Genomic DNA, 112,509 nt, shown 5'->3' with positions numbered 1-112,509 from the left:
TCGACGTGTTCGTCGAGCACGGTGCGCAGCGTGCCGTCGGCCAGTGCGTCGTGGACGAAGAACTCGGGCAGGCACGCGATGCCGAGCCCGCGTCGCGCGAAGCACAGCCGTGTTTCCGCGTTGTTGCTGACCATCGACACGGGCACCTCCGGCGGCGTGCCGGCGCGCGGCGCGCGCAACGGCCAGGTCTCGAGCCTGCCGCTGCTCGGGAAGCGGTAGTGCAGGCAGCGGTGCTGCGCGAGATCGGCCGGCGTGCGCGGCGCGCCGTGCCGCTCGAGGTAGCCGGGCGACGCGACGAGATGCTGGCGGAAATGGCCGAGCAGCCGCGACGACAGCCGCGAGTCCGTCGGCCGGCCGGTGCGCAGCACCGCGTCGAACCCTTCGTCGACGACATCGACGAGCCGGTCGCTGAAATCGATGTCGAGTTCGATTTCCGGATACGCGGCCATGAAATCGGCGAGCACCGGCAGCAGCAGCGTACCGATCGTCGGCAGGCTCACGCGCAGCCGCCCGCGCGGCGCTTCGACGCTGTGCATCAGTTCCTGCTCGGCCGCGTCGATCTCCGCGATCACGCGCCGGCACCGTTCGAGAAAGCGCGCGCCTTCGGCCGTCAGCGTGATGCTGCGCGTGCTGCGGTGAAACAGCCGCACGTTCAGGCGCGCCTCCAGGCGCGCGATGCGCTTGCCGATCGCCGACGCCGACAGCCCGAGCGCGCGGCCGGCCGCGACGAAACTGCGCGTTTCCGCGACCTGGACGAATACGACGAAACCGCCAAGATTTTCCATGCAGGTTCCCGATTGCGGACACCGATGTCCGGAGTGTCCGGAACTCTACCCCGGTTTTTCTTCCCGCGCCGGCTCCCTACGATGGACGTTCCTTCATCGTTCGAGGTCACGCCATGTCATCCCTGCCTGTCACCGCCCACCGCGTCGAACCGGACGCCGCGCTGCGCGCGCGGCTCGACGCCGTGCTCGATCGCGCGCTGGCCGACGCGCGCGTGGTCGGCGCGGTCGTGCTGGTCGCCCGCGACGGCGAATTGCGCTACGCGCGCGCGGCCGGGCTGGCCGATCGCGAAGCCGGCACGCCGATGCGCGAGGACGCGCTGTTCCGGCTCGCGTCGGTATCGAAGCCGATCGTGACGGCCGCTGCAATGCGGCTGGTCGCGGCAGGTCGCATCGGGCTCGACGAGCCGGTCGCTCGCTGGCTCCCCGCATTCGCGCCGACGCTCGCGGACGGCACGCCGGCGAACATCACGTTGCGGCATCTGCTGTCGCATACGGCCGGCCTCGGCTATCGCTTCTTCGAGGCGGACGGCGACGGCCCGTATGCGCGTGCACGCGTATCCGACGGGATGGACCGCGCGAGCCTGTCGCTCGCCGAGAACGTGCGGCGCATCGCCGGCGTGCCGCTGCAGTTCGCGCCCGGCACGTCGTGGGGCTACTCGCTCGCGACCGACGTGGTGGGCGCGCTGATCGAAGCGGTCGACGGCCGCCCGCTCGCACAGGCCGTGGCCGCGCTCGTCACGACGCCGCTCGGGATGGCCGATACCGGATTCGTCGCGCACGACGCCGCGCGCGTCGCGACACCCTACGTGAGCACGCCGGGCGCGCCGCGCCGGATGGCCGACGACGATCTCGTGCCGGTGTTCGACGGCACGGTCGGCATCCGCTTCGAGCCGGCGCGCGCGTTCGATGCGACCGCGTGGCCGTCGGGCGGCGCGGGCATGGTCGGCACCGCACACGATTGCCTGACGCTGCTCGATACGTTGCGTACGGGCCGCGACGGCTGGCTCGCACCGCGCTGGATCGACGAGATGGCGCGGGTGCAGCCGGGCGCGCGCGACTTGCCGGATGCGCCGGGATTCGGTTTCGGGCTCGGCTTTTCGGTGCTGCACGATCCGGCAGCCGCGCAGTCGCCGGAGTCGGTCGGCACGTGGCGCTGGGGCGGCGCATACGGGCATGCGTGGTTCGTCGACCGTGCGGCCGGGCTGACGGTCGTCGCGCTGACCAATACGTTGTACGAAGGGATGCACGGGCGCATCGTCACCGACGTGCGCGATGCGGTGTATCGCGTCGACGACCGGAGCGCGGCATGAGCGAGTGCGTATCCGCTTCCCCGTCCGTTTCCGCGTCCGCGGCCGACCGGGCCGGACCTGCCGCGGGTTCATCTGCACCGGGCCGTGCGCGCCTGCCCGTCGCGAACCTGCTCGCGCTTGCCACCGCCGGCTTCATCACGGTGCTCACCGAAGCCCTGCCGGCCGGCCTGCTGCCGCTGATGAGCGCGGACCTGCGCGTGACCGAGGCGCTGATCGGCCAACTGGTGACCGTCTATGCGCTCGGCTCGATCGTCGCGGCGATTCCGCTCGTCGCCGCGACCCGCGCGATGCGGCGGCGCCGGCTGCTGCTCGCGGCGCTGGCCGGCTTCGTCGTGTCGAATGCGCTGACGGCCGCGTCGCCGTACTACGCGCTCACGCTGGCCGCGCGCTTCGTCGCCGGGATGTCGGCCGGGCTGCTGTGGGCACTGCTGGCGGGCTACGCAAGCCGGCTGGTCGACCCGTCGCTGCGCGGTCGGGCGATCGCGGTCGCGATGCTCGGTATACCGGCGGCGATGTCGATCGGCATTCCGGCCGGCACCGCGCTCGGCGCGACGTTCGGCTGGCGCGTCGCGTTCGCGGGGATCACGGTCGCGGCGCTGGCGCTGATCGGCTGGATTCGCCTGCGCGTGCCCGACCACCCGGGCCAGCAGGCCGGCGCGCGCGAGCCGGTGCTGGGCGTGATGATGCTGCCCGGCGTGCGGCCGGTGCTGACGGTGATGTTCGCGTACGTGCTCGCGCACAACATGCTGTACACGTACGTCGCGCCGTTCCTTGCGGGCGTGCGGATGGGCGCGCAGGTCGACGTGGTGCTGTTCGTGTTCGGCGTCGCGTCGCTCGTCGGCATCGCGCTGACGGGGGCATGGATCGGCGCCGCGCAGCGACGCCTGACGCTCGCGAGCATCGCGCTGTTCGCGCTGGCGGCGGCGATGCTCGGCGCCGGTTCGGGAATCGCGATCGTCTATGCGGGCGTCGTGCTGTGGGGGCTCGCGTTCGGCGGCGCGCCCACGCTGTTCCAGACGGCCACCGCGAACGCGGCGGGGGAGTCGGCCGACGTCGCGCAGTCGATGCTCGTGACGGTGTGGAATCTCGCGATCGCCGGCGGCGGCATCGCGGGCGGGATGCTGCTCGGCGCGACGGGCGCGGGCGCGATTCCGTGGGTGCTCGTCGCGCTGCTGGCGCTGGCGTGGGTCGGCGCGTGGCGCGCACGCCGGCATGCGTTTCCGGCGCCGCGCGGGACTTGAGCCGGCGTGTGCGACGGCGGCGTCAGGCCGCCTTCGCGGCGAGCGCGGCGCGCGCGCACGCTTCGTCGGTGACGAGCCCCGACAGCCAGCCGCCGCGCAGCGCGGCAATCACCGCGTCGTGTTTCTTCGGGCCGCCGGCGAACGCGATCGTCGGCCGCTTCGGCGGCGTGGCGAGCGCGACGCTGGTCACGCGCGCGCTCGTCGACACGGTGATCTGCGTACCCTGCGCGTCGATCGGCACGCCGAGCAGTTCGGCCACCGCGCCGAGCGCGGTCATCTCGTCGCGCTCCTGTTCGGTGATGAAGCCGTCTTCGTAGAGCGGACAGTGCGGGCCGATGTTGCCGATCCCGACGAACGCGACGTCGGCCTCGCCCGACAGCGCCTCGACGATCCGGTACAGCCGGTGGTTGCACCACTGCGCGCGCTCGGCGTCGCTGTCGGCGAACAGCGGCGCGGGCAGCAGGAAATGCTTGCTGCCGGTTTTCTCGGAGATGTACTGCGCGACGTCGTAGCGGTTCGACGAACCGTCGGCCGCGATCGCGCCGACCATCGACACGAGCCGGTGCTGCGGGCGGTCGATCTGCGCGATCTGCGCGACCGCGGCCTTCAGCGTCCGGCCGCTGCTGACCGCGATCACCATCGGCCGCGTTTCGTTCAGGTAGCGCTCCATCACCTGCGCGCCGGCGACCGCGAGCTTGCGGTCGATCGCGTCGGGCGCATCGGCGTCGACAGGGACGACTTCGCACATCGCGAGGCCGTAGCGTTTCGACAGCTGCGCGCCGAGATCGAGACAGTCGGCGAGCCGGTGGTCGACGCGCACGCGGATCAGGTTCTTCTCGACCGCGAACGCGACGAGGCGCTGCGCGACGGGGCGTGACACCTGCAGCTTTTCGGCGATTTCGTTCTGCGTGTCGCCCGCGACGTAATAGAGCCACGCGGCGCGCGTGGCGAGATCGAGTTTTTCTGAGGACTTGGACACGATAGCGATTCGGTTCGGAGCTGGGGGGCCGCCCGCGGGCCGGCCGGCGGGCCGCATGACGGCATCCACTGTAACGCATGTCGCGCGCGCGGCCGGCGGCCGGCCGCGCGACGGGACGCGCCTATGCGAGCCGTGCGCGCGACGGTTCGTACAGCGGCCGCACGTGACGGTACAGCGTGCGGAACGCATCGAGGCGTTCGCGCAGCCGTGCATGGCGGGCGGCGTCCGGTGTGTATTCGGCGCGTACCGGCGGCTTGGTCAGCACCGTATGCGGATCGCCGCCGACGGCGAGCCAGCCGAGCCGTGCCGCGCCGAGCGCCGCGCCCGTTTCGCCTCCGCCGATCTGGCGCGTGCGCACGTTCAGCGCGTCCGCGATCAGTTGCGCCCAGAACGCGCTGCGCGCGCCGCCGCCGATCAGCGACAACTGGTCGGTTTCGACGCCGGCCGCGTGCAGCGCGTCGAGGCCGTCGGCGAGGCCAAGCGTCACACCTTCGAGCACCGCGTAGCCGAGGTGCGCGCGCTCGGTCGCGTGCGTCATCCCGAAGAACGCGCCTTGCGCGTACGGATCGTTGTGCGGCGTGCGTTCGCCGGACAGATAGGGCAGGAACAGCGGGGCCGCCGCGAGCGCGTCGGGGTCGAGCACTTCGACTTCGGCGAGCAGCGCGGGCTCGTCGGTGCCGGTCAGCTTGCAGACCCAGCGCAGGCAGCTCGCGGCCGACAGCACGACGCTCATCAGTTGCCAGCGATCGGGAATCGCATGGCAGAACGCATGCACGGCCGACGCGGGATTCGGCATGAAGCGGTCGCCGACCACGCTCAGCACGCCCGACGTGCCGAGCGACACGAAGCCGTCGCCCGCGTGGATCGCGCCGATGCCGAGCGCGCTCGTCGCGTTGTCGCCGCCGCCGCCCGCGACCGGCACGGCCTCCGACAGCCCCAGTTCGCGCGCGACGTCCGCGCGCAGCGTGCCGGACGGCGCGTTGCCCTCGACGATGCGCGGCATCTGCTCGCGCGTCATCCCGCACGCGGCGAGCAGCGCATCGGACCAGTCGCGGCGCGCGACGTCGAGCCACAGCGTGCCGGCCGCGTCGGACGGATCGGACACTTTCGCGCCGGTCAACCGGAACCGCAGGTAGTCCTTCGGCATCAGCACGCACGCGGTGGCCGCGAACACGTCGGGTTCGTGCTTCGCGACCCATAGCAGCTTCGGCGCGGTGAAGCCGGGCATCGCGAGGTTGCCGGCCAGCGCGTGGAGATCGGGCGCGCGTTCGGTGAGCAGCGCGCATTCGTCGGCGCTGCGCATGTCGTTCCACAGGATCGCGGGTCGCAGCACGCGATCGTCGCGGCCGAGCAGCACCGCGCCGTGCATCTGGCCCGACAGGCCGATGCCGCGCACCTGCGCGAACGCCCGGGGATGCCGTTCGCGCAGCGCCGCGAGCGCGGCGAGCGTGCCTTGCCACCAGTCGTCCGGATGCTGTTCCGCCCAGCGCGGGTGCGGGCGCGACACGGTGAACGGCGAGCCCGCGGTGCCCACCACCGTGCCGTCCGGGGCCAGCAGCAGCACCTTCACTTCCGAGGTGCCGAGGTCGATGCCGAGATACATGAGCGATCCGTTCGGTCGGTGAGGAGCCGCTACTTTAGCCGTGCCGCGCGGCCTGTGCCAAGCGGGTTCGCCCGGCTGCGCGGCCGGGCGTCGGCGCGCGCGTCGTCAACGCGCGGCGAGCCAGGCATCGACGCGCGCGAGCCCGGCGCGCAACGCATCGAACAGTGCCGCGTTGCCGGCGAGCGAGCCCCACAGCGCGCGGCTGGCGCACAGCGCGACGACCGGGTCGTCGGCTTCGACGATCGCGCGTGCGCTGCTTTCGTCCATCACGCCGTCCTGGTACGCATACGGCAGCGTGCCGCGCGCCCAGCGTTCGAGAAAGCGCAGGAACAGCGCCGGCAGCACGGCGGTGGCGACCGGCGCGGCGCCGCGCGCGAACGATTCGACGAGCGTCGGCGCAATGAAGCCGGGGATCTTCGAGAAGCCGTCGGCCGCGACGCGCTGGTTCGTGTCGAGCACGTACGGGTTGCCGAAGCGCTCCAGCACGACGTCGCGGTAGCGCGCGAGATCGAGCGGGCTCGGGCTCAGGCACGGGATCACGTCCTGCGTCACGTAGTCGTGCGCGAAGCGGCGGATCGCCGCGTCGTGCGTGCCTTCGTGGATGTAGGTGCAGCCCGCGAGCGTGCCGGCCCACGCGATGCAGCTGTGCGTCGCGTTGAGGATGCGGATCTTCGCTTCCTCGTACGGATGCACGTCGTCGACGAGTTCCGCGCCGGCCAATTCCCAGCGCGGCCGTCCGGCCGCGAAGCGGTCCTCGATCACCCACTGGATGAACGATTCGCCCATTACCGGGCACGCGTCGTCGATGCCGGTGGCCGCCCGCACGCGTTCGCGCACGTCGGCGGTCGGGCGCGGCGTGATGCGGTCGACCATCGCGCTCGGCGTCGCGACGTGCGCATCGAACCACGCGAGCAGGCCGCCTTCGCCGCGTCGTTCGAGGAATTCGCGCATTCCCGAGCGAAAGCGTGCGCCGTTGTTGCGCAGGTTGTCGCAGCTTTGCAGCGTGAGCGGGCCGGCGCCGCGTTTCACGCGTTCGGCGAGCAGCGCCGCGAGCGCGCCGTACAGCGTCGTGCGCGCGCCCTGCAGGTCGGCGGCGAGGTCTGCGTTCGCGACGTCGAGCCGGTTGTGTTCGTCGAGGTAGTAGCCGCCTTCGGTGACGGTGAACGACACGATCCGGCAGGCCGGATCGGCGCCCGCGTCGATCAGCGCCGCGAGGTCGATCGACCACGGCAGCACGCGCGTGATCGCACGGATCGACTCGTAGGCGCGTTCACCTTGCGGCGTGACGGTTTCGAGCGTGTACGCGCCATGCTGCGCGGCGAGCGCGTCCATCGTCGCGCGCATGTCGTCGCGGATGTTGCCGACGGTCAGCGACCAGCGTTCGTCGGCCGGCACGGCCGCGTTCACGCGATGCAGATACCACGCCTGGTGCGCGCGGTGAAACGAGCCCGCGCCGATGTGCAGCAGCACGGGCGCGCGGGCGGAGGGCGATTCGCTCATCCGGTGTCTCCTGTTCCTGCCTGTCTATCCTGTCGAATTCGATCTTTTGCTCTTTGTGTGAGCGAATGATCGTATTCGGCCGAACGAAAGTCAAGGCGCGGACACGGCATTTCGATGGTGCGCTGCGGCGGCGTGCGGGGCAGGGCGGGCGCGGCGGCGCTGGCGGCAAAAGGTGTCAGCGTCCTTCGCGCGTGAGGGGCGACGAGTTCGTCGAGCACTGTGCTGGCGGGCGCGGTAGAAGGCCATAGCGGCGCCGGCAGGCGGTATGTGCGCAGCGGATGGTGCGGCGCCGCAAGGATAGGGCGCGGCGATCTCGTCGGTGGCGGATCCGTGTCCGAACGTGTACCGCCGCGAGAAGGGGAGGAACTCGCCCGCCCGTCGTCGTGACGCGCGGGCGCATGACGGGCGTTACAGCGTGGTGCGCACGTGCCAGAGTTCGGGGAACAGCACGACGTCGAGCATCTTGCGCAGGTACGGCGCGCCGCTCGTGCCGCCCGTGCCCTGCTTGAAGCCGATGATGCGTTCGACCGTCGTCACGTGACGGAAGCGCCACTGACGGAACGCATCCTCGAGATCGACGAGTTCCTCGGCCATCTCGTACAGCTCCCAGTGCTGCTGCGGATGACGATAGACCTCGAGCCACGCGGCCTCGACCGTCTCGTCGTGCCGCATCGGCTGGGTCCAGTCGCGCTCGAGCCGCTCGGGCGCGATCGGGAACCCGCGCCGCGCGAGCAGGCGCACGACCTCGTCGTAGAACGACGGCGCCTCGAGCGTCGCGCGCACCTGTTCGAGGATGTCGGCCCGATGCGCATGCGGCTGCAGCATCTGCGCGTTCTTGTTGCCGAGCAGGAATTCGAGCTGCCGATACTGGTACGACTGGAAGCCCGACGACTGGCCGAGATACGGCCGCATCGCCGAATACTCGGACGGCGTCATCGTCGACAGCACGTTCCACGCCTGCACCAGTTGCTCGAGGATGCGCGACACGCGCGCGAGCATCTTGAACGCGGGCGGCAGCGCGTCGGTGCGCACTGCATCGAGCGCACCGCGCAGCTCGAACAGCGCGAGCTTCATCCACAGCTCGCTCGTCTGATGCTGGATGATGAACAGCATCTCGTTGTGATCGGGCGACAGCGGATGCTGTGCATCGAGGATCGAATTCAGCGACAGGTAGTCGCCGTAGCTCATCGACTTCGAGAAATCGAGTTGCGCGTTGTGCCAGCCGGCTTGCGTGTCGGCCTCGCCCGGCACGTGCGGGGCCTCGTGCGCGGCTTGCGCCGGTTGGGCGGCGCGTGCGCCCGAGAACGGGCAGCCTGCCGGCGCGTCGCCGCCGGGCGGCTGCATATGACCAGAATTCACGACTTTCTCCAGATTTGAATGACGAACGCGTGGCGCGCGCCGCGCATGCAGCGGCGGCGCGCCACGCAAAACCGCTCAGGTCACCGCGCCGCGTTCGGCGAACTCGGGCGCCTTCCACGCGTCGGTGGCGAGGATGTCGCGCAGCGTCTCGACCGCATCCCAGACGTCGGCGAAGCGCGTATAGAGCGGCGTGAAGCCGAAGCGCAGCACGTACGGCTCGCGGTAGTCGCCGATCACGCCGCGCGCAATCAGCGCCTGCATCACTTCGTAGCCGTGCGGATGCTCGAAGCTCGCCTGCGAGCCGCGCTGGTGATGCGCGCGCGGCGTGACGAGCTTCAGCGACAGGCCCGCGCAGCGTTCCTCGACGAGCGCGATGAACGCGTCGGTCAGCGCGAGCGACTTGCGGCGGATCGTCTGCATGTCGGTCTGCAGGAACACGTCGAGCCCGCATTCGACCATCGACATCGACACGATCGGCTGCGTGCCGCACAGGAAGCGCGCGATGCCCGGGTCGGGCGCGAAGCCCGGCTGCATCGCGAACGGCGCGCGGTGGCCCCACCAGCCCGACAGCGGCTGCGAGAAGTGCGCGAGATGGCGCTGCGGCACCCACACGAACGCGGGCGAGCCGGGGCCGCCGTTCAGGTACTTGTACGTGCAGCCGACCGCGCCGTCCGCACGCGCGCCGTTCAGGTCGACCGGCACCGCGCCGGCCGAGTGCGCGAGATCCCACAGCATCAGCGCGCCCGCGTCGTGCACGAGCTGCGTGACGGCCGGCATGTCGTGCATGTAGCCGGTGCGGTAGTTCACGTGCGTGATCATCGCGACGGCCGTGTCCGCGCCGAGCGCGCCGGGCAGGTCGGCCGGATCGTCGATCAGGCGGAGTTCGTAGCCGCCGCCGAGTTGCTCGATCAGCCCCTGCGCGATGTACAGGTCGGTCGGGAAGTTCGAGCGTTCCGACACGATCACGCGGCGCTCGGGCGCGCGCTCGGCCTGGTGGCGCAGCATCGCGGACAGCAGCTTGAACAGGTTGATCGAGATGGTGTCGGTCACGACCGTTTCGCCGGGCGCGCCGCCGATCAGCGTCGCGAGCTTGTCGCCGAGGCGGCGCGGCAGCGCGAACCAGCCGGCCGTGTTCCAGCTGCGGATCAGCCCTTCGCCCCATTCCGCGCCGATCACCTGCTGCGCGCGGGCGGCCGACGCGCGCGGCTGCGCGCCGAGCGAGTTGCCGTCGAGGTAGATCACGCCGTCGGGCAGCGAGAACTGGTCGCGCAGCGCGGCCAGCGGGTCGTCGCGGTCGAGCGCGAGCGCATCTTCACGGGTCTTGATCATCATGATGTGAGGTTGTGGGTCGGGGTAATCAGGCGGCGCATGCGGGCAGCGCACGCAGCACCGCGCGCACGGGGCTTGCGTCGAGCGTCGCGAATTTCAGCGGCAGCGCGATCAGTTCGTAATCGCCGGGCGGCACGTCGTCGAGCACGATGCCTTCGAGGATCGCCATCCGGTGCGCGCGCACGCGGTGATGCGCATCCATCGTCTTCGATTCCTGCGGGTCGAGCGACGGCGTATCGATGCCGATCAGCTTCACGCCGTGCGCGGCGAGCAGGTCGACGGTGTCGGGCGCGACCGCGCAGAAATTGCTGTCCCATTGCTCGACCGCGGCGCGCGCATAAGTGCGCAACAGCACGCGCGGCGGCACGCCATCGAGCGCGGCTTCCACATCGGCGGGCCGCACGACGGGCGATGCGCCGATGCAATGGATCACGCGGCACGGGCCGAGATAGGTGTCGAGCGGCACCGCGCCGATCGGCGCGCCGTCGGCGTCGTAGTGCAGCGGCGCGTCGCAGTGCGCGCCCGTGTGCGGCGACAGCGTCACGCGCGCGACGTTGACCGGCGAACCGGCCTCCATCCGCCACACGCGTTCGACGGAAACCGGCGTATCGCCCGGCCACACGGGCGTGGCGGGGCTGACCGGCGGCGAGATGTCCCAGAGTGTGTCCATGGCATGACGAAGCGTGAATCGATGCTTCGAATGATAGGTGGACGCTCGCAGAAAGTGCTTGCGAAATAAACATGGACAATCCGCCGGATTGGCAGATAATTCGACTCAGAGGGAAAACGGGGACCAAAAATGCACGCGATCACGCTCGATGCCACCGACTGCCGGATTCTGGCGGTATTGCAGGAGGAGGGCAGAATCAGCAATCTCGACCTGGCCGAACGCATCTCGCTTTCGCCATCCGCCTGCCTGCGCCGCATGCGCCTGCTCGAGGAGCAGGGCGTGATCGAGCACTATCGCGCGTGCCTGAGCCGCGAGAAGCTCGGCTTCGAGCTCGAGGCGTTCGTGCAGGTGTCGATGCGCAACGAAGAGAATCAATGGCACGAGCGCTTCGCGGAAGCGCTGCGCGAATGGCCGGAGGTGGTCGGCGCGTTCGTCGTGACGGGCGAGAGCCACTATCTGCTGCGCGTGCTCGCGCACAACCTCAAGCACTATTCGGATTTCGTGCTGAACCGCCTGTACAAGGCGCCGGGCGTGATGGACATCCGTTCGAACATCGTGCTGCAGACGCTGAAGGACGAAGCGGGCGCGCCGGTCGGGCTGGCGCGCACGGGGGCGATCAAAGCGGTGTGAGGCCGTGGAAGCCGCCGCCGTGGAACACGAGCGGCGGCGCCGTGTCCGATACCGCGCGCACGCCGCAGCGCTCCACTTCGCCGACGAAGATCACGTGGTCGCCTTCGTCGTAGCGGCTGCGGTTGTGGCATTCGAACCATGCGAGCGCGCCGTCGAGCACGGGCATCCCGGAGTTGCCGGCCGCATGCGCGATCCCTTCGAAGCGATCGCCCTTGTAGGTCGAAAAGCGCTTGCACAGGTCGAGCTGCGATGCCGCGAGCACGTTCACCACGTAATGGCTGTTGCCGCGGAACACGGGCGTCGACGCCGATTTGTGCGCGAGGCTCCACAGCACGAGCGGCGGATCGAGCGAAACCGAATTGAACGAGCTGGCGGTGATGCCGATCAACTGGCCGGACGGCGCGCGCGTCGTGATCACCGTCACGCCCGTCGCGAACTGGCCGAGCGCCTGCCGGAAGGCGGCCGCGTCGAAATCCGGCGGATTGGCGTGGCTCATCGGGCAGCCATCCGGAACGGGACGGGCGGGCGCGACACGACACGGGTGTGACGGGCGCGGCGGACGAAGGACGACAAGGCGGTCGAATGGGAACGGGTGCGCATGGCCCGATTTTAGCGGAATCGCGGCCGCCGGGCCCGGTCGGGCGGCGCATCGCGACGTCAGGGTGACGTAGCGAACACTGCGGCGCGCGGCCGGCATCGCCGTTCCGTCGCGTTTTTAACGGTGCGGCCGTTCAGGCCGACACCGTGCTGCCCGGCCGGCAGCGCTGCCCGCGCTATCGCGCCGCCGCCAGCCCGAGCGACAGCGCCCCGGTGACGATCAGGCTCGACGCCCACACCGCATCGAGATTGAACCAGCTCCGCGACACGAACTTCAGCCCGAGATAGCGGTACACGAGCCACGCGAGCCCGCCGCCGGCGGCGATCATCGCGGCCGCATGCACGGCCGCGACGACGAGCGCCATCCCGAGATGCGCATCGACGAGCATTGCTGCCGCGCGGTGGCCGGCATCCCGGTCGAGTCCGCACAGGCCGAGGTAGATCGGCACGAGCATCAGCCCCGCGCCGTGCGCGAGCGCGACCGCGAACGACCACAGGCCGAGCCGCGCCGGCGGAATCCGCGCGAGCGCCCGCGGATGCCGGCGCCGGATCAGCAGCACCGCGCCGAAGCCGATCACCAGCGCGCTCGCGCCGATCCGGATCGCCGACTGCCACGCGAGCAGCGCCGCGAGCAGCCCGAACGGCAGCATCACCGCGAAGACGGCCAGCGCATGACCGAGCGCGAGATAGCCGAGCGCCGCGACGAGCGCGCGGCCGCGGCGCGTCATCAGCGCGTTCGATACCGCGAGCGGCCAGCCCATCGCCGGGTTGAGCCCGTGATAGACGCCGCTCGCGAGCACGGCCGCCCACAGCGCGAACGGCGCGTGAAGGCCGGCGCTCAACGCTTGACCGACGGATAGCAGAACGAGTCGGTCGAGCAGTCGCCGCCCTCGAGCCGGATCTGGTGCGCGCGATAGCCGTCGGGGAATTCGACCCAGTAGTCGTCGGCGAGCGTCAGCCCGCCGTCCGGCCCCGCATGCGCGAGCACCTGCGCGGCCGGCACGCCGTCCGGATAGAACTGGTCGTCCCACGTCGAATAGAGCGAGTTGGTCCAGTACACGCGCCGGCCGTCGCGGCTGATCTCGACCATCTGCGGGCCGCCCGCGAACGTGCGGCCGTTCGAGTGCGGCGCACGGCGCGCGATGCCGCCGATGCGCACCGACCCGGCGAGCACCGGGTTGTGCGGGTCCGACACGTCGTACTGGCGCATCTCGCCGGTACCCCAGCACGACACGTACAGGAAGCGGTCGTCGAGCGACAGGTCGATGTCGGTCACGAGCGGCGGCACCGCGCCGAATCCTTGCAGCAGCGGCGGCAACTCGTCGGCCGCGGCCGGCTCGGCCGGGATTGTCGCGGTCTTCTTCACATGGAACTTGCCGCCTTCGCGCCACCAGGTCCAGATCGAGCCTTCGAGATTGGTCGTGTCGACGACGACGCCGACGAACCCGTATTCGCGCACCGGGTCGTGCGCGGGCCGCACCTCGAGCGCCATCTGGTGCTGTGCGCCGAGATCGATCGTCTGCACGTTGCGCCGCGCGCGCAGATCCCAGAAATGCAGCCGGTGCCCGTACTTGTTCGCGAGCAGGTCCTCGGGGACGATCCCGTTCTCGAATTGCGGCGGCAGCGCCCATTCGCTCGACACCATGTAGTCGCGCGGCAGGTTCCACCAGAAGTCGTAATGCTTGTCCTGCGGGCCGCGGTCGATCTCCCAGCGGCCGAGCACGTCGAAGGTCTCGCAATCCATGATGAAGATGCCGGGCGCGCCGTCGGTGCCGTCCTTGCCGGCCCCGCCGAGCGTGCTCACGTAGATGCCCTCCGGCCCGCAGTGCACGGTGTGCGGCCGCGAGTAGCCGGTCTTCGCGAAGATCTCGTCGGGCTCGATGATCTTGTGGATGCGCGCCTGCGTCGGATGCGGCTTCGTGTCGATCACGTAGATGCGCGACGAGCGCAGGCCGGGGATGATCAGGAAGCGGCGCTCGAGGAATGCATGGCCGGTGAGCGGCGACAGCGACGACGAACAGGCATTCCAGCCGAAGTGGTGAAACTCGTCGCCGGTGTTCGGCATCGTCACCGTATGCACGATCTTGCCGTACGTCGACGAACCGGGCTTCACGTCGATCACGGCGAGCGCGTCGGGTCTGGAAAAATCGGGACTCAGCAACAACGTATAGGCAAACTCCTCCGCCGGCGCCTGCATCGCAAGCTCGGGCGAAGCGTGAAACGTCGGGTCGGGCCGCATGCTCATGGTGATGCCTCCTCGATGGGTTCGGATTGTGAACGCACGGCCGTTCGTTGCGGGTGTGCGGGTCGGGATGGCCGCGCGGCGTGCATCGTGCCGGCGGGTGCGATCGACGCACGGACGCACGTGTCGGTGCCACGCGCCGCGCCGTGCATCAGATCGTGAAAGCGGGGAAAGCAGGTAACGGCGACAGGCGGGATCGCCGCGCCGGGGGCGGGGCGGACGGTCTGCAACGTGATGAAGCAGTCGAAGCGGCGCCCTGCGGCGCGGCAGCGGCCGGGCGGGTGACGCGGGTGAATTCTGTTAAGGCATGCATAGCGATGTTCCGGCAGATGATGTTTGCATCAGGGTCGGGCATGCATCGAACGCTGCGCGCGTGACGGCGGGTTTGCCGCCGCGCTAGCGCGTGCCTAAGTGTAGACGAGAATCGTGCAGGTGAGTCGGGCGCGGCGCCTGCGCAATCTGCCAGGTTCGCGCGCGAGTGAGATACTTGCCGGAGCGCCACGGTGTCCCGTATCACGGGCGCGCGGCGGCGGGATGGAACGGTGGCAGCCGGCACGGGCGTGCCGCTGCCGTCATCAACGAGGGACTGATTTCATGGGGAACGAGATGCTTGAAACCGCGACGCTCGGAGGCGGATGTTTCTGGTGCACGGAGGCCGTGTTTCTCGACGTCGACGGCGTGACGGCCGTCCAGTCGGGTTACGCGGGCGGCCATACGCGCAACCCTGGCTATCGCGACATCTGCGAAGGCGACACGGGTCACGCGGAAGTCGTCAACGTGACGTTCGATCCGGCGCGCATCGGCTATCGCGAGATCCTCGAGATCTTCTTCGCGACGCACGATCCGACCACGCTGAACCGGCAGGGCAACGACGTCGGCACGCAGTACCGGTCGGTCGTGTTCACGCATTCGGATGCGCAGCGCGACACGGCGCTCGACGTGATCCGCGAGCTCGAGCGCGAACAGGTGTTCGGGCAGCCGATCGTCACGCAGGTCGTGCCGCTCGACGGCAACTACTGGCCGGCCGAGGACTACCATCAGAACTATTACGCGCGGAACCCGGGGCAGGGCTATTGCTCGGTCGTGATCGGGCCGAAGCTCGCGAAATTCCGGCAGAAGTTCTCGCACCGGCTGAAGTCGCTGCGCGGCGCCTGAACGACGCCGGCGGAAGCCGGCGTCACGCCGCCTCGTTGCGCCACTGCGCGCACGCGGCGGCGATTTCGCGTGCGAGCGCGATGCACGACAGCGGCGCGGAGCCTTCCGCCTTGTTGTTGATCGTGATGATCACCGGCTGCCCGGCCAGCGCATAGCGCGCGGCCAGTTCGGCGAGCGCCGAGCGCGTGGCCGGATCCTCGTCGACGAGCTTGTCGAACGGCTCGTATTTCGCCTTCGCCTGCTCGTACTTGAAGCCGCCGTGCAGGCTCCAGCGCACGAACAGCGGGCCCGGCGCGTCGCCGTCGAGCAGTGCGAGCGCGGCGGCCTGGCGCAGCGGATCGGGCATCCGCGCGTGCAGGCCGACGCAGTAGCGCACGCCGAGCGCGGCCAGCGCGCGGATGAAGCGGGGCGTGAGCAGGCTCGCGTCGCGGATCTCGATCGCGTAGCGCGTGCCGTCGGCGTCCGGCGGCAGCGGCGGCAGCGCTGCGAAGAACGCGGCGAGCCGGTCGATCAGCGCGGCCGGCGCCGCGAGCAGCTGGTCGGGCAGCGGCGAGAACTGGAACACGAGCACGCCGGCTTTCCGGCCGAGCCCGTCGAGACACGGCTGGACGAATTCGCGGGTCGCGAGCCGAGCATCGAGGAAGGTCGGGTTCGGCCCGGACGGCTCGCCGCGCCGGCCGCGGATCACCGCGTCGGTCACCGCGGCCGGCGCCTTCACGACGAAACGGAAATCGTCGGGCACCTGCTGCGCGTAGCGCAGGTAATCGGCCACCGACAGCGGCCCGTAGAACGACCGGTCGAGGCTCACGCTCTTCAGCAGCGGATGCGCGCCGTACGCTTCGAGCCCTTCGCGTGACAGCTTGGTCTGCGCGAAATCGCCGTCGTAGACGATGCCGTTCCAGCCGGGGAAATACCACGACGACGTGCCGAGCCGCACGTTCGGCGGGAGGCCTGCCGCGGCGTCGGCCACGTCCGCCGAGATCGGCGCGGGCAGTACGCCGCGCTTGCGGCGGCCTTTCTTCGGCGCGGCAGCGGGCGGGGACGGTTCGTCCCACAGCAGGCCCGATGACGGGGCGGGCTCGTCGTCATCGGCGGCGGGGCGGGAAGTCGTGCGGGCGGGCCGCGTCGGTCGCGCGTCTTCCCGCGCGTGCGGCGTCACGGGCTCATCGGGGCTGGCGGAGCGATCGTCATGGGCCGGCGACGCGCGTGCGGCATCCGTCGGCACGCCGAACAGGTCGAATTGCCCGTCGGCGTGCGACTCGTTGGCGTCGTCGCGCGGCTGTCGTTGCGGCGGCGCCTTGCGCCGCGTCCTGCCGTCACCCATGCATGCCCTGCGTGAGGCGCCGCCTAGCGCGGCAGCGCGTGTTCGTACATGTAGCGCCGCGACCACGGCAGCGTTTTCGCGCTGCGTCCGGCCTTGCGGCACACGATCTGGAAGATCGACACGTCGTCGTGCTCGAACGCATACGCGCAACCGGCGAGATAGACGCGCCAGATGCGGAATTTTTCGTCGTCGACGAGCTTTCTCGCTTCCTCGGCTTTCGCTTCGAAGTTTTCCGTCCAGATATCGAGCGTGCGCGCATAGTGCCGGCGCAGGCTTTCGACGTCAACCGCCTCGAGTCCGCCGCGCTGCGCTGCTTCGAGCGCGAGGCTGATGTGCGGCAGCTCGCCGTCCGGGAACACGTAGCGATCGATGAATTCGCCGCCGCCGAGCGCGGTTTCGCCGCTTTCCGCGTCGGTCGACGTGATCCCGTGATTCATCGCGATGCCGTCGTCGGCGAGCAGCTCACGCACGCGCGAGAAGTAGAGCGGCAGGTTCTTGCGGCCGACGTGCTCGAACATCCCGACGCTCGTGATCCGGTCGAACTGGCCTTCGATCTCGCGGTAATCCTGCAGACGAATCTCGATCTTGTCTTCGAGGCCTGCCGCCTTCACGCGCGCGGTCGCGAGGTCGAACTGGTTCTGCGACAGCGTCACGCCGAGGCACGTCGCGCCGAACTTCTGCGCGGCGCGCAGCACGAGCGCGCCCCAGCCGCAGCCGATGTCGAGCAGGCGCTGGCCGGGCTGCAGCTGGATCTTCGTCAGGATGTGGTCGATCTTCTTGATCTGCGCGGTGGCGAGATCCTCGTCGCCATTCTCGAAGTACGCGCACGAGTACACCATGTTCTCGTCGAGCCACAGCCGGTAGAACTCGTTCGACACGTCGTAGTGGTACTGGATCGCCTTCTTGTCGGTGCTCTTCGTGTGATTGAAGTAGCGCTTCACGCGTGCCAGCTTGCTCGCGCTCGTCACGGTGCTGCGCGCGAGCGAGTAGCCGATGTTGATGATGTCCGACAGCTTGCCTTCGATGTCGATCTTGCCCTTCACGTACGCCTCGCCGAGATTGTCGAGGCTCGGTTCGAGCAGCAGCGGCAACGCCGATGCGCTGTTTACCTTCAGCGTGACCTGCGGTGCGCTGAAGGTGCCGAAATCGAGTTGATCGCCGTTCCACAGCACCAGTCGCGCCGGTATGTTCGCCTTTGCCCGTACTTCATCCGCCCACTGTGCCAGCTTCTTTTCCCAGAACATTTGGATTCTCCGTTTGTTCGTTGAATCGAATACAGCCAAGTATCTTGACCGGCGCCCACCGCTTGCGGCGCAGGCACCCGGATGCAACAACGAGACACGACCGGCGCACGCCGGCGCCGCGCTTACGGCGACAGGCGCGAGATCGTCCAGCCCGGCGCCGCCGTGGCGTCGCGCGTATAGAGCAGGCGGTCGTGCAGCCGCGACGGGCGCCCCTGCCAGAATTCGATCGCGTCGGGCACGAGGCGGTAGCCGCCCCAGTGCGGCGGGCGCGGCGGGTTGTCGCCGTAGCGTTCGCTGACGGCCTGTTCGCGCGCTTCGAGCGTCGCGCGGCTGTCGATCACGGTGCTCTGGTCCGACGCCCATGCGCCGATGCGCGAGCCGAGCGGGCGCGACGCGAAATAGCGGTCGCTTTCTTCCGCGCTGGTTTTCTCGATCCGGCCCTCGATGCGCACCTGGCGCTCGAGCTCGATCCAGTAGAACAGCAGCGCGGCTTGCGGATGCACGGCGAGATCGTGACCCTTGCGGCTTTCGTAATTGGTGAAGAAGACGAACCCGCGTTCGTCGACGCCCTTGATGAGCACGATTCGGGCCGACGGCCGGCCGTCGGCGCCGACGGTCGCGAGCGTCATCGTGTTCGGCTCGGGCAGCTTGGCGGCGAGCGCCTCCTTGAACCAGCGATCGAACTGGGCGAACGGGTCGGGGGCGGCATCGGCTTCGTCGAGCGAGGCACGCGAATAGTTGATGCGGAGATCGGCGAGAGTCGTCATGTTATGCAAACGCTTCAATCTGGGGCCAGTATAGCGAACGCGCGAGAATCGTGCGTGCACAGTGGGGCGGGGGAGCGGGGAGTTCAGGCAAAATAGAGGGCTGCACGACTTACGTTTTCCTTGCTGCCATGTCCTCCGCCGACGCTGCCCCGCCCCGTTCATCCGATCTTACCCCGACCCCGGAAATCCAGCTTGACGTGGATCGCGCCCGGCGTTTCGGCGGCGTCGCGCGCCTGTACGGCGCGCCGGCGGCGGCCGCGTTCGAGCGGGCGCACGTCGCCGTGATCGGGATCGGCGGCGTCGGGTCGTGGGCGGCCGAGGCGCTCGCGCGCAACGCGGTTGGCACGCTGACGCTGATCGATCTCGACAACGTCGCGGAAAGCAACACGAACCGGCAGGTCCATGCGCTCGACGGGAATTACGGCAAGCCGAAGGTCGACGCGATGGCCGAGCGGATCGCGCTGATCGATCCCGCATGCCGCGTGAACCGGATCGAGGATTTCGTCGAGCCCGACAACTTCGACGCGCTGCTCGGCGGCGGCTTCGACTACGTGATCGATGCGATCGACAGCGTGCGCACGAAGGTCGCGCTGATCGCATGGTGCGTCGCGAAACGGCAGCCGTTGATCGTCGTCGGCGGCGCGGGCGGGCAGCTCGACCCGACGCGCATCCGCATCGACGATCTCGCGCTGACGATCCAGGATCCGCTCCTGTCGAAGGTGCGCGCGCAGTTGCGCAAGCAGCACGGTTTTCCGCGCGGGCCGAAGGCGCGCTTCAAGGTCAGCGCCGTGTATTCGGACGAGCCGTTGATCTATCCGGAAGCGGCGGCCTGCGACATCGAGGACGGCGCGGAGCCGTCCGCGGCCGCGCACGTCGCGGGGCTCAACTGTGCGGGCTTCGGTTCGAGCGTGTGCGTGACCGCGAGCTTCGGCTTCGCGGCTGCCGCGCATGCGCTGCGGGCGATCGCGGCACAGGCGGCCGGCTGAGCGCGGGTCGCGAATGAGAATGTTGCGGCGCGGCCGGTGCGCCGCGCGCGAGTCGGCAAGTTAAAGCGAGTTGGCCGGGCGCCGTTGCGGCCCGGCCTGTCGTGGCCCGGCCTCTCGTGCATCAGTTGAGCGCCATGCTCAGCTTGCGTCGCCACGCGGCGACGAGGTCCGGGCGATCGCCGGCCAGTTCGAACACCGAGATCATCGTGCGGCGGCCGAGGTCGTCGCCGTATGCGCGATCGCGCGTCACGATTTCCAGCAGCTGTTCCAGCGCCCCTTCGTACGCGCGCCGCGCGATCAGGCTCTGCGCGAGGTCGAAGCGCGCGTCGAGATCGCCCGGGTTCGCCGCGATGCGTGCTTCGAGCGCGTCGGTCGGCGGCAGGTCGGCCGTGGCGTCGAGCGCGTCGAAACGGGTCTTGATCGCCTGGTAGCGCGGGTCGCCGTTCTGCACGGTTTGCGGCGACAGGCGCTCGGTTTCCGCGCGCGCGGCGTCGACCTCGTTGCGCGCGAGCAGCAGCTCGATCAGGTCGAGGCGCGCGTCATCGTAGCCGGGGTTCAGCGCGAGCGCCGCTTCGAGGTGCGTGCGCGCATCGTCGAAGCGCTGTTCGGCCATCGCGTACTGCGCGGCGCGGCGCTCGGCTTCCTCGGCCGCCGGCAGCAGCCGGTCGAGGAACGCGCGCAACTGCCCTTCGGGCAGCACGCCGACGAACTGGTCGACCGGCCGCCCGTCGGCGAACGCGATCACGTGCGGGATGCTGCGCGTCTGGAAGTGCGCGGCGAGTTCCTGGTTCTCGTCGACGTTGACCTTCACGAGCTTCCAGCGGCCGGCGTAATCGGCTTCGAGCTTTTCCAGCAGCGGGCCGAGCGTCTTGCAGGGGCCGCACCACGGCGCCCAGAAGTCGACCAGCACGGGCGTGTCCAGCGACGCCTCGATGACGTCTCTCTCGAATGTGGCAAGCGTGGTGTCCATGTCGTTCTCTTCCGTTCGAATATCGTCAGGATGGGGGCGGCGCGCCGCTTTTTCAACGCGGCTTCGATTCGGGCAGCGGAATCCACTCGGTCTCGCCGGGCACCTTGCCCATTTCCTGGCGCGTCCATGCCGCTTTCGCGCGCTCGATCGCGTCCCGGCTGCTCGCGACGAAATTCCATTCGATGAAGCGTTCGCCGTCGATCCGGTCGCCGCCGAGCAGCATCGCGCGCGCGCCGCTGCCGCTCGTCAGCGTGACCGGCGCGCCCGGCGCGCCCGGCGCGAGCACGGCCATCCGTTCGGCCGGCACCGGCGTGCCGTCGATCGCGAGCTCGCCGTCGACCACGTAGACCGCGCGCTCCTCGTGCGACGCATCGAGTTCGAGCCGGCCGCCGGCCGTGAATTCGGCCGCGACGTACAGCGTGCGCGAGAACGTCGTCACGGGCGAATGCAGCCCGAATGCGTCGCCGGCGATCACCGTCAGCGCGACGCCGTTTTCATCGCGCTTGGGCAGCGTGTCGGCCGGGTGATGCTCGAACGACGGCTCGGTCGTCTCGTGCGTTTTCGGCAGCGCGACCCAGGTCTGGATGCCGTGTACGGTGTGGCCGCTCGCACGCTGCGCGTCGGGCGTACGTTCGGAGTGGACGATCCCGCGGCCGGCCGTCATCCAGTTCACGTCGCCCGGCACGATTTCCTGCAGCGAGCCGAGGCTGTCGCGGTGCAGGATCGCGCCGTCGAACAGGTAGGTGACCGTCGCGAGCCCGATGTGCGGATGCGGGCGCACGTCGAGCCCCGTGCCGGCCGGCAGCGCGGCGGGCCCCATGTGATCGAAGAAGATGAACGGGCCGACGAGGCGTGCGGCGAGCGCGGGCAGCGTGCGGCGCACCTGCAGGTTGCCGATGTCGCGCACGTGCGGCTTCAGCAGGGCTTTGATCGAGTCGGTCATGGCGGGCCTCGTGGGGAACGGCTGGGTTGCCGGTCATTGTACTGGCGGCGCGACGGCCCGCGTGACGGTGAACGCGGGAAACGCGAAATGCGCGCGGCGCGACACGGCCGCGGCAGGCACGCGCCGTGCGGCATCCGCGGCGTGGCGCCAGCCGCCGCGCGCGTCGCCGATTCCATGCGCGCCGCGCGGATATCGGCCGCGGCGGCGAAAGCCGGTAGACTGACCGGCTTCACAATGACAATTCGACGATCGAGGAGACGCCGATGATGGCCCCGAAGGACTTGCTGCTCGCGCTGGTCGTGATCCTGGCGTGGGGCGTGAACTTCGTCGTGATCAAGGTGGGCCTGCACGGCATGCCGCCGATGCTGCTCGGCGCGCTGCGCTTCACGCTCGCGGCCGTGCCGGCAGTGTTCTTCGTGCGGCGGCCGCAGATTTCGTGGCGGCTGCTGGTGCTGTACGGCGCGACGATCCAGCTCGGCCAGTTCGTGTTCCTGTTCACCGGCATGTACGTCGGGATGCCGGCCGGCCTCGCGTCGCTCGTGCTGCAGTCGCAGGCGTTCTTCACGCTGGTGTTCGCGATGCTGTTCCTCGGCGAGCGGCTGCGCGTGCAGAACCTGGTCGGGCTCGCGATCGCCGCGGGCGGGCTCGTCGTGATCGCCGCGCAGGGCGGCCGCGCGATGACGCTCGCGGGCTTCCTGCTGACGATCTGCTCGGCCGCGATGTGGGCCGTCGGCAATATCGTCACGAAGAAGGTCGGGAAGGCGAACCTCGTGTCGCTCGTCGTGTGGGCGAGCCTCGTGCCGCCGGTGCCGTTCTTCCTGCTGTCGCTGTGGTTCGAAGGGCCGCGGCGGATCGCGACCGCGCTCGCCGGGCTCGACGGCGCGTCGATCTTCGCGGTCGTCTATCTCGCGTTCGTCGCGACGCTGCTCGGCTACGGGCTGTGGAGCCGCCTGCTGTCGCGCTACCCGGCCGCGCAGGTCGCGCAATTCTCGCTGCTGGTGCCGATCGTCGGGCTCGCGTCGTCGGCGCTGCTGCTCGACGAGCATCTGACGCAATCGCAGCTGATCGGCGCCGCGCTCGTGATGGGCGGGCTCGCGGTGAACGTGTTCGGCGGGAAATTGCTGAGCCGCTTCGCGGCGTCGTGACGCGCCGGCACGCGCTGCGTGCCGGCGGCAGGGAAGTGATGGCGCTCAGGCCATCCGGCTCTTCGCGAGCGGCGGATTCGCGGCGAAATAACGCTTGATGCCGCGGAAGATCGCGTCGGCCATCTCGTCGCGATAGCTGTCGTCGTTGAGGCGGCGCTCTTCGTCCGGGTTGCTGATGAACGCGGTCTCGACGAGGATCGACGGAATGTCGGGCGCCTTCAGCACCGCGAACCCGGCCTGCTCGACCGAGCCCTTGTGCAGCTTGTTGATGCCGCCCACTTCCTTCAGCACGTAGTTGCCGTAGCGCAGCGAGTCGCGGATCTGCGCGGTCGTCGACATGTCGAACAGCGCGCGGTTCACCGCCGCGTCCGCCGTCTTGATGTTGATGCCGCCGATCAGGTCCGACGAATTCTCCTTGTTCGCCATCCAGCGCGCCGCGGCGCTCGTCGCGCCGTGGTCGGACAGCGCGAACACCGACGAGCCGCGTGCGGACGGCGTCGTGAACGCATCCGCGTGGATCGACACGAACAGATCCGCGCCGACGCGGCGCGCTTTCTGCACGCGCACGTTCAGCGGCACGAAGAAGTCGGCGTCGCGCGTCATCATCGCGCGCATGTTCGGCGCGGCGTCGATCTTCGCGCGCAGCTTCTTCGCGATGTCGAGCGCGATGTGCTTCTCGTACGTGCCGCCGCCGCCGATCGCGCCCGGATCCTCGCCGCCGTGGCCCGGATCGATCGCGACGGTCAGCAGGCGTACGGTGCCGCCCTTGCCTGATTTCGGCGCGGTGAACTTGTAGGTGTCGCCGTCGTCGTCGTTGTCGTCGCGGCGCGCGATGACGGGCGGCGGCTTGACGGCCGGCTTCGCGGGCGTCGACGGCGTGCCGGCGGCCGGCGGCGTATGCGGCGCGGCCGGCGTGTTCTGCGCGAAACGCTGGAAGAACGCGTCGCTGTTGTCGCCCGCGCCGGGCGGCGGGGTGCCCGGGCCGGCCAGCGTGGACGGCGGCTGCATCTGCTGCGCGCGCGCGGTGTCGTTGAGCGCCTGTTCCTTGCGTTCCGTCTGCGCGATCAGGTCGGACAGCGGATCGGGCGCGACGGCCGGATACAGGTCGAACACGAGCCGGTACTTGTAGGTGCCGACGGGCGGCAGCGTGAACACCTGCGGCTTCACCGAGCCCTTCAGGTCGAACACCATCCGCACGACGTGCGGCTGATACTGGCCGACGCGCACCGACTGGATCTGCGGATCGTTCGGCGCGATCTTCGATACGAGGTCGCGCAGCGCCTGGTCGAGGTCGAGGCCGCTCAGGTCGACGACCAGACGGTCGGGCCCCTGCAGCAGCTGTTGGCTATTCTGCAGCGGCTGGTCGGATTCGATCGTGACGCGCGTGTAATCGCGTGCGGGCCACACGCGCACGCCGAGCACCGACGACGCATGCGCGAGCCGCGGCGCGACGAGACCGAGCACCAGCGTCGACGCTCCCGCGCGCAGGATCTGACGGCGCCGCCAGTTGTGCGTCGCGGTGGCCGCCGATTCGATCGAGCGGAACGGTTTGATCAACATCTTTCGAGACATGCCTTTCCTGAAGCGCTGTACGCCCGGACGGTGAGGGCACGGCCGTCGCCATCCACGTCGAGCGAGAAAACCAGATCGGGCACGCCGAGCAGCGCGCCCGCCTGTTGCGGCCATTCGACGAGGCAGATCGCGCTGGAATTGAAATATTCGCGAAAGCCTGCATCGGACCATTCGGCCGGATCGTTGAATCGATACAGATCGAAGTGATAGACCTCGAGTTCCCCGTCGCTGCGCTCGAGCGCGTACGGCTCGACGAGCGTATAGGTCGGGCTGCGCACGCGGCCCGGGTGGCCGAGGCCGCGCAGGATCGCGCGCACGAGGGTCGTCTTGCCCGCGCCGAGATCGCCGACCAGCTGGATCTGCAGCCCGTCGAACGCATGGGCGCGGGCGAGCTCGATGCGCGCCGCGTCGAGCGCGTGCGCGAAGCGGGTGCCGAAGGCCTCGGTTGCCGCTTCGTCGGCGAGCGCGATCACGCGCTCCGCGAGCGGGGCGGGCAACATGGCTTGAGGCGGTTGGCTGGGCGTGGCTGGCATTCTCGTAAAATAGTGCGATGAACCGACTACCGGAACGCACCGCATCCGACCGGCCTTCGACTCGTGCCGAAGGCGCGGCGCCGTGCGCGCTCGACGATGCGGCGTTGACTGCGCTCGCCGCTCGCATCAGGGCGTGGGGGCGCGAATTGGGTTTCGGGGCGATCGGCATCAGCGACACCGATCTCTCGGATGCCGAAGCGGGCCTCGCCGCCTGGCTGGAAGCCGGATACCACGGCGAAATGGATTATATGGCCAAACATGGGATGAAACGCGCGCGGCCGGCCGAACTTGTGGCCGGTACGCGACGCGTGATTTCCGTGCGGCTCGCCTACCTGCCGGCCCAAACGCTCGCGGCCGACGCGCCCGGCGGCGAGCCCGGCGCGCTCGCGCCGCACGACTGGCGCGCGCGCGAACGGGCGCGGCTCGACGATCCGCGGGCGGCCGTCGTGTCGATCTATGCACGCGGCCGCGACTATCACAAGGTGCTGCGCAACCGGCTGCAGACGCTCGCGGAGCGCATCGAGCACGAGATCGGCGGGTTCGGCTACCGCGTGTTCACCGATTCGGCGCCCGTGCTCGAAGTCGAACTCGCGCAGAAGGCCGGGGTCGGCTGGCGCGGCAAGCACACGCTGCTGCTGCAGCGCGATGCCGGCTCGCTGTTCTTTCTCGGCGAGATTTACGTCGACCTGCCGCTGCCGACCGATGCGCACACGTCGCCCGACAGCGCACCCGAAACGCCCGGCGCGCACTGCGGCAGCTGCACGCGCTGCATCGACGCGTGCCCGACCGGCGCGATCGTCGAGCCGTACCGCGTCGACGCGCGCCGCTGTATCTCGTACCTGACGATCGAACTGAAAGGCAGCATCCCCGAGCCGCTGCGGCCGATGATCGGCAATCGCGTGTACGGCTGCGACGACTGCCAGCTCGTGTGCCCGTGGAACAAGTTCGCGCAGGCCGCGCCCGTCGCCGATTTCGACGTGCGGCACGGCCTCGATCGCGCGACGCTCGTCGAGCTGTTCGCGTGGGACGGCGAGACGTTCGATACGCGGATGCAGGGCAGCGCGATCCGGCGCATCGGCTATGAAAGCTGGCTGCGCAATCTCGCGGTCGGGCTCGGCAATGCGTTGCGCGCCGGCGCGGACCGGCTCGCGCCGGCGGCGCGCGACGCGATCGTGGCCGCGCTGCGCGCCCGCGCCGACGATCCGTCGCCGGTCGTGCGCGAGCATGTCGAATGGGCGCTGCGAGCGGCGTGAAGGCGGCGTAAAGTGTCGTCGGCGCGCGGGCAGGGCCGCGCGCATCCCGGTCAGGAGAAGGCAATGTTCAACGCAGTCATCGACGCGCCGTTCGGCAAGGTCGGCATCCGCACGGATGCCGCGGTGGTGCGCGAGATCGTCTATCTGCCCGAATCGATGAAGTCGGTCGATCCGGATTCGGCGCTCGCGAAGCGCGCGGTCGAGCAGATCGAACGTTATTTCGAGCGCGCATCGGCGCGTTTCGACCTGCCGCTCGCCGACGTCGGCAGCGCATTCCAGCACCGCGTGTGGGACGTGATCAGCGACATCCCGCCCGGGACGGTGCTGACCTACGGCCAGGTCGCGAAGCGGATCGGCAGTGCGCCGCGCGCGGTCGGCCAGGCGTGCGGCGCGAACTACTTCCCGCTCGTGATTCCGTGCCATCGCGTCGTCGCGGCGGGCGGCCTCGGCGGGTTCGCGAACCACGACGACAACGGCTATTACCAGCGAGTGAAGCGCTGGCTGCTGGCGCACGAGGGCGTGCCGTACCAATGAGCGAACCGATGATTTCCCCCGACGCCGACGATACCGATGCCGTCGCGGCATCGCCCGCGCTGCTCGCGAGCCGCACGTCGATCGACGTGTTCTGTGATGCGCTGTGGCTCGAGCACGGGCTCGCGCGCAACACGCTCGATGCGTACCGGCGCGACCTGGCGCTGTTTTCCCACTGGCTGGCCGCGACGCACGACGCGTCGCTCGACTCGGCCGACGAGGCGATGGTGACCGGCTACATCGCCGCGCGCAGCGACGGCAAGGCGACGTCGTCGAACCGGCGGCTGTCGGTGTTTCGCCGCTATTACGGCTGGGCCGTGCGCGAGCATCGCGCGAGCGCGGACCCGACGCTGCGGATCACGTCTGCGAAGCAGGCGGCCCGGTTCCCGTCGACGCTGTCCGAGGCGCAGGTCGAGGCGCTGCTCGGCGCGCCCGACATCGGCACGCCGCTCGGCCTGCGCGATCGCACGATGCTCGAGCTGATGTACGCGAGCGGGCTGCGCGTGAGTGAGCTCGTCACGCTGAAGACCGTCGAGGTCGGCCTCAACGAAGGCGTCGTGCGCGTGATGGGCAAGGGGTCGAAGGAGCGGCTCGTGCCGTTCGGCGAAGTCGCGCACGGCTGGATCGAACGCTACCTGCGCGATGCGCGGCCGGCGCTGCTCGGCGCACGCGCGGCCGATGCGCTGTTCGTGACCGCGCGCGGCGACGGGATGACGCGTCAGCAGTTCTGGAACATCATCAAGCGCCACGCACAGCAGGCCGACGTGCGCGCGCACCTGTCGCCGCACACGCTGCGGCACGCGTTCGCGACGCACCTGCTGAACCACGGCGCCGACCTGCGCGTCGTGCAGCTGCTGCTCGGCCACAGCGACATCTCGACCACGCAGATCTATACGCACGTCGCGCGCGAGCGGCTCCGGACGCTGCACGCGCAGCATCACCCGCGCGGCTGACGCGCGACGCGTCCGTCCGGCGCGGCGCGGGCGCCGATGCGGGCTGCGCCGCTGGCGCCCGCCGCGTCAGACCAGCTCGCGCAGCCGGTGCTTGAGCACCTTGCCGGTCGACGCGGCCGGCAGCGCATCGAGCACGCGGATGTGCGCGGGGCGTTTGTAAGCCGTGAGCCGATCCGCGCACCATGCGTGCAATGCCGCCTCGTCCGCCGCCGCGCCCGGCAGCAGCTCGACGAACGCGAGCACTTCCTCGTTGCCTTCGATCGCGCGGCCGATCACGGCCGCCTGCACGACGTCCGGATGCGCGTTCAGCACCTGTTCGACCTCGACCGGATACACGTTGAAGCCTGAGCGGATGATCAGCTCCTTGCTGCGGCCTGCGATCGTCACCGCGCCGTCCGCGTCCTGCCGCGCGAGATCCCCGGTACTCAGCCAGCCGTCCGGCGACACGGCTGCGCGCGTCGCGTCCGCGTCGCGGTAGTAGCCGAGCATCACGTTCGGCCCGCGCACGCGGATCTCGCCGACTTCGCCCCGCGGCACGTCGGTGCCGTCCGGCGCGACGATCCGCATGTCGACGCCCGGGATCGGCACGCCGACCGAACTGTCCGCGCGCGGCGCGTCGAGCGGCGTCTGCGTGATCGTCGGGCTGCTTTCGGTCATCCCGTAGCCGTTGTGCAGCGGCACGCCGTACAGGCGCTCCACGCGGGCCTTCAGGTTCGCATCGAGCGGCGAGCCGCCCGAATACGCGAAGCGCAGCCGCGGCGCGCGCCAGGCGTGGCCGTGCGTGTGCAGGTGTTCGAGCAGCTTCGCGTGCATCGCGGGCACGCCCTGGAAGATCGTCACGCCTTCGTCGGCGAGCGCGACGCGCACCGCTTCCGGCGAAAAGCGCGGCGCGAGCCGCAGCGTCGCGCCTGCGTACAGGCTGCCGACGCACACCGACGCGAGCCCGTACACGTGCGACACGGGCAGCACCGTGTAGACGACGTCGTCCGGCGACACGCGGCGCAGCGTGCTCGATATCGCCGCGATGAACAGCAGGTTGCGGTGCGACAGCATCACGCCTTTCGGCGTACCGGTCGTGCCCGTCGTATAGATCAGCGCCGCGCATTGCCCCCCGCCGTCGGCGGCCACCGGTTCGGCGGGCGCGCCCGCATCGACGCGATACGACCACGCGCCGATGTCGACCGGCAGCGCGCCGGCGGGCGTCGCGCCGAGCCGCTCGGCGTGGGCGCGTGCGTCGGCCGATGCGTCGGTCGTGAACGCGATCAGCTTCGGACGCGCGTGCGCGGCGATCGCGTCGAGCTCGGCGGCCGACAGCCGCGCGTTCGACACGAGCGCCCAGGCGTCGAGGCGCGCGGCCGCGAACAGCAGCACGATCTGCGCGACGCAGTTTTCCGCGACGATCATCACGCGGTCGCCGCCTTGCACGCCGAGGCGCGCCAGCCGCGCGGCCGCCGCGTCGACGGCCTGCGCCAGCTCGCCGTACGACAGCCGGCGCGCATCCTCGATCAGCGCCGGATGCGCGGGAGACTGCGCGGCCCGGTGCGCGGGCACGTCGGCGATGCGGCGCGGCAGCGCGGCGAGCAGCGCATCGACGTCGAGCGATTCGGATGAACGGATGGGCGAGGACATGGCGTCTCCAGATGAGTGGCCGGCGAGCGCCGACGATATTTGCGAACGATCGTGCCATGACGGCGCGCGCGCCACAATCAGCCAATCGGGCAATAGCGCTTCACGATGTTCGCAACGATGATGGGCATACGTGCGACGGCGAGGCGGCAGGCCGGCGGAAAACGGGCCGCGAGTATACCGTCGGCGCGGGCACGCCATCGCGCGCGCGCCGATCGTTCGCCATTAAAATGCCGCCATGAGCAAATCCAGACACGTGTCCGAAACCCCCGCGACCCAGTGGCTGCGCCGCCATGGCGTCGCCTTCGGCGAGCATCCGTACGAATACGTCGAGCACGGCGGCACCGGCGAATCGGCGCGCCAGCTCGGCGTCGACGAGCACAGCGTCGTGAAGACGCTCGTGATGGAAGACGAGCACGCGAAGCCGCTGATCGTGCTGATGCACGGCGACCGCACCGTGTCGACGAAGAATCTCGCGCGGCAGATCGGCGCGAAGCGCGTCGAGCCGTGCAAGCCCGAGGTCGCGAACCGCCATTCGGGCTATCTCGTCGGCGGCACGTCGCCGTTCGGCACGCGCAAGACGATGCCCGTCTACGTCGAGGCGACGATCCTCGAATTGCCGACGATCTACCTGAACGGCGGCCGGCGCGGCTACCTCGTCAGCCTCGCGCCGGCGGTGCTCACGTCGCTGCTCGGCGCGCGGCCCGTGCAGTGCGCGAGCGTCGACTGAGGGTTTCACCTTCGTGGCACCCCGCGCCCGTTCGGTAGAATGGGCGCCGTTTCGGCCTGCCGGCGCGCCGCGCACGGCCGTCCCTTTCCCGATACGTTGAAAGAAGAGTCCTCCGCATGCAGATCCTGCTCGCCGCCCTCGTTGCCTACCTGATCGGTTCGGTGTCGTTCGCCGTCGTCGTCAGTTCCGTGATGGGCCTGGCCGACCCGCGTTCGTACGGATCGAAGAATCCCGGCGCGACCAACGTGCTGCGCAGCGGCAACAAGAAGGCCGCGATCCTGACGCTCGTCGGCGACGCGTTCAAGGGCTGGATCGCGGTCTGGCTCGCCCGGCGCTTCGGCCTGCCCGACGTCGCGGTGGCATGGGTCGCGATCGCCGTGTTCCTCGGCCACCTGTACCCGGTGTTCTTCCGCTTCCAGGGCGGCAAGGGCGTCGCGACCGCGGCCGGCGTGCTGCTCGCCGTGCACCCGGTGCTCGGGCTCGCGACCGCGCTGACCTGGCTGATCGTCGCGTTCTTCTTCCGCTATTCGTCGCTCGCCGCGCTGGGGGCGGCCGTATTCGCGCCGGTGTTCGACGTGTTCCTGTTCGGCATGCCGGGCCACAACCCGATCGCCTGGGCCGTGCTCGCGATGAGCGTGCTGCTCGTGTGGCGTCATCGCGGCAACATTTCGAAGCTGCTCGCGGGGCAGGAGAGCCGGATCGGCGACAAGAAGAAGGCGGCCGCGGACGGCGGCGCGCAGGACGGCGGGAAGGCCTGAGAACGCGCGGCGCTGGCCGCGCGCCGGGCGCGCCGCGTATGCGGGGCCCGGCCGGATGGCCCGACGCGGCGGTTGCCGGTCAGTCGCGGAAGTTGTTGAAGTCGAGCGGCGTGTCGGTCACGTCCTTGCGCAGCATCGCGATCGTGCTCTGCAGGTCGTCGCGCTTCGTGCCCGAGATGCGCACCGCGTCGCCCTGGATGCTCGCCTGCACCTTGATCTTGCTGTCCTTCACGAGGCGCACGATCTTCTTTGCCAGGTCGCCCGTCACGCCCTTCTTCACGGTGACGATCTGCTTGACCTTGTCGCCGCCGATCTTCTCGACCTTGCCGTAGTCGAGGAAGCGCACGTCGACGTTGCGCTTGGCCAGCTTGCCGATCAGCACGTCCTTGACCTGGCCGAGCTTGAAATCGTCGTCGGCGAACAGCGTCAGCTCGCGTTCCTTCTGCTCGACGCGCGCGTCGGAGCCCTTGAAGTCGAAGCGCGTCGAAATTTCCTTGTTCGACTGCTCGATGGCGTTCTTCACTTCGATCATGTTCGCTTCGGAAACGACGTCGAACGATGGCATGGCATTCTCCCTTGAGATGCGGGCACCCGGCTCGCGCGCGGGCACTCGCTATAATTGCGGACTATTTGCCATTTTACCGATGCCCCTCCGTTTGCCCAAGGCCAGCCATGCGCCGCCCGGGCCGACGTGACCGCGAATGCCGATGCCTCCTGACGATTCCGCCTTGTCGCTGCTTCCCGACCATCCGCTCGCCGCGCACAACACGTTCGGCATCGCCGCCCGTGCGCGCTTCGCCGCGCGCATCACGCAAGCGGCGCAGTTCGAGGCGCTGCATCGCGACCCGCGGGTCGCGAGCCTGCCGCAGCTCGTGCTCGGCGGCGGCAGCAATATCGTGTTCACGCGCGATTTCGACGGCGTCGTGCTGCTCGACGAGATCGCCGGCCGCCGCGTCGTGCGCGAGGACGACGACGCGTGGTACGTCGAGGCCGGCGGCGGCGAGAACTGGCATGCGTTCGTCGCATGGACGCTCGAGCGCGGGATGCCGGGCCTCGAGAATCTCGCGCTGATCCCGGGCACCGTCGGCGCCGCGCCGATCCAGAACATCGGTGCGTACGGCCTCGAGATGAAGGCGTATTTCGATTCGCTGATCGCGGTCGAGCTGGCGACCGGACGTAGCGAGCGCTTCGACGCCGCGCGCTGCGCGTTCGGCTATCGAGACAGCTTCTTCAAGCGGGAAGGGCGCGGCCGGTTCGCGATCGTCGCGGTGACGTTCCGGCTGCCGAAGCAATGGACGCCGCGGCTCGGCTATGCGGACGTCACGCGCGAGCTCGACGCGCGCGGCATCGCGCCCGATGCGGCGACGCCGCGCGACGTGTTCGATGCGGTCGTCGCGATCCGTCGCGCGAAGCTGCCCGATCCGCTGGTGCTCGGCAATGCGGGCAGTTTCTTCAAGAATCCGGTGATCGACGCCGCGCAGTTCGATGCGCTGCGCGCCCGCGCGCCGGAGGTCGTGTCGTATCCGCAACCGGACGGGCAGGTGAAGCTCGCGGCCGGCTGGCTGATCGACCGCTGCGGCTGGAAGGGGCGCGCACTCGGGGCGGCGGCCGTCCATGACCGCCAGGCGCTCGTGCTCGTCAATCGCGGCGGCGCGACCGGCGCCGAGGTGCTGGCGCTGGCGCGGGCGATCCAGGCTGACGTGCGCGCGCGGTTCGGTGTCGAGCTGGAGGCGGAGCCGGTCTGCCTGTAACGGCGCGCGCCGGTTTTTGGCGCGCCCACACGAAAAGCGCCGATCGTCGACCGGCGCTTTTTTACGCGTGTGCGTTGCCGCGCGTCAGTGCTTGAGGCGGCCGAGCAGCAGGAACTCCATCAGCGCCTTCTGCACGTGCAGGCGGTTTTCCGCTTCGTCCCACACGACGCTCTGCGGGCCGTCGATCACGCCGGCCGTCACTTCCTCGCCGCGGTGCGCGGGCAGGCAGTGCATGAACAGGGCGTCCGGATTCGCATGGCCCATCATTTCCTCGTCGACGCACCAGTCGGCGAATGCCTGCTTGCGCGCCTCGTTCTCGGCCTCGAAACCCATGCTCGTCCACACGTCGGTCGTCACGAGATCGGCGCCCTTGCACGCTTCGTTCGGATCGTCGAACACTTCGTAGAAGGGCGCGCTGTCGGGCGACACGAGCTTCATGTCGAGCGCATAGCCGGGCGGGGTGGACAGGCGCAGCTTGAAGCCGAGGATCTGCGCCGCCTCGATCCACGTGTACAGCATGTTGTTCGCGTCGCCGACCCACGCGACGGTCTTGCCGGCGATCGGGCCGCGGTGCTCGTAGTACGTGAAGATGTCGGCGAGCACCTGACATGGATGGTATTCGTTCGTCAGCCCGTTGATCACCGGCACGCGGGAATTCTGCGCGAAGCGCGTGATCACGTCCTGTTCGAACGTGCGGATCATGATGATGTCGACCATTCGCGAGATGACCTGCGCGGAATCCTCGACGGGTTCGCCGCGGCCGAGCTGCGTGTCGCGCGTGCTCATGAAGACGGCGTGGCCGCCGAGCTGGAAGATCCCGGCCTCGAACGACAGGCGCGTGCGCGTCGAGCTCTTCTCGAAGATCATCGCGAGCGTGCGGTCGTGCAGCGGGTGATAGGTCTCGTAGTTCTTGAACTTGCGCTTCAGGATACCCGTGCGTTCGAGCACGTACTCGTAGTCTTCCAGCGAGAAATCCTTGAACTGCAGGTAGTGACGAATGGTTTTGGCGGTCATGAAACGAAATACGGCGGGTCTCACCCGGCAGCGAGGCCGGACGGCGCCGCCGTCGGGTGTGGATAACTCAAAGCAGCATAAAGGATTTTCTGTGCTTTGACGAGCCGTGGAGCGACGCGGGGCAGGATTGCCGCGCGCGACCGGCAGTGCGGGAGGCGGGCGTCGGGACGCCGCGCAATGGCGCGCTGCGGTATAATTCAAAAGTTTTCTCCAGCCCGGCAGGCAAGGCTTTTCGCGCTCTGCCGGACACAAGCCGTGCGCTGCACAAATCCTGTGCAGTCCACCGGCGGCGCGCATCGACGCTCCGTTTTCGGGATATCGATCGGCGCGTGCGGCCGACCCTCCAGCTTTGTGTTCGCGTATCCAGGCGCCGTTGCCTGGACATCGCCGGGCCGTCACTTGGGTAACCACATGGCTGAAACCCCTCCGACCGAATTTTTCATCCAGGGCATCACGAAAGACGGGAAAAAGTTTCGCCCGAGCGACTGGTCGGAACGTCTGGCCGGTGTGATGGCCTGCTTCGGGCCGGGGGCGAGCGGGCCGAATGCGCGTCTCAAGTATTCGCTGTACGTGCGCCCGACGATGCTCGGCGACCTCAAATGCGTGATCCTCGATTCGCGGTTGCGCGACATCGAGCCGATGGCTTTCGATTTCGTGCTGAATTTCGCGAAGGACAACAACCTCGTCGTGACCGAGGCGTGCGAACTGCCGGACTACAACACGAAGAAATGAGTGATGCCGATGGGCGAGGGCACGTGCTGCGCTCGCCGTCAGGCAAGTCAGTGCCGCCGCCGCACACGATGCGCCGGCGGCAGGCAACGAAAAAGCCCGCCTAGGCGGGCTTTTTCGTGATCGCAGGAAACAGGAACGCCCGCCTGAGCGGGCGCACCGGAGTTACGCTGCTGCCTGCAGGCCCTTGACGGCTGCGGCCAGGCGGCTCTTGCTGCGAGCGGCCTTGTTCTTGTGAACGATCTTCTTGTCGGCGATCGTGTCGATCGTCTTCACGGCAGCCTTGAACAGCTCGGCAGCCTTTGCCTGGTCGCCGGCTTCAACAGCCTTGCGAACCGACTTGATCGCGGTACGGAATTTCGAGCGCAGCGCCGAGTTGTGCGAGTTTGCCTTCGCGGCCTGGCGGGCGCGCTTGCGTGCTTGTGCGGAGTTAGCCATGACGGTTCCTTATCCTGTCCTGTTTCCAGAGCTTGGAGCCTGACGGCCAAGCGCTGCTTTTCGATCCGTCCCCTGAGAACGATTGCCCAGGGGCGCATAAAAAAACGGTGATTTTAACCGAGGCCGGGACATGAAAACGGCAGTTGCCGTGCATGTACGAGCCCAGAAACCGGCGATTATAGCAACAAAATCAAGCGAGTGGCAAGTTCGACGTAACGCCCGCCGGGCGGGGCGCCGGCGGTGGCGGCGCTTTTCGGCATCGGCCCATGGCCGGGTCGCGCAACGTCCGTATAATAAGCGCCCCATGAATCTATTCCGAGCCCTGCTGACGGTCAGCGGCTTCACGCTGCTGTCGCGCGTGACCGGACTGGCCCGCGAGACGCTGATCGCCCGTGCGTTCGGCGCCAGTCAATACACCGACGCGTTCTACGTCGCCTTCCGTATCCCGAACCTGCTGCGCCGCCTGTCCGCCGAAGGCGCGTTCTCGCAGGCGTTCGTGCCGATCCTCGCCGAGTTCAAGAACCAGCAGGGGCACGATGCGACGAAGGCGCTCGTCGACGCGATGTCCACCGTGCTCGCGTGGGCGCTGGCCGTGCTGTCGGTCGTCGGCATCGCCGGCGCGTCGTGGGTCGTGTTCGCGGTCGCGTCCGGCCTGCACGCCGACGGCCAGGCGTTCCCGCTCGCGGTCACGATGACGCGGATCATGTTCCCGTACATCGTGTTCATTTCGCTGACCACGCTCGCGTCGGGCGTGCTGAACACATACAAGAGCTTCTCGCTGCCCGCGTTCGCGCCGGTGCTGCTCAACGTCGCGTTCATCGCCGCGGCCGTGTTCGTCGCGCCGCACCTGAGGGTGCCGGTCTACGCGCTTGCATGGGCGGTCATCGTCGGCGGCGTGCTGCAGTTTCTCGTCCAGTTGCCGGGCCTGAAGAAGATCGACATGGTGCCGCTGATCGGCGTCAACCCGCTGCGCGCGCTGCGTCATCCGGGCGTGAAGCGCGTGCTCGCGAAAATGGTGCCGGCGACGTTCGCGGTGTCCGTCGCGCAACTGTCGCTGATCATCAACACCAACATCGCGTCGCGGCTCGGGCAGGGCGCCGTGTCGTGGATCAATTACGCCGACCGCCTGATGGAATTCCCGACCGCGCTGCTCGGCGTCGCGCTCGGCACGATCCTGCTGCCCAGCCTGTCGAAGGCGCACGTCGACGCCGATTCGCACGAGTATTCGGCGCTGCTCGACTGGGGGTTGCGCGTCACGTTCCTGCTCGCGGCGCCGAGCGCGCTCGCGCTGTTCTTCTTCGCGACGCCGCTTACCGCGACGCTGTTCAACTACGGCAAGTTCGACGCGCATACCGTCACGATGGTCGCGCGCGCGCTCGCGACCTACGGGATCGGGCTCGTCGGCATCATCCTGATCAAGATCCTCGCACCGGGCTTCTATGCGAAACAGGACATCAAGACGCCGGTGAAGATCGCGGTCGGCGTGCTGATCGTCACGCAGCTGTCGAACTACGTGTTCGTGCCGCTGATCGGCCACGCGGGCCTCACGCTGAGCATCGGCGTTGGCGCGTGCCTGAATTCGCTACTGCTGTTCCTCGGGCTGCGCAGGCGCGGCATCTACCAGCCGTCGCCGGGCTGGCTGCGCTTCTTCGTGCAGCTCGTCGGCGCGGCGCTCGTGCTCGCGGGCCTGATGCACTGGTGCGCGATCAGTTTCGACTGGACCGGCATGCGCGCGCAGCCGCTCGATCGCATTGCGCTGATGGCGGCGTGCCTCGTGCTGTTTGCTGCACTATATTTCGGTATGTTGTGGGTGATGGGCTTCAAATACGCTTACTTCAGAAGGCGCGCCAAGTGACGACCGCAATGACCCGCGTCCTCGACTACTTCAGCACGCTCGTGGCGGACGACGACAGTCTGCCCGTCACGGAAGCCGCGCTGTCGCTGGCGCAGGACGCGTATCCCGACCTCGACCTGCAGGGCACGCTGGCCGAACTCGACATGCTGGCGGCGCGGCTGCGCCGGCGGCTCGCCGACGATACGGACCTGAAGGGCCGCGTCGCCGCGCTGAACGACTTCTTCTTCCGCGAACTCGGCTTCGCGTGCAATCACAACGATTACTACGACCCCGATAACAGCCACCTGAACGCCGTGCTGAAACGGCGGCGCGGGATCCCGATCTCGCTGTCGGTGCTGTACCTGGAGCTCGCCGAGCAGATCGGCGTGCCGGCGCGCGGCGTGTCGTTTCCCGGCCATTTCCTGCTGCGCGTGACGCTGCCGGACGGCGACCTGATCATCGATCCGACCAACGGCCATTCGCTGTCCGAAGCCGAGATGGTCGAGATGCTCGAGCCGTACGTCGCGCGGGCGGCCGGCGCCGTCGACAGCGCGTTGCGCGCGCTGCTGCAGCCGGCGACGAGCCGCGAGATCATCGCGCGGATGCTGCGCAACCTGAAGACGATCTATCTGCAGACGGAGCGCTGGCAACGGCTGCTCGCGGTGCAGCAGCGGCTCGTGATCCTGTTGCCCGAGCAGCTCGACGAGGTGCGCGACCGCGGCTTCGCGTATGCGCGGCTCGACTATCTGCGTCCCGCGCTCGAGGATCTCGAGCAGTATCTCGGCGAGCGGCCCGAGGCGGAAGACGCGACCGTCGTCGAGTCGCAGGTCAGCGAATTGCGACAGCGGATGCAGCGCGACGGCGAGGATTGAGCGCGCCGGCACGCCATTGCTCGCACACGGAAAGAACGCCCGCATCGCGGGCGTTTTTCTTGTGCGCGCGCCGTCGTTACTTCGGCTGCATCCGGACCGTGCCGTCCCTGCGAATCACTTCGCCGTCGAGCATCGGACGCTTGCGGCGGCGACACGCGCCCGCGCGTGCACATCACGGCAGGCGAAAAAAAAGCCGCCCGGAACGGGCGGCTTGCGGGTGCGCGACGCGCTGCTTACTTCAGTGCGTCGAATGCGCGTTCGCGGATTTCGTCGACGGTGCCGAGGCCCGAGATCTTGCGATACTGCGGCGCTTTCAGACCGTTTTCCTCGCCGCGCTGCGCCCAGTCGCCGTAGTACGTGATCAGCGGCTTGGTCTGCGCCTCGTACACTTCGAGACGCTTCTTGACAGTTTCTTCCTTGTCGTCGTCGCGCTGGATCAGCGGTTCGCCCGTCACGTCGTCGTGTCCTTCGACCTTGGGCGGGTTGAACTTGACGTGGTACGTGCGGCCCGATGCCGGGTGCGTGCGGCGGCCGCTCATGCGCTCGATGATTTCCGAGAACGGGACGTCGATCTCGAGCACGTAGTCGATCGCGACGCCGGCGTCCTTCATCGCGTCAGCCTGCGCGATCGTGCGCGGGAAGCCGTCGAACAGATAGCCGTTCGCGCAGTCGGATTCCTTCAGGCGTTCCTTGACGAGGCCGATGATCAGCGCGTCCGGCACGAGCTTGCCGGCATCCATGTAGCCCTTCGCCTCGACGCCGAGCGGCGTGCCGGCCTTGACGGCCGCACGCAGCATGTCGCCGGTCGAGATTTGCGGAATCCCGAATTTTTCCTTGATGAAGTTTGCCTGGGTGCCCTTTCCCGCGCCGGGCGCGCCCAACAGGATCAAACGCATGGTGATATCTCCAAGTATGTAGATTCGTGTGGCGAGACGCAAAGGCGTCGGCGACGGCGGGCGCGGGGCTTGCACGGCGCATGGCGGACCGGTCTGATGCGGCGCGTCGGGTCGAGTGACGCGCGGCTGCCGGCAGGGCCATGGGCGGGGTCAAGCGAGGACGCGCTGGTCGCGGACGGCTCGCACAATCGCCTGATTATGCCACGGGTTATTTTGAACCCGGCTGAAAAAGGGCCTGCACGCGTGCGAGATCGGCCGGCGTGTCGATGCCGGCTTCGGGCGCGGACTCGGTGATCAGCACTGCGATGCGCTCGCCGTGCCACAGCGCGCGCAGCTGTTCGAGCTGCTCGGCCTGTTCGATCGGCGCCTGCGCGAGCGACGGATAAGTGCGCAGGAAACGCGCGCGATACGCATAGAGGCCGATGTGCCGGTAGGCCGGGAAAGCCGGTGCTGGCATGGCTGAGACGTCGGGCCAGTGTGGCTGGTACGCGTCGCGGCTCCAAGGAATCGGCGCGCGCGAGAAGTACAGCGCGACGCTCTGCGCGTCGAGCGCGACCTTCACGACGTTCGGGTTGAATACGTCGGCCGCGTCGTGGATCGGGTGGGCCGCGGTCGCGATCGCGCACGCCGGATGTGCGGCCAGGTGCGACGCTACGTCGCGGACGAGCGCGGGGTCGATCAGCGGCTCGTCGCCCTGCACGTTGACGACGACGGTGTCGTCGCGCCAGCCGAAGGCCGCCGCGACTTCCGCGAGCCGGTCGGTGCCGGACGGATGATCGGCGCGGGTGAGCACCGCTTCGAAGCCGTGATCGCGCGCCGCGTCGAGCACGCTCTGCGCATCGGATGCGACGAGCACCTGTTGCGCGCCCGCTTCGCGCGCGCGTTCGGCGACACGCACGACCATCGGCTTGCCGCCGAGATCGGCGAGCGGCTTGTTCGGGAGCCGCGTCGACGCGAGCCGGGCGGGAATGACGGCGATGAAGGGTTGCGGCTGAGTCATCGGGGAGCGCTGAGAAGGACGGGGCGGGCGACGCCGGAAGCCGGTCGCCCGGCGGAGTGCGGCGACCCGGCCGGGGCCGGGCCGTCGGGTGCGAATCGGTGCGCCGGGCGAGCGGCCCGGCGATTCAGCGGCCCGCCGGATCGACCGGCGTGCCTTCGACGGTCTGTCGCGCTTCGTCGACGAGCATCACCGGGATGCCGTCGCGGATCGGGTATGCGAGCTTGTCCGCGTTGCAGATCAGTTCCTGCGCGGCACGGTCGTAGTGGAGCGGGCCTTTGCAGATAGGGCACACAATGATTTCAAGCAGGCGAGCGTCCACGGAGTTTCTCCACAACGAGGGCAATGAGGCGAGGGTCGAGCGCGGCTTCGACGGGGACCACCCACAGTCGGGCGTCGCGCCAGGAAGCGCCCAATTTTACTGCATCCTTCTCGGTGATCAGGATCGCATCGACGGCATCGTCGACGAACGGATTGTCGGCGAACGCGTAATGGTCGGGCAGCGCGCGGGTCGCCGGCGAGAGGCCGGCCGCGCGCAGCGTCGCGAAGAAGCGTTCCGGCGCCCCGATGCCGGCCGCGGCGAGCACGCGTTCGTTCGCGAATTGCGACAGCGGGCGGCGCAGGGCGGGCTGGTCGAGGTGCCATGCGGCGCCCGGCGTCAGCGCGAGCGCGTAGGTGTCGGGCCACGGCGGCAGCGCGCCGCTGTACGGATCGTTGACGAGCGTCGCGTCGCGATGCCGCGACAGCGGCTCGCGCAGCGGGCCGGCCGGCAGCAGGAAGCCGTTGCCGCCGAGCCGGTGGTCGAATACGACGAGCTCGACGGTGCGCGCGAGGCGGTAGTGCTGCAGGCCGTCGTCGCTGACGATCACGTCGACGTCCGGATGCGCGGCGCGCAGCGCCTGCGCGGCCGCGACGCGGTCGGGGCACACCCACACGGGCGCGCCGGTGCGGCGCGCGATCAGCAGCGGTTCGTCGCCGGCCGCGCCCGCGCGCGACGCCGGCGTGACGGCCGTCGGCGCCTTCACGTTCGCGCCGTAGCCGCGCGACACGACGCCGGGCGTGAAGCCGGCCGCGCGCAGCGCGTCGACGAGCGCGATCACGGTCGGCGTCTTGCCGGTGCCGCCGACGGTCACGTTGCCGACCACGACGACGGGCACGCCGACGTCGACCGGCTGCTTCCAGCCTCGTGCGTAAGCGGTGCGCCGCAGCGCCGCGCACAGGCCGAACACGCAGGCGAACGGCGTGAGCGCCCACGCGAGCGCGCCGCGCCGCTGCCATTCGCGCGTCAGCCGCGCTTCGAGTCGCGCGAGCGGGGTGCCGGGCACGCTCATCGGGCCGGGCGCGGCGCGTCGGGCGCCGCGGCGAGGGACGGATTCGTCAAGGCGGATTCTCCGTTGGGCGGCGCATGCCGCAGGGTCCGTGGAAGGCGGCACTCTAGCGCGCCGCACGCCGGCGCGGCAAGCGCGACGGGCCGCCGCGGCTCGCGGGGCGGGATCGAGGCGGCCTGTGGATAACTCTGTGAAAAACTCCCCGCTCGATCGCGTCAAACGCCCGCCCGGCGGGCATCGAATCGGATGAGAATCGTTTTGAAAGGTTTAAAAGATTATAAAAATCAACGTGTTGCGAAGAATCGTCTGGGTTTTTTCGCGGTTTCCGAGCGTTTTACGCGGACGAATGCCAGAGTGTGGACACCTTCCGCGCGCGGCGGCGAATGCAGCGGCGCTGGACGCCGCGCGCGTGTCGGACTATCGTGACGCCGCCAGCATTCATCCGACCGCCCATGCTTTCCGATTCTCCTTTTTCCGCACCCGGCGCCACGCGCGGCGGCGACGAAGTGATTCCCGTTTCGGCGCTCAATCGTGCGATTTCGACGATGCTCGAGCGTTCGTTTCCGCTGCTGTGGATTTCCGGCGAAGTGTCGAATTTCACGCGCGCCGCGAGCGGCCACTGGTATTTCTCGATCAAGGACCAGCAGGCGCAGATGCGCTGCGTGATGTTCCGCGGCCGCGCGCAATACGCGGAATTCACGCCGCGCGAAGGCGACCGCATCGAGGTGCGCGCGGTCGTCACGATGTACGAGCCGCGCGGCGAGGTGCAGCTCAACGTCGAAGCCGTGCGGCGCACCGGGCAGGGGCGTCTGTACGAGGCGTTCCTGCGGCTGAAGGCGCAACTCGAAGGCGAGGGCCTGTTCGCGCCCGAGCGCAAGCGTCCGTTGCCGGCCCATCCGCGCGCGATCGGCATCGTCACGTCGCTGCAGGCCGCCGCATTGCGCGATGTGCTGACCACGCTCGCCCGGCGCGCGCCGCACATTCCGGTGATCGTCTATCCGGCCCCCGTGCAGGGCGCCGGTTCCGCCGAAAAGCTCGTCGCGGCGGTTGCGACCGCGAACGCGCGGCGCGAGGTCGACGTGCTGCTGGTATGTCGCGGCGGCGGCTCGATCGAGGATCTGTGGTCGTTCAACGACGAAGCGCTGGCGCGCGCGATCGCGGCGAGCGAGCTGCCGGTCGTCAGCGGCGTGGGGCACGAAACCGATTTCACGATCGCGGACTTCGCGGCCGACCTGCGCGCGCCGACGCCGACCGGCGCGGGCGAACTCGCGAGCCCGCAGCGCGCGCTGCTGCTGCGCGAGGTCGACGAGCGCCAGCGCGCGCTCGCGCGCGGCATGGCGCGCCGGCTCGAACAGCGCGCGCAGCAGCTCGACTGGCTTGCGCGCCGGCTCGTGAGCCCGGCCGAGCGGCTGCAGCGGCAGCGCACGCACGTCGAGCAGCTCGCGGTGCGGCTCGCGTCGGCGGCATCGCGGCCAGTGCGCGATGCGCGTGCGCGTTTCGCGCTCGCGCAACTGCGCTGGCAGCGCGCGCGGCCCGATCCGTCCCAGGCGCGCCACGCGCTCGCGGGGCTGTCGCAGCGTCTCGCAAGCGCGTTGCAGCGTCGTCACGAACGCGACACGGCGCGTGTGTCGGCCTGTGCGGCACGGCTCGAGGTGCTGAGCCCGCAGCGCACGCTCGAGCGCGGCTATGCGGCGCTGATCGACGCGCAGACGGGCCGTGCGGTGCGCGCGCCGAACGCGCTGAAGCCGCAGCGGCGCCTGACCGTGCATCTCGCCGAAGGCTCGGCCGACGTGTCGCTCGCCGACGTGCAGCCCCGGCTGACGGATACGATCTGACGTAACGGGTGCCAAGCGAAACGCGTGTCGTCGCAACACGCACATCGCGGCGGGAACGGATGCTGCGCATCGTCGGGTTCGTCCTGCCCCGCGTTGCGCCAGCAGCGCTTTTCCGCATACCGCGGATAAATGGCCCGTGAGTTTGCGGGGTTATTCGTCCTCGCCTACAATCGGACGCTCGGCAGCATCCAACACAGCCTCCCTACATACTCAACGAAGGAATCGCCATGGCTCATACGCTCCCGCCGCTCCCGTACGCTGAAGACGCACTCGCGCCGACCATCTCGAAAGAGACGATCGAGTACCACTACGGCAAGCACCATCAGGCTTATGTGACGAACCTGAACAATCTGATCCCGGGCACGGAATTCGAAAACCTGCCGCTGGAAGAGATCGTGAAGAAGTCGTCGGGCGGCATCTTCAACAACGCCGCGCAAATCTGGAACCACACGTTCTTCTGGAACAGCCTGTCGCCGAACGGCGGCGGCGCACCGACGGGCGCGCTGGGCGACGCGATCAACGCGAAGTGGGGTTCGTACGACGCATTCAAGGAAGCGTTCACGAAGGCCGCGGTCGGCACGTTCGGTTCGGGCTGGGCATGGCTCGTGAAGAAGGCCGACGGTTCGCTCGACATCGTGTCGACGAGCAACGCCGCGACGCCGCTGACGACCGCCGACAAGGCGCTGCTGACGATCGACGTGTGGGAACACGCGTACTACATCGACTACCGCAACGCCCGTCCGAAGTTCGTCGAAGCGTTCTGGAACATCGTGAACTGGGACTTCGCGGCGAAGAACTTCGCGTAAGTCCGGCGCCTGCGCGCCGTCACGGCGCGCGGCATCGAAGAAAAGCCCTCGGTTCGAGGGCTTTTTGTTTTTTGCGCGGCCCGAACGTACGCCGTTTGCCGACTCAGCCGGCCATGCCGAGCAGCCAGCCGAGCGCCGCGCTCGCGATCACCACGGCCCACGGCGGCACGCGCCAGAACACCAGCGCGACGAACGCGACCAGCGCGGCGGCCAGGTCGCGCGGCGCGACGATCGTGTCGGTCCAGACCGGGTGATAGAGCGCGGCGAGCAGCAGCCCGACGACGGCCGCGTTCACGCCGGCGAGCGCGGCCTGCATGTGCGCGCTGCGGCGCAGGCGCTCCCAAAACGGTGCGGTGCCGGCGATGAGCAGGAACGACGGCGCGAAGATCGACACGAGTGCGATCGTGCCGCCGAGCCAGCCGTTCGGCGCATCGCGCAGCGACGCACCGAGGAACGCCGAGAACGTGAACAGCGGGCCTGGGACGGCCTGCGCGACGCCATACCCGGCGAGAAACGCCGAATCGCTCACCCAACCGGGTGCGACCACGGCCGCCTGCAGCAGCGGCAGCACCACATGGCCGCCGCCGAACACGAGCGCACCCGTGCGGAAGAACGCATCGACGACGGCGAGCGTATCCGAGCGCAGCGCGCGGGCCGCGAACGGCAGCGCGACGAGCAGCGCCGCGAACAGCGCGAGCCACAGCATGCCCGCGCGGGGCGACACGTGCAGCGGCAACGGTTCGTGCGCGTCGCGCGCCGGTTGCGGCAGCAGCACGAGACCGGCCGCGCCGGCCACGACGATCACCGCGACCTGCGTCCAGGCGGCCGGCGCGAGCAGTGCGACGCATGCGGCCGCGGCCATCAGCGTGACGCGCCGCGCATCCGGGCACCGCGTGCGCGCCATGCCCCACACGGCTTGCGCGATCACCGCGACCGACACGATGCGCAGCCCGTGCAGTGCGCCGGCTTCGATCGGCGCGCCCGTTGCGTGAACGCCGAGTGCGAACAGCATCATCAGCAGCGCCGACGGCAGCGTGAAGCCGAGCCACGCGGCGAACATGCCCGCATAGCCGGCACGCGCGAGACCGATCGCCATCCCGACCTGGCTGCTCGCCGGCCCCGGCAGGAACTGGCACAGCCCGACGAGATCGGCATAGGTGCGCTCGGTGAGCCAGCCGCGCCGCGTGACGAATTCCGCGCGAAAGTAGCCGAGATGCGCGACCGGGCCGCCGAACGACGTGAGGCCGAGCCGCAGGAACGCGATGAATACGGGCCACGGATGACGGGCGGGGGCGGGGACGGTCGAGGTGTTCAAGGCGGTGCGCGCGGCGGACGGAACGAGCCGCCACGATAGCGCAACTCGGCGGCCGCGGGCAGTGCATGGCGGCCCATACCGGCCGATAGAGGTCGTTGCGCGGCGTTCAGTATGCGCCGTGGCCGAGCCCGCTCGCGCGGCGCAAGGCGTCGATGTCCACGATCTCGATCTCGCCGACGTGCAGCCGCACGACGCCGTCGGCCTGCAGCGCCTTCAGCAACTGGTTGGTGGTCTGCCGCGTCAGCGACAGCATCGACGCGAGCGTTTCCTGCGACAGCCGGATGTGCGTGCGCCCGGCGCTGATGCCGCCGTAGCCTTCGGCGATCATCAGCAGCCGCGCGGCGAGCCGCTGCGCGGCCGGCATCACGCTCATCGATTCGACGGTCAGGAAGCTCAGGCGCAGCTTTTGCGCCATCAGCAGCGCGAACTGCCGCCAGTATTGCGGCGTCGTCTCGAGGATCGCGAGCAGCGCGGCCTGCGGCACGTGCAGCAGCAGCGCGTCGTCGAGCGCGATGGCGTCGTGCGTGCGCGGCTGGCCGTCGAACAACGCGATCTCGCCGAACCACGTGACGGGCTCGGCCACCGTCAGCAGCGTCTCCTTGCCCCGCGGATCGACCGCACCTATCGTGAGTGAACCGGCCAGTACCGCGTACAGCCCGCACGGCGGGTCGCCGCGCCGGAACAGCGCGTGGCCGGACGGCAGACGGCGCAGCGCCGCGCGGGCGATCAGCGCCGCGCGCAGCGCGGGCGGCAGCGCGGCGAACCACGGGTTCGCTTCGATCTGCGGCAGGTACGGGGCGAGCGAGGCAGGCATGGGCACGCGATGTCGGGTAGCTGACAGAGGTTCTCGGGCGTGACGCGCATCATAGCGCTCAACAACCGATCAGGAGACGCGATGAAGACCCTCGAAGACCATCTTTCCCAGTATGCGGCCTACCATCGCGACGCGCGCAACATCGCGACGCATCTGGTCGGCATCCCGATGATCGTGTTCGCGGTCGAGGTGCTGCTGTCGCGGCCGGCGCTCGGGCCGCTGGCCGGCGTCGCACTGTCGCCGGCGCTGCTGCTCGCCGTCTTGTCCGCGCTGTTCTACCTGCGTCTCGACCTGCGGTTCGGGATCGTGATGACCGTGCTGCTCGCGCTCGGCCTGTGGGCCGCGCAGTCGCTGGCGCTGCTGCCGACCGCGCAATGGCTCGCGATCGGCGTCGGCGCGTTCGTCGTCGGCTGGATCGTGCAGTTCGTCGGGCACTGGTTCGAAGGCCGCAAGCCCGCGTTCATCGACGATCTGGTCGGCCTGATCGTCGGGCCGCTGTTCGTCGTTGCCGAAGTCGCGTTCTTCGCGGGGCTGCGCGGCGACGTGCGCCGCGAAGTCGAGCGGCGCGCCGGTCCCGTGCATGGCGGCGCGCATTCGCACGTCTGATGGGCCGGCCGGGCCGCAGGCACCGCGTGCCGGCGACGTGCCGGCGACGTGCCGGCCGCGCAGGCCGGCGTGACACCCGGCCTCGCGCGTTCCCCGGTCGGCGCGGACCGCGCGCAGCGACTAAGATGCGGAGTGCGTCATACGACGCCTTTGCGGAGCACTCGCCATGGCGGATCGCCCGACTCTCGATGCCTACGACACCCATGCCGCGCAATACGCGCAGGACTGGCTCGACCAGGCTGCGCCCGACGACATGTACGCGCTGCTCGAACAGTATTTCACGCCGGGGCCGACCGCCGACGTCGGCTGCGGGGCGGGGCGCGACACCGCGTGGCTCGCGTCGCGCGGCTTCGACGTGCGCGGCTACGATGCGAGCGCCGCGCTGCTCGACGAGGCGCGGCGACGCCATCGCGGGCTGACTTTCGAACTGGCCGCGCTGCCGGCGCTGGCCGGCGTACCGTCCGGCACGTTTCGCAACGTGCTGTGCGAAACGGTCGTCATGCATCTCGAACAGGCGGACGCGGCCGCCGCCGCCGCGCGGCTGGCCGATCTGCTGATGCCGGGCGGCACGTTGTACCTGAGCTGGCGGGTGGCCGGAAACGGCGTGTTGCGCGACGAGCGCGGGCGCCTCTATACGCCGCTGGACTCGGCGCGGATGCATGCGGCGCTCGGCGCCGGCGTGTGGGTGATCGACGAACACGAGGTCGTCAGCGCGTCGTCCGGCAAGCGCGTGCACCGGCTGATCGTGCGCAAGGCGGGCGGCGACGCCTGAACGCGGCGCGCCGGCGCGCTTACTCGCGGCTGAGCGCCGCTTCCCAGTTGATGTCGACGCAGAGCACCTGCATGCCGGTCGCGGCCGGCGCGGCGATCGACGCGGTCACGCACAGGTGTGCCTCGTTGATCGACAGGTAGGGCGGCGTCAGGTGCACGCGGCCCGGCGCGCGCATCGCGTCGATGAAGTACGGGCGGCGTTCCCAGCTCGCGCCTTCGGAATGCAGCAGCGGCCGGAAGCGCTTCGCGCGTTGCGACACGCTGCCGCGCGCGAGCACGTTGTCGCCGATCTGGCGGCCCGACGCGTCGAGCAGGAAGCAGCGCGCGGTCTCGGGCAGCCCGAGCACGGCGGTAGCCGCCTCGGTGAGCGATTCGCCCGCGCCGAGCCTGCGGCTCGCTTCCTCCAGTGCGGCGACGTACGGCGCGAGCCGTTCCGCCTGCGTGCGCTCGCGCTGCGCGACGCGCAGCCGCAGCGCGGCCGACAGCGTATCCATGCAGCCCGCGGCGGCCTGCGGTTGCACCGGATCGACGCTCGGCCCCGCGAAATACTGGCCCTGCACGAAATCGACGTCGCATTCGAGCGCGATCAGCGCGTCGCGTTCGGTCGTGAGCCCGCCCATCAGCACGAGCTGGCCGGATTCGTGCAGCAGCGACACGAGCCCCGGCAGCACGCGTTCGAGATGCGAGTGCTCGCTCGCCTGCGCGAGGATGCCGCGGTCGAGCGTGACGATGTCGGGATGCAGGTGCCACACGCGATCGACGTTGGAGTGCTTCGCGCCGAACCCGACGAGCGCGATCAGGAAGCCGGCCTTGCGCAGCCCGTCGATGATCGCCGCATAGCGCGGCGTCTCGCCGCCGGCCTGCTCGGGCACCTCGAGCACCACGCGGTGCGGCGGCAGCCCGAGCGCCTTCAGGTTCGCGAGCAGCGCGTCGCCGTAGATGGTGTCCATCAGCGCGGCCGGATGCAGGCTCAGGAAGAGCCATTCGTCGTGGCTGTCGAACGCGTGGAAGTTACCGAGATGCAACGATTCGGCGAGCCGGCCGAGCTCGAGCAGGTCGCCGCGCCGCGCCGCCTGCGTGAACACCTCGTGCGACGCCACCTGCCGGCTTTCCTCGTCGTGCGCGCGCAGCGACGCGTGATAGCCGATCGCGCGCCGGTGCGACACCGAGAAAACCGGCTGGAACACGCTGAACACGGTGTAGCCGCCGTACAGCACGGTGCGTCGGTTCCCGTCGTCGCCTGCGACCGGGCGGGGCGGCTGAAAGCCGGGGGGATCGATTTCGATCATGCTCATGATGTCGGCCGAAGGAAGACTGCCAGTTTACCTACAGAATAGGCGAGCAAGAAGCATGCACGGCAGGGCGCCACGTGCGGCCGCCGGTCGCGGCCGATACGCGCACGCGTGCCGGGCCGCGTTGCACCGCGATGGTGCGCGCGGGCCCGATTCCGCGCGCGCCGCCGGTCACGCGCGCTCGGACGGGTCGGTCTTGCGCGCGGTGCTGCGGATCTCGGGCGCGAGCTGCGCGAAGATCCACGCGGACGCGGCGGTGATGATGCCGACGCAGACGAACGTCGCATGGAACGCCGGCAGCGTGTTGCTCGGCGTCACGGTGCGCAGCATGCCGGTGAACGTCGCGAGCAGCGCGCCGGCGACGGTGACGCCGAGGCTCATCGACAGCATCTGCACGAGCGAGAACAGGCTGTTGCCGCTGCTCGCGCCGCCGGTGCCGAGGTCCTTCAGCGTCAGCGTGTTCATCGCTGTGAACTGCATCGAGTTGAAGCCGCCGAACAGCGCGAGATGCACGACCTTCACCCACACCGGCACCGTGTCGCGCATCAGCGCGAAGCTCGCCATCATCACGCCGACCATGATCGTGTTCGCGAGCAGCACCTTGCGGTAGCCGTGCTGCGTGATCAGGCGCGTGATGATCCGCTTCGAGAACATGCCGGCCGCCGCGACCGGCAGCATCATCAGCCCGGCCTCGAACGCCGAGTAGCCGAGGCTCACTTGCAGCAGCAGCGGGATCAGGTACGGCATCGCGCCGCTGCCGATTCGCGCGAACAGGTTGCCGAGCAGCCCGACGCTGAACGTGTGGATCTTGAACAACTCGAGCGAGAAGATCGGCTGCGGCGCGCGCACCGCGTACAGCCCGTATGCGACGAAGCACGCGAGGCTCAGGATCAGCAGCACCAGCACGGCCGCGTGCTGCATGCCGAGATCGGCGAGCCCGTCGAGCGACAGCGAGATCGCGACCATGCCGATCGTCAGCAGCAGATAGCCCTTCAGGTCGAAACGGCCGGCGGCCGGGTTGCGCGAATCGGGCATCGAATAGAAGGTCGCGATGCAGCCCGCGACGCCGACCGGCACGTTGATCAGGAAGATCCAGTGCCACGACGCGATCTTCACGAGCCAGCCGCCGAGCGTCGGCCCGATCAGCGGGCCGATCAGGCCCGGAATCGCGACGAACGACAGCGCGGGCAGGTAGCGCTCGGCCGGGAACGTGCGCAGCACCGCGAGCCGCCCGACCGGCAGCAGCATCGCGCCGCCGACGCCCTGCACGACGCGGAACGCGACGAGCTGCGTCAGCGTATGCGCGTTCGCGCACAGCAGCGAGCCGAGCGAGAACACCAGGATCGCGCTGAAGAACACGCGCCGCGTGCCGAACGTATCGGCGAGCCAGCCCGACACGGGGATCATCACCGCCATCGTCAGCGAGTACGCGATCACGACCGATTGCATCCGCAGCGGCGATTCGCCGAGGCTCGCGGCCATCGACGGCAGCGCCGTGTTGACGATCGTCGCGTCGAGCGTCTGCATGAAGAAGCCCGTCGCAACGAGCCAGAGCATCACGGTGAGGTTCTTTTCGCCGGGAGCGGCGGCGGGCGGGCGTTGGAACATGAGGGCGGGGGCGGTGGCGCGGGACAGCCGACATTGTAGGGAAAGCCGCCGCACCGTGCAGGTTCGGGGCGGTATGTCGCGCGGTTCCGGCCGGACCCGGGCCGGCGCGGCCCGCGACCGGATGTCTGTCCCCGTCGGGCGGCCAGTACAGTTCAGCCAGAACCGTCCGCGGCCGTATCTGTCCGTGTGCCGCCGCTCTCCGAAATACTGGTGTCATCGAACCGATGCGACGAGGAGGCTGCGATGCGCGAACTGCGACTTTACGTAATGGACGGCGACGAGCCGGCCGGACGGTGGCGGATCGTCGATCGCACACTGCTCGAAGTGGCCGAAGGCGACGTGTGGGTGACCGTCGAGGGTCGGCCCGACGATCACTGGCTGGGCGCGGGCGCATCGCTGACGTTGCTGCCCGGCACGCGCGCGTGGGTCAGTGCCGGGCCGCGCGGCGCGACGTTCGCGTTCGGCCCGCTGGCGGTGTCGGCCGCGCGCACCGCGCCCGCGTGGTGGCGCGCGTTCGCCGCGTGGCGCGACGGGCGGCGTCACACGGCCGCGTCGCTGCCGACGTAGCGTGCCCGCGGCCGGATCAGCTTCCCGTCCGCGTACTGTTCGAGCGCGTGCGCGATCCAGCCGGCCGTGCGGCCGGCCGCGAACAGCGTGAACGCCGCGCCGTCGGGCAGCGCGAGCGTGCGCTCCAGCAGCGCGATCGCGAAATCGATCGTCGGCCGCAGGCCCGTGGCCGCTTCGACGCGTGCGGCGAGCGCGCGCGCCGCGCGCAGCGCCGGCCGGTCGGGCACCGTCGCGTGCAGCGCATCGAGCAGCGCCCGTGCGCGCGGGTCGCCGTCGGGGTACAGCGGGTGCGCGAAGCCGGACAGGGCCGTGCGGCCGCCGTCCGCGCGTTCGTCGTGCGCCAGCCGCAGCGCGAGGTAGCGATCGAGATCGGCGGCGCGGGCCGCTTCGTCGAGCAGCGTGCCCGCGCGGAACGTCTCGCCGCCGTGGCGCGGCCCCGACAGCGCCGCGAGCCCGCCCGAGATCGCACCGAACAGATGGGTGCCCGTCGATGCGATGCAGCGTACCGCGAAGGTCGACGGATTCAGTTCGTGATCGGCGCACAACACGAGCGCGCGCCGCAGCAGGTCGGCTTCGTCGCGCCGTCGCACGCGCCACGCGGCCGCGAGCTGGCGGTGCACGGGCGCGTCGCCCGGCGCGCTGCCGGCGAGCGCGGCCGTCGCGACGCGCAACAGCAGCGCCGCGGAATCGAGCTGCGCATCGCGCCCTTGCGCCCACAGGCGCGGCAGCGATGCGGCGGCGGCCGGCAGCAGCACCAGCGTGCGTTCGAGCGGCGCGAGATGCGCCCAGCGACGCGCCCAGTCGTCCCACTGGGCCCTGTCGAAACCGCTTGAAGCGAGCGACGCGGCGGCCAGCCGCGCGGGCGGACAATCCCACAGCCGCGCGGCCGTTTCCTCGAGCGTCGCGGCGTCGGCCAGCGCGATTGCATCGACGCCGCGGTAGCGCAGGCGGCCGTCGGCGATCTGCGTGATCCGCGATTCAAGGACCGGCACGCCCCAGTCGAGCGAACGTTCGGCGACGCCGCCCGCGCGCTTCGCATCGGCGCGGCGACGCGCGAGCAGGCGCACCTCGTTGGCGTCGTAGCGGCGGCGCTTGGTCGCGCCGTCGGGCAGCGAGCGCAGCAGGCCGCGGCTCACGTACGCGTAGAGCGTGCTCACGCTGACGCCGAGCATGCCGGCGGCTTCCTGTGCACTGACGGATGTCATGCCGGTGGCTCCTGTCGCCGCGCATGAAGCGCGGGCGCGCTACAACTATTCGTTATGTATTGATTCGCGCAATCAAGATTGATCGTGCCTGTCGCGAATTCTAGACTCGATTCCGTCTCCTCAACGGCGTCTCCTCCACCATGACACCCGAATCCGCATTGGCGCATCTTTGGCACCTCGCACATGGCGAGCGCGACGCGCTGGCCCGCACGACCCTGACGGGGCAGGATCCGACGCTGCCGTCGACGTTTCACGTCGGCACGCTCGCCGTCGCGACGATCGCGGCCGCCGGCCTCGCGGCTGCCGAATGCCATCGGCTGCGAACGGGCGCGGCGCAATCGGTCGACGTGTCGGTGCGCGACGCGCTCGTGGCGTTCCGCAGCGAACGCTACCTGCGCGTGGACGACGGGCCGCCGCCGGAGTTGCGTCACCCGGTGACCGGCTTCTTCGAGACGGGTGACGGGCGCTGGATTCAACTGCACGCGAACTTCCCGCATCATTTGTACGGCATCCTCGACGTGCTCGGCTGCGGCCCGCGGCCCGCCGACGTCGCTGCCGCGATTCATACGTGGGACGGCGCGGCGCTCGATACCGCGCTGGCCGACGCCGGCTTGTGCGCGGCATTGATCAGAACCCCTGACGAATGGGCAGCGCACGAGCAGGCGCGCGCGATCGCGTCGCTGCCGCTGTTCGAAATCGAGCGGATCGGCGACGCGCCGGCCGAGCCGATCGGCCGCGGCGAAGCCGGCCAGCCGCTGGCCGGCGTGCGCGTGCTCGATCTGACGCGCATCATCGCGGGGCCGGTCGCGGGCCGCACGCTGGCGTCGCACGGCGCGCAGACGCTGCTCGTCAACGGTCCGCACCTGCCGAACATCGCGCCGCTCGTGATCGACAACGGGCGCGGCAAGCGCTCGACCTGGATCGATCTGCGCGACGCGGCAGGCGTCGCTACGCTGCACGCACTGGTGCGCGAGGCGGACGTGTTTCTGCAGTCGTACCGGCCCGGCGCGCTCGCGGCGCGCGGTTTCGCGCCGCAGGCATTGGCCGAACGGCGGCCCGGCATCGTCTACGTGTCGGTGTCGGCGTACGGGCACGCCGGGCCGTGGGCGAAGCGGCGCGGGTTCGACAGCCTCGTGCAGTCGGCAAGCGGAATCGCATGGCAGGAGCAGCAGGCCGCGCAGGCGAGCGGGCCGCGCCATCTGCCGTGCCAGGCGCTCGATCATGCGACGGGGTATCTCGCGGCGTTCGGCGCGATGATCGCGCTCGCGCGGCGCGCGCGCGAAGGGGGAAGCTGGCACGTGCGGATGTCGCTCGCGCAGACGGGGCGCTGGCTGCAGTCGTTCGGCGCCGTGCCTGACGGGCTGCACGCGTCCGATCTCGCGTTGGCCGACGTGCGCGACCGGATCGACCGCATCGCGTCGCCGTTCGGCGTGCTCGACACCGTGCGGCCGGCCGAGCGACTGTCGGCGACACCGCCGTCGTTCGCGCGGCCGCCCGTGCCGCTCGGCACCGACGACCCGCGCTGGCTGTAAGCGCCGGCGACGCGCGTCGCGTTACTTGCGCAGTTCGACGACGAAATCGTAGTAGTCGTTGCGGCAGTAGGTATCGGTCAGTTCGATCGCGCGCTGGTCGGACGTATAGCCGATCCGCGTGATCAGCAACAGCGCGTCGTGCGGGGCGATGCCCATCTGCTCGGCGATCTCGTCGGTCGCGTTGACCGCGCGGAAATGCTGCAGCGCGCGCACGATCGGCGTGCCGCGCGCTTCGAGATAGCTGTACAGCGAGCCGACGATCGCCTGCGGATCGGGAATCAGCGTCGCGGGGAACGTCGAGTTCTCGACGGCCATCACGATGCCGTCGGCGAGGCGCAGGCGTTTCAGGCGTGTAACCGATGCGGCCGGCGACAGTCCGAGCTGGATCACTTCGTCGCGGTTCGCGGGCTGAATTTCACGTGCGAGCCATTGCGAGCTCGGCTTGAAGCCGCGGCGCTCGAGCATTTCGCTGAAGCTCGACAGCCGCGACAGCGGATCCTCGTAGCGCGGCTGGATGAAGTTGCCGGCGCCCTGCGTGCGGCGGATCAAGCCTTGCTCGACGAGCAGCGCGATCGCCTTGCGCGCGGTGATGCGCGACACGCCGAGCGCTTCGGACAACACACGCTCGGAAGGCAGCGCCTCGCCGGCCGTCCAGCGGTTGTCGTGGATCGCGTCGCCGAGCTTGCGGGCGAGCTGCAGGTAGAGCGGCGTATCGTTGTCGGGGTCGGGGCGCAGGTCCTGCCAGCGGTCGTCCGTGGGTGCCTTCATACAATGGGTATCGATCAGGTTGCGGCCATTCTAAGTCATCATGCCGCGCCGTTATAGCCGGTTTTTGCCGCGTAATAGGCCGGGGGCGCACCGATTGACTACACTGATGCGTCGTATCCGATGCTTCGGCCGCGGTGTGCGGCCACGAATCCGCAACGAGGAAACGCATGACAGACACGATCGCCACGGTCGTTTTGCCGAACGGCGAGACGATTCCGAAGCTGGGCATGGGCACCTGGGAAATGGGCGAGCGGCCGGCGCGGCGCGCGGACGAGATCGCCGCGCTGCGCGAGGGCGTCGAACTCGGGATGACGCTGGTCGATACCGCCGAGATGTACGGCGACGGCGCGACCGAGGAACTGGTCGGCGACGCGCTTGCGGGCCTGCGCGACGACGTGTTCCTCGTCAGCAAGGTTTATCCGCACCATGCGAGCCGGCACGGCATCGTCGCCGCGTGCGACGCGAGCCTCAAGCGCCTGCGTACCGATCGCGTCGACCTGTATCTGCTGCATTGGCGCGGTTCGGTGCCGCTCGCGGAAACGGTCGAGGGCTTCGACGCGTTGCAGCGTGCGGGCAAGATCCGTCACTGGGGCGTGAGCAACTTCGATACGGCCGACATGGCCGAGCTCGTCGACGAAGCGGGCGGCGGTGCGTGCGCGACCAACCAGATTCTCTACAACATCGCGCGACGCGGCCCGGAGTTCGACCTGCTGCCGTGGCTGGCCGATCATCGGATCCCGGCGATGGCGTACAGCCCGGTCGATCACGGGCGGCTGCCGAAACGCTCGCCGCTCGACGAGATCGCGCGGCTGCGCAGCGTGTCGGTGATGCGGGTCGCACTGGCATGGGTGCTCGCGCAGCCGGGTGTATTCGCAATTCCGAAGGCGTCGCGAATCGAGCACGTGCGCGACAACCGCGCCGCGCTCGATGTCGTGTTCAGCGATGACGAGCGCGCGCAGCTTGACGCGTATTTCCGTCCGCCGCGCAGCAAGCGCGCGCTCGAGATGCTCTGACCGACTTCGGCAGGGCAACGCTTCGGGTCAGTGGTTGCCGTGACCGCCGCCGTTGCCATGACCGCCGCCGTTGCCGGCGCCACGGCCGTTGCCGACGCCGTTGGCCCCGCCGTTGCCGGCGCCGCCACTGCCATTGCCGTTACCGTTGCCGCCGCCGTTGCCGTGGCCGCCGGTGCCGTTTGCGCCGCCGCTCCCGCCGTTACCGTTTCCGCCGCCATTGCCACCGGCGCCGTTGCCGTTACCGCCGCCATTGCCCGCGCCACCACCGCCATTGCCCGCGCCACCACCGCCATTGCCGTGGCCACCGCCGCCGTTACCATGGCCGCCGCCGCCGCCGCCGCCGCCGCCGCCACCGCCACCGCCACCGCCACCGCCACCGCCGCCGCCGCCGCCACCGCCGCCACCATGGCCGCCGCCGTTGCCGTGACCGCCGCCGCCACCATGGCCGCCGCCGTCGCCGTGGCCGCCGCCATGACCGTGACCGCCGCCGTCACCATCGCCACCACCGCCGTGGCCACCGCCACCGGAAGTGCCGCCACCCGAAGTACCGCCACCCGAAGTACCGCCACCGGAAGTGCCGCCACCGGAAGTGCCGCCACCCGAAGTACCGCCACCCGAAGTACCGCCACCCGAGGTGCCGCCACCCGAGGTGCCGCCACCCGAGGTGCCGCCACCGGAAGTACCGCCACCCGAAGTACCGCCACCGGAAGTACCGCCACCGGAAGTGCCGCCACCCGAAGTGCCGCCACCCGAGGTACCGCCACCCGAAGTACCGCCACCTGAACCACCGTTGCCGGACGCATTGCCCCCGCGGCCCGTGCCGTTCGTACTGCCGGAGGTTCCGCCCGTCGTTCCGCCGACACCGGCGGGTCCGACGGCGCCGTTCCCGTTGTTGCCGCCGCTACCGTTCCCGTTCCCGGTGCCGCCGCCGTTCCCGCTGCCGCCCGCACCCGCGCCGCCATTGCCGATGCCCCGGCCGGCATAAACGTGTACCGCGCACGCAGCCGGATTGGCGGCGCACGGCGATGCGTTCTCGACCAGCGTCATGATGGCGTCCGCGCTGGCGTTCGCGTCGGGCGCGGCGTCAGGCGTCGTGTTCTGTGCGACGGCATACGAGCAGCAGCACGCGAACGCGGCCACGGCCAGCAAGGTTGCACGCGGGCGCCGTCCCGCCGCGCGGAACGGTTGTTTCGTTTTATGCATCATGGCCTCCCCATGCGCGCGATGCCTCGTAGCCGCGCGACGATTTACGTGTGGTGCAGGGGGGCGTAAAAGATTCGTAGTCCTATCGTCGGCCGATCGCCTTCGGGCCGACGCTGGATGTCAGCCGCGAACGCGGATCGGCACGCGGGCCCGCCGTGCGAATCTCACTCTGCGAGATTCGTGCCATCGGCCGCGGGGGCCCGTCGCAAAAGGCGGGCGCAGTCGCGTGACCGCGCGTGCAACGTCGTAGGGGAGCGTTTTGTTTCCGGAATGAAACGTCGGAGGAGTCGTTCAGCGCGCCGGCGCGTCGGCCGCGCGTTGCCAGCGGTGGAACAGGATCGACGCGATCCAGCAGACGAGGAACAGCGCGACGATGCCGTAGCCGATCGAGCCGAAGCGTTCGCCGAGCGCATCGAGCGTGTCGCGCACGGGGCCCGTCAGCGACAGTTTGTCGGCCAGCAGGCCGGCCGCCTCGATCCCGCCGATCGCCAGCGCGACGGCCGCCGACACGAACGTGATGCTCGCGTTGTAGAGCAGCTTGCGCTGCGGATCGTCCATCGCCCAGCCGTACGCCTGAATCATCAGCACGTTGTCGGTCGAGTCGATCAGCGTCATGCCCGCGGTGAAAAGCGCGGGAAACAGCATGACCGTATAGACCGGCAGCCCCTGGCTCGCCTGTGCGGCGGCGATCGCGAGCAGGCCGATTTCGGTTGCAGTATCGAAACCGAGCCCGAACAGCACGCCGACCGGGTACATGTGCCAGCTCCTCGACACGAACCGGAACAGCGGCCGCAGCAACCGCGATACGAGTCCGGCGGGACGATGCTCGTGCGCGCCCTCGTGCGTGTGCCCGGACGCGCCGCGATAGCGTCGCCACACGTCGCGCAGGATCGTCAGGTTCACGCACGCGAGCACCAGCAGGAAGGTAGCCGATACCGCCGTGCCGATCGTGCCGCCGATCTCGCGGAATGCATCGAACCGGTCGCGCAGCGCGAACGCGGTCAGCGCGATGCCGAGCGTCGCCGCGATCACGATCGTCGAATGACCGAGCGAAAAGAACAGGCCGACGCTCACGGGGCGCTGGCCGTCCTGCATCAGCTTGCGCGTCGCGACGTCGATCGCGGCGATGTGATCCGCGTCAACCGCATGACGCAGCCCGAGCCCGTATGCGATGGCCGCGGTGCCGAGCAGCAGCGGATGGTCGCGCAGCACCGCGAGCGCCCACAGCCAGACGGCGACGTTCGCGGCGATCAGGCCGGCATAGAGGGTCAGCAGGCGGCGCAGGGCAGGGGTGGGCGGCATCGGGCAGGTTCCATCTGACGAATCGCCATCCATTGTGGCACGCGAAAAAAAGCGTGGCGCGCCGATCAACCCGCCGCGAACGCGATGCGCGCGGACGAAAAAAAGCCCGTCCGGAACGAACCGGACGGGCCTTGCGCGCATGCGCCGGAGCGCGAGCGAGCGGCGCTTACTTCACTTTCGCGTTGATCACGGCTTCCGACACGTTCGCCGGCGTTTCCGCGTAATGCTTGAACTCCATCGTGTACGTCGCGCGCCCCTGCGTGGCCGAACGCAGCGACGTCGAATAGCCGAACATCTCCGCGAGCGGCACCTCGGCACGCACCAGCTTGCCGCCGCCGCCCGCGATGTCCTCCATCCCCTGCACGATGCCGCGCCGGCTCGACAGGTCGCCCATCACGTTGCCCATGAAGTCCTCGGGCGTCTCGACCTCGACGGCCATCATCGGCTCGAGCAGCACCGGCTTCGCCTTGCGCATCGCTTCCTTGAACGCCATCGAGCCGGCCATCCGGAACGCGTTTTCGTTCGAGTCGACGTCGTGGTACGAACCGAACGTCAGATGCACCTTCACGTCGACGACCGGGTAGCCCGCGAGCACGCCGCTCTTCAGCGTCTCGGTGATGCCCTTGTCGACGGCCGGGATGAACTCGCGCGGAATCACGCCGCCCTTGATCTCGTCGAGGAACTCGTAGCCCTTGCCGGGGTTCGGCTCCAGCGTGATCACGGCATGGCCGTACTGGCCGCGCCCGCCCGACTGCTTGACGAACTTGCCTTCGACGTCCGCGGCCGTCGTACGCACCGTTTCGCGATACGCGACCTGCGGCTTGCCGACCGTCGCCTCGACGCCGAACTCGCGCTTCATCCGGTCGACCAGGATTTCGAGGTGGAGCTCGCCCATCCCCGAGATGATCGTCTGGCCCGACTCTTCGTCGGTCTGCACGCGGAACGACGGATCCTCCTGCGCGAGACGGTTCAGCGCGAGGCCCATCTTTTCCTGGTCGGCCTTCGTCTTCGGCTCGACCGCCTGCGAGATCACCGGCTCCGGGAATTCCATCTTCTCGAGGATGATCGGCTTCGCCGGATCGCACAGCGTGTCGCCCGTCGTCGCTTCCTTCAGGCCGACCGCCGCCGCGATGTCGCCCGCGCGCACTTCCTTGATTTCCTTGCGCTCGTTCGCGTGCATCTGCAGGATCCGGCCGAGCCGCTCCTTCTTGTCCTTCGTCGCGTTGAGCACCGTGTCGCCCGACTCGACGACGCCCGAATACACGCGGAAGAAGATCAGCTGGCCGACGAACGGGTCGGTCATGATCTTGAACGCGAGCGACGAGAACGGCTCGTCGTCGCTCGGATGACGTTCCGCCGGCTTTTCCGGATCGGCGAAGTCGTGACCGAGAATCGCCGGCACGTCGACCGGCGACGGCAGGTAGTCGATCACCGCGTCGAGCATCGCCTGCACGCCCTTGTTCTTGAACGCGCTGCCGCACAGCATCGGCACGATCTCGTTCGCGATCGTGCGCTGGCGCAGCGCGGCCTTGATCTCGTCCTCGGTCAGCGATTCATGGTCGTGCAGATACTTCTCGAGCAGTTCCTCGCTCGCTTCGGCGGCGGCCTCGACCATCTTCTCGCGCCATTCGTGCGCGAGCTCGACGAGGTTCGCGGGGATGTCCTCGTACGTGAACTTCACGCCCTGGCTCTCGTCGTCCCACACGATCGCCTTCATCTTCACCAGATCGACGACGCCCTGGAAGTGATCTTCCGCGCCGATCGGAATCTGGATCGGCACGGCGACGCCTTTCAGGCGCTCGCCGATCTGCTTCTGCACGCGGAAGAAGTCGGCGCCGATCCGGTCCATCTTGTTGACGAACGCGATGCGCGGCACCTTGTACTTGTTCGCCTGGCGCCACACAGTCTCGGATTGCGGCTGTACGCCGCCGACCGAGTCGTAGACCATGCACGCGCCGTCGAGCACGCGCATCGAGCGCTCGACTTCGATCGTGAAGTCGACGTGCCCGGGCGTGTCGATGATGTTGATCCGGTGTTCCGGATAGTTGCCGGCCATGCCCTTCCAGAAGGCCGTGGTCGCGGCCGACGTGATCGTGATGCCGCGTTCCTGCTCCTGCTCCATCCAGTCCATCGTGGCCGCGCCGTCGTGCACTTCACCGATCTTGTGGCTCACGCCGGTGTAAAACAGGATGCGCTCGGTCGTCGTGGTCTTGCCGGCATCGATGTGAGCGCTGATCCCGATATTTCTATAGCGCTCGATGGGGGTTTTGCGGGGCACGTGAACCTCCTGGTGGTTCGGATCGTAAGCGGGCCGGCTAATGGGTGCCGGCCCGGGCTGGAACTAGCGAGATTTAAAGGATAGCGCTTGTCCGTGGCTTTTGCAGATGCGGGCAGCGTGTGCCGAATCAAGGTGGGTGTCGCCGGCGGGCGAAAAAAAAGCCGGCGCCCGATAAGAAACAACGGGCGGCCGGCTTTTCGGTCGGTTCGCGGTGCGCGGTGCAAGGCCGCCGCGCGGGCCGCTGCGGTTACTGGGCGCGCGGCAGGCCGTCGAGCTTCATGCCGGGCTTGATGCCTTTCGCGGCGAACCAGCCCTTGCTCATCTCGAGCGCATAGACGCCGTTGTTGCGCGGGCAGTGGTTGTCGGTCGTCTCCGCGCGCATCTCGTCGATGTCGGTGATCGTGCCGTCCGCGCGGATGAACGCGATCGACAGCGGAATCAGCGTGTTCTTCATCCAGAAGCAGTGCACGGCGTTCTCGCTGAAGACGAACAGCATGCCTTCGTTCGGCGCGAGCTGCGAACGGTACATCAGCCCCTGTTCGCGGTCGGCGTCGTTCGCGGCGACGGCCGCGTCGATCACGTACATGCCGGCGCGCAGCTTCACGCGCGGGAACTCGCTCGGCTGCTTGGCGCCGGGCGGCACTTGCGCGCCGGCGGCCTGCATGCCGAGCGCGAGGACGGCGAGGGCGGCGGGAAACACGGCGGCGCGCGCAAGGCGGCCGAGCGACGAGCGCAGGGAGAATGGCACAGCATGGCTCCTGTCTGGAAAACGAGACCCGCATGGTACGCGATGCGCGCCGGCGGGCACAAAAAAGAAAAAGGCAGATCGCCTTGCGGTGATCTGCCTTTCAACGCCGTAAGAACGGCAGGACTGCGTGTTCTTGACTGCGTTATTACAGCTTGCTTACTTAGTTCGAAGCAGCTGCCGGTGCTGCTGCGTCGCTTGCTGCAGCCTTCTTCGATGCCTTGTGGTGCTTCTTGGCAGCGTGGTGCTTCTTGGCAGCGTGCTTAGCCGGTGCCGAAGCAGCTTCTGCTGCTGCCGGAGCAGCTTCCGGAGCCGAAGCTTGTGCGAAAGCAGCCGTTGCGAAGAGGCCAGCGACCAGAGCGGCGATCAGTTTGTTCATGTTGTGTTCCTCAGCTTTAGTTAATTAACCAAATGACCCGGCAATAGGAGTCATGTCGTCTAACGGTGCCATCCACCTTTCGGTTGACAGACGCTTCGAGAAATTTCTCTTTGCGCTGCGGGCGCCGAATCGTATTCGAATAAAACGTCGCTTTCGTGACGCAAACACGGGTTCGGCTGCCAATGCCGGATAGCTAAGGTTGGCATCTGCGTGGTTTAACGCGCGATCTCCGCGGGCGGTTGACGAAAAAGATGACGAAAAATTCGCGCGTCCCGGATTCGTCATCCTGCCGACGCGAAACCGTCCCACGGCGCGCGCGGCGGCAGTGCAATTGTTTCGCCCGGTGCAATGCCGAGCGCGAATATATCGAGTGCGCCGATGCCGACGCGCACCAGACGCAACGTCGGGAAGCCGACGGCCGCCGTCATCCGGCGTACCTGCCGGTTCTTGCCCTCGGTGATCGCCAGCTCGATCCACGTGGTCGGGATCGCGGCGCGGTAGCGGATCGGCGGATTGCGCGGCCACAGCGTGTCGGGCGGCTCGATGAATTCGGCGCGGCACGGGCGCGTCACGTAGTCGCCGAGGTCGACGCCGCGTGCGAGCGCTTTCAGGTCGGCCGGCCCCGGCGCGCCGTCGACCTGCGCCCAGTAGCGCTTCACCAGCTTGTGGCGCGGCTCCGCGATGCGGGCCTGCAGCGCGCCGTCGTCGGTGAGCAGCAGCAGCCCCTCGCTGTCCGCGTCGAGCCGGCCGGCCGCGTACACGCCGGCCGTTTTTACCCAGTCGCCGAGCGACGGCCGCGTCTCGTGCGCGGAAAACTGGCAAATCGTGCCGAACGGCTTGTTGAGGGCGATCAGGTTCATGGCAGGGCGCCCGTCCGGCGCCCCGCGGGGAGCGGGGGCGGGCGGTGTATGGCAAATGGCGGAATCTTAATGCATAATACGGAACGGCAAGTCCTCTGTCTTATATAAGACATAAGTGAGGTCTTGAGGCGCAGTGCCGCGGTTCGCGCCGAAGTGCCCGGTTGGGGCGCTAGAATAGCGGCTCGCTGTTGTCGTCACGGGGTGGCCATGCCGCGCCCCGCCGCGCGCGCAGCTTCGACCAGCATCACCTGCTCAGCCACGTCACTGGAGTCGATCATGCCGTATCAGCACATCAAGGTTCCGGAGGGCGGTGACAAGATCACCGTCAACAAGGACTTCTCGCTCAACGTTTCCGATCAGCCGATCATTCCCTATATCGAAGGCGACGGTACGGGCTTCGATATCACGCCGGTCATGATCAAGGTCGTCGACGCGGCGGTCGCGCATGCGTACAAGGGCCAGCGCAAGATTCACTGGATGGAGATCTTCGCGGGCGAGAAGGCGACCAAGGTGTACGGTCCGGACGTGTGGCTGCCGGACGAAACGCTGCAGGTGCTGAAGGAATACGTGGTGTCGATCAAGGGGCCGCTCACGACCCCGGTCGGCGGCGGCATCCGTTCGCTGAACGTCGCGCTGCGCCAGGAGCTCGACCTGTACGTGTGCCTGCGCCCGGTCCAGTACTTCAAGGGCGTGCCGTCGCCGGTGCGCGAGCCGCAGAAGATCGACATGGTGATCTTCCGCGAGAACTCGGAAGACATCTACGCGGGCATCGAGTGGGCCGCGGGCTCGGAGCAGGCGAAGAAGGTGATCAAGTTCCTGCAGGACGAGATGGGCGTGAAGAAGATCCGCTTCCCGGAAACTTCCGGGATCGGCGTCAAGCCCGTGTCGACCGAAGGCACCGAGCGCCTCGTGCGCAAGGCGATCCAGTACGCGATCGACAACGATCGCAAGTCGGTCACGCTGGTGCACAAGGGCAACATCATGAAGTTCACGGAAGGCCTGTTCCGTGACGCCGGCTACGCGCTCGCGCAGAAGGAATTCGGCGGCGAGCTGATCGACGGCGGCCCGTGGATGCGCGTGAAGAACCCGAAGACGGGCAACGAGATCGTGATCAAGGATTCGATCGCCGACGCGTTCCTGCAGCAGATCCTGCTGCGCCCGGCCGAGTACGACGTGATCGCCACGCTGAATCTGAACGGAGACTACATCTCCGACGCGCTGGCCGCGCAGGTCGGCGGCATCGGTATCGCGCCGGGCGCGAACCTGTCGGATTCGGTCGCGATGTTCGAGGCGACGCACGGCACGGCACCGAAGTACGCAGGCAAGGATTACGTGAACCCGGGTTCCGAGATCCTGTCGGCGGAAATGATGCTGCGCCACCTCGGCTGGACGGAAGCAGCCGACACGATCATCGCCGCGATGGAGAAGTCGATCCTGCAGAAGCGCGTCACGTACGACTTCGCGCGCCTGATGGAAGGCGCGACGCAGGTGTCGTGCTCCGGCTTCGGCGAAGTGCTGATCGAGAACATGTAAGACCCCTTCCGGGGTGGGCCGGCAGGTTGCCGGCCGCCCCGGCGCTGACTGCCGGCGCCGGAGCGTTTCGTGGATGGCAGGTTTGTTGGCAGGGTGGCCCGGCATGCGGGCCGCGGCGCCGCGAAGCGGCCCGCAAGCCCTGCAAGGTAGAACATGACGGCCCTCGCAACACCGCCGCCCGGCTGAGCCGGCGTGCCCCTTTCGCGATCGACCCGGTCGCTCCCCGCCGGTTACCGCCGGCGCTCCTCAGTCCCATCATCACGTAGCAATGCTTTGACCACCATGTCCACTTCGCCCAAGATCATCTACACCCTCACCGACGAAGCGCCGGCGCTCGCGACCTATTCGCTGCTGCCGATCGTCAAGGCCTTCACGCGTTCGTCCGGCGTCGCCGTCGAAACGCGCGACATCTCGCTCGCCGGCCGCATCATCGCGGCATTCGCAGACGTCCTGCCGTCGGAGCAGAAGGGTTCCGACGATCTGGCCGAACTGGGCCAGCTCACGCTGAAGCCGGAAGCGAACATCATCAAGCTGCCGAACATCAGCGCATCGGTGCCGCAGCTGAAGGCCGCGATCGCCGAACTGCAGGCGCAGGGCTACGCGCTGCCGGCCTATCCGGAAGATCCGTCGACGGACGAAGAGAAGGCCGTCAAGGCGCGCTACGACAAGATCAAGGGCAGCGCGGTGAACCCGGTGCTGCGCGAAGGCAACTCCGACCGCCGCGCGCCGCTGTCGGTCAAGAACTACGCACGCAAGCATCCGCACAAGATGGGCGCGTGGAAGGCCACGTCGAAGGCCCACGTCGCGCACATGACCGAAGGCGACTTCTACGGCAGCGAGAAGTCGGCGCTGATCGCCGAGGCCGGCAGCGTGAAGATCGAACTAACGACGACCGACGGCGCGAAGAAGGTGCTGAAGGAAAAGACGGCCGTGAAGGCCGGTGAAGTGATCGACGCATCGGTGATGAGCCGCACCGCGCTGCGCAGCTTCATCGAAGCGCAGATCGCCGACGCGAAGGCGCAGGACGTGCTGTTCTCGGTGCACCTGAAGGCGACCATGATGAAGGTCTCGGACCCGATCCTGTTCGGTCACTTCGTGTCGGTGTTCTACCGCGACGCGCTCGCGAAGCACGCGGACGTGCTCGCGAAGGTCGGCTTCAACCCGAACAACGGGATCGGCGACCTGTACGCGCGCCTGAAGGACCTGCCGGCCGACACGCGCGAAGCGATCGAAGCCGACGTCAAGGCCGAGTACGCGGTGCGCCCGCGTCTCGCGATGGTCAACTCGGACAAGGGCATCACGAACCTGCACGTGCCGAGCGACGTGATCGTCGACGCATCCATGCCGGCGATGATCCGCGATTCGGGCGGCATGTGGGGCCCGGACGGTCAACTGTACGACGCGAAGGCCGTGATTCCGGACCGCTGCTACGCGGGCGTGTACCAGGCCGTGATCGAGGACTGCAAGCAGCACGGCGCGTTCGATCCGGTCACGATGGGCAGCGTGCCGAACGTCGGCCTGATGGCGCAGGCGGCCGAGGAATACGGTTCGCATGACAAGACGTTCCAGATCCCGGCGAACGGCGTCGTGCGCGTCACCGACGACGCCGGCAACGTGCTGCTTGAGCACGCGGTCGAGGTGGGCGACATCTGGCGCATGTGCCAGACGAAGGATGCGCCGGTGCAGGACTGGGTCAAGCTCGCGGTCAACCGCGCCCGCGCGACCGGCGCTCCGGCCGTGTTCTGGCTCGATCCGGCGCGCGCGCACGATGCGCAGATCATCGCGAAGGTCGAACGCTACCTGAAGGATCACGACACGAACGGCCTCGACATCCGCATCATGACGCCGGAAGACGCGACCCGCTTCTCGCTCGAGCGCATCCGCGCGGGCAAGGACACGATCTCGGTCACCGGCAACGTGCTGCGCGACTACCTGACCGACTTGTTCCCGATCATGGAACTTGGCACCAGCGCGAAGATGCTGTCGATCGTGCCGCTGATGGCCGGCGGCGGGATGTTCGAAACGGGTGCGGGCGGCTCCGCGCCGAAGCACGTGCAGCAGTTCGTCGAGGAAGGTTTCCTGCGCTGGGATTCGCTCGGCGAATTCCTCGCGCTGGCCGCGTCGCTCGAACATCTCGGCAACGCGTACCAGAACCCGAAGGCGCTCGTGCTCGCGAAGACGCTCGACCAGGCGACCGGCAAGTTCCTGGACGAGAACAAGTCGCCGGCGCGCAAGGTCGGCGGCCTCGACAACCGCGGCAGCCATTTCTACCTGTGCCTGTACTGGGCACAGGCGCTGGCCGAGCAGACCGAGGACGCCGCGCTGAAGGCGCAGTTCGAAGGCGTCGCGAAGGCGCTGTCCGACAACGAAGCGCGCATCCTGGAGGAACTGGCGGCCGCGCAAGGCAAGCCGCAGGCGATCGGCGGCTACTACCGTCCGAACGTCGACCTGACGAGCCAGGCAATGCGCCCGAGCGCGACGCTGAACGGCATCGTCGACGCGGTTGCCTGACGCCGGCCGCGCCATCGCGCGAGCCGATGCATGTGCCGATGCGGCGCGGTTACCCGTTCGCCGCCCGACACGCAATGAAAACGCCCCGGTCGCCCGGGGCGTTTTTCGTTGCAGGCGTGCCATTCAGACGTGAACGATTTCCCATTCGGTGATTTCGTCCGGCACTTCGAGCGTGGCCGTGTCCAGTTCGGACACTTGCGCGCAGTCGCCGCGGGAGATGCGGTCGGCCGCGATTTCCGGGCACGAGAACGCGCCGAGCGAGGCGTTGCCGAACGTCGCTTCCCAGCCGCCGTTTGCCGGCAGGATGTAGAACGACCCGAGCGCTGAACCAAAGCGAAATCCCTTCATTTCCGTTCTCCCTTTCTGATGACGAGCGATTCTGTTGTGGCGCCTGCCGGCTCGGCCGGCTGTGGCCCGACGGACGGCTTGCGCCGGATTCCGTATCGAACGTCGTGGCGAAGCGTCAGTGCATGGAACAAAGTCTACGTCCGCGACGCGGTTGTATGGTGCACGTAGAACGGCTTCTCGAGACAAAAAATCGTTAATAAAAACAATGACTTATGTTAATCGTTTTGTATTGCGGAAAGGTTTTCGGCATCGCGAAACGGCGAATTTGTGCCCTGCACCACGAATTTTTATAACGCAGGGACTTGTTCCGCATCGTGAAAAATTGACGGGTTTACGGATCGTCGAGGCATCAGGCGGGAATCCCGGGGGGCGGCGCGAAAGCGCAAAGGGACGGCAGTTGCGCAGCGATGGCTGCCGAAGCGCCGCTCGGCGATGTCAGCGTGGCGCCGCGGCCGGTGCGATCGCGATGTTCGCCGCGGCGTATCGCCGCCCGCCCGGTGACGTCGTTTTTCGATCCGGCCCTGCGGTTATGATGACGCGACCGCCGCGTCTGTCGCGCGCGCTGCATGAATAACGAGGATCGATTGATGAGACGGAGAACCTTCCTGTCGCGCGCCATCGGCGTCGCGACCGCGTCGCTGTTCGCGCGCACCGCGTGGGCGCAGCACGCCGGTCATGCGGGCATGGCCGGCATGGATTCGATGGGCGACATGCCGGGCATGTCGGGTATGTCAGGGATGCCGGCGCACGCGCAGCACCGCGCGCCGGCGCCGGTCGCGCTCGCGGCTCCCGACGCGCTGCCGGCCGGCGCGCCGCTCGCGACGTTGCGCACGCTGGCCAACGAAAGTCGCGAGCCCGGCATGTTCCGGGCGACGCTGGTCGCTCAACCGGTGGCGCGACCGCTGCTGCGCGGCGCGCGGCCGACGACGTTCTGGCAGTTCGGCGCGGGCACGCAAGGGCCTGTCGTCGGCCCGCTGATCGACGTGCGCGAGGGCGATACGGTCGAGATCCGGTTCGTGAACAAGCTGCCGCAACCGTCGACGATCCACTGGCACGGCCTGCCCGTGCCGCCCGACCAGGACGGCAACCCGTCGGATCCTGTCGCGCCCGGCGCGTCGCGTGTGTATCGCTTCACGCTGCCGAAGGGCAGCGCCGGCACTTACTGGTACCACCCGCATCCGCACATGATGACGGCCGAGCAGGTATTCCGCGGGCTGGCCGGCCCCTTCGTCGTGCGCGCCGCGGACGATCCGCTGACCGGCTGGCCCGAGCGGCATCTGTTCGTGTCGGACCTGAAGCTTGCACGCGACGGCACGATTGCGCCGAACGACATGATGGACTGGATGAACGGCCGCGAAGGCCAATTCGTGCTGATCAACGGCGCGCGCCGGCCGCGCATCGATATCACGGGCGACGAGCGCTGGCGTGTGTGGAACGCGTGCAGCGCACGCTACCTGCGCATCGCGTTCGACGACGGCCGCGTGTTCGAGCACGCAGGCACCGACGGCGGTTTGTTCGACGCGCCGCGGCGCGCGACGTCGCTACTGATTGCGCCGGGAGAGCGCGCGGAGTTGCTGGTACGCGCCGGCGACCGTGCGTCGCGCGCGGTGCTGCAGGCGGCCGAGTACGACCGCCGCAAGATGGCGATGTCGCACGACGACGGCCACGGCAGCCTGCCGCCCGATCCGGCGCTGGCGCTGGCTGATGTCGCGTTCGCCCCCGCCGGGGCCCGCGCGCTGCCTGCCACGCTGCGCGCGGTGCCGCCGCTGGGCGAACCGGTGACGCACAAGACGGTTGCGTTCGGCGAGGAAATGGACATGGACGCGATGATGAAGGGTGGCGCGCACGGCCGCCCGGCGGGCATGCGCTTCACGATCAACGGCGACACCTACGCGCCGCATCGCGCGACGCTGACGAGCCGCCGCGGCGACGTCGAACGCTGGGAGATTCGCAATGGGACGGACATGGATCACCCGTTCCATCTGCACGGCACGCAGTTCCAGGTGATCGAGCGGACGTCGGGTGGTTCACGCACCAGCGAACCATTTCGCGCATGGCGCGATACGGTGAACGTGCGCAGCGGCGAAACCGTGTCGATCCTCGTCACGCAAGACATGCCGGGCGAGCGCATGTTTCACTGTCACATTCTCGAGCATGAGGATCTCGGGATGATGGGGACGCTGAGGGTCGTGTAACGAAGCCGCGAATGTGTTTCACGCGAGGCGTAGTTATCCGATCTGCATGCGCGACGACACAATGCGTGTTCAATTATCGGGATTGAACGAAAAGGCCGGCCAATCGATTATCGATTGACCGGCCTCAAAAAAAGAAACCCGGCGCAATGCGCCGGGTTTCTTCGTCAGATATCCGATGCCTTATACGGCCTGGATGTTCGACGCTTGCTTGCCCTTCGGCCCTTGGACGACGTCAAAGCTCACCTTCTGGCCTTCCTTCAGCGTCTTGAAGCCATTCATGGTGATAGCCGAGAAGTGCGCAAACAGATCCTCACCGCCCTCGTCGGGAGTGATGAAACCGAAGCCCTTCGCGTCGTTGAACCATTTAACGATACCAGTTGCCATTTCCTACTTCCCCTGTCACACAGTCGCTGCTACTTACCACGAGCACGCTCGAAAAGCTAAACGACCGGAAAATGCAGCCGTTCCCCCCTCACAAGCTCACCTCGGCCCTTTCGTTTCGCCAACCGGCGAATTGAAAAAAGTGCCAGCTTGATTGTTGGCGCTCTTTATTGGAGTGTCAAGTGGAATTTTTAGACGTTTAGAGGGTCGTTGTAAAGAACCCATTTTCAGGGTTTTTCCGGCTTTGCTTGCCTGCATGCGGCCAAGCGCAAGGGCTTGAAAAGCCGCATAATCGGCTCATATACCAGGCTCGAGTGACACGCGTTCGAGTCGTCCCGGCTTGTGGGATACTGGATGCGGACACGGGCGTTCCGGTGCGATTCCCCCTGACGGTTCGTGTTCCGCGCCATGCGTGAAAGCCGGCACCGCAGCCGGCTTTCGTATGGCGCGAAGGCGATCGCGTGTTCCGGGATACCGGGGAGGGCGCCGGCCGGTCGGTCGGGTAATGGCAGGATTGCGGGCCTGTCCGAGTTGTTTAGAATGGGTGTATGGCGATTATCCCGGACAAGCAGGACAGTACCGTCCTGGAACGCAAGCAGCAGAAGCTCAAGCCGCCTTCGATGTACAAGGTGGTGCTGCTGAACGACGACTTCACGCCGATGGAGTTCGTCGTGATGGTGGTCCAGGAGTATTTCAAGAAGGATCGCGAGACGGCCACGCAGATCATGCTGAAGGTCCATCGCGAAGGGCGAGGGGTATGTGGGGTCTATACGCGGGACATCGCGTCGACCAAGGTTGAGCAAGTCGTTACCCATGCGCGGCAGGCAGGGCATCCGCTGCAGTGCGTGATGGAGGAAGCATGATTGCCCAGGAATTGGAAGTCAGCCTGCACATGGCGTTCATGGAAGCACGCCAGGCGCGCCATGAGTTCATTACGGTCGAGCATCTGCTGCTGGCCCTGCTGGATAATCCGACGGCGGCCGAGGTGTTGCGCGCGTGCGCGGCAAACATCGAGGACCTGCGTCAGAACCTGCGCAATTTCATCCACGACAACACACCTACCGTCCCGGGTACCGACGATGTCGATACCCAGCCGACGCTGGGTTTCCAGCGCGTGATCCAGCGCGCGATCATGCACGTGCAGTCGACGTCGAACGGCAAGAAGGAAGTGACCGGAGCGAACGTGCTGGTCGCGATCTTCGGCGAGAAGGATTCGCACGCCGTGTACTACCTGCAGCAGCAGGGCGTCACGCGCCTCGACGTGGTGAACTTCATTTCGCACGGCATCGCGAAGACGAACAGCGGCGAAGCCGCGAAGTCGACCGACGCGAACGCGGAAAGCGAAGACGCGAATGCGCAGAAGGAAACGCCGCTCGCGCAGTTCACGCAGAACCTGAACCAGATGGCGAAGGACGGCCGCATCGATCCGCTGATCGGTCGCGAGCCCGAGGTCGAGCGCGTCGTGCAGGTGCTGTGCCGCCGCCGCAAGAACAATCCGCTGCTCGTCGGCGAAGCCGGCGTCGGCAAGACCGCGATCGCCGAAGGGCTCGCGTATCGGATCACGCGCGGCGAAGTGCCGGACATCCTCGCGAACGCGCAGGTGTATTCGCTCGACATGGGCGCGCTGCTGGCGGGCACCAAGTATCGCGGCGATTTCGAGCAGCGTCTGAAGACGGTGCTGAAGGAGCTCAAGGAGCGTCCGCACGCGATCCTGTTCATCGACGAAATCCATACGCTGATCGGTGCGGGCGCCGCGTCGGGCGGCACGCTCGATGCGTCGAACCTGCTGAAGCCGGCGCTGTCGTCGGGCACGCTCAAGTGCATCGGAGCGACGACGTTCACCGAATATCGTGGCATCTTCGAGAAGGACGCGGCGCTGTCGCGGCGCTTCCAGAAGGTCGACGTGACGGAGCCGAGCGTCGAGCAGACGGTCGCGATCCTGCGCGGGCTGAAGTCGCGTTTCGAGGAGCACCACGGCGTCAAGTATTCGTCGGGCGCGCTGTCGGCCGCGGCCGAACTTTCGGCGCGCTTCATCACCGATCGTCACCTGCCGGACAAGGCGATCGACGTGATCGACGAGGCGGGCGCCGCGCAGCGCATCCTGCCGAAGTCGAAGCAGAAGAAGACGATCGGCAAGGGCGAGATCGAGGAAATCATCTCGAAGATCGCGCGCGTGCCGGCGCAAAGCGTGTCGCAGGACGATCGCAGCAAGCTGCAGACGCTCGACCGCGACCTGAAGAGCGTCGTGTTCGGCCAGGATCCGGCGATCGACGCGCTCGCGGCGTCGATCAAGATGGCGCGCGCGGGCCTCGGCAAGATGGACAAGCCGATCGGCGCGTTCCTGTTCTCGGGCCCGACCGGCGTCGGCAAGACCGAAGTGGCGCGCCAGCTCGCGTTCACGCTCGGCATCGAGCTGATCCGCTTCGACATGTCGGAATACATGGAGCGTCACGCGGTGAGCCGGCTGATCGGCGCGCCGCCGGGCTACGTCGGGTTCGACCAGGGCGGCCTGCTGACCGAAGCCGTCACGAAGAAGCCGCATTGCGTGCTGCTGCTCGACGAAATCGAGAAGGCGCATCCGGACATCTTCAACGTGCTGCTGCAGGTGATGGACCACGGCACGCTGACGGACAACAACGGCCGCAAGGCGGATTTCCGCAACGTCATCATCATCATGACGACGAACGCGGGCGCCGAGTCGATGCAGAAGGCGACGATCGGCTTCACGACGCGCCGCGAAACCGGCGACGAGATGACCGACATCAAGCGCCTGTTCACGCCGGAGTTCCGCAACCGGCTGGATGCGATCATCAGCTTCCGCTCGCTCGATGAGGAAATCATCATGCGCGTGGTCGACAAGTTCCTGATCCAGCTCGAGGAACAGCTGCACGAGAAGAAGGTCGACGCGCTCTTCACCGACGCGTTGCGCAAGCATCTCGCGAAGCACGGCTTCGACCCGCTGATGGGCGCGCGGCCGATGCAGCGGCTGATTCAGGACACGATCCGTCGTGCGCTCGCCGACGAGTTGCTGTTCGGCAAGCTGCTCAACGGCGGCCACGTGACGGTCGACGTCGATGAAAGCGACAAGGTGCAGTTGTCGTTCGACAAGCTGGCGAATCCGCCGCACAAGCCGAACGAAGAGACGGTCGAAGTCGAGTAAGCGATAATTCGTTGTTCATGCGAACGGCGCGGGAAGTTCTCCGCGCCGTTTCGTTTTATCCGGCGCCGGCGGCGCGATGGCAGGGCAGGGGAGTAGTAACGCAGTGACACGACAACAACGGTCGTTCGACGCTATCGTCGCGCGCGAACAAGGGTTGCGCCACGCGCTGACGTCGGGGCAGATGGCGATGATCGCGATTGGCGGCGCGATCGGCACGGGGCTGTTCCTCGGCAGCGGATTCGCGATCGGGCTCGCGGGTCCGAGCGTGCTGGTGTCCTACGCGATCGGCGCGCTGATTGCGCTGCTGCTGATGGGCGCGCTCGCGGAAATGACCGTCGCGCATCCGACGGCCGGCTCGTTCGGCGCCTATGCGGAGCACTACGTCGGCCCGCTCGCGGGTTTTCTCGTGCGTTATGCGTACTGGTTCGCCGTGGTATTCGCGATCGGTACGGAGATCAGCGCGATCGCCGTGTTCATGAAGTACTGGTTTCCGGCCGTGCCCGGCTGGTACTGGGTGATCGGTTTCTCCGCGCTGCTGATCGCGGTGAACCTCGCGAGCGTCACGCTGTACGGGACCGTTGAATACGCGTTCTCGCTGCTGAAGATCGCGGCGATCGTCGTGTTCGTCGTGCTCGGCGCGTTTCTCGTCTGGTCGGCGCCGGCCGCGTCAGGCATCGGTTTCGCGAACTACACCGCGCACGGCGGCTTCATCCCGAAGGGGCTGTGGGGCACCTGGGTCGCGGTGATCGTCGCGATCTTCAGCTACATGAGCATCGAGGCCGTCGCGATCGCGGCCGGCGAGGCGCGCGATCCGCAGCACGCGGTCACGCGCGCATTCCGCTCGACCGTGTTCCGGCTCGTGCTGTTTTACCTGCTGACGCTCGCGCTGATGCTCGCGATCGTGCCGTGGACGCAGGCCGGCACCGACGAAAGCCCGTTCGTGAAGGTGATGGCCGCGACGCATGTGCCGTATGCTGCAGGCGTGATCAACTTCGTGCTGCTGATCGCGGCGCTGTCGGCGATGAACAGCCAGCTCTACGTGACGACGCGGATGATGTTCAGCCTGTCACGCGCGCACCTCGCGCCCGCGGTGTTCGGCCGGCTCGGCTCGAACGGCGTGCCGCGCGCCGCGCTGTGGATCTCGACGAGCGGCGTCGCGGTGGCGGCCGTGCTGGTCGCGCTCGCGCCCGATACCGCGTTCACGGTGATGATGGCAATCGCGATGTTCGGCGCGCTGTTCACCTGGCTGATGATCTTCGTCACGCACCTGAGGTTTCGTTCTCGGTATCGCGGCCCTACTCTCGCATTCCGGATGTGGGGGCACCCGTTCGGCAGCCTGCTCGGCGCGGGGCTCGTCGCGGCGATCCTGCTGACGACTGCTTTCACGCGCGAATTCCGGATGACGATGATGGTCGGCGTCGTGTTCGTCGTGCTGCTGACGCTCGCCTATGCGCTGCATTACCGGCACCATCACGCGCGCTGATCGCGGCGTACCGAAATCACGCCCGCGTGCCGGATCGTGAAGACCTGCGCGGCGGGCCGTGCTGGTCGCGATGGTCGTTCATGCAAGCATCGTACTGGCGCGGCGTCGCGAATCGGCGCCTGCGCGAGTCGCGCCACCGGGCGCCAAGTGACGGCGCGCAAAAAGCAAAAGGGGCCGAGGCCCCTTTTTTCGTACCGCGTGGCTCAGTGCCGGCCGGTGCTGCCGAACCCGCCTTCGCCGCGGTCGCTCTCGGCGAATTCGTCGACGATGTTGAACTGCGCCTGCACGACCGGCACGATCACGAGCTGCGCGAGGCGTTCGAACGGGTTCAGCACGAACTCCGTCTGGCCGCGGTTCCACGTCGAGACCATCAACTGGCCCTGGTAGTCGGAGTCGATCAGGCCGACGAGGTTGCCGAGCACGATTCCGTGCTTGTGGCCGAGGCCCGAGCGCGGCAGGATCAGCGCCGCATAGCCGGGATCGGCGAGGTGGATCGCGAGGCCCGTCGGCACCAGCGTCGTTTCGCCGGGTTGCAGCGTGACCGGTGCGTCGAGGCATGCGCGCAGGTCGAGGCCGGCGCTGCCAGTGGTCGCGTAGGCGGGCAGGTAGTCGCGCATGCGCGCGTCGAGAATCTTCAGGTCGAGTTTCATGCGGTCGTCGAATCGGTCGGGAAGGACGCGGCGGCAAGCGCCGCCGCGCGGGGATCAGATCAGGCGGTTGTCGGGCAGGCGCTTCGCTATTTCGGCCACGAGCGTATGCGCGAGTTCGTCCTTGGGCGCGCGCGGCAGGCGCGTCAAGCCGGCGGCCTCGAACAGCACGACTTCGTTGTCGTCGCGGCCGAACGTCAGCGGGCCGAGGTTGCCGACGAGCAGCGGCACGTTCTTGCGCTTGCGCTTGTCGTCGCCGTGCACGTCGAGGTCGCCGCTTTCGGCCGCGAAGCCGACGCAGAACGGCGCATCGGGCAGCGCCGCGACCGACGCGAGGATGTCGGGGTTCTCGACGAACGCGAGCGCCGGCATCTTGCGGTCAGCCGTCTTCTTCATCTTGTGCTCGGCCGGCTGGTCGACGCGCCAGTCGGCGACCGCGGCCACCGCGATGAAGATGTCGGCATCGGCGACCGCATGCATCACCGCGTCGTACATCTGCTGCGCGGTCTGCACGTCCTGGCGGTACACGCCCCACGGCGTGTCGAGCGCGACCGGCCCGGCGACGAGATGCACGTCGGCGCCGGCCTGTTGCGCGGCGCGCGCGAGCGCGAAACCCATCTTGCCGCTGGAGCGGTTCGTCAGGCCGCGCACCGGGTCGAGCGGCTCGAACGTCGGGCCGGCCGTGATCAGGACGCGGCGGTGCGCGAGCACCTTCGGCGCGAAGTGCGCGACGATCGCTTCATAGATCGCTTCGGGCTCGAGCATGCGGCCGTCGCCGACTTCGCCGCAGGCCTGCGCGCCCGAATCCGGGCCGAGCACCGACACGCCGTCCGCGCGCAATTGCGCGGCGTTGCGTTGGGTGGCCGGGTTCTGCCACATCTGGCGGTTCATTGCGGGCACGACGAGCAGCGGACAGTCGCGCGCGACGCACAGCGTCGACAGCAGATCGTCGGCGAACCCGTGCGCGAGCTTCGCGAGGAAATCCGTCGACGCGGGCGCGATCACGATCGCGTCGGCTTCGCGCGACAGGTCGATATGCGCCATGTTGTTGTCGATGCGCGCGTCCCACTGGCTCGTATAGACGGGCCGGCCCGACAGCGCCTGCATCGTGACGGGCGTGATGAACTGGGTGGCGGCGTCGGTCATCGCGACCTGCACGGTTGCGCCGGCCTTCACGAGCAGCCGCGTGAGTTCGGCGATCTTGTAGCAGGCGATGCCGCCCGTCAGGCCGAGAACGAGGTGTTTTCCTGCGAGTTCTGCGTGTGCCAACTCAGGCCTCCTGGGGTCAAACGGAACGGCCGGCGCGAAGCCGGCCGTCGACACGGAGTATGCGCGCTCAGCGCGCGCCGCGCACGCGCCGCAGCTCGTCGTAGATCAACAGCACCGCGCCGATCGTGATCGCGGAATCGGCGAGGTTGAACGCCGGGAAGTGCCACGCGCCGACGTGGAAATCGAGGAAGTCGATCACGTGGCCGTAGACGAGCCGGTCGATCACGTTGCCGAGCGCGCCGCCGAGGATCAGCGCGAGCGACACGCTGAACAGCCGCTGGTGGCCGTGGCGCTTCAGCAGGAAGCAGATCACGAGCGTCGCGCCGACGCCGAGCGCGGTGAACGCCCAGCGCTGCCAGCCGCTCGCGGTCGACAGGAAGCCGAACGCGGCGCCGCGGTTGTACACCAGCACGAGGTTGAAGAACGACGTCAGCGCATGCTGCGCGCCGTACGCGAACGTTTTGAGGATCGCGATCTTCGACAGCTGGTCGAACAGGATCACGATCAGCGAAATGCCGAGCCAGGGCGCGAGCGCGCCGCTGACCGGTTTCGACAGGGTCTTCGCCATGGTTACGCAGCGCTCCGGATTTCGCCGTTTTCAAACAGGTTCGAGAAGCAGCGGCCGCACAGCGTCGGATGCTCGGCGTGCGCGCCGACATCTTCGCGGTAGTGCCAGCAGCGTTCGCACTTCTGGTACTTCGACGCGGCCACGTCGACGCTTTCCTGCGCTTCGTCGTCAACCTTCACGACGGTCGCCGCGGACGTGATCAGCACGAACTTCAGGTCGTCGCCGAGGCTCGTCAGCGCGTCGTAGCGCGCGCCGCTCGCATGCACGGCCACTTCGGCCTGCAGCGACGAACCGATGCGGTTCGCGGTGCGCGCTTCCTCGAGCGCCTTCGTCACGTTGCCGCGCACGTCGCGCAGCAGCGCCCACTTGTCGATCAGTGCGGCCGAGCCGGCGACTTCCGGATACGCGTAGTAGGTTTCCGTGAAGATCGTGTCGCTTGCCGGCTGGAACACCTTCCACGCTTCTTCCGCCGTGAACGACAGGAACGGCGCGAGCACGCGCAGCAGGCCGTGCGTCAGGTGGTACAGCGCGGTCTGCGCGGAGCGGCGCGCGCGCGAATCGGCGGCGCTCGTGTACAGGCGATCCTTCAGCACGTCGAGGTAGAAGCCGCCGAGGTCTTCCGAGCAGTACGTCTGCAGCTTCGCGACGACCGGGTGGAATTCGTACTTCTCGTAGTGGCCGAGCAGTTCGGTCTGCAGTTGCCGCGAGAACGCGACCGCATAGCGGTCGATCTCGAGCCATTCGTCGACCGGTACCGCGTGCTGCGCGAAATCGAAGTCCGACAGGTTCGCGAGCAGGAAGCGCAGCGTGTTGCGGATGCGGCGATAGCCTTCCGTCACGCGCTTCAGGATTTCCTCGGAGATCGCGAGCTCGCCCGAATAGTCGGTCGACGCGATCCACAGGCGGATGATTTCCGCGCCGAGACGGTTCGCGACTTCATGCGGGTCGATGCCGTTGCCGAGCGACTTGCTCATCTTGCGGCCTTCGCCGTCGACCGTGAAGCCGTGCGTGAGCAGGCCCTTGTACGGCGCGCGGCCGTCGATCATCGATGCCGTCAGGAGCGACGAGTGGAACCAGCCGCGATGCTGGTCCGAGCCTTCGAGGTACAGGTCGGCCGGGAACTGCAGCTGATCCTTGTGCGAGCCGCGCAGCACGTGCCAGTGCGTCGTGCCCGAGTCGAACCACACGTCGAGCGTGTCGCGGTTCTTCTCGTACAGGTTCGCGTCGTCGCCGATCAGCTCGCGCGGATCGAGCGATTGCCACGCCTCGATGCCCGACTGCTCGACGCGCTTCGCGACTTCCTCGAGCAGCTCGAGCGTGCGCGGGTGCAGCTCGCCGGTTTCCTTGTGCACGAAGAACGCCATCGGCACGCCCCACTGGCGCTGGCGCGACAGCGTCCAGTCGGGACGGTTCGCGATCATGCTGAACAGGCGCTGCTTGCCCCACGACGGGTAGAACGCGGTCGCGTCGACACCTTCGAGCGCCGTCTCGCGCAGCGTCTTGCCGCCGTCGCGCGGCGTCACGTCCATGCCGGCGAACCACTGCGACGTCGCGCGGTAGATGATCGGCGTCTTGTGGCGCCAGCAGTGCATGTAGCTGTGCGTGTACTTCTCGCTGCGCAGCAGCGAGCCGGCCGCGTTCAGCGCGTCGACGATCTTCGGGTTCGCGTCCCAGATCGACAGGCCGCCGAACAGCGGCAGCGATTCGATGTAGCGGCCGTCGCCCATCACCGGGTTGATGAAGTCGGAATCGGTCATCCCGTGCGCCTTGCACGACTGGAAGTCCTCGATACCGTACGCGGGCGACGAGTGCACGACGCCGGTACCGGTGTCGGTCGTCACGTAGTCGCCGAGATAGACGGGCGCGGTGCGCTGGTAGCCGGGGTGGGCCGATGCGAGCGGGTGGTGGAAGCGCAGGTTCGCGAGCTTCACGCCGGGCGCGGTCGCGACGACGCGGCCGGTCAGCTTGAAGTCGGCCATGCAGGCTTCGACGCGCTCTTGCGCGATGATCAGCAGCCCGCGCTCGGTATCGACCAGCGCGTAGATGATTTCCGGATGGAGGTTCAGCGCCTGGTTGGCGGGAATCGTCCACGGCGTGGTGGTCCAGATCACGATGCCGCCGTCGGCGCGCGGCAGCGCCGGCAGGCCGAACGCGTGCGCGGTCTTTTCCGGTTCCGCGAACGCGAACATCACGTCGATCGTCGGGTCGGTGCGGTCCTTGTACTCGACTTCCGCTTCCGCGAGCGCCGAGCCGCAGTCGAAGCACCAGTTGACCGGCTTCAGCCCGCGGTACACATAGCCCTTCTCGATGATCTTGCCGAGCGCGCGGATTTCTTCCGCCTCGTTCACGAAGTTCATCGTCTTGTACGGATTCGCCCAGTCGCCGAGCACGCCCAAGCGCTTGAAGCCGACCTTCTGCTTCTCGATCTGCTCGGTCGCGTACGCACGCGCCTTGCTCATCACTTCGGCCGCCGGCAGCGACTTGCCGAACTGCTTCTCGATCTGGATCTCGATCGGCATCCCGTGGCAATCCCAGCCCGGCACGTACGGCGCGTCGAAGCCGGCCATGTTGCGCGACTTGACGACGATGTCCTTCAGGATCTTGTTGACCGCGTGGCCGAGGTGGATGTCGCCGTTCGCATACGGCGGGCCGTCGTGCAGGATGAACTTCGGCCGGCCCTTGCTGGCCGCGCGGATCTTGTCGTAGATGCCGCGCTCCTCCCACTCCTTGACCCACTGCGGCTCGCGCTTGGGCAGGTCGCCGCGCATCGGGAACGGCGTGTCGAGCAGGTTGACCGGATACTTGGCCTGCGGTTTCGAATCGGCTTTATTGTTGCTCATGATGGGATCGCTATCTAAATCGGGGACGCTCGGGCGTCGTGAATCGGGTAGGCGCGCGACAGGGCGGCGCGAGGGGTGCGGCGCGCGGCGCCGCCGTCCGGATCAGCTAATTCGGTCGGTGGCCGACGTCGCGAAGCCCGTCGCGCGGCTGCCCGGCGCGCGGTCGCGCTCGATGAAGTACGCGCGCGCGTTCGCGACGTCCAGCGCGATCGCGCGCGACAGCGCCTCGAGATCGTCGAACTTCGCCTCGTCGCGCAGCTTCTTCAGGAATTCGACGCGGATCAGCTTGCCGTATGCATCGCCGTGCCAGTCGAGCAGGTGGACTTCGAGCAGCACGCGGCCCGAATCGTCGACGGTCGGGCGCAGCCCGAGGCTCGCGACGCCCGGCAGCGGCTCGGGGCCGAGGCCGTGCACCTGCACGACGAAGATGCCCGCGAGCGCCGGCCGCTTGTGCGCGATCGGCAGGTTCAGCGTCGGGAAGCCGAGGTCGCGGCCGAGCTTGAGCCCGTGCGCGACGTGGCCGCTGATCGCGTAGCCGTGGCCGAGCGCCTGCGCGGCCGCGTCCAGATCGCCCGCGGCGAGCGCCGCGCGCACGCCGGAGCTGGAAATGCGCGTGCCGTCGCTGCCGGCCACCGTGCCCATCTGCTCGACCTCGAAGCCGTGCTGTTCGCCGGCCGCCTTCAGCGTGTCGAAGGTGCCCGCGCGCTTCGCGCCGTAGCAGAAATCGTCACCGACCATCATCCAGCGCGCGTGCAGCCCGTTCACCAGCGTGCGCTCGACGAACGCCTGCGGCGACTGGCTCGCGAAGGTGTGGTTGAAGTGCTCGACGACGACGCGGTCGACCCCGTGGTCGCGCAACGCTTCCAGCTTGTCGCGCAGCATCGCGATGCGCGGCGGCGCGCCGGCCGGGTTGAAGAATTCGCGCGGGTGCGGCTCGAACGTCATCACGCACACGGGCAGGCCGCGCGCGTCCGCTGCCGCGCGCACGCGCGCGAGCAGGGCCTGGTGGCCGCGATGGACACCGTCGAAGTTGCCGATCGTCAGCGCGCACGGGGCGCGGCTCTCGGCGTTGGGCAGGCCGCGGAAGACTTTCACGATAGCGGATGCAGCGTCGGGGGAATGGGCGGTGGGATGCCGCAAAGCAGAAGATTATAAACGTTCGGGCGGCCCGACGGCCGAGAAGGCGGGAAACGCGAGGGCGAATGGTAAAATTCGCGGATGAAAAAACTCGTGATCCTGATTTCCGGTCGCGGCAGCAACATGGAGGCCATCGTTCGCGCGTGCGCGCAGGAACGCTGGCCGGCCGAGATTGCCGCCGTGATCGCCAACCGGCCGGATGCGGCCGGGCTGGCTTTTGCCGCGTCGCACGGCGTGGCGACGGCGGTGGTCGACCACCGGTCGTTCGACGGCCGCGACAGCTTCGACGCGGCGCTTGCCGCCGAGATCGACCGTTTCGCGCCCGATCTCGTCGTGCTTGCCGGCTTCATGCGCATCCTCACGCCCGCATTCGTCAGACGATACGAAGGCCGGCTGCTGAACATCCATCCGTCGCTGCTGCCGAGCTTCAAGGGCATCCACACGCATCAGCAGGCGCTGGATGCCGGCGTCGCGCTGCATGGCGCGAGCGTGCATTTCGTTATTCCCGAGCTCGACAGCGGCGCGATCGTCGCGCAGGGCGCGGTGCCCGTGCGCGCCGGCGACGACGCGGCCGCGCTCGCGCGGCGCGTGCTGACGGTCGAGCATGTGCTGTATCCGCGCGCGGTGCGCTGGTTCGTCGAGGGGCGGTTGCGCCTCGAGAACGGCCGTGCAGTGGTGGCGCCCGAAGAAGCGCGCTGGATTTTCGCGGATCAACCGCATACCGAAACGAGTGAGGGCGTATGAAGCTGCACGGATTCCTGATCGGCCAGACCGAGACTTTGCTGGCCGAGGTGCTGAAGTTCGCCGGCCCCGCCGACGCGACGACAAGCCGGTTCTTCCGCGCGCACCCGAAGCTCGGGCATGCCGAGCGCGGCGTGATCGCCGAGGCCGTGTTCGCGGTGCTGCGCCGGAAGATGGAGTTCTCGCATCTGGCCGAGAGCGGCACCGGCACGCCCGCGCGGCGCCTCACGCTGCTCGGCCTGATGCAGACGATGGGGCGCAATGCGCTGAAGCCGTTCCTGTCCGACACCGAGTCCGCGTGGCTCGAGCACGTGTCTAAGATCGATCCGGCGAGCCTGCCCGTGCGGATTCGCACGAACCTGCCCGACTGGATTCACCAGGCGCTGTCGGCCCGTTTCGACGCCGACGAGCTCGCGCAGCTCGCCGCCGCGCTGAACTACCCGGCGCCGCTCGACCTGCGCGCCAACGCGCAGAAGGCGAGCCGCGACCAGGTGATCGAAGCGTTGCGCGTGAGCGGCATCGACGCGGGCGCGACACCGTTCGCGCCGTTCGGCGTGCGCGTGGTCGGCAAGCCGGCGCTGACGCGCCTGAAGCTGTTCGAGGAAGGCGCGATCGAGGTGCAGGACGAAGGCAGCCAGCTGCTGTGCTCGCTGGTCGCGCCGCGGCGCGGCGAGATGGTCGTCGATTTCTGCGCGGGCGCGGGCGGCAAGACGCTCGCGCTCGGCGCGATGATGCGCTCGACCGGGCGCCTCTATGCATTCGACATCTCGGAGAAGCGCCTTGCGAAGCTGAAGCCGCGCCTCGCGCGCAGCGGGCTGTCGAACGTGAACCCGGTGCTGATCGACAGCGAGCACGACGCGAAGATCAAGCGGCTCGCCGGCAAGATCGACCGCGTGCTGGTCGACGCGCCGTGCAGCGGCCTCGGCACGCTGCGCCGCAATCCGGATCTGAAGTGGCGCCAGACGCGTACGGCGATCGACGAGCTGACGCCGAAGCAGGCGTCGATCCTCGCGAGCGCCGCGCGGCTCGTGAAGAAGGGCGGCCGGCTCGTCTACGCGACCTGCAGCGTGCTCGACGCCGAGAACGAACGCATCGTCGAGCAGTTCCTCGCCGATCACCCCGAGTTCGTGCTGGTGCCGGCGCAGCAGGTGCTGGCCGACCAGCGCATCGAGCTCGAGACGGGCGACTACCTGTCGCTGTGGCCGCACCGTCATGCGACCGACGGCTTCTTCGCCGCGGTGCTCGAACGCCGCGCCGCGCCGTAACGACTGCCCGGACGGACGATGGAGAATCTGCAGAGCCGCCTGCTGTCGCACCGGCTGGCATCGGTGATTCGCGATTTCCACCAGCCGGTGATGATCTGGCAGGCGGCGATCCTCGTCGGTGCGCTGTGCTTCGCCTGGGTGGCCGCGCGCTTCGTGCACGGCCGCATCGATGCACGGCGGCGGGCGGCCGGGCGCGCGCCGGGCGCGGGCGCGCAGAGCCTGAAGCGTGCGCTGTTTCCGCTGTTCGGCAGCGTGTTCGTCGGCGGCGCGCAGCTCGCGTTCGAACCGTTCATGTCGACGTCGCTGCTGTCGCTCGCGCTCGTGCCGCTGTTCGGCATCGGACTGATCTACGTGCTGTTCTTCTTCGCGCGGCGCGTGTTCGCACGCGACGGCCATACGCACGCGTGGCTGTCGATCGTCGAGAAGATCGTGTCGACCGTCGTGTGGGCCGCGATGGTGATGACCGTGCTCGGCATCCAGCGCGACGTGCTTGGCTGGCTCGACAGCGTGCAGTTCCGGGTCGCGACCGCGCACCTCACGCTGCTGTCGGTGATCTCCGGCGCGCTGTGGGTGTGCGTGACGCTGATGGTCGCGATGTGGCTCGGCTCGGTGCTCGAGGATCGCCTGTCGCGCGCAAGCACGCTCGACGCGAACCTCAAGGTCGTGCTGTCGCGGGTCGGCCGCGCGCTGCTCGTGTTCGCGGCGATCCTGATCGGGCTGTCGCTCGTCGGCATCGACGTGACGGTGCTCGGTGTGTTCGGCGGCGCGGTGGGCGTCGGCCTGGGTTTCGGGCTGCAGAAGATCGCGAGCAACTACGTATCGGGCTTCATCATCCTGCTCGACCGCTCGTTGCGGCTCGGTGATGCGATCAGCGTCGGCGGGCTGCAGGGCGTCGTCACGCAGATCCGCACGCGCTACACGGTCGTGCGCGGCCTCGACGGCAACGAGACGCTGATTCCGAACGAGAAGCTGATCACCGACGTCGTGCAGAACCAGTCGTCGTACCTGACGCGCGGCTATGCGAAGGTCGCGGTGCAGGTCGCGTACACGAGCGACGTCGAGCGGGCGCTCGCGTTGCTCTCCGACGCCGCGATGGACGTGCCGCGCGTGCTGGCCGACCCCGCGCCGACCCCGTACCTCGTGAGCTTCGGCGCGGACGGGATCGATCTGGAGCTCGGTTTCTGGATCGAGGATTCGGCGAAAGGCACGTCGGGCGTGCGCTCGAGCGTGAACCGCAACATCTGGCGGCTGTTCAGCGAGCACGGGATCTCGATTCCGTTCCCGCAGCGCGAAGTGCGCGTGGTTGGGCTCCCGGACGGCTTTCCCGCGGCGGGCGCGGCGGCCGGGCTCGAGCCGGCGGCGGCCAACGGTGCGCGGGACGGGCACGCGCCGGCGGCGTAGCGGGCGCGGGCGGTCAATCGTACCGATTCCGCGGTCGAAACCGGATCGCGGGCCTTTCCCAGTCCGCGCATGGACCGCGCGGATTGCGTCAGGGCAAGAAAATATTCATTTTTTACAAAGACTTGGAACGGTTGAAGTAAAATTCCGGTCTACACGCGGTATGCTTTCATTCTTCTGACGCCAGCGTGGCGTCGCTCTCATCACGGGTAACTGCCTTGTTGAATTCCCTGCTCGATTTTCTTTCCCACGGGCTCCTGCATTTTTCGTGGTGGCAAGTCGCGTTGTTCGCGCTCGCCGTCACGCACGTCACGATCATCGGCGTGACCGTCTACCTGCACCGCTGCCAGGCGCACCGCGCGCTGGAGCTGCATCCGATCGCGAGCCACTTCTTCCGCTTCTGGCTGTGGATGACCACCGGCATGCTGACCGGCCAGTGGGCCGCGATTCACCGCAAGCACCACGCGAAGTGCGAGACCGAGGAAGATCCGCACAGCCCGCAGACGCGCGGCATCTGGAAGGTGTTCCTCGAAGGCGCCGAGCTGTACCGCGCGGAAGCGAAGAACGAAGAGACGATGCGCAAGTTCAGCCACGGCACGCCGAACGACTGGCTCGAGCGCAATGTGTACTCGAAGTACCCGATTCTCGGCATCAGCATGATGATGGTGATCGACGTCGCGCTGTTCGGCGTGCTCGGCCTGACCGTGTGGGCCGTGCAGATGGTCTGGATTCCGTTCTGGGCCGCGGGCGTCGTGAACGGCTTCGGTCACTTCTGGGGCTATCGCAACTTCAACTCGGCCGATGCGAGCACGAACCTGTTCCCGTGGGGCATCGTGATTGGCGGCGAGGAACTGCACAACAACCACCACACGTTCGCGACGTCGGCGAAGCTGTCGAACAAGTGGTACGAGTTCGACATCGGCTGGATGTACATCCGCATCATGTCGGCATTCGGTCTCGCGAAGGTGAAGAAGGTCGCGCCGACGCCGCGCCTGAACAAGCCGAAGACGGTGCTCGATCAGGAAACGCTGCAGGCCGTGCTGTCGAACCGCTACGAAGTGATGGCGCGCTACGGCAAGGCCGTGAAGCGCGCGTACCGTCAGGAGCTCGCGCACCTGAAGGAGCTCGGGTCGAGCGAGAAGTACCAGCTGATGCGCAGCGCGCGCAAGTGGTTCCACAAGGACGCCGACGGCCTCGACGAGCCGCAGAAGAAGCTGCTGCCGGAAATCTTCGCGAACAGCCAGAAGCTGCATACGTACTTCCAGCTGCGCCAGGATCTGGCCGCGATCTGGGATCGTTCGACCGCGTCGCGCGAACAGCTTCTCGCGCAATTGCAGGATTGGTGCCATCGCGCCGAACAAAGCGGCATCAAGGCGCTGCAGGAATTCGCGACACGCCTGCGTCGCTACGCCTGATTCGAAATCGATTAGAATCTCAGGACGTCACAAACCCCGCGTTGGCGGGGTTTTTTCATTTGGGCCGCCGGTTTTTGACGGATCGGCGGCGCCGGGATTGGTATGAGGCTTGGGGCCGGCGTCGGTGCTGAAGCACTCACTCCGGCCGACCGCGTAGCATGGGGCATGAGTAAGCGCTGAAGCGCTAACTCCTGCCGACAGGAGATATGGAGATGCAATCGACGATCAAACCCGTCGAGTACGACCGGCCCGTCGCAGCAGGGACCGTGTGCGGCGTCGGACAGGCGTGGGCCAAGGTGCCCGACGCGCCGTCCGCCGAGGAGCGCGCTGCGCTGAAGGCACGCATCAAGGCGTTGCTCGCCCGTGAAAAGGCCGTGCTCGTCGCCCACTACTACGTGGATGCCGAGCTGCAGGAACTGGCCGACGAAACGGGCGGCTGTGTGGCCGATTCGCTCGAAATGGCCCGCTTCGGCCGCGACCACGACGCGCAGACGCTCGTCGTCGCCGGCGTGCGCTTCATGGGCGAAACCGCGAAAATCCTGAGCCCGAACAAACGGATCCTGATGCCCGATCTCGACGCGACCTGTTCGCTCGACCTCGGCTGCCCGGTCGACGAATTCTCGGCGTTCTGCGATGCGCATCCGGACCGCACCGTCGTCGTCTACGCGAACACCAGCGCGGCCGTGAAGGCGCGTGCGGACTGGATGGTCACGTCGTCGATCGGCCTCGAGATCGTCGCCGACCTGCATGCGCGCGGCGAAAAGATCATCTGGGCGCCGGACCGCCATCTGGGCAGCTATATCCAGAAGAAGACCGGTGCCGACATGCTGCTGTGGCAGGGCTCGTGCCTCGTCCACGACGAATTCAAGGGCATCGAGCTCGACCTGTTGCGCGCCGAATATCCGGACGCGAAGGTGCTCGTGCATCCCGAATCGCCGGAAAACGTCGTGGCGCAGGCCGATGTCGTCGGTTCGACCACGCAACTGATCGACGCGGCCGTCAAGTTCGACGCGAAGCGCTTCATCGTCGCGACCGATCTCGGCATCCTGCACAAGATGCAGCTTGCCGCGCCCGGCAAGACCTTCATCGCCGCGCCGACGGCCGGCAACAGCGCGACGTGCAAGAGCTGCGCGCACTGCCCGTGGATGGCGATGAACGGCCTCGCGAACCTCGCCGATGTGCTCGAGCGCGGGCACAACGAGATCTTCGTCGATCCGGCGATCGGCGAGCGCGCGCGTTTGCCGATCGACCGGATGCTCGAATTCGCGGCTGCGCACAAGAAGCGCGTGCAGGCGAGCGGCGACCTGCAGCGCGACCAGCAGCTGTTCGCGAACGTGGGGGCGGCATGAGCAACGCCGTATCCCCGCTGTTCGACGCCGTCCGTGCCCAATACGGTGCGGCATTCGACGACGCGATCGCGCGCAACGTGGCCGATGCGATCGCCGAAGACGTCGGCCCCGGCGACCAGACCGGGCGGCTCGTGCCGGCCGGCGAGCGCCGCCGCGCGCGGATCATCGTGCGCGAGGAAGCGGTGCTGTGCGGCGTGCCGTGGTTCGAGGGCGTGATCGCCCGGATCGATCCGTCGATCGTCGTGCAATGGCGCTATCGCGAAGGCGACCGGATGACGCCGGATTCGACCGTATGCGAACTCGAAGGGCCGGCGCGCGCGCTGCTGACGGCCGAGCGCAACGGGCTGAACTTCCTGCAGTTGCTGTCGGGTGTGGCGACCGCGACGCGCCGTTACGTCGATCGCGTCGAAGGCACGCGCGCGAAGATTCTCGACACGCGCAAGACGCTGCCGGGGCTGCGGCTCGCGCAGAAGTACGCGGTGCGCGTGGGCGGCGGCGAGAACCAGCGTCTCGCGCTGTACGACGGCATCCTGATCAAGGAGAATCACATCGCGGCGGCAGGCGGAGTCGGCGAGGCGCTCGATGCGGCGTTCGCGCTGGAGTCGGGCGTGCCGGTGCAGGTCGAAGTCGAGACGCTCGCGCAACTCGACACGGCACTCGCGCATCGCGCGCAGTCGGTGCTGCTCGACAACTTCACGCTCGACATGATGCGCGAAGCGGTGCGCGTGACCGCGGGCAAGGCCGCGCTCGAAGTCTCGGGCGGCGTCAATTTCGATACGGTGCGCGCGTTCGCGGAGACGGGCGTTGATCGCATCTCGATCGGCGCGCTGACGAAGGACGTGCGGGCGACGGACTATTCGATGCGGATCGTCGACTGACCGAACGGCGTTCGTCAGACAAAAAAGCCGTTGGCGCGCAAACGCCAACGGCTTTTTTCTCGGGCTGCGGTCGCCGCCGGGAAGGGCGGCGCGCCGCTCAGCGGCGCGAGCGCGGCGTGAGCACGCTCGGCAGCGCTTTCGGCAGCGTATGTGGCCAGTCGCGGCTGTAGTGCAGTCCGCGGCTTTCGCGGCGCGAGTACGCGCTCTTCACGATCAGCGTGGCCACGTCGACGAGGTTGCGCAGTTCGAGCAGATCGCGCGTCACGCGGAAATTCGCGTAGTACTCGTGGATCTCGTCGCGCAGCAGCGACAGCCGGTGTTTCGCGCGCTCGAGGCGCTTGTCGGTGCGCACGATGCCGACGTAGTTCCACATCAGGCGGCGCAGTTCGTCCCAGTTGTGGGCTACGACGACTTCCTCGTCCGCATCCGACACGCGGCTTTCGTCCCATGCGGGCAGTGCGGTGGGCGTTTGGGCGTCGAAGCCGACCGCTTCGATCGCCTCGGCCGCCGCCCGGCCGATCACGAGGCATTCGAGCAGCGAGTTGCTCGCGAGCCGGTTCGCGCCGTGCAGCCCCGTGTACGACGTTTCGCCGACCGCATACAGGCCGGCGAGATCCGTGCGCCCCGCGAGATCGGTGACGACGCCGCCACACGTATAGTGCGCGGCCGGCACGACGGGGATCGGCTGTTTCGCGATGTCGATGCCGAATTCGAGGCAGCGCGCATGAATCGTCGGGAAATGTTCGCGCAGGAACGCTTCCGGCTGATGGCTGATGTCGAGATACACGCAGTCGATCCCGCGCTTCTTGATCTCGAAATCGATCGCGCGTGCGACGATGTCGCGCGGCGCGAGCTCGGCGCGCGGATCGTGCGCGGGCATGAAGCGCGTGCCGTCGGGCAGCTTCAGCAGGCCGCCTTCGCCGCGCACGGCTTCCGAAATCAGGAACGACTTCGCGTACGGATGGAACAGGCAGGTCGGATGGAACTGGATGAATTCCATGTTCGACACGCGGCAGCCTGCCCGCCATGCCATCGCGATGCCGTCGCCGGTCGCGGTGTCGGGGTTGGTCGTGTACAGGTAGACCTTGCCGGCGCCGCCGGTGGCGAGCACCGTATGCGGCGCCTCGATCGTGATCGTGCGGTCGTTGTCGACGTCGAGCGCATACAGGCCGTGACAGCGGCGGCCGGGCAGGCCGAGCCGGTCCGACGTGATCAGGTCGATCGCGTGGTGGTTTTCGAAGAACGTGATGTTCGGATGCTGGCGCGCGCGCTCCGACAGCGTCGCGAGCACCGCATGGCCGGTCGCATCGGCCGCATGGATGATCCGGCGGTGACTGTGGCCGCCTTCGCGCGTCAGGTGAAAGCCGAGTTCGGCCGCGTCGTCCTTCGTGAACGGCACGCCTTGCGAGATCAGCCATTCGATTGCTTCGCGGCCGTGCTCGACGATGTAGCGCGTCGCGCCTTCATCGCACAGCCCGCCACCGGCGACCAGCGTGTCGTCGACGTGGTTCTCGATGCTGTCCGCCGAGTCGAGGACCGCCGCGATGCCGCCCTGCGCGTGATCGCTTGCCCCCTCCATCATCGAACGTTTCGCGATCAGCGCGACACGTCGCGTGCTGGCCAGGTTGAGTGCGACCGACAGCCCTGCCAGGCCGCTGCCGACGATCGCCACGTCGAATTTCATGCTGCATCTCCATCGTTACGCTTTTTGATGTTGCGTTCCGCCGGTCGTCGCCGCGGAAAGGGGAGAGCATACCGCGTCGGGCGCGAGCGCGCGCGCCAAAACAAAAAGCCCCGCGGGTGCGGGGCTTTTCGGTCGCCGTCAGGCTGGCAGAAACCGGAGATTACTTGATCTTGGTTTCTTTGTATTCCACATGCTTGCGGACGACGGGATCGAACTTCTTGATCGCCATCTTTTCCGGCATGTTGCGCTTGTTCTTCGTGGTCGTGTAGAAGTGACCCGTACCAGCGGTCGACTCAAGCTTGATCTTGTCGCGGGCGCCTTTTGCCATGATTCTGCTCCTTGGGCTTAGGCTTCGCCGCGTGCGCGCAGGTCAGCGAGCACGGAATCGATGCCGTTCTTGTCGATCAGGCGCAGGCCGGCGTTCGAGACGCGCAGACGCACCCAGCGGTTTTCGCTCTCAACCCAGAACCGGCGGTTTTGCAGGTTCGGGAGGAAGCGACGCTTCGTCTTGTTGTTGGCGTGGGAAACGTTGTTGCCGCTCATCGGCGCTTTCCCAGTTACTTGGCATACGCGTGCCATGAGAGCACTCCTAATACGCTAAATTCGGGGTTCGATCGCCGGTGAAGGTTCCATCGCACCGCCACGTGATCCATGGCTGCACTCAGAACGCCGTAGCCCTTGCAGACAAGGCCCTTCGATGGCTAGAACTGGTTGGAAAAAAGACAGACGGCGATTCTAGCAGAAAAAGTTCAGAAAAATCAAACCTAATTTCGCTCCGCCGTTGCGGCGCCCTGGGATGGGCCGCCGCGCCACAGTCTACAGCCAACCGGCCCGCGCGAACGAGAAAGTATCGCTGACGCCGACGACGACGTGATCGAGCAGCCGCACGTCGACGAGCTCGAGCGCGTCCTTCAGCACGCGGGTCAGGCGGCGGTCTTCCGCGCTCGGCTGCACCGCGCCCGACGGATGGTTGTGCGCGACGATCAGCGCCGCGGCGTTCTGTTTCATCGCCTGGCGCACGATCTCGCGTGGGTAGACGGCCATGCGCGTGAGCGAGCCGCGCGCGATTTCCTCGATGTCGATCATGCGGTTGCGGGCGTCCAGGTAGACCGCGACGAACACTTCGTGCGGGAGCGTGCCGATCTTCATGCGCAGGCAATCCTCGACGGCGCCGGGCGAATCGATCTGCATGCCGTCCCGTGCCTTCTCCTCCAGCATGCGTCGCGCGATCTCGGTGACCGCGACCAGCCGCGCGGAGCGCGCGGGGCCGATGCCGGGGTGCGCCTCGAAATCGTCGGCGCCCGCTTCGAGCAAGCCGCGCAGCGACTTGTATTGACCGATCAGTTCGCGGGCGATGACGAAGACGTCGTGACCGGGCTTGCCGGTGCCGAGCAGCAGTGCGATCAGCTCGTCGTCGGTCAGCGCGGCCGGCCCGCGCTCCAGCAGCCGTTCGCGCGGCCGCTCGGGCCGCCAGTCGGCCGGGCGGCGCTTGCGCCGGTGGATCGGGATGACGCGGGCAGGCGAATCGGCCGGCGCGTCGGCGGTGTCGCGGCATTCGGCCGACGGCAGGATGAGGCAGGGTGACGGCATGGTCTGAACTCCATTGGCGGCGGGCGGCGTGCGCAACGTCGTCGCACTTTCCGCCTTGCACGCTCAGGTGACTTACAATATTGGCTTTGCGCCGGGCCATTCGGCCGTAGCGGGCGCCGACCGAACGAGTAATTCATGAGCCTCATCGATCTATCCGAAGTGAAGCCCGGTTCCCACGTCACGTTGCATTACCGGCTCGCACTGGCCGACGGCGCCGATATCGTCAACACCTTCTCGGACAAGCCGGCCACGCTGTTGCTGGGCGCGGGGCAACTGGCGCCGTCGCTGGAACAGATTCTGCTCGGGCTCCGGGTCGGCGACCACTCGACTTTTCAGCTAGCCCCCGAGCAGGGGTTCGGTCCCCGCAATCCCGACATGCTCCAGCGCGTGACGCTGTCGACGCTGCGCGAGAACGGGATGGTCGGCGACGATTTCACGCCGGGCGAACTCATCGAGTTCAACGCACCGGATGGCGGTCGCTATGCGGGGGTGCTGAAGGAAGTCGGCGAGACGTCGGCGCTGTTCGACTTCAACCATCCGCTCGCGGGCCAGGCGCTCACGTTCGAAGTGAAAATCATCGGAATCCTGTAATCATGAGTACCACCGATACGCTGTCCGGGCAGACCGTCGCCGCCGACGCCGAAATCCTGCTGGCCCAGCCGCGCGGTTTCTGCGCGGGCGTCGACCGCGCAATCGAGATCGTCGAGCGCGCCATCGCGATGCACGGCGCGCCGATCTACGTGCGTCACGAAATCGTCCACAACAAGTACGTGGTCGAGGATCTGAAGAAGAAGGGCGCGATCTTCGTCGAGGAACTCGAGGAAGTGCCGGCCGGCAACACCGTGATCTTCAGTGCGCACGGCGTGTCGAAAGCCGTGCGCGACGAGGCCGACGTGCGCGGCCTGCGCATTTACGACGCAACCTGTCCGCTCGTCACGAAGGTGCACGTCGAAGTGGCGAAGATGCGCCAGGACGGCGTCGACATCGTCATGATCGGGCACAAGGGCCATCCCGAAGTCGAAGGCACGATGGGCCAGGTCGAGCGCGGCATGCACCTCGTCGAAAGCGTCGAGGACGTGCAGAAGCTCGAGCTCGCCGATCCCGAACGCATCGCGCTCGTCACGCAGACGACGCTGTCCGTCGACGATGCGGCCGAGATCATCGGCGCGCTGAAGGCGAAGTATCCGAAGATCCGCGAGCCGAAGAAGCAGGACATCTGCTACGCGACGCAGAACCGCCAGGACGCGGTCAAGTTCATGGCGCCGCAATGCGATGTCGTGATCGTGGTCGGCAGCCCGAACAGCTCGAATTCGAGCCGGCTGCGCGAAGTGGCTGAAAAGCGCGGCGTGGCCGCGTACATGGTCGATGCGCCGGACCAGATCGATCCGGCATGGGTCGCCGGCAAGCGCCGTATCGGCGTGACGGCCGGCGCGTCGGCCCCCGAGGTGCTCGCCCAGGCCGTGATCGCGCGGCTGCGCGAACTCGGCGTGCGCAACGTCCGCGCCCTCGACGGCATCGAGGAAAACGTGTCGTTTCCGCTGCCGCGCGGGTTGAACCTGCCGCCCGCCGCCTGATTGCCGCATCGCACCCTGCGGAACACCGAAGCGCGCCCTCGCGGCGCGCTTTTTTGTGCCTCGAAATTCATATCGCAACCATTATTCCCAGCGATGGTGCAACCCGGTTGCTCCCGGCTCGCGCAATCGTGTCTCAAAATTGGTTGCAATGCAGGAAAACCCCATCGAATCAGGAATATTGGCGGCCTATAAATGGAGTTACAATGCGCCCGTTTTCAAGCCGGAATGGCTTTGAAACGGGTTTTGGCAAGGCGCGGGAGACCATTCAATGCATGTGAAGTTGGCTTACGCCGTGTCCGTCGCCGCACCGGTTGCAATGCTTGCCGGCTGCAGCAAAAAGAGCGACGACGGGGCGGGCAGGGCGGCTGCGGGGTTCGCGGCACCATCGGCCAGCGGCGTGCGCGCCGCCGGCACCCGACGGGCGGCGCCATCGGCGCGCCGTATCACGCAACTGGGCAGGGACAAGGAAAACGGGGCACGTTTGACGATCGAGGAAATCAACGCGCTTGGACCGGCGACCGGTCCGGCAGCGGGCATGCCGGCGGCATCGCGGCAAGCCGCCGGTCGACGGGTGCCGCACGATCGCGGTGTTGCCGGCAGCGTGCCCAGGCCACAGTCCCCCCTTCAATTCGATTCGACGAAACAGCGCGCCGCCGCGACCGACCGTGTCGTGGCGCGCAGTCTGGTTCGTACGATGGATTCCGATGCAGTCCTGACGACAGTCGGGCGCGGCCGTCGCAACGCCTTGACGGGCGATGCGGCGCGGAATCCGATCCGTCCTGGCGCGATGCTTGCATGGCACCGGACGGGCCAAGGCACGGATGCCGGGAAACCGGACGACGGCCGTCTCGGCATGCTGCCCCACGACTTCAAGGAGGCCACGAACACCGTCCTCGATGTCGTGACGATTTAGCGACGGGACTCATGACGGCACCGGAACAGTGCGGTGCCGTTTTTGTATCCGCTCCGGCGGCAGGTCCGGCCGTACAGGCCGGGCGGCGCGCGCCGGGACGATCCACCCTTACCGGTATCGACTAGTACCCGCAGTGTCGCCGAGAAGGCGCGATTCCTCGCTTACCCGCGGGGCGCAACGTCCTCCGGCAGCACGGGCCAAGGAGCTTTAAATGGATATTTTCGTCCAGCAGGTTCTCAACGGGCTGGTGCTCGGCAGTGTGTACGCCATCATCGCGTTGGGATACACGATGGTGTACGGCATTCTCGGCATCATCAACTTCGCGCACGGCGACGTGCTGATGATCGGCGCGATGGTCGCGCTGTCGGCCATCACCGTGCTGCAGAACCACTTTCCCGGACTCGGCAACGTCGCGACGCTGACGATCGGCCTGGGCATCGCCGCGGTCGTCTGTGCGTTCGTCGGCTTCACGATCGAGCGCGTCGCGTACCGGCCGCTGCGCCGCGCGCCGCGCCTCGCGCCGCTGATCACAGCGATCGGCGTGTCGATCCTGCTGCAGACGGCTGCGATGATCATCTGGTCGCGCAACCCGCTGCCGTTCCCGCAATTGCTGCCGACCGACCCGATCAACGTGATCAAGGCCACCGACACGACGCCCGGCGCCGTGATCTCGGTCACCGAAATCGTGATCATCGCGGTCGCGTTCCTCGTGATGGGCGGCCTGCTGCTGCTCGTGCACAAGACCAAGCTCGGCCGCGCGATGCGCGCGATCGCCGAAAGCCCGAATACGGCGAGCCTGATGGGCGTGAACCCGAACTTCGTGATCTCGGCGACGTTCATGATCGGCTCGGCGCTCGCCGCGCTGGCCGGCGTGATGATCGCGTCCGAATACGGCAACGTGCACTTCTACATGGGCTTCATCCCCGGCATGAAGGCGTTCACGGCCGCGGTGCTCGGCGGGATCGGCAACCTCGGCGGCGCGATGGTCGGCGGCGTGCTGCTCGGCCTGATCGAGCAGCTCGGGGCCGGCTACATCGGCAACCTCACGGGCGGCGTATTCGGCAGTAACTACCAGGACGTGTTCGCCTTCGTCGTGCTGATCATCGTGCTGGTGTTCCGTCCGTCGGGCTTGCTGGGCGAACGTGTCGCGGACCGCGCGTAACGGAAGGGGAGCAAACAACATGACATCCATTCAACCGATCGAATCGTCGACGTCGCTCGTCGAAGAGCGCAACACCGCCAAGACCGTCGTCATCGGCCTTCTGACCGCGGTCCTCGTGATCGCCGCGCCGATCGTGATCGGCTCGGCCGGCGGCAACTACTGGGTCCGCGTGCTCGACTTCGCGATGCTGTACGTGATGCTCGCGCTGGGCCTGAACGTGGTGGTCGGCTTCGCCGGCCTGCTCGACCTCGGCTACATCGCGTTCTACGCGGTGGGCGCGTACACGGCGGCGCTCCTGAGCTCGCCGCACCTGACCTCGCAGTTCGAGTGGATCGCGGCGCTCGCGCCGAACGGGCTGCACGTGCCGTTCCTGATCATCGTGCCGATCGCGATGGCGCTCGCGGCGACCTTCGGGATCCTGCTCGGCGCGCCGACGCTGCGCCTGCGCGGCGACTACCTGGCGATCGTCACGCTGGGCTTCGGTGAAATCGTCCGGATCTTCATGAACAACCTCGACCGTCCGGTGAACATCACCAACGGCCCGAAGGGGATCACGGGCATCGATCCGGTGCACGTCGGCGGCTTCAACCTGTCGCAGACGCATACGCTGTTCGGCTTCCAGCTGCCGTCGGTGTACATGTACTACTACCTGTTCGTGCTCTGCTCGCTGCTGGTGATCTGGGTGTGTACGCGTCTGCAGCACTCGCGTATCGGCCGCGCGTGGGCCGCGATCCGCGAAGACGAGATCGCCGCGAAGGCAATGGGCATCAACACCCGTAACGTGAAGCTGCTCGCGTTCGCGATGGGTGCGTCGTTCGGCGGCCTGTCGGGCTCGATGTTCGGCGCGTTCCAGGGCTTCGTGTCGCCCGAGTCGTTCACGTTCTGGGAATCGATCGTCGTGCTCGCGTGCGTGGTGCTCGGTGGCATGGGCCACATCCCGGGCGTGATCCTGGGTGCGGTGCTGCTCGCGATCTTCCCGGAATTCCTGCGTTCGACGATGAGCCCGCTGCAGCATGCGCTGTTCGGTCATGACATCGTCGATACGGAAGTGATTCGTCAGGCGCTGTACGGCCTCGCGATGGTGATCATCATGCTGTATCGCTCGGAAGGCCTGTGGCCCGCGCCGAAGCATGAGGACAAGATCGCGAAACTGGCGAAGCGCAACAGCAAGAAGCCGGTGCGCGCCTAACCTACGGACAAGGGGATAAACACATGAGCGACAAGCAAATCCGACTGTCCGTCTCGGGCGTGAACAAGCGCTTCGGCGGGCTGCAGGCATTGTCCGACGTCGGCCTGCAGATCAAGGAAGGCGAGATCTACGGTCTGATCGGCCCGAACGGCGCCGGCAAGACCACGTTCTTCAACGTGATCACGGGCCTCTACACGCCGGACTCCGGCGACTTCAAGCTGGACGGCACGAACTACACGCCGACGGCCGTGCACCAAGTGGCCAAGGCCGGCATCGCGCGTACGTTCCAGAACATCCGCCTGTTCGGCGGGATGACCGCGCTCGAGAACGTGATGGTGGGCCGCCACGTGCGCACCAAGCACGGGCTGCTCGGCGCGGTGTTCCAGACGCCGGCCGAACGCCAGGAAGAGCGCGAGATCAAGGAGCGCGCGATCGAGCTGCTCGACTACGTCGGCGTGCTGCAGTACGCCGACTACACGTCGCGCAACCTGTCGTACGGTCACCAGCGTCGCCTGGAAATCGCCCGTGCATTGGCGACCGACCCGAAGCTGCTCGCGCTCGACGAGCCGGCAGCCGGGATGAACGCGACCGAGAAGGTCGAACTCACGCGCCTGCTCGACAAGATCCGTTCGGACGGCCGCACGATCCTGCTGATCGAGCACGACGTGAAGCTCGTGATGGGGCTGTGCAACCGGATGACGGTGCTCGATTACGGCAAGGTGATCGCCGAGGGTCTGCCGCAGGACGTGCAGAAGAATCCGAAGGTGATTGAGGCATATCTCGGCGCAGGGGTGCACTGATGGCAGCGGCAATGTTGAAAATCAAGGGCTTGCAGGTCAACTACGGCGGCATCCAGGCCGTCAAGGGCGTTGACATGGAAGTCCGCCAGGGCGAGCTCGTGACGCTGATCGGCGCGAACGGCGCCGGCAAGACCACGACGATGAAGGCGATCACCGGCCTGAAGCCGTATTCGGCGGGCGACATCGAGTACGACGGCAAGTCGATCAAGGGCGTGCCGTCGCACGAGCTGCTCAAGCGCGGCCTCGCGATGGTGCCGGAAGGCCGCGGGATCTTCGCGCGGATGTCGATCATCGAGAACATGCAGATGGGCGCGTACCTGCGCAACGACAACGACCAGATCAAGAAGGACGTCGACCGGATGTTCGGCTTCTTCCCGCGCCTGAAGGAACGGGCGACGCAGCTCGCGGGCACGCTGTCGGGCGGCGAGCAGCAGATGCTGGCGATGTCGCGCGCGATTCTGTCGAAGCCGAAGCTGCTGCTGCTCGACGAGCCGTCGATGGGGTTGTCGCCGATCATGGTCGAGAAGATCTTCGAAGTGGTGCGCGAGATCTCGAAGGAAGGCATCACGGTGCTGCTGGTCGAGCAGAACGCACGCCTCGCGCTGCAGGCAGCCGACCGCGGCTACGTGATGGATTCGGGCACGGTCACGATGGAAGGCGACGCGAAGCAGATGCTCGACGATCCGAAGGTGCGCGCCGCGTATCTGGGCGAGTAAGCGATCGAACGAGTCCGGTTGCGCACGTCGCACCCGGGCTGTCGAAAAACCGTCACGGGAAACCGTGACGGTTTTTTTTCGTATGGGGCGATTCGCGTCGAACTCCGCGCGCGCAGGCGGCTCCATTCGATTGTTGCGCCGCGCGTGCGGCTGGCGTGCCGGTCGCCCGCAGCCGGTCGCCCGTGGGCGGGGCCCGCAAACCGACACACGGGCCACGTAGCATCGATCCCCCATCGGCACCTGGAGAACACGCATGAGTCTGGACTACGGTTTCGTGAAGGCGAAGGTGAAGTCGGTGGCGAAGCCGAAGGGTTCGCCGCACGGCAGCGAGATCCAGTATCACGTTCACCTGACGCTGGCGCTGCCGGCGGGAGACTGGGACGTCGCGATCAACGTTGGCACCAACGACGCGGACGACTTGCTGAACTACAAGCTCGTCTACGATTTCCATCATCCGGTCACGCAGACGCTGGCCGCCGCGGCCGAAGGCTACACGGACCTGACCGGGCAAACGGCGTTGCCCGCGCTCGACTATCTGCGCAGCGACGTCCTGAACGACACGGGGGCATGGCGCGCGAGTGCGGTGATGGACGGCACCGAGCATCCGGAGCCGATCCCGTCGCTGCTGCGGCTCGTGAACGCCGCGCAGTCGCAGGGTCTCGACGTCGTCGTATTCGGCCGCACCTATGCGCAAGGCAACGGCATCCACGACACGCACATGAATCAGGGCTCGACGGGCCCGAACTACCTGCATCGCGCGGGCGACGACCACAACGATCACAACGACGTGTGGCAGGACGGCGCGCTGCTCGTGCGCGTGAGCGACACGCAGTGGGCCGCGTATTTCGCGGCGTTCGAGCAGCAGGCCGTGCCGACCGACGCGCTCGGCAATCCGCTGCCGGGCGCCGGGCCGATCACGCGCTGAGCCGCGTGGCGGCCGGCGGCGCTTTACGCGACCGGCAGCGTCTTGCCGAACGAGATGCGTTCCTCGACGCGATAGCCGAGCGCCGCGTAGAAGCGGCATGCATCGTCGTTGCCGGGCAGCACCTGCAGGTTGATCTTCATGCAGCCGCGCGCGGCGAGCGCGCGTTCCGCATGCGCGATCAGCGCGCGGCCGACGCCGAGCCGGCGCGCGCCGTTCGCGACGCCGAACGAGTAGAGCCAGCCGCGATGTCCGTCGAAACCGGCCATCAGCGTGCCGACGACGCGCGTGCCGCTGGTCGCGACGAAGAACAGTTCCGGTTGCGTCGCGAGCTTCAGCTCGATCGATCGCAGCGGATCGCGGTGCGGCGGCGCACCGGCTTCGTCGTACTGCGGGAACGCGTCGCGCCAAACCGCGAGCACGGGATCGGTGTCGGCGCGTTCGAACGGGCGGATCGCGACAGCATCGGCGGCGGCATCCATCGCGGCGGTCTCCTTACAGCGTGTCGAGGATCGACCGCAGCATCGCCATCATCTGGTCGATTTCCTCGGTCGTGACGTTCAGCGCGGGCATGAAGCGCAGCAGGTTCGGCCGTGCGGCGTTCAGCAGCAGGCCGTCCGGCTGCATGTCGCGCGCCTTCTCGACGATCTGCGGGCCGATGTCCTTGCCGAGCAGCAGCGCGCGCAGCAGGCCTTCGCCGCGTTCGCCCTCGAAACCGCGTTCCTCCGACAGCTCGAGCAGCTTGCGCTTCAGATACTCGCTGCGCGCACGCACGCCTTCGAGGAAGCCGGGTGCGACGAGCTGCGAGATCACCGAATAGCCGACCGCCGTCATCAGCGGGTTGCCGTTGTACGTGCCGCCCTGGTCGCCGGCTTCGAACACCGAGACATCGGCCTTCGACAGCAGCGCGCCGAGCGGGGCGCCGCCGCCGATGCCCTTCGCGAGCGTCATCACGTCCGGCTCGATGCCGGACAGCTCGTACGCGAACAGCGTGCCCGCGCGGCCGCAACCGCTCTGCACTTCGTCGACGATCAGCAGCAGGTCGTGCTGCTTCGTCAGCGCGCGCAGCGCCTGCATGAATTCACGCGTGGCCGGGATCACGCCGCCTTCGCCCTGGATCGGCTCGAGCATCACGGCGACGGTCTTGTCGGTGATCAGCTTCTCGACCGACTCGATGTTGTTCAGCTCGGCCTTCGGGAAGCCCGGCACCTGCGGCGCGTAGATCGTGTCCCAGCCCGGCTTGCCGCTGGCCGACATCGTCGCGAGCGTGCGGCCGTGGAAGCTGTGGTCGAACGTGATGATCTCGTACGCGCCGTTCTTGAACTTGCGGCCCCACTTGCGCGCGAGCTTGATCGCGCCTTCGTTCGCCTCGGCGCCGCTGTTCGTGAAAAACACCTTGTCGAACACGCTGTGCTGCGTGAGCAGGCCCGCGAGCTTCGCCATCGGCTCGTTGTAGAACGCGGGCGACGGGTTCAGCAGCTTGTCGGCCTGGGTCTTCAGCGCTTCGACGATGCCGTCGTTGCAGTGGCCGAGGCTGTTGACGGCCCAGCCCTGGATGAAGTCCAGATAGCGCTTGCCCGTGTGATCGTAGAGCCACGAACCCTTGCCGTGCGTAAACACGATGTCGGGGCGGTTCGTGATGTACATCAGCGAGTCGATCGGATAATCGTTCAGGGGCATGGCAGCAGACTCCAGCGGGCGTTGAAAGGGAAACGGGCAATAAAAAAGCCACGGAAGGCCGTGGCTGGTGGGTCGAACAGCTTGTGCGTAACCGGTGAAGCGGAGGAGGGTTACGCGCGAGTCCGTGACGAGCCGGCGGCATCCGGGCGGAGCGGCGAGCGGCGACGTCGGAGAGCGGACAGGAAGCGGTTCATGTGCGCAAGCATAAGGCATCCCGCGCCCCACTGTAAACCGCCGCGATGCCACGGATGTGACACGGCGGCGCGCAGCGGGGCGCGCGGGCGCGCCCGCCGCTCAGACCGGGTGCGCGAGGTCGGCGGCGCTCGTGAACGAGTCCGCGTAGAACTCGTCGGCCGGCAGCGCGTGGTGCTGCGTGAAGTCGCGCTGCGCGGATTCGACCATCACCGGCGCGCCGCACGCGTAGACCTGATGGCCGGACAGATCGGGCAGGTCCTCGATCACCGCACGGTGGACGAAGCCCGTGCGGCCCGTCCACTGGTCGGCGTCGTCCGGCTCGGAGAGCACCGGCACGTACTTGAAGTTCGGGAGCTCGCGCGCCCATTGCTCGGCGAGTTCGGCGAGATAGATGTCCTTCTTGCGGCGCGCGCCCCAGTAGAGCGTCATCGGACGCGTGATACCCGAGTGCTTCACGTGCTCGATGATCGCCTTGATCGGCGCGAAGCCGGTGCCCGACGCGAGCAGCACGATCGGCTTGTCGGAATCCTCGCGCAGGAAGAACGTGCCGAGCGGGCCTTCGAAGCGCAGGATGTCGCGCTCCTTCATCGCGCCGAATACGTGGTCGGTGAACTTGCCGCCCGGCATGTGGCGGATGTGCAGCTCGATCGGGCCTTCCTCGTGCGGCGCGTTCGCCATCGAATAGCTGCGGCGCGAGCCGTCCTTCAGGATGAACTCGACGTACTGGCCCGCGAGGTACTGCAGGCGTTCGTTCGCCGGCAACTGCAGCTTCACGACCATCACGTCGTCCGCCTTGCGTTCGAGCGCCGCGATCCGGCACGGCAGCTTCTTCACCTGTACGCCGTCGACGCCGGCGATTTCGCGCACGTCGATCTCGAGATCGCATTGCGCGGTCGAGCAGCACAGCAGCGCGAGGCCGCGCGTGCGTTCGTCGTTGGACAGCGCCGACGCGGCGTGCGGGCCCTGTTCGATCTGGCCCGACACGATTTGGCCCTTGCAGGAGCCGCACGCGCCGTTCTTGCAGCCGTACGGCAGATGGACGTTCTGGCGCAGCGCGGCCGCCAGCACGGTTTCATCCGACTCGACCTGGAATTGCCGGCCGCTTTGCTTGAGAGTGACGTTGAATGCCATAGAACCAAACTAAAACAAAATGGGGGGACCGTGCATGTCGCGCACGGCAGCTACAATGCAAAACCGTTGCGCGTCGCGCAACGGCGGCTACTGATCTCGCAACCCACATGATCGCGACACGAATCCTGCGCCGGCCGCGCGTACTGATCGTCGGCTGCGGCGACGTCGGCATGCGCTGCGTCGCGCAATGGCGTGACGCGCGCCCCGACCTGCGCATCGTCGCGTTGACGAGCCACCCGGCTCGCCGCGACGAACTGCGCGCCGCGGGCGCGACACCGATCGTCGGCGACCTCGATCGCCGGGCGACGCTCGGCCGTCTCGCCGGCCTTGCCCGCACGATCCTGCATCTCGCGCCGCCGCCATCCGACGGCCGCGACGACCGGCGCACGCGTGCGCTGATCGCCGCAACGTCCATGCCCGCGCGTCGGCCGGCGGTACCGCCGGCATCGGCGGTCGGCCGGCTCCGAACGCTGCGCAGCGCGGCGCGACAGGCCGGCGCGTCCGTTCGGGCAGCGCGTATTGTACCCGAGGGTCTTCGCGCGCCGACGCTGGTCTACGCCAGCACGACGGGCGTCTACGGCGACTGCGGCGGCGCGCGCATCGACGAAACGCACCCGCTGCGCCCCGCGAACCCGCGCGCGTTCCGGCGCGTGTCGGCCGAGCGCCAACTGCGTGCGGCGACGGTGCGCGGCGTGCTGTCCGCGCGCATCGTGCGCATTCCCGGCATCTATGCGGCGAACCGTCTGCCGGTCGCGCGGCTCGAGCGCGGCACGCCGGCGCTCGAACCGGCCGACGACGTCTACACGAACCACATCCACGCGGACGATCTCGCGGCGATCCTGCGCCGTGCGGCCGAGCGCGGCAAGCCGGCGCGCGCCGTGCACGCGTCGGACGATACCGAACTGCGGATGGGAGAGTATTTCGACCGGGTCGCGCAGGCGCTCGGCCTGCCGAAGCCGCCGCGCGTCAGCCGCGCGGACGCGGAGCGCGTGCTCGAACCGACGCTGCTGTCGTTCATGCGCGAGTCGCGGCGCCTGTCCAACGCACGGCTCAAGGCCGAATTGTGCGTGACCTTGCGCTATCCGACCGTAGACGATTTCCTTCAAACGCTCGCGCCGGGCGGCGCGTCAGGTGAGCGCCGGTAACGCCTCGATCAGCAGGAAGCACAGCAGCGCACCGATCAGCGCGCCGATCAGGTTCGGATGATATTTGTGCTTCAGATGCATCGTGGCCAGCAGGCCGCCGATCACGATGACGCCGATGACCGCGAATGCGATCATCACGGACGACAGTTCGAAAGAATGGTTGATGTTCATGATGTCTCCCCCTGCATCGCCGCTCTTGCAGCTTGTGATTTCAGTATAGCGGGGGAACCTGCGGCCGAGAGGCCGCCAGGCACCGAACGGTCGTGCGGATTTTCCCTTACAGGGTTTGGACGGGATTGCGCAGCATTGAAAGGTCGGCTTCGTCGAGCCACCGCCACGCACCCGGCGCGAGGTCGGCCGGCAGCGCGAAGCCGCCGATGCTTTCGCGGTGCAGCAACTCGACGCGGTTGCTCGCCGCGGCGACCATTCGCTTGACCTGGTGGTACTTGCCTTCGAGCACGGTCAGCGCGAGCGTGTGCGTGTCGCGCGCGTCGGCGGCGACGGCCGCGATCGGCTTCGGCTCGCCATGCAGTTGCACGCCGGTGCGCAGCGCGTGCAGTTGCGCATCGTCGAGCGGGTGGCGCACGGTCGCGACGTAGGTCTTCGGCACCTTGCGCTTCGGCGACGTGTACGCGTGCACGAACTGGCCGTCGTCGGACAGCAGCAACAGGCCGGTCGTGTCCTGGTCGAGCCGGCCGACGCACTGCACGCCGCGCGCGACGAGCGGCGCGGGCAACAGGCTGAACACGCTCGCATGGTGCTGCGGATCGCGCGAACACTCGTAGCCGGCCGGCTTGTTGAGCGCGAGATACGCGCGCGCATGGAACGGCCATGCCGTATCGTCGACCGAGAACACGAGGCCGTCGGTGTCGAAGGTGGCGTCCGGGTCCGGCGCGGCGGCGCCCGCGACGGCGACGCGGCCCGCTTCGATCAGGCCGCGGCACTGGCGGCGCGAGCCGAAGCCCTGGGTGTAGAGAATGCTTTCGAGATCCATAGCGCGCGCATTCTATCAAGCGCCGGCGCATGGCCGGCAGGAACGCGCATGCGCTGGTAAGCTGCCGGAACGCCGCGCGGCGCGCGGCGCCCGTTCATTCTTCGTGGGCAGTCCATGCGTTTCGATTCATTCCCGTTCGGCCGCCACGCGGCCGCCGTCATCGTCGCCGCGACCGTTTCGTCGACCGCGTTCGCGCACGCGCATCTCGCAACGAGCGACCCGGCGGCAGGCGCCGCGCTGGCCACCGCACCGGCCGCCGTCACGATCGACTTCACCGAGCCGCTGGAGCCGGCATTCAGCTCGATCGTCGTCGTCGACGGTGACGGCAAGACAGTGTCGAACGACCGCGCGCGCATCGACGCATCGAACCGCAAGCGGATGACGGTGTCGCTCGCGGCGCTCGGCACGGGTGCGTACACGGTGAAGTGGGTAGCCGTCGCGACCGACGGGCATCGCACGCAGGGCGCATACGGCTTCAGCGTGAAGTGACGCAACGGCGGCGGCAGGCCCGTGCCAGGGTTGCCGCGCGCCTTTATCCGACAGGGAGTTTCCCCGCATGAATCCGACGACGCTCGACGCACTCGCCGATTTCCCCCGTCAGCTCGAAGCGCATTTCGCGGCCGTGCCCGACGGCTATGCGCGCTGGACGCCCGACGACTGGGCCGGCATGCCGAGCGAGCACTTCTCGCCGCTCGGGCAGCTCTGCCACGTGCGCGACATCGAGATCGACGGCTATCACGTGCGGCTGCGTCGCATGCTCGACGAAGATCACCCGCTGCTCGTGTCGATCGACGGCGACGCGCTCGCGATCGAACGGCGCTACGACGACGCGTATGCGTCCGAAGTGCTCGCGGCGATTCGCGACGCGCGGCGCGAGACGCTGGCGCGGCTGTCGCGCGTCACGCCGGAACAGTTCGAACGTACCGGCGAGTTCGACGGCTATGGTTCGCTGACCGTGCGCGGGCTCGTCCACTACCTGTGCAGTCACGACCAGCAGCATCTGGCCGGCATGCAGTGGCTGCTCGGCAAGATCGACGCGGCGCTGTACGCGCGCTGAGCCGGCCGGCGGCCGCGCCGCAATCGGTCGCGGAACCCGGCGCCGCCGTCGGTGCGGCAGGTCACCTTGCTCGGCTTCGATTGGATCGCTTTTCTGGATAATCCATCCAGCCTCGACCGGCTGATCGGCGGGTCGCGTATGCCTACACTCCTAGCTTCGTTCAACGAAAAAAGGAGTCAACCGTGGCAACTCATACGCTCGCAGACAAGGTCGTCCTGATCGCAGGCGGCGCAAAGAATCTCGGCGGCCTGATCGCCCGGGACCTGGCGGGCCACGGCGCGAAGGCGGTGGCGATTCACTACAACAGCGCGGCGTCGCAGGCGCAGGCCGAGGAGACGGCCGCGGCGGTGCGCGCGGCCGGCGCGGAAGCCGCGACGTTCCAGGCGGACCTGACGACGGCGGCCGCAGTCGAGAAGCTGTTCGACGACGCGAAGCAGCGCTTCGGCAAGATCGACATCGCGATCAACACGGTCGGCAAGGTGCTGAAGAAGCCGTTCACGGAAATCAGCGAGGCCGAGTACGACGAGATGTTCGCGGTCAACAGCAAGTCGGCGTTCTTCTTCATCAAGGAAGCCGGGCGGCACCTCGAGGATCACGGCAAGCTCGTCACGCTCGTCACGTCGCTGCTGGGCGCGTTCACGCCGTTCTACGCGGCGTACGAAGGGTCGAAGGCGCCGGTCGAGCACTTCACGCGCGCGGCGTCGAAGGAATACGGCGCACGCGGCATATCGGTGACGGCCGTCGGGCCGGGCCCGATGGACACGCCGTTCTTCTATCCGGCCGAAGGCGCCGATGCGGTCGCCTACCACAAGACGGCCGCCGCGCTGTCGCCGTTCAGCAAGACGGGGCTGACCGACATCGAGGACGTCGTGCCGTTCATCCGCCATCTCGTGACCGACGGCTGGTGGATCACGGGCCAGACGATCCTGATCAACGGCGGCTACACGACCAAGTAACCGGGCCGGTTGCGGGCCGCGCGGCGCACCGCACTGGCGCGTTTGCGTGGACAATGGACGGGCGCGCAGCCACGAGGCCGCGCGCCCGTTTTTTCTGTGCCGCCGAAGCCGGCCGCGATGCGCGGCGGCCGGTGCCGACCGTCGTTCGAACCCGGGTTTCCCGCCGATGGACAAGCTGGATCAGGTCAGGATCTTCCTGCAGGTTGCCGAGATGGGCAGCTTCATCAAGGCCGCGCATGCGCTCGACGTGCCGCGCGCGACCGTGTCGGCGGCCGTCCAGCAGCTCGAGACGGCGCTCGGCACGCGGCTGCTGCACCGCACGACGCGCCAGGTGCAGCTGACCGCCGACGGCGCGTTCCTGCTCGAACGCGGCCGGCGCCTGCTCGCGGAAGCTGACGAACTCGACCGCCTGTTCCGGCGCCGCGATCGCGACGTGGTCGGGCGGCTGAACGTCGACGTGCCGAGCCGGATCGCACGCCGCGTCGTGGCGCCCGCGCTGCCGTCGCTGTTTCGCCGCCACCCGAAGCTGCAACTGTCGCTCGGGTCCACGGACCGCGCGATCGACCTCGTGCAGGAGGGCGTCGATTGCGCGATCCGCGTCGGGCGGCTCGCGGACAGCAGCCTCGTCGTGCGGCCGCTCGGACAGTTCACGCTGATCAACTGTGCGAGCCCCGACTACCTGCGCGAATGCGGCGTGCCCGAGCATCCGGACGCGCTCGCGCACGGGCACTGGGCGATCGGCTATGCGTCGCCGACCACGGGGCGCGAACTCGGCTGGGAATATTGCGCGGACGGGCAGCGGCACTTGCTGACGCTGCCGAGCCGCGTGATCGTCAACAACGCCGAAACCTACATCGCCAGCTGCGTCGCGGGAATGGGGCTGATCCAGATTCCGCGCTTCGACGTCGAGCATCTGCTGGCAAGCGGCGCACTCGTCGACGTGATGCCCGGCCACCGCGCCGAGCCGATGGACGTGTCGGCCGTGTATCCGCATCGCCGGCATCGCTCGAGGCGGCTCAACGCGTTCGTCGACTGGTTCGGGGAGCTGATGGCGGAGGCATTGAGCGACGCGGGCGCGAGCGGCCGCGGCGACTGAAAGCGGCATCGTGCCGGCATCCGCGGGCCGTCCCGCCGTTCGCCGGCCCGTGACGCGGCCCGATCGGCGCCGGCGCGAGGCCGCGGCGGGTGCGGCGCCGCGTCACGCGTGCTCAGGCGGCGAACTGCCGCGTGCGCCCGGTCGCCCGCACCGCGTCGATCAGCGCGGTGCCGACGCCGGCCGGTTTCGACGCGAATGCGTAAAAGCGGGCGCCCGGCAGCGCCGGCAGGCCGTCGTGCGGCCCGCACTCGCGCAGGCCGTCGCGCAATTGGCTGCGCGCGAGCGCCGTGACCGCGAAGCCGGCGAGCGCGGCCGACATGCAGCCGGCCATGCTCGCGCTTTCGAACAGCACGCGAAACGGCCGCAGCGCCGCCGCGAGTGCGGACACCGCGGCTTCCCGATACACGCACGGTTCCGGAAACAGCGCGAGCGGCACGCCTTCCTCCGCGTCGAGCGCTGTATCGGCCGCGAATGCCCACACGAGCGGCTCCTCCCACAGCAGTTCGCCGGGCGTGTCGACCTGTCGGCACTGCTTGCCGAACACGACGTCGAGCCGGCCCAGCGATTGCTCCCGCAGCAGCGACGCGGTGATGCCGACCTTCAGTTCGATCGTTGTGCGCGGATGGCCGTCGCGAAACGTGCGCAGCACCTGCGGCAGCCACGTGCCCGCGAAATCCTCCGACGCGCCGATCCGCAGCGGCCCGTGCGCCGGCGCGCCGCGCAGCCGCGCGCGCACCTCGCGCTCCATGTCGACGATGTTGCGCGCGTACGCGTACAGCGTGTCGCCGGCCGGCGTCAGCGCGATCCGGCGTGTCGTGCGCGCCAGCAGCACGGTGCCGGCCGCCTGTTCGAGCCGCTTGATGTGGCCGCTGACGGCGGACGGCGTCAGCGCGAGGCGTTCCGCGGCCGGCGCGAACCCGCGGCTGTCGACGACTTCGAGAAAGGTGCGCAGCAGCGCGATGTCGAGCGCGGTCGACGCGGGGTGGGTCGGCGGTTCCATGGATCGATTCGACGAGATATTCGAAGAGTGAATCATGATACTCCGCGAATCGTGATGAAAGGCCGACCTACCATCGTATGTTCATGCTGACCTGACGGAGTACACGATGACGACCTATGCGCACGCGACGACCGCGTCGCTCGACATTGCCTATCTCGAATGGAACCCGCGCGGCGAGCGCACGGCCGTGCTGCTGCACGGCTGGCCGGACAGCCCGGTCGGCTGGGAGGCGGTGGCCGCGGCGCTGGCCGCACGTGGCTACCGCGTGCTTGCGCCCGCGTTGCGCGGCTTCGCGCCGACGCGCTTTCGCGATGCATCCGTGCCGCGCAGCGGCCAGCTCGCGGCGCTCGGGCGCGACCTGCTCGAATTCGTCGACGTGCTCGGCATCGAGCGGCCCGTGCTGGTCGGGCACGACTGGGGCGCCCGCGCGGCCGCGAACGCGTGCGGGCTGCGCGACGGTGCCGCATCGCATCTCGTGATGCTGTCGGTCGGGTACGGCACCAACGATCCCGCTCAGCCGCTGTCGCTGCAGCAGGCGCGCAACTACTGGTATCACTGGTTCATGGCGACGCCGCGCGGCGAGCAGGCGCTGCGCGACGACCGCCGCGCGTTCGCGCGCCTGATGTGGGATACGTGGTCGCCGGCGGGCTGGTATCGCGACAGCGATTTCGACGCGGCGGCCGTCGCGTTCGACGGACCCGACTGGATCGACGTCGTGCTGCATTCGTATCGGCAGCGCTGGGGCTTCGCGCCGGGCGCGCCGGCCTATGCCGACGACGACGCGCGGCTGAACCCGGCGCCCGTGCTGGCGGTGCCGACGCTCGTGCTGCACGGCGGCGCGGACACCTGCAATCATCCGGACAGCTCGGCCGGGCGCGAGCGGTTCTTCGCCGGGCGCTACGAGCGGCAAGTGCTCGACGGAATCGGACATTTCCCGCAGCGCGAATCCGCGGCCGCGGTCGCGGACGCGATTCTCCGGTTCTGCGAGCGGGATTGACGCGCGCCGGCCGGCCCGGCGCGCGAAGGATCAGCCGCCGACGCGCGGCGCGAGCAGGTCGCCAAGGCCGATGTTCCTGAACATCTCGCGGCGGACGCGATCGCCAACGCGGAACACTTCCTCGGCGCCGTCCTGCGACGGGTCGACGAACACGCGGTACGGGCGCTTGCCGGCCGGCGCCGCGACGAGCTCGGCAATCGCCGTGGCGACCGCGCCGGCGTCGGCGTCCGCCGGTTCAAGCGCGGCGAGGCCCTGCAACGCCTGATCGGCGACGCCCGCGTACGGCCCGCTGTCGTAGGCGGCCTGCACGGCGGTATCGGCCGGCTTGCCGGCATGGAGGAAGTGATTCGTGCCCCGGGTGAACGCGCCCGGCACGACGATCGACGTTTCGATGCCCCAGCGGGCAAGTTCGGCCGCGTAGGACACCGCGAGCGAGTCCATCGCGGCTTTCGCGGCGAAGTAGGGGGCGAGGAACGGCGGGGTGCCGCCGCGCGCCGACGAGGACGACACCCACACGAGCAGGCCGCGGCCCTGGCGGCGCAGGTGCGGCAGCGCCGCGCGGTTCACGCGCTGGGTCGACACGACGTTGACGTCGTAGAGCCGCGCAAGCTGTTCGGGCGTGAATGCCTCGGCCGGCCCGAACACCATGTGACCGGCGTTGTGGACGACGACGTCCAGACGGCCGTTGTCGGCGATCACGCGGTCGATTGCGGCGTCGACCGATGCATCGTCGCCGACATCGAGTTCGATGCTGCGCAGGTCGACGCCGTGTTGTTGCGCGTAGGCGGCGACGGCGGCGACGCGCGGCGCGTTGCGCCCGGTGCTCTCGCGCATCGATGCATAGACCGTGTGACCGGCGCGGGCGAGCGCCTGGGCCGTCAGCAAGCCGAAGCCGCTGGACGCGCCGGTGACGAGGACGACTTCCTTCATGAGCGATCTCCTGGCGGAAAGATGGGATGGCGGCGAACGGTCCGTCAGCACATGCCGCCGTTGGCGCGCAGGACCTGGCCATTGATCCACGCGCCTTCCGGGCCGGCGAGGAACGCGACGACGCGCGCGATATCGTCGGGCTGGCCGAGCCGCTCGAGCGGGTTCAGTTTCGCGAGCCGATCGACGAGTTCGGGGCTCTTGCCCTGCAGGAACAGCTCGGTCGCGACCGGCCCGGGCGCGACGGCGTTCACGCGGACGCCGCGCCCACGCATTTCCTGCGCGAGCACCTGCGTGAGGCTTTCGACCGCCGCCTTGCTGGCGACGTACACGCCGTAAGTCGGCATGCGCATGCCGATCACGCTGGTGGACAGGTTGATGATGCGTCCGCCGTCGCGCACCCGCCGGGCCGCTTCGCGGCAGACGTTGAACGTGCCTTTCACGTTGATGGCGAGCGTTTCGTCGAACAGCGCGTCGTCGCAGTCGGCGATGGTCGCCAGCTTCATCACGCCCGCGGAATTGACCACCACATCCGGGCCGCCGAATGCTTGTTGCGCGGCGTCGAACAGCGCGGCCACGGCCGCCGGATCGGCGACGTTCGCCTGCACCGCGACCGCATGGCCGCCGTCGGCGACGATCGCGTCGACCACCTCGCGGGCCGGGCCGGCGCTCCCGGCATAGTTGACGACGACGCGGAAGCCGTCCCGGGCGAGTTGGCGCGCAATTTCCGCGCCGATGCCGCGCGATGAACCCGTGACGAGGGCGACCTGTTCCGATGTGCTCATGTCCTGCTCCTGGTGAATGAATGCCGTTCGATCCGGCGACAGGACCACTGTAGGCTTCCTTGATAAATAAAAATAATGAATAATGATCAGTCAATGAATGACTAAAAGTATGTCTCATGGGATTCGACAGCAGATTGCTCAGCGGTATCGGCGTGCTTTCCGCGGTGATCGAGGCGGGTACCTTCGCGCGGGCGGGCGAGGCAATGGGGCTGACTCAACCGGCGGTGAGCCGCGCCGTTGCCCGGCTGGAAGAGCGGGTCGGCATCCGGATCTTCAACCGGACGGCGCGTGCGATCACGCTGACCGACGAAGGGCGGCGTTTTTACGAGACGGTCGCGCCGCTGCTGGCCGGTATCGAGGAGGCGGCGCTCGACGCCGGCCAGTCGAAGGCGCGCGTGAGGGGGCGGCTGCGGGTCAACGTGGACGGCACGTTCGGCCACTACGTGCTGGCGCCGCGGATGGCGGAATTTCTCGACCGCTTTCCCGACCTGTCGGTCGAAATCAGCGTGCGGGACCGGATGGGCGACCTCGTCGCCGACGGCTTCGACGTGGCCGTGCGTTTCGGCATTCCGGAGCCGTCGTCATATCGCGCGCGCCTGCTGCTCGAGACGCGCGTGCTGACCTGCGCGTCGGCGGCCTACGTCGCGCGTCATGGCGAACCGCGGCACCCGCGGGATCTTGCGGACGGTCACCGGTGCGTGCTGATCCGCGATCCGGTGACGGGGCGGCCATACGAATGGGAGTTTCATCGCGGCAAGGAAGTCGTGCCGGTCGACGCCGCCGGCAGGCTGACGGTCAACGATACGGGCGGGCTGCTCGGCGCGTGTCTGGGCGGCGTCGGCATTGCGCAGCTGCTGGAGCTCTATGCGCGGGACGTCCTGGCCGACGGACGCTTGGTGCAGTTGTTGCCCGAGTGGGCGGACGAGACTTTCCCGCTTTACGCGTATCACCACGCGTCGAATCTCGTTTCGGCGAAGGTGAGGGTGTTTCTGGACTTCGTCCGCGAGTTGATGGTCTGAGCGCACCGGGCGGCAGGCCGCCGCCGGTTACCCGGTGCGGTGCGGAACGCGCGGCACCAACAAAAAACCCGCGAAGCGGCGAGCTTGCGCGGGTTTCGACAGAAGCAGCGCACGACGACGCTGCGAAAGACTGGTGCCAGGGCCGGAATGAAATAATTCTATGTGAGGCCCGTAGTGTAGGGGTGTTGCTTGTGGAGTGTTGCTGAGTTGCCCCCAGAGTTGCCCCCCACGCTTCTGGCAGCCGCAGAATTCATATCGCTCTGCTGCGTATGCCGTTCGGGCGAGGTCGTTCAGAAGACGCCAACAGGCGTATCGGCGTAGGCTCGATCAGTCGAAGGCACGGTGCCGTGCGGAACGTTGCTGTGCCGCCGGAAGCAAAAATATTTGGAGATTTGGAGATAGACGGTTGTATCGGCCTGTAAGCCTTGTCTGGTAAGGCTGTGGTTATCTCCAAGTCTATCTCCAAAGTACACATTTTCTTGGAGATAAAGTTGGAGACAGACTCTGAGCTATGGCGTCCGCACGACGACGTTGAGAGTTGCCCTGCCTTCTGGAACGCTGCGCGCAAAGAACGCCCCGCGCGCCCACACACCCACGAGCCGCCGTTACGCTAGAAAGTTACTTTGCAACCGTCGCATCCCGTCAGTGATTGGCACGAGCAAGCGCGGCACAATCGCGACAACACTGGTGATTCGGGGACTGAGATGTGCAAGTCCAGACCTGATCTCTCAGTCGGAGGCAGATCAGGTCTGAGATTGTCTAGACGTCACCTCATCAAGGGCCGTGATCGACCCTGAGCGGCGGCTCGACCCGGTGATGCTTCGACGGGTTGAATCCGCAAGCTACAACGGTCACTCCCATGGGTACCGCTATCGCGGGATGCTCGGCCATGGCAGTGATTGCCCATCACCGGTCTATGCGATAGCGCAATCTGAATTCGGGTGCCACGTGACTACACGGCTTTGTGGAGCGGACGATGTATTATCGACCGTCCTCTTCGAAATCGCTTATCGTGTCCGACCACTCCTCAGATTCGTCACTCGGTAATCGCCTGGGCGGCGGTGGCGCGGCCACCAGCGCAGGAATTCAGTTTCAGGCGCAAGTTGGCGCTCTTCTCAGCGCGTACATGCTCTCCGACCAGTGCATTGATGCGCGCATCGATGTTGGAAACGGGAGCGTCGAATGGATTCGCTTCGAAACAGAAGCCCCGGTCGACGATATCCTTGTGGCGACGTCAGATGACGGTTTCATTGCCATTCAGGCCAAGACAACAGTGTCTCGGTCGCGAGACCCTTCTAGCGCCTTTGCCAAGACTATCGCGCAGTTCACGAAGTACTGGATAGATTGCCAGCGCGGGGATGGCAGCGCTGGATGGAACCGACCGCTCGACGCGAGCCGGGACCGCTTGGTTCTCGCCGTGGGATCGCAGGCGTCGGCAGCGATCAAGGTCGATCTGCCCACTGCTCTCGCGCTCAAGGCGTCCCCAGGTCAACCGCAGCTGACACAGGCGCAGCAGGTGGTGTTTGACGATTTCGAGTTCTGTATCCGAACCGCATGGGCTGATTCGACCGCTGAACCGTTCAGCGATGCAGCGGTTCTGGAGATCGCGAGGTTCGTTCGCGTTGCGGTATTCGATTTTGCTGGCACCGACGCGGCGCTTGTGCGCACAGTGCTGCATGGTGCCGCGGGCGCCTCGATTGATGCGGGTGCTTTGTTCTCGGGCATCGAGCAGTTTTGTTACGACTTGATGAAGCAGCGCGGTGGTGCTGATCTCGATACGTTGAGGGCAGCGCTGCGTTCGGCTGGGTTTGATCTCGGCGACAGACCTCGCTATCGGGCGGACATCGAGGCCCTACGGGCGTACTCCAGCGCGACAGCCAGTGACCTACGACGTTATGAGGTTGTTGAGGCATCGCCGGGCAATCAGGTGTCGATCGTTCGCGATTGTCAACAGGGGGTCTTCGAGGCGGCCGCAGCCGGAAACCTTCTGATTATCGGTGAACCCGGCTCCGGAAAAAGCGGTGTAGTGAGCGCGCTAGCTGAGAGGTTGCGTGCCGAACTGCACGATGTCGTCGAACTGGCGGTCGACAGTCTGGCCGTGGATACGTCGGATGGTCTCGCAAGAGCGCTGGGTCTGGAGCACGATCTTGTCGAAGTGCTCAAGGCCTGGGACGGGGAAAAGTCGGGGTGGCTCGTAATCGACGCGCTGGATGCCACGCGCGGGGGACAAGGCGAAGGGGTTTTCCGCGCGTTGATCAAGCGCGTCATTGAAATGAATGATCGTTGGCGGGTCGTGGCATCTATCCGCTCGTTCGACTTGCGCATGGGGCAACAATTCCGCGCGCTTTTCAAGGGCAAGCCACCCG

At 67.9% G+C, this 112,509-nt stretch carries 106 protein-coding genes (2 of these 106 only partly in view); 50 read left to right on the top strand and 56 right to left on the bottom strand.

All coding sequences use genetic code 11. The features are described 5' to 3' along the window. Positions 1-785, bottom strand: the 5' portion of a protein-coding gene (locus tag CFB49_RS14135; protein ID WP_089491612.1) for a LysR family transcriptional regulator. 100 nt of this gene lie to the left of the window's left edge; the window shows 785 of its 885 coding nt (coding positions 1-785); the start codon lies at positions 783-785; the stop codon falls past the left edge of the window. A 113-nt stretch (positions 786-898) separates the two neighbouring features. Here CFB49_RS14135 and CFB49_RS14130 point away from each other — a divergent pair, with 113 nt between their 5' ends. After that, positions 899-2,095 (top strand): serine hydrolase domain-containing protein, encoded by a 1,197-nt coding sequence (locus CFB49_RS14130; RefSeq protein ID WP_089491611.1) that lies wholly within the window; start codon positions 899-901, stop codon positions 2,093-2,095. Beyond that, the gene (locus tag CFB49_RS14125; protein WP_179234901.1) at positions 2,092-3,336 is read left to right on the top strand and encodes an MFS transporter; all 1,245 of its coding nucleotides are present in this window, start codon (positions 2,092-2,094) and stop codon (positions 3,334-3,336) included. The genes CFB49_RS14130 and CFB49_RS14125 overlap by 4 nt, the downstream gene beginning before the upstream one ends. 22 nt (positions 3,337-3,358) lie before the next feature. Here CFB49_RS14125 and CFB49_RS14120 read toward each other — a convergent pair whose 3' ends face one another. The 6 genes from CFB49_RS14120 to kynB form a co-directional block, all read right to left on the bottom strand. Continuing rightward, positions 3,359-4,372: a sugar-binding transcriptional regulator gene (locus tag CFB49_RS14120; RefSeq protein WP_089435541.1), complete on the bottom strand. Its 1,014-nt coding sequence runs from the start codon at positions 4,370-4,372 to the stop codon at positions 3,359-3,361. Positions 4,373-4,436: 64 nt separating this feature from the next. Further along, positions 4,437-5,918 (bottom strand): xylulokinase, encoded by a 1,482-nt coding sequence (gene xylB, locus CFB49_RS14115; protein WP_089435540.1) that lies wholly within the window; start codon positions 5,916-5,918, stop codon positions 4,437-4,439. Between the two features lie 105 nt (positions 5,919-6,023). Next, the gene (dalD, locus tag CFB49_RS14110) at positions 6,024-7,418 is read right to left on the bottom strand and encodes a D-arabinitol 4-dehydrogenase (protein WP_089491610.1); all 1,395 of its coding nucleotides are present in this window, start codon (positions 7,416-7,418) and stop codon (positions 6,024-6,026) included. Positions 7,419-7,826: 408 nt separating this feature from the next. Further along, positions 7,827-8,762 carry a tryptophan 2,3-dioxygenase gene (gene kynA / locus CFB49_RS14105; protein WP_089491609.1) on the bottom strand — a complete coding sequence of 312 codons (936 nt, stop codon included), beginning with the start codon at positions 8,760-8,762 and terminating at the stop codon, positions 7,827-7,829. A 90-nt stretch (positions 8,763-8,852) separates the two neighbouring features. Continuing rightward, on the bottom strand, positions 8,853-10,106 hold the full coding sequence (kynU, locus tag CFB49_RS14100; RefSeq protein ID WP_249190552.1) for a kynureninase: 1,254 nt from the start codon (positions 10,104-10,106) through the stop codon (positions 8,853-8,855). A 28-nt stretch (positions 10,107-10,134) separates the two neighbouring features. Then, positions 10,135-10,776, bottom strand: coding sequence for an arylformamidase (gene kynB / locus CFB49_RS14095; RefSeq protein ID WP_089491608.1), 642 nt, complete (start codon positions 10,774-10,776; stop codon positions 10,135-10,137). Positions 10,777-10,905: 129 nt separating this feature from the next. On the opposite strand from kynB, the gene CFB49_RS14090 reads away from it, so the two are divergent. Beyond that, on the top strand, positions 10,906-11,406 hold the full coding sequence (locus tag CFB49_RS14090; RefSeq protein ID WP_006477992.1) for an Lrp/AsnC family transcriptional regulator: 501 nt from the start codon (positions 10,906-10,908) through the stop codon (positions 11,404-11,406). Here CFB49_RS14090 and CFB49_RS14085 read toward each other — a convergent pair. The 3 genes from CFB49_RS14085 to CFB49_RS14075 all read right to left on the bottom strand — a co-directional run bounded on the left by CFB49_RS14085 (position 11,393) and on the right by CFB49_RS14075 (position 14,248). Continuing rightward, positions 11,393-11,902 (bottom strand): flavin reductase family protein, encoded by a 510-nt coding sequence (locus tag CFB49_RS14085; RefSeq protein ID WP_011353017.1) that lies wholly within the window; start codon positions 11,900-11,902, stop codon positions 11,393-11,395. The genes CFB49_RS14090 and CFB49_RS14085 overlap by 14 nt on opposite strands. A 277-nt stretch (positions 11,903-12,179) precedes the next feature. Then, the gene (locus tag CFB49_RS14080) at positions 12,180-12,845 is read right to left on the bottom strand and encodes a hypothetical protein (protein WP_089491607.1); all 666 of its coding nucleotides are present in this window, start codon (positions 12,843-12,845) and stop codon (positions 12,180-12,182) included. Beyond that, on the bottom strand, positions 12,842-14,248 hold the full coding sequence (locus tag CFB49_RS14075) for a selenium-binding protein SBP56-related protein (RefSeq protein ID WP_089491606.1): 1,407 nt from the start codon (positions 14,246-14,248) through the stop codon (positions 12,842-12,844). Before CFB49_RS14075 ends, CFB49_RS14080 begins: the two co-directional genes overlap by 4 nt. Positions 14,249-14,839: 591 nt before the next feature. On the opposite strand from CFB49_RS14075, the gene msrA reads away from it, so the two are divergent. Continuing rightward, complete coding sequence (msrA, locus tag CFB49_RS14070) at positions 14,840-15,400, top strand: peptide-methionine (S)-S-oxide reductase MsrA (protein ID WP_050017027.1); 561 nt, start codon at positions 14,840-14,842, stop codon at positions 15,398-15,400. 22 nt (positions 15,401-15,422) lie between these two features. Here the strand turns inward: msrA and CFB49_RS14065 are convergent, their stop codons facing one another. The 3 genes from CFB49_RS14065 to pdxH form a co-directional block, all read right to left on the bottom strand. Continuing rightward, complete coding sequence (locus tag CFB49_RS14065) at positions 15,423-16,724, bottom strand: DUF72 domain-containing protein (RefSeq protein WP_089491605.1); 1,302 nt, start codon at positions 16,722-16,724, stop codon at positions 15,423-15,425. Positions 16,725-16,747: 23 nt separating this feature from the next. Continuing rightward, positions 16,748-17,968, bottom strand: coding sequence for an SAM-dependent methyltransferase (locus CFB49_RS14060; protein ID WP_069616894.1), 1,221 nt, complete (start codon positions 17,966-17,968; stop codon positions 16,748-16,750). Between the two features lie 122 nt (positions 17,969-18,090). Further along, complete coding sequence (gene pdxH, locus CFB49_RS14055) at positions 18,091-18,735, bottom strand: pyridoxamine 5'-phosphate oxidase (protein ID WP_089435533.1); 645 nt, start codon at positions 18,733-18,735, stop codon at positions 18,091-18,093. Between the two features lie 128 nt (positions 18,736-18,863). Between pdxH and tcdA the strand changes: the two genes are divergently transcribed. Continuing rightward, positions 18,864-19,721, top strand: coding sequence for a tRNA cyclic N6-threonylcarbamoyladenosine(37) synthase TcdA (tcdA, locus tag CFB49_RS14050; protein WP_089435532.1), 858 nt, complete (start codon positions 18,864-18,866; stop codon positions 19,719-19,721). A 121-nt stretch (positions 19,722-19,842) separates the two neighbouring features. Here the strand turns inward: tcdA and trxA are convergent, their stop codons facing one another. Together trxA and CFB49_RS14040 are read right to left on the bottom strand one after the other, a co-directional pair. Then, complete coding sequence (gene trxA, locus CFB49_RS14045; RefSeq protein ID WP_069621832.1) at positions 19,843-20,691, bottom strand: thioredoxin; 849 nt, start codon at positions 20,689-20,691, stop codon at positions 19,843-19,845. A gap of 52 nt (positions 20,692-20,743) precedes the next feature. Next, a complete protein-coding gene (locus CFB49_RS14040; RefSeq protein WP_089491604.1) occupies positions 20,744-21,634 on the bottom strand; it encodes a pirin family protein in 891 nt (296 codons plus the stop codon). Positions 21,635-21,900: 266 nt separating this feature from the next. On the opposite strand from CFB49_RS14040, the gene CFB49_RS14030 reads away from it, so the two are divergent. Further along, the gene (locus CFB49_RS14030; RefSeq protein WP_175977498.1) at positions 21,901-22,779 is read left to right on the top strand and encodes an EamA family transporter; all 879 of its coding nucleotides are present in this window, start codon (positions 21,901-21,903) and stop codon (positions 22,777-22,779) included. Between the two features lie 45 nt (positions 22,780-22,824). Here the strand turns inward: CFB49_RS14030 and CFB49_RS14025 are convergent, their stop codons facing one another. Together CFB49_RS14025 and tsaE are read right to left on the bottom strand one after the other, a co-directional pair. Then, positions 22,825-24,351 (bottom strand): N-acetylmuramoyl-L-alanine amidase, encoded by a 1,527-nt coding sequence (locus CFB49_RS14025; protein WP_089491603.1) that lies wholly within the window; start codon positions 24,349-24,351, stop codon positions 22,825-22,827. Continuing rightward, positions 24,333-24,884 (bottom strand): tRNA (adenosine(37)-N6)-threonylcarbamoyltransferase complex ATPase subunit type 1 TsaE, encoded by a 552-nt coding sequence (gene tsaE / locus CFB49_RS14020; protein ID WP_069621264.1) that lies wholly within the window; start codon positions 24,882-24,884, stop codon positions 24,333-24,335. Before tsaE ends, CFB49_RS14025 begins: the two co-directional genes overlap by 19 nt. A gap of 17 nt (positions 24,885-24,901) precedes the next feature. Between tsaE and queG the strand changes: the two genes are divergently transcribed. The 3 genes from queG to xerD all read left to right on the top strand — a co-directional run bounded on the left by queG (position 24,902) and on the right by xerD (position 27,621). Continuing rightward, the gene (gene queG, locus CFB49_RS14015; RefSeq protein WP_089491602.1) at positions 24,902-26,137 is read left to right on the top strand and encodes a tRNA epoxyqueuosine(34) reductase QueG; all 1,236 of its coding nucleotides are present in this window, start codon (positions 24,902-24,904) and stop codon (positions 26,135-26,137) included. A gap of 63 nt (positions 26,138-26,200) precedes the next feature. Then, entirely contained in the window at positions 26,201-26,671 is a 471-nt protein-coding gene (locus CFB49_RS14010; RefSeq protein WP_069621266.1) for a methylated-DNA--[protein]-cysteine S-methyltransferase, read from the top strand. Continuing rightward, positions 26,668-27,621, top strand: coding sequence for a site-specific tyrosine recombinase XerD (xerD, locus tag CFB49_RS14005; protein ID WP_089491601.1), 954 nt, complete (start codon positions 26,668-26,670; stop codon positions 27,619-27,621). Before CFB49_RS14010 ends, xerD begins: the two co-directional genes overlap by 4 nt. A gap of 66 nt (positions 27,622-27,687) precedes the next feature. On the opposite strand, the gene CFB49_RS14000 is transcribed toward xerD, so the two are convergent. Then, positions 27,688-29,250: a class I adenylate-forming enzyme family protein gene (locus CFB49_RS14000; RefSeq protein ID WP_089491600.1), complete on the bottom strand. Its 1,563-nt coding sequence runs from the start codon at positions 29,248-29,250 to the stop codon at positions 27,688-27,690. 235 nt (positions 29,251-29,485) lie between these two features. On the opposite strand from CFB49_RS14000, the gene ybaK reads away from it, so the two are divergent. Further along, entirely contained in the window at positions 29,486-29,977 is a 492-nt protein-coding gene (ybaK, locus tag CFB49_RS13995; RefSeq protein ID WP_069621269.1) for a Cys-tRNA(Pro) deacylase, read from the top strand. Positions 29,978-30,093: 116 nt separating this feature from the next. Then, a complete protein-coding gene (gene plsY / locus CFB49_RS13990) occupies positions 30,094-30,735 on the top strand; it encodes a glycerol-3-phosphate 1-O-acyltransferase PlsY (RefSeq protein WP_089491599.1) in 642 nt (213 codons plus the stop codon). Between the two features lie 79 nt (positions 30,736-30,814). Here the strand turns inward: plsY and CFB49_RS13985 are convergent, their stop codons facing one another. Then, complete coding sequence (locus CFB49_RS13985; RefSeq protein ID WP_006482217.1) at positions 30,815-31,300, bottom strand: YajQ family cyclic di-GMP-binding protein; 486 nt, start codon at positions 31,298-31,300, stop codon at positions 30,815-30,817. 136 nt (positions 31,301-31,436) lie between these two features. Between CFB49_RS13985 and murB the strand changes: the two genes are divergently transcribed. Then, a complete protein-coding gene (murB, locus tag CFB49_RS13980) occupies positions 31,437-32,486 on the top strand; it encodes a UDP-N-acetylmuramate dehydrogenase (RefSeq protein ID WP_089435524.1) in 1,050 nt (349 codons plus the stop codon). An 84-nt stretch (positions 32,487-32,570) separates the two neighbouring features. On the opposite strand, the gene argF is transcribed toward murB, so the two are convergent. Continuing rightward, positions 32,571-33,500 (bottom strand): ornithine carbamoyltransferase, encoded by a 930-nt coding sequence (argF, locus tag CFB49_RS13975; RefSeq protein ID WP_006482207.1) that lies wholly within the window; start codon positions 33,498-33,500, stop codon positions 32,571-32,573. A gap of 411 nt (positions 33,501-33,911) precedes the next feature. On the opposite strand from argF, the gene CFB49_RS13965 reads away from it, so the two are divergent. Continuing rightward, entirely contained in the window at positions 33,912-34,232 is a 321-nt protein-coding gene (locus CFB49_RS13965; RefSeq protein WP_011546046.1) for a DUF3579 domain-containing protein, read from the top strand. A gap of 162 nt (positions 34,233-34,394) precedes the next feature. Here the strand turns inward: CFB49_RS13965 and rpsT are convergent, their stop codons facing one another. Continuing rightward, complete coding sequence (gene rpsT / locus CFB49_RS13960) at positions 34,395-34,667, bottom strand: 30S ribosomal protein S20 (protein ID WP_006482211.1); 273 nt, start codon at positions 34,665-34,667, stop codon at positions 34,395-34,397. Between the two features lie 304 nt (positions 34,668-34,971). On the opposite strand from rpsT, the gene murJ reads away from it, so the two are divergent. Both murJ and CFB49_RS13950 read left to right on the top strand, forming a co-directional pair. Further along, positions 34,972-36,522 (top strand): murein biosynthesis integral membrane protein MurJ, encoded by a 1,551-nt coding sequence (gene murJ / locus CFB49_RS13955; protein ID WP_089435523.1) that lies wholly within the window; start codon positions 34,972-34,974, stop codon positions 36,520-36,522. 8 nt (positions 36,523-36,530) lie between these two features. After that, positions 36,531-37,373, top strand: coding sequence for a SirB1 family protein (locus tag CFB49_RS13950; protein ID WP_011546044.1), 843 nt, complete (start codon positions 36,531-36,533; stop codon positions 37,371-37,373). Positions 37,374-37,606: 233 nt separating this feature from the next. Here CFB49_RS13950 and adk read toward each other — a convergent pair whose 3' ends face one another. The 4 genes from adk to lpxK form a co-directional block, all read right to left on the bottom strand. Then, on the bottom strand, positions 37,607-38,269 hold the full coding sequence (adk, locus tag CFB49_RS13945; RefSeq protein ID WP_050017061.1) for an adenylate kinase: 663 nt from the start codon (positions 38,267-38,269) through the stop codon (positions 37,607-37,609). A gap of 208 nt (positions 38,270-38,477) precedes the next feature. Beyond that, complete coding sequence (gene kdsB / locus CFB49_RS13940; protein ID WP_089491598.1) at positions 38,478-39,269, bottom strand: 3-deoxy-manno-octulosonate cytidylyltransferase; 792 nt, start codon at positions 39,267-39,269, stop codon at positions 38,478-38,480. A gap of 124 nt (positions 39,270-39,393) precedes the next feature. After that, complete coding sequence (locus tag CFB49_RS13935; protein ID WP_006482216.1) at positions 39,394-39,588, bottom strand: Trm112 family protein; 195 nt, start codon at positions 39,586-39,588, stop codon at positions 39,394-39,396. Next, positions 39,569-40,597 carry a tetraacyldisaccharide 4'-kinase gene (lpxK, locus tag CFB49_RS13930; RefSeq protein WP_089491597.1) on the bottom strand — a complete coding sequence of 343 codons (1,029 nt, stop codon included), beginning with the start codon at positions 40,595-40,597 and terminating at the stop codon, positions 39,569-39,571. Before lpxK ends, CFB49_RS13935 begins: the two co-directional genes overlap by 20 nt. 449 nt (positions 40,598-41,046) lie before the next feature. Between lpxK and xseA the strand changes: the two genes are divergently transcribed. Both xseA and sodB read left to right on the top strand, forming a co-directional pair. Further along, positions 41,047-42,429, top strand: a complete 1,383-nt coding sequence (xseA, locus tag CFB49_RS13925) for an exodeoxyribonuclease VII large subunit (RefSeq protein ID WP_089491596.1) — start codon at positions 41,047-41,049, stop codon at positions 42,427-42,429. 227 nt (positions 42,430-42,656) lie between these two features. Then, positions 42,657-43,235: a superoxide dismutase [Fe] gene (gene sodB, locus CFB49_RS13920; protein WP_006489396.1), complete on the top strand. Its 579-nt coding sequence runs from the start codon at positions 42,657-42,659 to the stop codon at positions 43,233-43,235. Positions 43,236-43,338: 103 nt separating this feature from the next. Here the strand turns inward: sodB and chrA are convergent, their stop codons facing one another. Beyond that, a complete protein-coding gene (gene chrA / locus CFB49_RS13915; protein WP_089491595.1) occupies positions 43,339-44,550 on the bottom strand; it encodes a chromate efflux transporter in 1,212 nt (403 codons plus the stop codon). A 106-nt stretch (positions 44,551-44,656) separates the two neighbouring features. Then, positions 44,657-45,364: a Crp/Fnr family transcriptional regulator gene (locus CFB49_RS13910; RefSeq protein WP_089491594.1), complete on the bottom strand. Its 708-nt coding sequence runs from the start codon at positions 45,362-45,364 to the stop codon at positions 44,657-44,659. Between the two features lie 81 nt (positions 45,365-45,445). Here CFB49_RS13910 and CFB49_RS13905 point away from each other — a divergent pair, with 81 nt between their 5' ends. Beyond that, entirely contained in the window at positions 45,446-45,970 is a 525-nt protein-coding gene (locus CFB49_RS13905) for an Mpo1 family 2-hydroxy fatty acid dioxygenase (protein ID WP_069621277.1), read from the top strand. Between the two features lie 166 nt (positions 45,971-46,136). Continuing rightward, the gene (locus CFB49_RS13900) at positions 46,137-46,742 is read left to right on the top strand and encodes a class I SAM-dependent methyltransferase (RefSeq protein ID WP_089491593.1); all 606 of its coding nucleotides are present in this window, start codon (positions 46,137-46,139) and stop codon (positions 46,740-46,742) included. Between the two features lie 19 nt (positions 46,743-46,761). Here the strand turns inward: CFB49_RS13900 and CFB49_RS13895 are convergent, their stop codons facing one another. Both CFB49_RS13895 and mdtD read right to left on the bottom strand, forming a co-directional pair. After that, positions 46,762-48,036 carry an EAL domain-containing protein gene (locus CFB49_RS13895; protein WP_069621279.1) on the bottom strand — a complete coding sequence of 425 codons (1,275 nt, stop codon included), beginning with the start codon at positions 48,034-48,036 and terminating at the stop codon, positions 46,762-46,764. A gap of 168 nt (positions 48,037-48,204) precedes the next feature. Then, a complete protein-coding gene (gene mdtD, locus CFB49_RS13890) occupies positions 48,205-49,641 on the bottom strand; it encodes a multidrug transporter subunit MdtD (protein ID WP_012329084.1) in 1,437 nt (478 codons plus the stop codon). Positions 49,642-49,884: 243 nt separating this feature from the next. On the opposite strand from mdtD, the gene CFB49_RS13880 reads away from it, so the two are divergent. After that, on the top strand, positions 49,885-50,208 hold the full coding sequence (locus CFB49_RS13880) for a DUF2917 domain-containing protein (RefSeq protein ID WP_089435518.1): 324 nt from the start codon (positions 49,885-49,887) through the stop codon (positions 50,206-50,208). On the opposite strand, the gene CFB49_RS13875 is transcribed toward CFB49_RS13880, so the two are convergent. Next, positions 50,181-51,413, bottom strand: coding sequence for a citrate/2-methylcitrate synthase (locus CFB49_RS13875; RefSeq protein ID WP_089491592.1), 1,233 nt, complete (start codon positions 51,411-51,413; stop codon positions 50,181-50,183). The genes CFB49_RS13880 and CFB49_RS13875 overlap by 28 nt on opposite strands. 140 nt (positions 51,414-51,553) lie before the next feature. Here CFB49_RS13875 and CFB49_RS13870 point away from each other — a divergent pair, with 140 nt between their 5' ends. Continuing rightward, complete coding sequence (locus CFB49_RS13870) at positions 51,554-52,945, top strand: CoA transferase (RefSeq protein WP_089491591.1); 1,392 nt, start codon at positions 51,554-51,556, stop codon at positions 52,943-52,945. A gap of 21 nt (positions 52,946-52,966) precedes the next feature. On the opposite strand, the gene CFB49_RS13865 is transcribed toward CFB49_RS13870, so the two are convergent. After that, a complete protein-coding gene (locus CFB49_RS13865; protein ID WP_006489667.1) occupies positions 52,967-53,713 on the bottom strand; it encodes a GntR family transcriptional regulator in 747 nt (248 codons plus the stop codon). 167 nt (positions 53,714-53,880) lie between these two features. Between CFB49_RS13865 and CFB49_RS13860 the strand changes: the two genes are divergently transcribed. After that, complete coding sequence (locus CFB49_RS13860) at positions 53,881-54,726, top strand: aldo/keto reductase (RefSeq protein ID WP_089491590.1); 846 nt, start codon at positions 53,881-53,883, stop codon at positions 54,724-54,726. A gap of 27 nt (positions 54,727-54,753) precedes the next feature. Here the strand turns inward: CFB49_RS13860 and CFB49_RS36310 are convergent, their stop codons facing one another. The 6 genes from CFB49_RS36310 to CFB49_RS13830 all read right to left on the bottom strand — a co-directional run bounded on the left by CFB49_RS36310 (position 54,754) and on the right by CFB49_RS13830 (position 61,493). Continuing rightward, positions 54,754-55,932 (bottom strand): hypothetical protein, encoded by a 1,179-nt coding sequence (locus tag CFB49_RS36310; RefSeq protein ID WP_441299841.1) that lies wholly within the window; start codon positions 55,930-55,932, stop codon positions 54,754-54,756. 288 nt (positions 55,933-56,220) lie between these two features. After that, the gene (locus CFB49_RS13850; protein ID WP_179234900.1) at positions 56,221-57,231 is read right to left on the bottom strand and encodes a HoxN/HupN/NixA family nickel/cobalt transporter; all 1,011 of its coding nucleotides are present in this window, start codon (positions 57,229-57,231) and stop codon (positions 56,221-56,223) included. A 166-nt stretch (positions 57,232-57,397) separates the two neighbouring features. After that, positions 57,398-59,509 carry an elongation factor G gene (fusA, locus tag CFB49_RS13845; protein ID WP_023477042.1) on the bottom strand — a complete coding sequence of 704 codons (2,112 nt, stop codon included), beginning with the start codon at positions 59,507-59,509 and terminating at the stop codon, positions 57,398-57,400. A gap of 247 nt (positions 59,510-59,756) precedes the next feature. Further along, positions 59,757-60,257: a DUF192 domain-containing protein gene (locus CFB49_RS13840; protein WP_089491588.1), complete on the bottom strand. Its 501-nt coding sequence runs from the start codon at positions 60,255-60,257 to the stop codon at positions 59,757-59,759. 160 nt (positions 60,258-60,417) lie between these two features. Next, positions 60,418-60,633: a hypothetical protein gene (locus CFB49_RS13835; protein WP_011352970.1), complete on the bottom strand. Its 216-nt coding sequence runs from the start codon at positions 60,631-60,633 to the stop codon at positions 60,418-60,420. Between the two features lie 281 nt (positions 60,634-60,914). Then, positions 60,915-61,493, bottom strand: coding sequence for a pseudouridine synthase (locus tag CFB49_RS13830; protein WP_089491587.1), 579 nt, complete (start codon positions 61,491-61,493; stop codon positions 60,915-60,917). A 276-nt stretch (positions 61,494-61,769) separates the two neighbouring features. Here CFB49_RS13830 and icd point away from each other — a divergent pair, with 276 nt between their 5' ends. Together icd and CFB49_RS13820 are read left to right on the top strand one after the other, a co-directional pair. Then, positions 61,770-63,026 carry an NADP-dependent isocitrate dehydrogenase gene (icd, locus tag CFB49_RS13825; RefSeq protein WP_039368210.1) on the top strand — a complete coding sequence of 419 codons (1,257 nt, stop codon included), beginning with the start codon at positions 61,770-61,772 and terminating at the stop codon, positions 63,024-63,026. Between the two features lie 282 nt (positions 63,027-63,308). Further along, positions 63,309-65,537, top strand: coding sequence for an NADP-dependent isocitrate dehydrogenase (locus CFB49_RS13820; protein WP_089491586.1), 2,229 nt, complete (start codon positions 63,309-63,311; stop codon positions 65,535-65,537). A 123-nt stretch (positions 65,538-65,660) separates the two neighbouring features. Here CFB49_RS13820 and CFB49_RS13815 read toward each other — a convergent pair whose 3' ends face one another. Further along, positions 65,661-65,885, bottom strand: a complete 225-nt coding sequence (locus tag CFB49_RS13815) for a hypothetical protein (RefSeq protein WP_069620440.1) — start codon at positions 65,883-65,885, stop codon at positions 65,661-65,663. A gap of 587 nt (positions 65,886-66,472) precedes the next feature. On the opposite strand from CFB49_RS13815, the gene CFB49_RS13810 reads away from it, so the two are divergent. Then, entirely contained in the window at positions 66,473-68,080 is a 1,608-nt protein-coding gene (locus CFB49_RS13810) for a multicopper oxidase family protein (protein ID WP_089491585.1), read from the top strand. A gap of 180 nt (positions 68,081-68,260) precedes the next feature. Here the strand turns inward: CFB49_RS13810 and CFB49_RS13805 are convergent, their stop codons facing one another. Next, a complete protein-coding gene (locus CFB49_RS13805) occupies positions 68,261-68,464 on the bottom strand; it encodes a cold-shock protein (RefSeq protein WP_006488945.1) in 204 nt (67 codons plus the stop codon). A gap of 545 nt (positions 68,465-69,009) precedes the next feature. Here CFB49_RS13805 and clpS point away from each other — a divergent pair. The 3 genes from clpS to CFB49_RS13785 all read left to right on the top strand — a co-directional run bounded on the left by clpS (position 69,010) and on the right by CFB49_RS13785 (position 73,104). Continuing rightward, a complete protein-coding gene (gene clpS, locus CFB49_RS13795) occupies positions 69,010-69,324 on the top strand; it encodes an ATP-dependent Clp protease adapter ClpS (RefSeq protein WP_006398529.1) in 315 nt (104 codons plus the stop codon). Next, complete coding sequence (gene clpA, locus CFB49_RS13790; RefSeq protein WP_069620437.1) at positions 69,321-71,621, top strand: ATP-dependent Clp protease ATP-binding subunit ClpA; 2,301 nt, start codon at positions 69,321-69,323, stop codon at positions 71,619-71,621. Before clpS ends, clpA begins: the two co-directional genes overlap by 4 nt. 103 nt (positions 71,622-71,724) lie before the next feature. After that, positions 71,725-73,104: an amino acid permease gene (locus CFB49_RS13785; RefSeq protein WP_089491584.1), complete on the top strand. Its 1,380-nt coding sequence runs from the start codon at positions 71,725-71,727 to the stop codon at positions 73,102-73,104. A gap of 203 nt (positions 73,105-73,307) precedes the next feature. On the opposite strand, the gene dut is transcribed toward CFB49_RS13785, so the two are convergent. The 5 genes from dut to CFB49_RS13760 all read right to left on the bottom strand — a co-directional run bounded on the left by dut (position 73,308) and on the right by CFB49_RS13760 (position 79,523). Beyond that, positions 73,308-73,754 carry a dUTP diphosphatase gene (gene dut / locus CFB49_RS13780; RefSeq protein WP_060210760.1) on the bottom strand — a complete coding sequence of 149 codons (447 nt, stop codon included), beginning with the start codon at positions 73,752-73,754 and terminating at the stop codon, positions 73,308-73,310. Positions 73,755-73,808: 54 nt separating this feature from the next. Then, a complete protein-coding gene (gene coaBC, locus CFB49_RS13775) occupies positions 73,809-75,020 on the bottom strand; it encodes a bifunctional phosphopantothenoylcysteine decarboxylase/phosphopantothenate--cysteine ligase CoaBC (RefSeq protein ID WP_069620435.1) in 1,212 nt (403 codons plus the stop codon). Between the two features lie 67 nt (positions 75,021-75,087). Further along, positions 75,088-75,588: a signal peptidase II gene (gene lspA, locus CFB49_RS13770; RefSeq protein WP_069620434.1), complete on the bottom strand. Its 501-nt coding sequence runs from the start codon at positions 75,586-75,588 to the stop codon at positions 75,088-75,090. A gap of 2 nt (positions 75,589-75,590) precedes the next feature. Next, the gene (gene ileS / locus CFB49_RS13765; protein ID WP_089491583.1) at positions 75,591-78,428 is read right to left on the bottom strand and encodes an isoleucine--tRNA ligase; all 2,838 of its coding nucleotides are present in this window, start codon (positions 78,426-78,428) and stop codon (positions 75,591-75,593) included. 102 nt (positions 78,429-78,530) lie between these two features. Then, positions 78,531-79,523: a bifunctional riboflavin kinase/FAD synthetase gene (locus tag CFB49_RS13760; RefSeq protein ID WP_069620432.1), complete on the bottom strand. Its 993-nt coding sequence runs from the start codon at positions 79,521-79,523 to the stop codon at positions 78,531-78,533. A 123-nt stretch (positions 79,524-79,646) separates the two neighbouring features. Here CFB49_RS13760 and purN point away from each other — a divergent pair, with 123 nt between their 5' ends. The 6 genes from purN to nadC all read left to right on the top strand — a co-directional run bounded on the left by purN (position 79,647) and on the right by nadC (position 86,611). Continuing rightward, complete coding sequence (gene purN / locus CFB49_RS13755) at positions 79,647-80,309, top strand: phosphoribosylglycinamide formyltransferase (RefSeq protein WP_069620431.1); 663 nt, start codon at positions 79,647-79,649, stop codon at positions 80,307-80,309. Continuing rightward, positions 80,306-81,571 (top strand): RsmB/NOP family class I SAM-dependent RNA methyltransferase, encoded by a 1,266-nt coding sequence (locus tag CFB49_RS13750; RefSeq protein ID WP_089435504.1) that lies wholly within the window; start codon positions 80,306-80,308, stop codon positions 81,569-81,571. The genes purN and CFB49_RS13750 overlap by 4 nt, the downstream gene beginning before the upstream one ends. Before the next feature lie 18 nt (positions 81,572-81,589). Beyond that, positions 81,590-82,972 (top strand): mechanosensitive ion channel family protein, encoded by a 1,383-nt coding sequence (locus tag CFB49_RS13745; protein ID WP_089491582.1) that lies wholly within the window; start codon positions 81,590-81,592, stop codon positions 82,970-82,972. 215 nt (positions 82,973-83,187) lie between these two features. Continuing rightward, positions 83,188-84,384, top strand: a complete 1,197-nt coding sequence (locus CFB49_RS13740; RefSeq protein ID WP_069620428.1) for a DesA family fatty acid desaturase — start codon at positions 83,188-83,190, stop codon at positions 84,382-84,384. A gap of 212 nt (positions 84,385-84,596) precedes the next feature. Then, positions 84,597-85,733: a quinolinate synthase NadA gene (gene nadA / locus CFB49_RS13735; RefSeq protein WP_089491836.1), complete on the top strand. Its 1,137-nt coding sequence runs from the start codon at positions 84,597-84,599 to the stop codon at positions 85,731-85,733. Beyond that, the gene (gene nadC, locus CFB49_RS13730) at positions 85,730-86,611 is read left to right on the top strand and encodes a carboxylating nicotinate-nucleotide diphosphorylase (protein ID WP_089491581.1); all 882 of its coding nucleotides are present in this window, start codon (positions 85,730-85,732) and stop codon (positions 86,609-86,611) included. The genes nadA and nadC overlap by 4 nt, the downstream gene beginning before the upstream one ends. Before the next feature lie 97 nt (positions 86,612-86,708). Here nadC and nadB read toward each other — a convergent pair whose 3' ends face one another. From nadB to radC, 4 genes are all read right to left on the bottom strand, one after another. Further along, on the bottom strand, positions 86,709-88,295 hold the full coding sequence (gene nadB / locus CFB49_RS13725; protein ID WP_089491580.1) for an L-aspartate oxidase: 1,587 nt from the start codon (positions 88,293-88,295) through the stop codon (positions 86,709-86,711). Between the two features lie 160 nt (positions 88,296-88,455). Continuing rightward, positions 88,456-88,623: a 50S ribosomal protein L33 gene (gene rpmG / locus CFB49_RS13720; protein WP_006478046.1), complete on the bottom strand. Its 168-nt coding sequence runs from the start codon at positions 88,621-88,623 to the stop codon at positions 88,456-88,458. A gap of 17 nt (positions 88,624-88,640) precedes the next feature. Next, positions 88,641-88,874 carry a 50S ribosomal protein L28 gene (gene rpmB / locus CFB49_RS13715; protein ID WP_004186391.1) on the bottom strand — a complete coding sequence of 78 codons (234 nt, stop codon included), beginning with the start codon at positions 88,872-88,874 and terminating at the stop codon, positions 88,641-88,643. A 237-nt stretch (positions 88,875-89,111) separates the two neighbouring features. Then, positions 89,112-89,885, bottom strand: a complete 774-nt coding sequence (gene radC, locus CFB49_RS13710; protein WP_069620425.1) for a RadC family protein — start codon at positions 89,883-89,885, stop codon at positions 89,112-89,114. A gap of 135 nt (positions 89,886-90,020) precedes the next feature. On the opposite strand from radC, the gene CFB49_RS13705 reads away from it, so the two are divergent. The 8 genes from CFB49_RS13705 to CFB49_RS13670 all read left to right on the top strand — a co-directional run bounded on the left by CFB49_RS13705 (position 90,021) and on the right by CFB49_RS13670 (position 97,164). Then, positions 90,021-90,476 carry an FKBP-type peptidyl-prolyl cis-trans isomerase gene (locus CFB49_RS13705; RefSeq protein WP_034186308.1) on the top strand — a complete coding sequence of 152 codons (456 nt, stop codon included), beginning with the start codon at positions 90,021-90,023 and terminating at the stop codon, positions 90,474-90,476. 2 nt (positions 90,477-90,478) lie between these two features. After that, complete coding sequence (gene ispH, locus CFB49_RS13700; protein WP_006488968.1) at positions 90,479-91,459, top strand: 4-hydroxy-3-methylbut-2-enyl diphosphate reductase; 981 nt, start codon at positions 90,479-90,481, stop codon at positions 91,457-91,459. Between the two features lie 268 nt (positions 91,460-91,727). Beyond that, positions 91,728-92,372, top strand: a complete 645-nt coding sequence (locus CFB49_RS13695; protein ID WP_069620424.1) for an amino acid-binding protein — start codon at positions 91,728-91,730, stop codon at positions 92,370-92,372. Between the two features lie 211 nt (positions 92,373-92,583). Further along, the gene (locus CFB49_RS13690; RefSeq protein ID WP_021160758.1) at positions 92,584-93,534 is read left to right on the top strand and encodes a branched-chain amino acid ABC transporter permease; all 951 of its coding nucleotides are present in this window, start codon (positions 92,584-92,586) and stop codon (positions 93,532-93,534) included. A gap of 19 nt (positions 93,535-93,553) precedes the next feature. Further along, positions 93,554-94,723, top strand: a complete 1,170-nt coding sequence (locus CFB49_RS13685) for an ABC transporter permease subunit (RefSeq protein WP_069620423.1) — start codon at positions 93,554-93,556, stop codon at positions 94,721-94,723. Positions 94,724-94,746: 23 nt separating this feature from the next. Then, positions 94,747-95,523, top strand: coding sequence for an ABC transporter ATP-binding protein (locus tag CFB49_RS13680; RefSeq protein WP_050017531.1), 777 nt, complete (start codon positions 94,747-94,749; stop codon positions 95,521-95,523). Then, complete coding sequence (locus tag CFB49_RS13675; protein ID WP_050017530.1) at positions 95,523-96,239, top strand: ABC transporter ATP-binding protein; 717 nt, start codon at positions 95,523-95,525, stop codon at positions 96,237-96,239. The genes CFB49_RS13680 and CFB49_RS13675 overlap by 1 nt, the downstream gene beginning before the upstream one ends. A gap of 253 nt (positions 96,240-96,492) precedes the next feature. Then, positions 96,493-97,164 (top strand): DUF2278 family protein, encoded by a 672-nt coding sequence (locus CFB49_RS13670; RefSeq protein WP_089491579.1) that lies wholly within the window; start codon positions 96,493-96,495, stop codon positions 97,162-97,164. A 23-nt stretch (positions 97,165-97,187) separates the two neighbouring features. Here CFB49_RS13670 and CFB49_RS13665 read toward each other — a convergent pair whose 3' ends face one another. The 3 genes from CFB49_RS13665 to CFB49_RS13655 form a co-directional block, all read right to left on the bottom strand. Beyond that, positions 97,188-97,643: a GNAT family acetyltransferase gene (locus CFB49_RS13665; protein WP_089491578.1), complete on the bottom strand. Its 456-nt coding sequence runs from the start codon at positions 97,641-97,643 to the stop codon at positions 97,188-97,190. A gap of 13 nt (positions 97,644-97,656) precedes the next feature. Next, on the bottom strand, positions 97,657-98,841 hold the full coding sequence (locus CFB49_RS13660) for an acetylornithine transaminase (RefSeq protein ID WP_089491577.1): 1,185 nt from the start codon (positions 98,839-98,841) through the stop codon (positions 97,657-97,659). A 294-nt stretch (positions 98,842-99,135) separates the two neighbouring features. Next, positions 99,136-100,167, bottom strand: coding sequence for a CDP-6-deoxy-delta-3,4-glucoseen reductase (locus tag CFB49_RS13655; RefSeq protein ID WP_089491576.1), 1,032 nt, complete (start codon positions 100,165-100,167; stop codon positions 99,136-99,138). Between the two features lie 107 nt (positions 100,168-100,274). Between CFB49_RS13655 and CFB49_RS13650 the strand changes: the two genes are divergently transcribed. Then, positions 100,275-101,312, top strand: coding sequence for an NAD-dependent epimerase/dehydratase family protein (locus tag CFB49_RS13650; protein ID WP_089491575.1), 1,038 nt, complete (start codon positions 100,275-100,277; stop codon positions 101,310-101,312). On the opposite strand, the gene CFB49_RS13645 is transcribed toward CFB49_RS13650, so the two are convergent. After that, on the bottom strand, positions 101,295-101,483 hold the full coding sequence (locus CFB49_RS13645; protein ID WP_011546000.1) for a hypothetical protein: 189 nt from the start codon (positions 101,481-101,483) through the stop codon (positions 101,295-101,297). The two genes, CFB49_RS13650 and CFB49_RS13645, sit on opposite strands and share 18 nt — an antisense overlap. Positions 101,484-101,589: 106 nt before the next feature. Beyond that, a complete protein-coding gene (locus CFB49_RS13640) occupies positions 101,590-102,306 on the bottom strand; it encodes a 16S rRNA pseudouridine(516) synthase (protein WP_069620417.1) in 717 nt (238 codons plus the stop codon). Positions 102,307-102,420: 114 nt separating this feature from the next. Here CFB49_RS13640 and copC point away from each other — a divergent pair, with 114 nt between their 5' ends. From copC to CFB49_RS13620, 4 genes are all read left to right on the top strand, one after another. After that, positions 102,421-102,795 (top strand): copper homeostasis periplasmic binding protein CopC, encoded by a 375-nt coding sequence (gene copC / locus CFB49_RS13635; RefSeq protein WP_089491574.1) that lies wholly within the window; start codon positions 102,421-102,423, stop codon positions 102,793-102,795. Positions 102,796-102,862: 67 nt separating this feature from the next. Further along, positions 102,863-103,363 (top strand): DinB family protein, encoded by a 501-nt coding sequence (locus CFB49_RS13630; protein ID WP_089491573.1) that lies wholly within the window; start codon positions 102,863-102,865, stop codon positions 103,361-103,363. A 182-nt stretch (positions 103,364-103,545) separates the two neighbouring features. Then, entirely contained in the window at positions 103,546-104,319 is a 774-nt protein-coding gene (locus CFB49_RS13625; protein WP_006478064.1) for an SDR family oxidoreductase, read from the top strand. 166 nt (positions 104,320-104,485) lie between these two features. Next, positions 104,486-105,415 carry a LysR family transcriptional regulator gene (locus CFB49_RS13620; protein ID WP_089491572.1) on the top strand — a complete coding sequence of 310 codons (930 nt, stop codon included), beginning with the start codon at positions 104,486-104,488 and terminating at the stop codon, positions 105,413-105,415. A 112-nt stretch (positions 105,416-105,527) separates the two neighbouring features. Here the strand turns inward: CFB49_RS13620 and CFB49_RS13615 are convergent, their stop codons facing one another. Continuing rightward, the gene (locus tag CFB49_RS13615; protein WP_089435498.1) at positions 105,528-106,415 is read right to left on the bottom strand and encodes a LysR substrate-binding domain-containing protein; all 888 of its coding nucleotides are present in this window, start codon (positions 106,413-106,415) and stop codon (positions 105,528-105,530) included. A gap of 106 nt (positions 106,416-106,521) precedes the next feature. On the opposite strand from CFB49_RS13615, the gene CFB49_RS13610 reads away from it, so the two are divergent. Beyond that, on the top strand, positions 106,522-107,412 hold the full coding sequence (locus CFB49_RS13610) for an alpha/beta fold hydrolase (protein WP_069620412.1): 891 nt from the start codon (positions 106,522-106,524) through the stop codon (positions 107,410-107,412). A 30-nt stretch (positions 107,413-107,442) separates the two neighbouring features. On the opposite strand, the gene CFB49_RS13605 is transcribed toward CFB49_RS13610, so the two are convergent. After that, the gene (locus tag CFB49_RS13605; RefSeq protein ID WP_089491571.1) at positions 107,443-108,342 is read right to left on the bottom strand and encodes an SDR family oxidoreductase; all 900 of its coding nucleotides are present in this window, start codon (positions 108,340-108,342) and stop codon (positions 107,443-107,445) included. Positions 108,343-108,386: 44 nt separating this feature from the next. Continuing rightward, entirely contained in the window at positions 108,387-109,124 is a 738-nt protein-coding gene (locus CFB49_RS13600) for an SDR family oxidoreductase (RefSeq protein WP_089491835.1), read from the bottom strand. Positions 109,125-109,240: 116 nt separating this feature from the next. Here CFB49_RS13600 and CFB49_RS13595 point away from each other — a divergent pair, with 116 nt between their 5' ends. Together CFB49_RS13595 and CFB49_RS13590 are read left to right on the top strand one after the other, a co-directional pair. After that, on the top strand, positions 109,241-110,143 hold the full coding sequence (locus tag CFB49_RS13595) for a LysR family transcriptional regulator (RefSeq protein WP_069620410.1): 903 nt from the start codon (positions 109,241-109,243) through the stop codon (positions 110,141-110,143). 976 nt (positions 110,144-111,119) lie between these two features. Further along, positions 111,120-112,509, top strand: partial view of an ATP-binding protein gene (locus CFB49_RS13590; RefSeq protein WP_143329288.1) — the 5' portion only. The gene runs 3,533 nt beyond the window's last position; only the first 1,390 of its 4,923 coding nucleotides appear in the window; it begins with the start codon at positions 111,120-111,122; its stop codon lies off the right edge, out of view.

The sequence above is a fragment of the Burkholderia sp. AU17457 genome (genome assembly GCF_002223255.1).
Taxonomy (GTDB): Bacteria; Pseudomonadota; Gammaproteobacteria; order Burkholderiales; family Burkholderiaceae; genus Burkholderia; species Burkholderia sola.
This window is presented reverse-complemented; position numbering and strand designations above follow the sequence as displayed.

Coding starts and splice junctions, on each gene's coding strand:
- CFB49_RS13630 (WP_089491573.1), top strand. CDS start 102,863: ATGAATCCGACGACGCTCGACGCACTCGCCGATTTCCCCCGTCAGCTC.
- CFB49_RS13815 (WP_069620440.1), bottom strand. CDS start 65,885: ATGAAGGGATTTCGCTTTGGTTCAGCGCTCGGGTCGTTCTACATCCTG.
- CFB49_RS14030 (WP_175977498.1), top strand. CDS start 21,901: ATGGCCCCGAAGGACTTGCTGCTCGCGCTGGTCGTGATCCTGGCGTGG.
- CFB49_RS13900 (WP_089491593.1), top strand. CDS start 46,137: ATGGCGGATCGCCCGACTCTCGATGCCTACGACACCCATGCCGCGCAA.
- nadB (WP_089491580.1), bottom strand. CDS start 88,295: ATGAAATTCGACGTGGCGATCGTCGGCAGCGGCCTGGCAGGGCTGTCG.
- CFB49_RS13690 (WP_021160758.1), top strand. CDS start 92,584: ATGGATATTTTCGTCCAGCAGGTTCTCAACGGGCTGGTGCTCGGCAGT.
- rpsT (WP_006482211.1), bottom strand. CDS start 34,667: ATGGCTAACTCCGCACAAGCACGCAAGCGCGCCCGCCAGGCCGCGAAG.
- xylB (WP_089435540.1), bottom strand. CDS start 5,918: ATGTATCTCGGCATCGACCTCGGCACCTCGGAAGTGAAGGTGCTGCTG.
- CFB49_RS13805 (WP_006488945.1), bottom strand. CDS start 68,464: ATGGCAACTGGTATCGTTAAATGGTTCAACGACGCGAAGGGCTTCGGT.
- CFB49_RS13870 (WP_089491591.1), top strand. CDS start 51,554: ATGACACCCGAATCCGCATTGGCGCATCTTTGGCACCTCGCACATGGC.
- murB (WP_089435524.1), top strand. CDS start 31,437: ATGCCGATGCCTCCTGACGATTCCGCCTTGTCGCTGCTTCCCGACCAT.
- CFB49_RS14060 (WP_069616894.1), bottom strand. CDS start 17,968: ATGTTCTGGGAAAAGAAGCTGGCACAGTGGGCGGATGAAGTACGGGCA.
- CFB49_RS13605 (WP_089491571.1), bottom strand. CDS start 108,342: ATGAAGGAAGTCGTCCTCGTCACCGGCGCGTCCAGCGGCTTCGGCTTG.
- adk (WP_050017061.1), bottom strand. CDS start 38,269: ATGCGTTTGATCCTGTTGGGCGCGCCCGGCGCGGGAAAGGGCACCCAG.
- argF (WP_006482207.1), bottom strand. CDS start 33,500: ATGACCGCCAAAACCATTCGTCACTACCTGCAGTTCAAGGATTTCTCG.
- sodB (WP_006489396.1), top strand. CDS start 42,657: ATGGCTCATACGCTCCCGCCGCTCCCGTACGCTGAAGACGCACTCGCG.
- CFB49_RS13850 (WP_179234900.1), bottom strand. CDS start 57,231: ATGCCGCCCACCCCTGCCCTGCGCCGCCTGCTGACCCTCTATGCCGGC.
- CFB49_RS36310 (WP_441299841.1), bottom strand. CDS start 55,932: ATGATGCATAAAACGAAACAACCGTTCCGCGCGGCGGGACGGCGCCCG.
- CFB49_RS13645 (WP_011546000.1), bottom strand. CDS start 101,483: ATGAACATCAACCATTCTTTCGAACTGTCGTCCGTGATGATCGCATTC.
- clpA (WP_069620437.1), top strand. CDS start 69,321: ATGATTGCCCAGGAATTGGAAGTCAGCCTGCACATGGCGTTCATGGAA.
- CFB49_RS14130 (WP_089491611.1), top strand. CDS start 899: ATGTCATCCCTGCCTGTCACCGCCCACCGCGTCGAACCGGACGCCGCG.
- CFB49_RS13895 (WP_069621279.1), bottom strand. CDS start 48,036: ATGAGCATGATCGAAATCGATCCCCCCGGCTTTCAGCCGCCCCGCCCG.
- queG (WP_089491602.1), top strand. CDS start 24,902: ATGAACCGACTACCGGAACGCACCGCATCCGACCGGCCTTCGACTCGT.
- CFB49_RS13705 (WP_034186308.1), top strand. CDS start 90,021: ATGAGCCTCATCGATCTATCCGAAGTGAAGCCCGGTTCCCACGTCACG.
- tsaE (WP_069621264.1), bottom strand. CDS start 24,884: ATGCCAGCCACGCCCAGCCAACCGCCTCAAGCCATGTTGCCCGCCCCG.
- CFB49_RS14125 (WP_179234901.1), top strand. CDS start 2,092: ATGAGCGAGTGCGTATCCGCTTCCCCGTCCGTTTCCGCGTCCGCGGCC.
- CFB49_RS13745 (WP_089491582.1), top strand. CDS start 81,590: ATGGAGAATCTGCAGAGCCGCCTGCTGTCGCACCGGCTGGCATCGGTG.
- kynB (WP_089491608.1), bottom strand. CDS start 10,776: ATGGACACACTCTGGGACATCTCGCCGCCGGTCAGCCCCGCCACGCCC.
- CFB49_RS14025 (WP_089491603.1), bottom strand. CDS start 24,351: ATGTCTCGAAAGATGTTGATCAAACCGTTCCGCTCGATCGAATCGGCG.
- CFB49_RS13880 (WP_089435518.1), top strand. CDS start 49,885: ATGCGCGAACTGCGACTTTACGTAATGGACGGCGACGAGCCGGCCGGA.
- kynU (WP_249190552.1), bottom strand. CDS start 10,106: ATGATCAAGACCCGTGAAGATGCGCTCGCGCTCGACCGCGACGACCCG.
- CFB49_RS13985 (WP_006482217.1), bottom strand. CDS start 31,300: ATGCCATCGTTCGACGTCGTTTCCGAAGCGAACATGATCGAAGTGAAG.
- CFB49_RS13665 (WP_089491578.1), bottom strand. CDS start 97,643: ATGGATGCCGCCGCCGATGCTGTCGCGATCCGCCCGTTCGAACGCGCC.
- CFB49_RS13905 (WP_069621277.1), top strand. CDS start 45,446: ATGAAGACCCTCGAAGACCATCTTTCCCAGTATGCGGCCTACCATCGC.
- CFB49_RS13910 (WP_089491594.1), bottom strand. CDS start 45,364: ATGCCTGCCTCGCTCGCCCCGTACCTGCCGCAGATCGAAGCGAACCCG.
- CFB49_RS13675 (WP_050017530.1), top strand. CDS start 95,523: ATGGCAGCGGCAATGTTGAAAATCAAGGGCTTGCAGGTCAACTACGGC.
- ileS (WP_089491583.1), bottom strand. CDS start 78,428: ATGAGCAACAATAAAGCCGATTCGAAACCGCAGGCCAAGTATCCGGTC.
- CFB49_RS14010 (WP_069621266.1), top strand. CDS start 26,201: ATGTTCAACGCAGTCATCGACGCGCCGTTCGGCAAGGTCGGCATCCGC.
- clpS (WP_006398529.1), top strand. CDS start 69,010: ATGGCGATTATCCCGGACAAGCAGGACAGTACCGTCCTGGAACGCAAG.
- trxA (WP_069621832.1), bottom strand. CDS start 20,691: ATGGACACCACGCTTGCCACATTCGAGAGAGACGTCATCGAGGCGTCG.
- CFB49_RS13810 (WP_089491585.1), top strand. CDS start 66,473: ATGAGACGGAGAACCTTCCTGTCGCGCGCCATCGGCGTCGCGACCGCG.
- CFB49_RS14120 (WP_089435541.1), bottom strand. CDS start 4,372: ATGCGGCCCGCCGGCCGGCCCGCGGGCGGCCCCCCAGCTCCGAACCGA.
- CFB49_RS14085 (WP_011353017.1), bottom strand. CDS start 11,902: ATGAGCCACGCCAATCCGCCGGATTTCGACGCGGCCGCCTTCCGGCAG.
- tcdA (WP_089435532.1), top strand. CDS start 18,864: ATGTCCTCCGCCGACGCTGCCCCGCCCCGTTCATCCGATCTTACCCCG.
- xseA (WP_089491596.1), top strand. CDS start 41,047: ATGCTTTCCGATTCTCCTTTTTCCGCACCCGGCGCCACGCGCGGCGGC.
- radC (WP_069620425.1), bottom strand. CDS start 89,885: ATGCCGTCACCCTGCCTCATCCTGCCGTCGGCCGAATGCCGCGACACC.
- purN (WP_069620431.1), top strand. CDS start 79,647: ATGAAAAAACTCGTGATCCTGATTTCCGGTCGCGGCAGCAACATGGAG.
- nadC (WP_089491581.1), top strand. CDS start 85,730: ATGAGCAACGCCGTATCCCCGCTGTTCGACGCCGTCCGTGCCCAATAC.
- CFB49_RS13670 (WP_089491579.1), top strand. CDS start 96,493: ATGAGTCTGGACTACGGTTTCGTGAAGGCGAAGGTGAAGTCGGTGGCG.
- CFB49_RS13750 (WP_089435504.1), top strand. CDS start 80,306: ATGAAGCTGCACGGATTCCTGATCGGCCAGACCGAGACTTTGCTGGCC.
- ispH (WP_006488968.1), top strand. CDS start 90,479: ATGAGTACCACCGATACGCTGTCCGGGCAGACCGTCGCCGCCGACGCC.
- mdtD (WP_012329084.1), bottom strand. CDS start 49,641: ATGTTCCAACGCCCGCCCGCCGCCGCTCCCGGCGAAAAGAACCTCACC.
- CFB49_RS14065 (WP_089491605.1), bottom strand. CDS start 16,724: ATGGGTGACGGCAGGACGCGGCGCAAGGCGCCGCCGCAACGACAGCCG.
- CFB49_RS13600 (WP_089491835.1), bottom strand. CDS start 109,124: ATGAGCACATCGGAACAGGTCGCCCTCGTCACGGGTTCATCGCGCGGC.
- CFB49_RS13615 (WP_089435498.1), bottom strand. CDS start 106,415: ATGGAACCGCCGACCCACCCCGCGTCGACCGCGCTCGACATCGCGCTG.
- CFB49_RS13660 (WP_089491577.1), bottom strand. CDS start 98,841: ATGCCCCTGAACGATTATCCGATCGACTCGCTGATGTACATCACGAAC.
- CFB49_RS13950 (WP_011546044.1), top strand. CDS start 36,531: ATGACCCGCGTCCTCGACTACTTCAGCACGCTCGTGGCGGACGACGAC.
- lpxK (WP_089491597.1), bottom strand. CDS start 40,597: ATGAGCGTGCCCGGCACCCCGCTCGCGCGACTCGAAGCGCGGCTGACG.
- CFB49_RS13685 (WP_069620423.1), top strand. CDS start 93,554: ATGACATCCATTCAACCGATCGAATCGTCGACGTCGCTCGTCGAAGAG.
- dut (WP_060210760.1), bottom strand. CDS start 73,754: ATGAAACTCGACCTGAAGATTCTCGACGCGCGCATGCGCGACTACCTG.
- pdxH (WP_089435533.1), bottom strand. CDS start 18,735: ATGACGACTCTCGCCGATCTCCGCATCAACTATTCGCGTGCCTCGCTC.
- CFB49_RS13640 (WP_069620417.1), bottom strand. CDS start 102,306: ATGGATCTCGAAAGCATTCTCTACACCCAGGGCTTCGGCTCGCGCCGC.
- CFB49_RS13610 (WP_069620412.1), top strand. CDS start 106,522: ATGACGACCTATGCGCACGCGACGACCGCGTCGCTCGACATTGCCTAT.
- CFB49_RS13820 (WP_089491586.1), top strand. CDS start 63,309: ATGTCCACTTCGCCCAAGATCATCTACACCCTCACCGACGAAGCGCCG.
- CFB49_RS13965 (WP_011546046.1), top strand. CDS start 33,912: ATGGCTGAAACCCCTCCGACCGAATTTTTCATCCAGGGCATCACGAAA.
- CFB49_RS14040 (WP_089491604.1), bottom strand. CDS start 21,634: ATGACCGACTCGATCAAAGCCCTGCTGAAGCCGCACGTGCGCGACATC.
- CFB49_RS13860 (WP_089491590.1), top strand. CDS start 53,881: ATGACAGACACGATCGCCACGGTCGTTTTGCCGAACGGCGAGACGATT.
- CFB49_RS14075 (WP_089491606.1), bottom strand. CDS start 14,248: ATGAGCATGCGGCCCGACCCGACGTTTCACGCTTCGCCCGAGCTTGCG.
- xerD (WP_089491601.1), top strand. CDS start 26,668: ATGAGCGAACCGATGATTTCCCCCGACGCCGACGATACCGATGCCGTC.
- icd (WP_039368210.1), top strand. CDS start 61,770: ATGCCGTATCAGCACATCAAGGTTCCGGAGGGCGGTGACAAGATCACC.
- ybaK (WP_069621269.1), top strand. CDS start 29,486: ATGAGCAAATCCAGACACGTGTCCGAAACCCCCGCGACCCAGTGGCTG.
- CFB49_RS13655 (WP_089491576.1), bottom strand. CDS start 100,167: ATGGCATTCAACGTCACTCTCAAGCAAAGCGGCCGGCAATTCCAGGTC.
- kdsB (WP_089491598.1), bottom strand. CDS start 39,269: ATGACTCAGCCGCAACCCTTCATCGCCGTCATTCCCGCCCGGCTCGCG.
- CFB49_RS13595 (WP_069620410.1), top strand. CDS start 109,241: ATGGGATTCGACAGCAGATTGCTCAGCGGTATCGGCGTGCTTTCCGCG.
- nadA (WP_089491836.1), top strand. CDS start 84,597: ATGCAATCGACGATCAAACCCGTCGAGTACGACCGGCCCGTCGCAGCA.
- rpmG (WP_006478046.1), bottom strand. CDS start 88,623: ATGGCAAAAGGCGCCCGCGACAAGATCAAGCTTGAGTCGACCGCTGGT.
- CFB49_RS14000 (WP_089491600.1), bottom strand. CDS start 29,250: ATGTCCTCGCCCATCCGTTCATCCGAATCGCTCGACGTCGATGCGCTG.
- CFB49_RS13680 (WP_050017531.1), top strand. CDS start 94,747: ATGAGCGACAAGCAAATCCGACTGTCCGTCTCGGGCGTGAACAAGCGC.
- CFB49_RS13835 (WP_011352970.1), bottom strand. CDS start 60,633: ATGAACAAACTGATCGCCGCTCTGGTCGCTGGCCTCTTCGCAACGGCT.
- CFB49_RS13695 (WP_069620424.1), top strand. CDS start 91,728: ATGCATGTGAAGTTGGCTTACGCCGTGTCCGTCGCCGCACCGGTTGCA.
- plsY (WP_089491599.1), top strand. CDS start 30,094: ATGCAGATCCTGCTCGCCGCCCTCGTTGCCTACCTGATCGGTTCGGTG.
- CFB49_RS13865 (WP_006489667.1), bottom strand. CDS start 53,713: ATGAAGGCACCCACGGACGACCGCTGGCAGGACCTGCGCCCCGACCCC.
- rpmB (WP_004186391.1), bottom strand. CDS start 88,874: ATGGCACGCGTATGCCAAGTAACTGGGAAAGCGCCGATGAGCGGCAAC.
- CFB49_RS13830 (WP_089491587.1), bottom strand. CDS start 61,493: ATGAACCTGATCGCCCTCAACAAGCCGTTCGGCACGATTTGCCAGTTT.
- msrA (WP_050017027.1), top strand. CDS start 14,840: ATGGGGAACGAGATGCTTGAAACCGCGACGCTCGGAGGCGGATGTTTC.
- murJ (WP_089435523.1), top strand. CDS start 34,972: ATGAATCTATTCCGAGCCCTGCTGACGGTCAGCGGCTTCACGCTGCTG.
- lspA (WP_069620434.1), bottom strand. CDS start 75,588: ATGGCGAAGACCCTGTCGAAACCGGTCAGCGGCGCGCTCGCGCCCTGG.
- copC (WP_089491574.1), top strand. CDS start 102,421: ATGCGTTTCGATTCATTCCCGTTCGGCCGCCACGCGGCCGCCGTCATC.
- CFB49_RS14090 (WP_006477992.1), top strand. CDS start 10,906: ATGCACGCGATCACGCTCGATGCCACCGACTGCCGGATTCTGGCGGTA.
- dalD (WP_089491610.1), bottom strand. CDS start 7,418: ATGAGCGAATCGCCCTCCGCCCGCGCGCCCGTGCTGCTGCACATCGGC.
- kynA (WP_089491609.1), bottom strand. CDS start 8,762: ATGCAGCCGCCCGGCGGCGACGCGCCGGCAGGCTGCCCGTTCTCGGGC.
- CFB49_RS13875 (WP_089491592.1), bottom strand. CDS start 51,413: ATGACATCCGTCAGTGCACAGGAAGCCGCCGGCATGCTCGGCGTCAGC.
- CFB49_RS13620 (WP_089491572.1), top strand. CDS start 104,486: ATGGACAAGCTGGATCAGGTCAGGATCTTCCTGCAGGTTGCCGAGATG.
- CFB49_RS13650 (WP_089491575.1), top strand. CDS start 100,275: ATGATCGCGACACGAATCCTGCGCCGGCCGCGCGTACTGATCGTCGGC.